The sequence below is a fragment of the Pseudomonas sp. SID14000 genome (assembly GCF_002165135.1).
Lineage (GTDB): Bacteria > Pseudomonadota > Gammaproteobacteria > Pseudomonadales > Pseudomonadaceae > Aquipseudomonas.
Genome location: NZ_NFZQ01000011.1, coordinates 1 through 113,324, shown reverse-complemented (window position 1 = coordinate 113,324; position 113,324 = coordinate 1). Strand labels below are relative to the sequence as shown.

The 113,324-nt window shown below is 62.1% G+C and carries 104 protein-coding genes and 2 pseudogenes (1 of these 106 running past the window's edge); 67 read left to right on the top strand and 39 right to left on the bottom strand.

The window, feature by feature from the left end; genetic code table 11:
• The 8 genes from CAY82_RS17725 to CAY82_RS17690 form a co-directional block, all read right to left on the bottom strand.
• A protein-coding gene (locus CAY82_RS17725; protein WP_087502396.1) for an AAA family ATPase crosses the window boundary here: on the bottom strand, nt 1-1,256 show its 5' portion. The gene continues 2,389 nt to the left of window position 1, outside the view; 1,256 of the gene's 3,645 nt are visible here — the first part of the coding sequence; the start codon lies at nt 1,254-1,256; its stop codon lies off the left edge, out of view.
• Entirely contained in the window at nt 1,253-2,491 is a 1,239-nt protein-coding gene (locus CAY82_RS17720; protein ID WP_087502395.1) for an exonuclease SbcCD subunit D C-terminal domain-containing protein, read from the bottom strand. The genes CAY82_RS17725 and CAY82_RS17720 overlap by 4 nt, the downstream gene beginning before the upstream one ends.
• 567 nt (nt 2,492-3,058) lie before the next feature.
• Entirely contained in the window at nt 3,059-4,693 is a 1,635-nt protein-coding gene (locus CAY82_RS17715) for a BatD family protein (RefSeq protein WP_087502394.1), read from the bottom strand.
• Nucleotides 4,690-6,408, bottom strand: coding sequence for a tetratricopeptide repeat protein (locus tag CAY82_RS17710; protein WP_087502393.1), 1,719 nt, complete (start codon nt 6,406-6,408; stop codon nt 4,690-4,692). Before CAY82_RS17710 ends, CAY82_RS17715 begins: the two co-directional genes overlap by 4 nt.
• On the bottom strand, nt 6,405-7,481 hold the full coding sequence (locus tag CAY82_RS17705) for a VWA domain-containing protein (RefSeq protein ID WP_087502392.1): 1,077 nt from the start codon (nt 7,479-7,481) through the stop codon (nt 6,405-6,407). The genes CAY82_RS17710 and CAY82_RS17705 overlap by 4 nt, the downstream gene beginning before the upstream one ends.
• On the bottom strand, nt 7,474-7,968 hold the full coding sequence (locus CAY82_RS17700) for a DUF4381 domain-containing protein (RefSeq protein ID WP_087502391.1): 495 nt from the start codon (nt 7,966-7,968) through the stop codon (nt 7,474-7,476). The genes CAY82_RS17705 and CAY82_RS17700 overlap by 8 nt, the downstream gene beginning before the upstream one ends.
• A 13-nt stretch (nt 7,969-7,981) precedes the next feature.
• Nucleotides 7,982-8,926, bottom strand: a complete 945-nt coding sequence (locus CAY82_RS17695; protein ID WP_087502390.1) for a DUF58 domain-containing protein — start codon at nt 8,924-8,926, stop codon at nt 7,982-7,984.
• Between the two features lie 4 nt (nt 8,927-8,930).
• Nucleotides 8,931-9,890 carry a MoxR family ATPase gene (locus CAY82_RS17690; protein WP_013971644.1) on the bottom strand — a complete coding sequence of 320 codons (960 nt, stop codon included), beginning with the start codon at nt 9,888-9,890 and terminating at the stop codon, nt 8,931-8,933.
• A gap of 231 nt (nt 9,891-10,121) precedes the next feature.
• Here CAY82_RS17690 and CAY82_RS17685 point away from each other — a divergent pair, with 231 nt between their 5' ends.
• Nucleotides 10,122-11,429 carry a DUF2235 domain-containing protein gene (locus tag CAY82_RS17685; protein WP_087502389.1) on the top strand — a complete coding sequence of 436 codons (1,308 nt, stop codon included), beginning with the start codon at nt 10,122-10,124 and terminating at the stop codon, nt 11,427-11,429.
• Nucleotides 11,430-11,481: 52 nt separating this feature from the next.
• Here CAY82_RS17685 and CAY82_RS17680 read toward each other — a convergent pair whose 3' ends face one another.
• Together CAY82_RS17680 and CAY82_RS17675 are read right to left on the bottom strand one after the other, a co-directional pair.
• Nucleotides 11,482-12,681 (bottom strand): MFS transporter, encoded by a 1,200-nt coding sequence (locus tag CAY82_RS17680; RefSeq protein ID WP_087502388.1) that lies wholly within the window; start codon nt 12,679-12,681, stop codon nt 11,482-11,484.
• Nucleotides 12,682-12,740: 59 nt separating this feature from the next.
• A complete protein-coding gene (locus CAY82_RS17675; protein WP_087502387.1) occupies nt 12,741-13,955 on the bottom strand; it encodes a benzoate/H(+) symporter BenE family transporter in 1,215 nt (404 codons plus the stop codon).
• 102 nt (nt 13,956-14,057) lie between these two features.
• Here CAY82_RS17675 and CAY82_RS17670 point away from each other — a divergent pair, with 102 nt between their 5' ends.
• Nucleotides 14,058-15,569, top strand: coding sequence for a PLP-dependent aminotransferase family protein (locus CAY82_RS17670; protein ID WP_087502386.1), 1,512 nt, complete (start codon nt 14,058-14,060; stop codon nt 15,567-15,569).
• Between the two features lie 37 nt (nt 15,570-15,606).
• Here CAY82_RS17670 and CAY82_RS17665 read toward each other — a convergent pair whose 3' ends face one another.
• The 3 genes from CAY82_RS17665 to CAY82_RS17655 form a co-directional block, all read right to left on the bottom strand.
• The gene (locus CAY82_RS17665; RefSeq protein WP_087502385.1) at nt 15,607-16,494 is read right to left on the bottom strand and encodes a dihydrodipicolinate synthase family protein; all 888 of its coding nucleotides are present in this window, start codon (nt 16,492-16,494) and stop codon (nt 15,607-15,609) included.
• 44 nt (nt 16,495-16,538) lie between these two features.
• Nucleotides 16,539-17,321: an aldolase gene (locus CAY82_RS17660; RefSeq protein ID WP_087502384.1), complete on the bottom strand. Its 783-nt coding sequence runs from the start codon at nt 17,319-17,321 to the stop codon at nt 16,539-16,541.
• 227 nt (nt 17,322-17,548) lie between these two features.
• On the bottom strand, nt 17,549-18,409 hold the full coding sequence (locus CAY82_RS17655) for a CAP domain-containing protein (protein ID WP_087502383.1): 861 nt from the start codon (nt 18,407-18,409) through the stop codon (nt 17,549-17,551).
• A 147-nt stretch (nt 18,410-18,556) separates the two neighbouring features.
• Here CAY82_RS17655 and CAY82_RS17650 point away from each other — a divergent pair, with 147 nt between their 5' ends.
• Nucleotides 18,557-18,853 (top strand): DUF3144 domain-containing protein, encoded by a 297-nt coding sequence (locus CAY82_RS17650; RefSeq protein ID WP_087502382.1) that lies wholly within the window; start codon nt 18,557-18,559, stop codon nt 18,851-18,853.
• A gap of 109 nt (nt 18,854-18,962) precedes the next feature.
• On the opposite strand, the gene soxR is transcribed toward CAY82_RS17650, so the two are convergent.
• The 4 genes from soxR to lysA form a co-directional block, all read right to left on the bottom strand.
• Nucleotides 18,963-19,418: a redox-sensitive transcriptional activator SoxR gene (gene soxR, locus CAY82_RS17645; RefSeq protein WP_087502381.1), complete on the bottom strand. Its 456-nt coding sequence runs from the start codon at nt 19,416-19,418 to the stop codon at nt 18,963-18,965.
• A 396-nt stretch (nt 19,419-19,814) separates the two neighbouring features.
• Complete coding sequence (locus CAY82_RS17640) at nt 19,815-20,552, bottom strand: GntR family transcriptional regulator (protein WP_087502380.1); 738 nt, start codon at nt 20,550-20,552, stop codon at nt 19,815-19,817.
• Nucleotides 20,553-20,611: 59 nt separating this feature from the next.
• Complete coding sequence (locus CAY82_RS17635) at nt 20,612-21,055, bottom strand: acetyltransferase (protein WP_087502379.1); 444 nt, start codon at nt 21,053-21,055, stop codon at nt 20,612-20,614.
• Nucleotides 21,056-21,294: 239 nt separating this feature from the next.
• Entirely contained in the window at nt 21,295-22,527 is a 1,233-nt protein-coding gene (gene lysA, locus CAY82_RS17630; protein ID WP_087502378.1) for a diaminopimelate decarboxylase, read from the bottom strand.
• Between the two features lie 123 nt (nt 22,528-22,650).
• Between lysA and CAY82_RS17625 the strand changes: the two genes are divergently transcribed.
• A complete protein-coding gene (locus CAY82_RS17625) occupies nt 22,651-23,556 on the top strand; it encodes a LysR family transcriptional regulator (RefSeq protein WP_087502377.1) in 906 nt (301 codons plus the stop codon).
• A gap of 21 nt (nt 23,557-23,577) precedes the next feature.
• Here the strand turns inward: CAY82_RS17625 and CAY82_RS17620 are convergent, their stop codons facing one another.
• Nucleotides 23,578-23,931 (bottom strand): hypothetical protein, encoded by a 354-nt coding sequence (locus CAY82_RS17620; protein WP_087502376.1) that lies wholly within the window; start codon nt 23,929-23,931, stop codon nt 23,578-23,580.
• 274 nt (nt 23,932-24,205) lie between these two features.
• Between CAY82_RS17620 and CAY82_RS17615 the strand changes: the two genes are divergently transcribed.
• The gene (locus tag CAY82_RS17615) at nt 24,206-29,071 is read left to right on the top strand and encodes an NAD-glutamate dehydrogenase (protein WP_087502375.1); all 4,866 of its coding nucleotides are present in this window, start codon (nt 24,206-24,208) and stop codon (nt 29,069-29,071) included.
• A 166-nt stretch (nt 29,072-29,237) separates the two neighbouring features.
• On the opposite strand, the gene CAY82_RS17610 is transcribed toward CAY82_RS17615, so the two are convergent.
• On the bottom strand, nt 29,238-30,056 hold the full coding sequence (locus CAY82_RS17610; protein WP_063913850.1) for a pyruvate, water dikinase regulatory protein: 819 nt from the start codon (nt 30,054-30,056) through the stop codon (nt 29,238-29,240).
• A 1,028-nt stretch (nt 30,057-31,084) separates the two neighbouring features.
• Here CAY82_RS17610 and CAY82_RS17605 point away from each other — a divergent pair.
• The 5 genes from CAY82_RS17605 (at nt 31,085) to CAY82_RS17580 (ending at nt 33,944) form a co-directional block, all read left to right on the top strand.
• On the top strand, nt 31,085-31,486 hold the full coding sequence (locus CAY82_RS17605) for a hypothetical protein (RefSeq protein WP_087502374.1): 402 nt from the start codon (nt 31,085-31,087) through the stop codon (nt 31,484-31,486).
• 50 nt (nt 31,487-31,536) lie between these two features.
• On the top strand, nt 31,537-31,836 hold the full coding sequence (locus tag CAY82_RS17600) for a hypothetical protein (RefSeq protein ID WP_140399119.1): 300 nt from the start codon (nt 31,537-31,539) through the stop codon (nt 31,834-31,836).
• A gap of 78 nt (nt 31,837-31,914) precedes the next feature.
• Nucleotides 31,915-32,373, top strand: coding sequence for a hypothetical protein (locus CAY82_RS17595; protein WP_087502372.1), 459 nt, complete (start codon nt 31,915-31,917; stop codon nt 32,371-32,373).
• 3 nt (nt 32,374-32,376) lie between these two features.
• Entirely contained in the window at nt 32,377-32,679 is a 303-nt protein-coding gene (locus CAY82_RS17590; protein ID WP_087502371.1) for a hypothetical protein, read from the top strand.
• 518 nt (nt 32,680-33,197) lie between these two features.
• A complete protein-coding gene (locus CAY82_RS17580) occupies nt 33,198-33,944 on the top strand; it encodes a hypothetical protein (protein ID WP_087502369.1) in 747 nt (248 codons plus the stop codon).
• A 4-nt stretch (nt 33,945-33,948) separates the two neighbouring features.
• Here the strand turns inward: CAY82_RS17580 and CAY82_RS17575 are convergent, their stop codons facing one another.
• A complete protein-coding gene (locus CAY82_RS17575) occupies nt 33,949-34,131 on the bottom strand; it encodes a hypothetical protein (protein ID WP_087502368.1) in 183 nt (60 codons plus the stop codon).
• Between the two features lie 332 nt (nt 34,132-34,463).
• Between CAY82_RS17575 and CAY82_RS17570 the strand changes: the two genes are divergently transcribed.
• From CAY82_RS17570 to terL, 40 genes are all read left to right on the top strand, one after another.
• On the top strand, nt 34,464-34,718 hold the full coding sequence (locus CAY82_RS17570; protein WP_087502367.1) for a hypothetical protein: 255 nt from the start codon (nt 34,464-34,466) through the stop codon (nt 34,716-34,718).
• A gap of 435 nt (nt 34,719-35,153) precedes the next feature.
• Nucleotides 35,154-37,823: a DNA-directed RNA polymerase gene (locus tag CAY82_RS17565; RefSeq protein ID WP_087502366.1), complete on the top strand. Its 2,670-nt coding sequence runs from the start codon at nt 35,154-35,156 to the stop codon at nt 37,821-37,823.
• Nucleotides 37,824-37,908: 85 nt separating this feature from the next.
• Nucleotides 37,909-38,046, top strand: coding sequence for a hypothetical protein (locus CAY82_RS26735; protein WP_170931096.1), 138 nt, complete (start codon nt 37,909-37,911; stop codon nt 38,044-38,046).
• Nucleotides 38,047-38,123: 77 nt separating this feature from the next.
• Nucleotides 38,124-38,366 carry a hypothetical protein gene (locus tag CAY82_RS17560; RefSeq protein ID WP_140399118.1) on the top strand — a complete coding sequence of 81 codons (243 nt, stop codon included), beginning with the start codon at nt 38,124-38,126 and terminating at the stop codon, nt 38,364-38,366.
• Nucleotides 38,366-39,412 (top strand): hypothetical protein, encoded by a 1,047-nt coding sequence (locus CAY82_RS17555; RefSeq protein WP_087502364.1) that lies wholly within the window; start codon nt 38,366-38,368, stop codon nt 39,410-39,412. The genes CAY82_RS17560 and CAY82_RS17555 overlap by 1 nt, the downstream gene beginning before the upstream one ends.
• Nucleotides 39,413-39,456: 44 nt before the next feature.
• On the top strand, nt 39,457-39,720 hold the full coding sequence (locus CAY82_RS17550) for a hypothetical protein (protein ID WP_140399117.1): 264 nt from the start codon (nt 39,457-39,459) through the stop codon (nt 39,718-39,720).
• A 22-nt stretch (nt 39,721-39,742) separates the two neighbouring features.
• Nucleotides 39,743-39,937, top strand: a complete 195-nt coding sequence (locus tag CAY82_RS17545) for a hypothetical protein (protein ID WP_087502362.1) — start codon at nt 39,743-39,745, stop codon at nt 39,935-39,937.
• A 113-nt stretch (nt 39,938-40,050) separates the two neighbouring features.
• Nucleotides 40,051-40,323 (top strand): hypothetical protein, encoded by a 273-nt coding sequence (locus tag CAY82_RS17540; protein ID WP_087502361.1) that lies wholly within the window; start codon nt 40,051-40,053, stop codon nt 40,321-40,323.
• Nucleotides 40,307-40,522, top strand: coding sequence for a hypothetical protein (locus CAY82_RS17535; RefSeq protein WP_087502360.1), 216 nt, complete (start codon nt 40,307-40,309; stop codon nt 40,520-40,522). The genes CAY82_RS17540 and CAY82_RS17535 overlap by 17 nt, the downstream gene beginning before the upstream one ends.
• Nucleotides 40,523-40,638: 116 nt before the next feature.
• On the top strand, nt 40,639-40,917 hold the full coding sequence (locus tag CAY82_RS17530; protein ID WP_218190835.1) for a hypothetical protein: 279 nt from the start codon (nt 40,639-40,641) through the stop codon (nt 40,915-40,917).
• Nucleotides 40,904-41,071, top strand: a complete 168-nt coding sequence (locus CAY82_RS26205) for a host cell RNA polymerase inhibitor (RefSeq protein ID WP_140399116.1) — start codon at nt 40,904-40,906, stop codon at nt 41,069-41,071. Before CAY82_RS17530 ends, CAY82_RS26205 begins: the two co-directional genes overlap by 14 nt.
• 148 nt (nt 41,072-41,219) lie before the next feature.
• A complete protein-coding gene (locus tag CAY82_RS17525; RefSeq protein WP_087502359.1) occupies nt 41,220-41,615 on the top strand; it encodes a hypothetical protein in 396 nt (131 codons plus the stop codon).
• A 26-nt stretch (nt 41,616-41,641) separates the two neighbouring features.
• Nucleotides 41,642-42,352 carry a DUF2815 family protein gene (locus CAY82_RS17520; protein WP_087502358.1) on the top strand — a complete coding sequence of 237 codons (711 nt, stop codon included), beginning with the start codon at nt 41,642-41,644 and terminating at the stop codon, nt 42,350-42,352.
• Nucleotides 42,352-42,816: an endonuclease I gene (locus tag CAY82_RS17515; RefSeq protein ID WP_087502357.1), complete on the top strand. Its 465-nt coding sequence runs from the start codon at nt 42,352-42,354 to the stop codon at nt 42,814-42,816. The genes CAY82_RS17520 and CAY82_RS17515 overlap by 1 nt, the downstream gene beginning before the upstream one ends.
• Entirely contained in the window at nt 42,816-43,256 is a 441-nt protein-coding gene (locus CAY82_RS17510) for an N-acetylmuramoyl-L-alanine amidase (RefSeq protein ID WP_087502356.1), read from the top strand. Before CAY82_RS17515 ends, CAY82_RS17510 begins: the two co-directional genes overlap by 1 nt.
• Before the next feature lie 74 nt (nt 43,257-43,330).
• Nucleotides 43,331-43,897, top strand: coding sequence for a hypothetical protein (locus CAY82_RS17505; RefSeq protein ID WP_087502355.1), 567 nt, complete (start codon nt 43,331-43,333; stop codon nt 43,895-43,897).
• Nucleotides 43,898-44,081: 184 nt separating this feature from the next.
• Nucleotides 44,082-45,557, top strand: coding sequence for a toprim domain-containing protein (locus tag CAY82_RS17500; protein WP_218190834.1), 1,476 nt, complete (start codon nt 44,082-44,084; stop codon nt 45,555-45,557).
• Nucleotides 45,558-45,569: 12 nt separating this feature from the next.
• Nucleotides 45,570-45,767 carry a hypothetical protein gene (locus CAY82_RS17495; RefSeq protein ID WP_087502353.1) on the top strand — a complete coding sequence of 66 codons (198 nt, stop codon included), beginning with the start codon at nt 45,570-45,572 and terminating at the stop codon, nt 45,765-45,767.
• Between the two features lie 72 nt (nt 45,768-45,839).
• On the top strand, nt 45,840-47,894 hold the full coding sequence (locus tag CAY82_RS17490; RefSeq protein WP_087502352.1) for a DNA polymerase: 2,055 nt from the start codon (nt 45,840-45,842) through the stop codon (nt 47,892-47,894).
• Nucleotides 47,895-47,905: 11 nt separating this feature from the next.
• Nucleotides 47,906-48,289 (top strand): hypothetical protein, encoded by a 384-nt coding sequence (locus CAY82_RS17485; RefSeq protein ID WP_087502351.1) that lies wholly within the window; start codon nt 47,906-47,908, stop codon nt 48,287-48,289.
• Nucleotides 48,289-48,498, top strand: coding sequence for a hypothetical protein (locus CAY82_RS17480; protein WP_087502350.1), 210 nt, complete (start codon nt 48,289-48,291; stop codon nt 48,496-48,498). Before CAY82_RS17485 ends, CAY82_RS17480 begins: the two co-directional genes overlap by 1 nt.
• 261 nt (nt 48,499-48,759) lie before the next feature.
• The gene (locus tag CAY82_RS17475) at nt 48,760-49,701 is read left to right on the top strand and encodes a hypothetical protein (protein ID WP_087502349.1); all 942 of its coding nucleotides are present in this window, start codon (nt 48,760-48,762) and stop codon (nt 49,699-49,701) included.
• Between the two features lie 80 nt (nt 49,702-49,781).
• On the top strand, nt 49,782-50,039 hold the full coding sequence (locus CAY82_RS17470) for a phage protein (protein WP_087502348.1): 258 nt from the start codon (nt 49,782-49,784) through the stop codon (nt 50,037-50,039).
• A 10-nt stretch (nt 50,040-50,049) separates the two neighbouring features.
• A complete protein-coding gene (locus CAY82_RS27290) occupies nt 50,050-50,316 on the top strand; it encodes a putative phage head protein (protein WP_087502347.1) in 267 nt (88 codons plus the stop codon).
• Nucleotides 50,317-50,357: 41 nt separating this feature from the next.
• On the top strand, nt 50,358-50,771 hold the full coding sequence (locus CAY82_RS17460) for a GNAT family N-acetyltransferase (protein ID WP_170931095.1): 414 nt from the start codon (nt 50,358-50,360) through the stop codon (nt 50,769-50,771).
• Nucleotides 50,707-50,997, top strand: coding sequence for a hypothetical protein (locus CAY82_RS27285; protein ID WP_368681558.1), 291 nt, complete (start codon nt 50,707-50,709; stop codon nt 50,995-50,997). The genes CAY82_RS17460 and CAY82_RS27285 overlap by 65 nt, the downstream gene beginning before the upstream one ends.
• A 10-nt stretch (nt 50,998-51,007) precedes the next feature.
• A complete protein-coding gene (locus CAY82_RS17450; RefSeq protein ID WP_087502344.1) occupies nt 51,008-52,618 on the top strand; it encodes a portal protein in 1,611 nt (536 codons plus the stop codon).
• A gap of 60 nt (nt 52,619-52,678) precedes the next feature.
• Nucleotides 52,679-53,611, top strand: a complete 933-nt coding sequence (locus CAY82_RS17445) for a hypothetical protein (protein ID WP_218190833.1) — start codon at nt 52,679-52,681, stop codon at nt 53,609-53,611.
• 128 nt (nt 53,612-53,739) lie between these two features.
• The gene (locus CAY82_RS17440) at nt 53,740-54,747 is read left to right on the top strand and encodes a phage capsid protein (protein WP_087502343.1); all 1,008 of its coding nucleotides are present in this window, start codon (nt 53,740-53,742) and stop codon (nt 54,745-54,747) included.
• Between the two features lie 75 nt (nt 54,748-54,822).
• Entirely contained in the window at nt 54,823-55,416 is a 594-nt protein-coding gene (locus CAY82_RS17435) for a phage tail protein (RefSeq protein WP_087502342.1), read from the top strand.
• 9 nt (nt 55,417-55,425) lie between these two features.
• The gene (locus CAY82_RS17430; RefSeq protein ID WP_087502341.1) at nt 55,426-57,783 is read left to right on the top strand and encodes a hypothetical protein; all 2,358 of its coding nucleotides are present in this window, start codon (nt 55,426-55,428) and stop codon (nt 57,781-57,783) included.
• A gap of 16 nt (nt 57,784-57,799) precedes the next feature.
• Nucleotides 57,800-58,243: a phage protein Gp13 family protein gene (locus CAY82_RS17425; protein ID WP_087502340.1), complete on the top strand. Its 444-nt coding sequence runs from the start codon at nt 57,800-57,802 to the stop codon at nt 58,241-58,243.
• 9 nt (nt 58,244-58,252) lie between these two features.
• Complete coding sequence (locus CAY82_RS17420; RefSeq protein WP_087502339.1) at nt 58,253-58,798, top strand: hypothetical protein; 546 nt, start codon at nt 58,253-58,255, stop codon at nt 58,796-58,798.
• A 9-nt stretch (nt 58,799-58,807) separates the two neighbouring features.
• Nucleotides 58,808-61,051 carry a hypothetical protein gene (locus tag CAY82_RS17415; protein ID WP_087502338.1) on the top strand — a complete coding sequence of 748 codons (2,244 nt, stop codon included), beginning with the start codon at nt 58,808-58,810 and terminating at the stop codon, nt 61,049-61,051.
• A 12-nt stretch (nt 61,052-61,063) separates the two neighbouring features.
• Nucleotides 61,064-65,254 (top strand): transglycosylase SLT domain-containing protein, encoded by a 4,191-nt coding sequence (locus CAY82_RS17410; RefSeq protein WP_087502337.1) that lies wholly within the window; start codon nt 61,064-61,066, stop codon nt 65,252-65,254.
• Between the two features lie 66 nt (nt 65,255-65,320).
• Nucleotides 65,321-67,834, top strand: a complete 2,514-nt coding sequence (locus CAY82_RS17405; protein WP_087502336.1) for a phage tail fiber protein — start codon at nt 65,321-65,323, stop codon at nt 67,832-67,834.
• Between the two features lie 11 nt (nt 67,835-67,845).
• Complete coding sequence (locus CAY82_RS17400; RefSeq protein WP_087502335.1) at nt 67,846-68,046, top strand: type II holin; 201 nt, start codon at nt 67,846-67,848, stop codon at nt 68,044-68,046.
• 1 nt (nt 68,047) lies between these two features.
• A complete protein-coding gene (locus tag CAY82_RS17395) occupies nt 68,048-68,293 on the top strand; it encodes a DNA packaging protein (protein WP_087502334.1) in 246 nt (81 codons plus the stop codon).
• Between the two features lie 180 nt (nt 68,294-68,473).
• A complete protein-coding gene (locus tag CAY82_RS27280) occupies nt 68,474-68,704 on the top strand; it encodes an Rz1-like spanin outer membrane subunit (protein WP_368681557.1) in 231 nt (76 codons plus the stop codon).
• Nucleotides 68,705-68,769: 65 nt separating this feature from the next.
• Nucleotides 68,770-70,506 carry a phage terminase large subunit gene (gene terL, locus CAY82_RS17385; protein WP_087502332.1) on the top strand — a complete coding sequence of 579 codons (1,737 nt, stop codon included), beginning with the start codon at nt 68,770-68,772 and terminating at the stop codon, nt 70,504-70,506.
• 112 nt (nt 70,507-70,618) lie between these two features.
• On the opposite strand, the gene CAY82_RS17380 is transcribed toward terL, so the two are convergent.
• Nucleotides 70,619-71,926, bottom strand: a complete 1,308-nt coding sequence (locus tag CAY82_RS17380) for a site-specific integrase (RefSeq protein ID WP_170931094.1) — start codon at nt 71,924-71,926, stop codon at nt 70,619-70,621.
• Nucleotides 71,927-72,171: 245 nt separating this feature from the next.
• Here CAY82_RS17380 and ppsA point away from each other — a divergent pair, with 245 nt between their 5' ends.
• From ppsA to CAY82_RS17340, 8 genes are all read left to right on the top strand, one after another.
• Nucleotides 72,172-74,547 (top strand): phosphoenolpyruvate synthase, encoded by a 2,376-nt coding sequence (gene ppsA, locus CAY82_RS17375; protein ID WP_087502330.1) that lies wholly within the window; start codon nt 72,172-72,174, stop codon nt 74,545-74,547.
• 102 nt (nt 74,548-74,649) lie between these two features.
• Nucleotides 74,650-75,642, top strand: a complete 993-nt coding sequence (locus CAY82_RS17370) for an alpha/beta fold hydrolase (RefSeq protein WP_256576300.1) — start codon at nt 74,650-74,652, stop codon at nt 75,640-75,642.
• 219 nt (nt 75,643-75,861) lie between these two features.
• Nucleotides 75,862-76,353 (top strand): ribonuclease E activity regulator RraA, encoded by a 492-nt coding sequence (gene rraA, locus CAY82_RS17365; protein WP_087502328.1) that lies wholly within the window; start codon nt 75,862-75,864, stop codon nt 76,351-76,353.
• 27 nt (nt 76,354-76,380) lie between these two features.
• The gene (locus tag CAY82_RS17360) at nt 76,381-77,376 is read left to right on the top strand and encodes a zinc transporter ZntB (RefSeq protein ID WP_087502327.1); all 996 of its coding nucleotides are present in this window, start codon (nt 76,381-76,383) and stop codon (nt 77,374-77,376) included.
• 122 nt (nt 77,377-77,498) lie between these two features.
• Nucleotides 77,499-77,771 carry a hypothetical protein gene (locus CAY82_RS17355; RefSeq protein WP_004376140.1) on the top strand — a complete coding sequence of 91 codons (273 nt, stop codon included), beginning with the start codon at nt 77,499-77,501 and terminating at the stop codon, nt 77,769-77,771.
• A gap of 2 nt (nt 77,772-77,773) precedes the next feature.
• The gene (locus CAY82_RS17350; RefSeq protein ID WP_087502326.1) at nt 77,774-78,598 is read left to right on the top strand and encodes a mechanosensitive ion channel domain-containing protein; all 825 of its coding nucleotides are present in this window, start codon (nt 77,774-77,776) and stop codon (nt 78,596-78,598) included.
• Between the two features lie 112 nt (nt 78,599-78,710).
• Nucleotides 78,711-79,277: an RNA polymerase sigma factor SigX gene (gene sigX / locus CAY82_RS17345; RefSeq protein WP_003248665.1), complete on the top strand. Its 567-nt coding sequence runs from the start codon at nt 78,711-78,713 to the stop codon at nt 79,275-79,277.
• A 111-nt stretch (nt 79,278-79,388) separates the two neighbouring features.
• Nucleotides 79,389-80,426: an OmpA family protein gene (locus CAY82_RS17340; protein WP_087502325.1), complete on the top strand. Its 1,038-nt coding sequence runs from the start codon at nt 79,389-79,391 to the stop codon at nt 80,424-80,426.
• A gap of 139 nt (nt 80,427-80,565) precedes the next feature.
• On the opposite strand, the gene cobA is transcribed toward CAY82_RS17340, so the two are convergent.
• The 5 genes from cobA to CAY82_RS17315 all read right to left on the bottom strand — a co-directional run bounded on the left by cobA (nt 80,566) and on the right by CAY82_RS17315 (nt 86,516).
• Entirely contained in the window at nt 80,566-81,306 is a 741-nt protein-coding gene (gene cobA / locus CAY82_RS17335) for a uroporphyrinogen-III C-methyltransferase (protein ID WP_087502324.1), read from the bottom strand.
• Between the two features lie 27 nt (nt 81,307-81,333).
• Nucleotides 81,334-83,004, bottom strand: a complete 1,671-nt coding sequence (locus tag CAY82_RS17330) for a bifunctional protein-serine/threonine kinase/phosphatase (RefSeq protein ID WP_087502323.1) — start codon at nt 83,002-83,004, stop codon at nt 81,334-81,336.
• Nucleotides 83,005-83,013: 9 nt separating this feature from the next.
• Entirely contained in the window at nt 83,014-84,225 is a 1,212-nt protein-coding gene (locus CAY82_RS17325; RefSeq protein WP_087502322.1) for a NarK/NasA family nitrate transporter, read from the bottom strand.
• 489 nt (nt 84,226-84,714) lie between these two features.
• Nucleotides 84,715-85,290 (bottom strand): ANTAR domain-containing response regulator, encoded by a 576-nt coding sequence (locus CAY82_RS17320; protein ID WP_087502321.1) that lies wholly within the window; start codon nt 85,288-85,290, stop codon nt 84,715-84,717.
• An 11-nt stretch (nt 85,291-85,301) separates the two neighbouring features.
• On the bottom strand, nt 85,302-86,516 hold the full coding sequence (locus tag CAY82_RS17315; protein ID WP_087502320.1) for a CmpA/NrtA family ABC transporter substrate-binding protein: 1,215 nt from the start codon (nt 86,514-86,516) through the stop codon (nt 85,302-85,304).
• 196 nt (nt 86,517-86,712) lie between these two features.
• On the opposite strand from CAY82_RS17315, the gene CAY82_RS17310 reads away from it, so the two are divergent.
• Nucleotides 86,713-87,735 carry a quinone-dependent dihydroorotate dehydrogenase gene (locus tag CAY82_RS17310; RefSeq protein ID WP_087502319.1) on the top strand — a complete coding sequence of 341 codons (1,023 nt, stop codon included), beginning with the start codon at nt 86,713-86,715 and terminating at the stop codon, nt 87,733-87,735.
• Nucleotides 87,736-87,886: 151 nt separating this feature from the next.
• Here CAY82_RS17310 and CAY82_RS17305 read toward each other — a convergent pair whose 3' ends face one another.
• A complete protein-coding gene (locus CAY82_RS17305; protein ID WP_003248687.1) occupies nt 87,887-88,102 on the bottom strand; it encodes a ribosome modulation factor in 216 nt (71 codons plus the stop codon).
• A gap of 561 nt (nt 88,103-88,663) precedes the next feature.
• On the opposite strand from CAY82_RS17305, the gene rlmKL reads away from it, so the two are divergent.
• Nucleotides 88,664-90,856 (top strand): bifunctional 23S rRNA (guanine(2069)-N(7))-methyltransferase RlmK/23S rRNA (guanine(2445)-N(2))-methyltransferase RlmL, encoded by a 2,193-nt coding sequence (gene rlmKL, locus CAY82_RS17300; RefSeq protein ID WP_087502318.1) that lies wholly within the window; start codon nt 88,664-88,666, stop codon nt 90,854-90,856.
• A gap of 94 nt (nt 90,857-90,950) precedes the next feature.
• Nucleotides 90,951-93,338 (top strand): diguanylate cyclase, encoded by a 2,388-nt coding sequence (locus CAY82_RS17295; RefSeq protein ID WP_087502317.1) that lies wholly within the window; start codon nt 90,951-90,953, stop codon nt 93,336-93,338.
• A 68-nt stretch (nt 93,339-93,406) separates the two neighbouring features.
• Here the strand turns inward: CAY82_RS17295 and dacB are convergent, their stop codons facing one another.
• The 8 genes from dacB to CAY82_RS17255 all read right to left on the bottom strand — a co-directional run bounded on the left by dacB (nt 93,407) and on the right by CAY82_RS17255 (nt 102,456).
• Complete coding sequence (gene dacB / locus CAY82_RS17290) at nt 93,407-94,864, bottom strand: D-alanyl-D-alanine carboxypeptidase/D-alanyl-D-alanine-endopeptidase (protein WP_087502316.1); 1,458 nt, start codon at nt 94,862-94,864, stop codon at nt 93,407-93,409.
• Nucleotides 94,865-95,033: 169 nt separating this feature from the next.
• Nucleotides 95,034-95,378, bottom strand: coding sequence for a YggL family protein (locus CAY82_RS17285; protein ID WP_004376110.1), 345 nt, complete (start codon nt 95,376-95,378; stop codon nt 95,034-95,036).
• Between the two features lie 41 nt (nt 95,379-95,419).
• The gene (locus CAY82_RS17280; protein ID WP_087502315.1) at nt 95,420-99,052 is read right to left on the bottom strand and encodes a transporter substrate-binding domain-containing protein; all 3,633 of its coding nucleotides are present in this window, start codon (nt 99,050-99,052) and stop codon (nt 95,420-95,422) included.
• An 8-nt stretch (nt 99,053-99,060) separates the two neighbouring features.
• Complete coding sequence (locus tag CAY82_RS17275; protein ID WP_087502314.1) at nt 99,061-99,678, bottom strand: response regulator transcription factor; 618 nt, start codon at nt 99,676-99,678, stop codon at nt 99,061-99,063.
• 276 nt (nt 99,679-99,954) lie between these two features.
• Complete coding sequence (locus tag CAY82_RS17270; RefSeq protein WP_087502313.1) at nt 99,955-101,286, bottom strand: deoxyguanosinetriphosphate triphosphohydrolase; 1,332 nt, start codon at nt 101,284-101,286, stop codon at nt 99,955-99,957.
• 145 nt (nt 101,287-101,431) lie between these two features.
• The gene (locus CAY82_RS17265; RefSeq protein WP_013971682.1) at nt 101,432-101,761 is read right to left on the bottom strand and encodes a hypothetical protein; all 330 of its coding nucleotides are present in this window, start codon (nt 101,759-101,761) and stop codon (nt 101,432-101,434) included.
• A complete protein-coding gene (locus CAY82_RS17260; protein WP_013971683.1) occupies nt 101,758-102,132 on the bottom strand; it encodes a phage holin family protein in 375 nt (124 codons plus the stop codon). Before CAY82_RS17260 ends, CAY82_RS17265 begins: the two co-directional genes overlap by 4 nt.
• 9 nt (nt 102,133-102,141) lie before the next feature.
• Nucleotides 102,142-102,456 carry a YqjD family protein gene (locus CAY82_RS17255; protein ID WP_087502312.1) on the bottom strand — a complete coding sequence of 105 codons (315 nt, stop codon included), beginning with the start codon at nt 102,454-102,456 and terminating at the stop codon, nt 102,142-102,144.
• Between the two features lie 313 nt (nt 102,457-102,769).
• Between CAY82_RS17255 and CAY82_RS17250 the strand changes: the two are divergent.
• The 5 genes and pseudogenes from CAY82_RS17250 (at nt 102,770) to CAY82_RS17230 (ending at nt 106,119) form a co-directional block, all read left to right on the top strand.
• Nucleotides 102,770-103,978 (top strand): annotated as a pseudogene (locus tag CAY82_RS17250) (ammonium transporter).
• 72 nt (nt 103,979-104,050) lie between these two features.
• Nucleotides 104,051-104,290: a glutaredoxin family protein gene (locus CAY82_RS17245; protein ID WP_087502311.1), complete on the top strand. Its 240-nt coding sequence runs from the start codon at nt 104,051-104,053 to the stop codon at nt 104,288-104,290.
• Between the two features lie 87 nt (nt 104,291-104,377).
• Nucleotides 104,378-104,809, top strand: coding sequence for a D-Ala-D-Ala carboxypeptidase family metallohydrolase (locus CAY82_RS17240; RefSeq protein WP_087502310.1), 432 nt, complete (start codon nt 104,378-104,380; stop codon nt 104,807-104,809).
• A 65-nt stretch (nt 104,810-104,874) separates the two neighbouring features.
• Nucleotides 104,875-105,183 carry a transcriptional regulator gene (locus tag CAY82_RS17235; RefSeq protein ID WP_087502309.1) on the top strand — a complete coding sequence of 103 codons (309 nt, stop codon included), beginning with the start codon at nt 104,875-104,877 and terminating at the stop codon, nt 105,181-105,183.
• 51 nt (nt 105,184-105,234) lie between these two features.
• Nucleotides 105,235-106,119, top strand: coding sequence for a pseudouridine synthase (locus CAY82_RS17230; protein WP_087502308.1), 885 nt, complete (start codon nt 105,235-105,237; stop codon nt 106,117-106,119).
• Between the two features lie 161 nt (nt 106,120-106,280).
• Here CAY82_RS17230 and CAY82_RS17225 read toward each other — a convergent pair whose 3' ends face one another.
• From CAY82_RS17225 to acnA, 3 genes are all read right to left on the bottom strand, one after another.
• Nucleotides 106,281-107,846 (bottom strand): PAS domain-containing methyl-accepting chemotaxis protein, encoded by a 1,566-nt coding sequence (locus CAY82_RS17225; protein WP_087502307.1) that lies wholly within the window; start codon nt 107,844-107,846, stop codon nt 106,281-106,283.
• A 197-nt stretch (nt 107,847-108,043) separates the two neighbouring features.
• A complete protein-coding gene (locus tag CAY82_RS17220; protein WP_087502306.1) occupies nt 108,044-108,820 on the bottom strand; it encodes a CPBP family intramembrane glutamic endopeptidase in 777 nt (258 codons plus the stop codon).
• Nucleotides 108,821-108,906: 86 nt separating this feature from the next.
• A complete protein-coding gene (gene acnA, locus CAY82_RS17215; RefSeq protein WP_087502305.1) occupies nt 108,907-111,648 on the bottom strand; it encodes an aconitate hydratase AcnA in 2,742 nt (913 codons plus the stop codon).
• Between the two features lie 216 nt (nt 111,649-111,864).
• Between acnA and rlmM the strand changes: the two genes are divergently transcribed.
• Nucleotides 111,865-112,929: a 23S rRNA (cytidine(2498)-2'-O)-methyltransferase RlmM gene (gene rlmM / locus CAY82_RS17210; RefSeq protein ID WP_087502304.1), complete on the top strand. Its 1,065-nt coding sequence runs from the start codon at nt 111,865-111,867 to the stop codon at nt 112,927-112,929.
• A 289-nt stretch (nt 112,930-113,218) separates the two neighbouring features.
• Here rlmM and CAY82_RS27100 read toward each other — a convergent pair.
• Nucleotides 113,219-113,324: pseudogene (locus tag CAY82_RS27100) on the bottom strand (IS110 family transposase); the annotation flags it as partial.

The window sequence follows — 113,324 nt, the reverse complement described above, 5'->3', positions numbered from 1 at the left end:
AGGCTGCGCTGCTGGTTGTCTTCCAGCTGCTGCAGGTGCTGCTGGCCTTCTGCGACCTGTTGCTCGGCCTGTTGGCTGGTGCTGCGCTGCGCTGCCAGTTCCTGGTCCAGGCGGGCCAGGTTGTCCTGGGCGGCAAAGGCCTGGCGCAGGCGCGGGGTGTTTTCGCTGTGTCGGGCCTGGCTATCGGCAAGCGCCTGACGCGCGGCGTCCAGTGCCTGTTCGAGCTCGCTGGTGCGTACCTGCAGTTCGGCTTGTTGATGCTGTTGCTCGGCAATCTTCGCGGCCACCGGTGCCAGTTGCTCGGTCAGTGTCTGCTGGCGGTGGAACTGGTGGCGCTGTGGGGCCAGGCGCTCCAGGCGCACGAGGTCCAGGCGCTGGTCGGCCAGTTGTTGCCAGTCCTGTTCGGCGGCCTGCAGCGCGGTGCTGGCTTCGGCGTGCTGGGCCTGCAGCTGGCGCTGCTCGTTCAGCCAGTTGCGTTGCTGTTCCAGCTGGCGTTCGCCGGCCTGGTCGGCCTTGAACTGCTGCTGCGCCTGCTCCAGGCGCTGGTCGAGTTCGGCACGGGCTTCGGCGGCCATCGGCAGCAGGTGGCTGGCACGGTCCTTCAGGGCATTATGGGCCTCGCCGGCTTCGCGGGCCTTGCTGAAGGCGCGCTGGCCCAGGCGGGTGTAGATGGCAGTGTTGGTGAGCTTTTCCAGCAGCTCGCTGCGCTCTTTGTCGTCGGCTTTGAGGAAGGCACCGAACTCGCTCTGGGCCAGCATCACCGCGCGGGTGAACTGTTCGAAATTCAGGCCCAGGCGAGCTTCGACCAGCTGCTTGTATTCGTTCTTGCCGCTGCCCAGCACCTGCTCGCTATCCAGGTCGTAGAGGCTCTGGCGGCTGTGCTGCAGCTTGCCGTTGGCCTTGTCGCGGGCGCGGTTGGCTTCCCAGCGGGCACGGTAGCGGCGGCCATCGATGCCGACGAAATCGACTTCGGCAAAGCCGCTGCCGGTGCCGCGGCGCAGCAGGTTGCGCGGGTCGGAGGTGGGGATTTCACCGTCGGCGTCCGGCACCTTGGCTTCGCGGCCAATGTCGTTCAGGCGTGGCACGGTGCCGAACAGCGCCAGGCACAGGGCATCGAGCAGGGTACTCTTGCCGGCACCGGTGGGCCCGGTGATGGCGAACAGGCCGGCGCTGGCCAGCGGCTCGGCGGTGAAGTCGATGTCGACCGGGCCGGCCAGGGATGCCAGGTTCTTCAGGCGGATGGCGAGAATCTTCATGGCTGTTCCTCTTCTTGCTGCACGTCCTGCAACAGCAGGGCGAAGTCGGCCAGCGCCTGTTCGTCGGCGGGGTTGCCATAGGCCTGCTCCCAGGCGCGGCTGAACAGGTCTTGCGGGGTCATCTGGGCCAGTTCGACAAAGGCCAGGTCATCGTCTTCTGCGTTGTTGCGGCCGGCGTATTCGGCGCTGATGCGGATCAGGCGCACGGCCTTGCCTTGCAGTGCGGTTTCGATCTGCTGGCGCAGGTCGGGTTGCGGCTCATCCAGTATCACCCGCACCTCCAGCCAGGGCTGGCGGTTGGGGTCTTCGAGCAGGTCGATCACTGGCAGCTCGGCCAACTGCTCCAGCAGTTCGCCCAGTGGTGCCGGGCCGACCCGTTGCAGGGCTACGGCGCGCGGTACCGGGCGTGGTTCGACGCTGACCAGGCCGGTGCCGTCCAGCTCCACTTCCAGCACCTGGTGCGGGTAGTTGATCTCGGCGAACGACAGCGGGATCGGCGAGCCGCTGTAGCGGATGCGTTCTTCGCGGTTGACCTTCTGCGGCTTGTGCAAGTGGCCCAGGGCGACGTAGCTGATGGCCTTGTCGAACAGCTTGGCCGGCAGTGCCTCGGCGTTGCCGATGATCAGGCTGCGCTCGGAGTCCTCCGACACTGCGCCACCGGCCATGTGCGCGTGGCTGATGGCGATCAGCGCCTGGTCCTTCTTGCGCTTCTTTTGCGCGGCGGCGATCAGTTGCTGGTGCACCTGGGTGATGCCTCGCAGGTAGTCGTCACCCAGTTGCGGGCCGGTCACCTCGGCCGGGCGCAGGAAGGGCAGGGCCAGGCACCAGGCGGCGACCTTGCCACGGCCGTTGGTCAGCGGAATCAGCAGGCGCTCGGCGTCCAGCTGGCCCTCGTCCAACCAGTGCACACGGCCAAGGGCATGGGTGCGCAGGCGGCGCATCAGTGCCGCGGGCAGCTCGATGCGCGAGCCGGAGTCGTGGTTGCCGGCGATCATTACGATGTCCAGCTTCGGCTGTTGCTCGTGGGCCTGGACGATGAAGTCGTAGAGACGTTCCTGGGCTTTGACCGGCGGGTTGACCGTGTCGAAGATATCGCCGGCGATCAGCAACGCATCCGGCTGGCGCAGGCGCAGCTGGCCGAGCAGCCAGTCGAGGAAGCAGGCATGTTCGAAGTCGCGTTCCTGGCCGTGCAGGCTTTGGCCCAGGTGCCAGTCGGAGGTATGAAACAGACGCATGGATGACCTGTTGGTGTCGAGTCGAGCAAGCGGGGCTTGGCTTGGGTGATGGGTGTTGCGCAAGGGCGGTATGGTAACCCAAGCATGGGGCCGCTGTGCGGCACATAGCTGCCCAGTGCAAACTGGGTTTGAGGTGGTGCATAGTGCATGCCTTGATTCTTTCTGCGCCAGTGAGATCGAGCGCCGCCCGCGCGGCGCTTCGCGGGACAAGCCCGCTCCCACATTTGTTGCAACGTGGCCATGTCTGTTGGGCCATGGTTATCAGCCTTGTTGGTCTGACTCAATTTCTCGGCTGGCGCTGCCGCCGCCTCACCAGTCTCAAGACATGCACCAAGGCAGGCAACCATGGCCTGACAGGTTCGGCACGTTGCAACAAATGTGGGAGCGGGCTTGTCCCGCGAAGCGCCGCGCGGGCGGCGCTCGATCTCACTGGCAACAAAGATGTCATGACAAGAGCAGGCTTGCCAAAAACCATAGAATCTCCCACAGGTATCTCACCGCTCTTGAAAGCAGTGGTGTTTCTGTGGGAGCGGGCATGCCCGCGAAGAGGCCCGCACAGGCAACCACTTACTTGGGATAGAGCGGCGGCAGGCTGCCGTTCTCGCCCGCTGGCAACAACACCTGCTCAGCCGGCGGAATCGTGCCGATTGCCCGCCACAAATCCTCACCCTGCCAATACTGGCCGCTCTCGCTATACAGCGCCCCGTTCAACCCATCCAGCGCATCCGACAACGGTACGAACCGTGCGGCCATCTCGGCCAGGGTTTCCGGCTGCTGGCGGGCCCAGGCGTCCAGCGCCTGACGGGTGGCCTGGGGGTCGTTGGCCTGGCACGCGCGCTTGAGGTCGTCCAGCAGGGTACGTGGGCTCGGCCCGGCCTGGGCGGCGCGCAGCACCGCCGGCTGCGAGCGGGCGCGCCACCACAGGGCAAAGCCCAGCACGGTGGTGAGGGCGAACACCAGGGTGGCCAGCTGCCAGGGCCACAGCAAGCTGCTGGCACTGCTGTTGTCGCCAACCGGGGTGTCGGCGCTCAGCGCCGGGTTGTCCTGCACATTCAGCGTGCGTGCCGGCAGGCTGCTGTGCTCCAGGTGGTCTTCGCGGGTGTTCCACCAGGCCACTTCCAGCGCCGGCAGGGCCAGCGTACCGCTGTGGGTCGGCACCAGGGCTTCGCGCTCTTCGCGGTTGGCGGTCATGCCGCGGTCGCTGATTTCGTTGCGCAGCAATGGCTGGTCGGGGTACCGGCGCAGGCCGGTGATTTCGGTGGCTGGCAGCGGTGGCAGCTGGGTGCTGGACAAGCCTTCGGCACGCAAGGTGATGTTGCGGGTCAGCGAGTCGCCAATCTGCACCTGCTGGTTGCCAGGGTCGGGGTTCCAGTGCTCTTCCAGGGTCAGGCTGCGGGCCGGTAGCCACGGCACGCCAGCCGGCCAGGCCGCCGGAATCGGCCGTACGGCCAGGCGTAACGGCAGCGAGCTGACCTGCACCTGGTGGCCGGCCCGGGCCGTGCCGTTGGTTTGTGGGGCTTCGTCCGGGCTGGCGGCGGCGGTAGCGGTGAAGGTCAGCGGCGGGATGTCGAGGGTGCCGCTTTGCTGGGGATACACGGCATAGCGGGTTTCGATCACGCCGTGACGGACGCCGTTGATTTCCTTTTCATAGGTGCGCGATTCACCCAGCGGTTCGACTTTGGCGTTCTCCAGTTGCAGCGGGCTGAGGCTGCTGTCGTCGTACAGTGCCACCGAATGGTAGATGCGCAGGGTGAGTACGGCCTGGGCCTGGACGTAGACCTCGTTGCTGTCGAGCGTGGCTTCGATGAACACCTGCGAGGCGCTGTCCTGGCGGCTGGCGTCGGCCTGCAGCACTTGCAGTTCGATGGCCTGGCTGTGCGACTGGCCCAGTTGCAACTCGGGGATACGCAGGCTGCCACTGCGCCGTGGCAGCAGGGTGATGATCCAGCGGGTGCTGGCGCGGGTTTCGCCGTCGAGGCTGTGCAGGCTGTTCAGCTGGCGCGTGCCGCGCACTTCGAAGTCACCCTCCAGCGCGCGCAGGTCGGGCTTGCCGAACTGGGTGACGTCCTGGCTTTCCAGGGTCAGCTCCAGGCTTTCGCCAGCTTCCAGGCGGGTACGGTCAACGCTGGCCTGCAGCACTGGTTCGGCCTGGGCCAGCACGGCCCAGAGCAGGCTGAGGAGAAAGACGCCGAAGCGACTCATCGTGGGGTTTCCTGATGCAATTGCTGTTCATACCAGAATTTGCGCCGCAGCAGCTCCGCCGGGTTGTCGGGGATCTCCCGCAGCCATTGTTCCAGGGCCTGGCGCTGTTCGGCATCGAGGCTGGTCGATACCGGGCGCTGCGGCGGCTGGATGACGCTGTCATCCGCGCCGGCCTGGTTGCCGGGTGCTACCTGGCTGTTGCTGCTGCCTTCGCCGGGCTGCTCGGCGCTGGGTTGTTCGTCGTTGCCGGGCGTGCCCTGGGCTGGGCTGTTGGCCGAGCTGCTGTTGCCTTCGGTTTCGCTGCCGGGCGTGCCTTGCGCATCGCTGCTGGCCGGTTGCTCCTCGGCCTTGGCCTCGCGCTGTTGCAGCAGTTGCTGCACCAGCGCCTGGTTGTCCAGCGCCGCCTGCAGGTCGGGTTGGCGTTCCAGAGCTTGTTCGTAGGCGTCCAGGGCGGCTTCCAGTTCACCGCTGCGGGCCAGGGCATTGCCTCGATTGTAGTGGGCGGCGGCCGTGTCGCCTTGGGAAAAGGCTTCGGCGGCACCGCTATAGTCGCCCGCCTGGTACAGGGCCATGCCGCGCCATTGCGGGTCCTGGAACTGGCGCGCGGCGCTGGCTGGGCGGTTTTGCTCCAGCAGGCGCTGACCTTGCTGGTCGGGGCGCAGCCACAGGTCGTTGAATTCGAAGGCCTGGCTGGGCTGGGGCAGGGCCAGCAGCAGTGGCAGGCAGAACAGCCAGCCGCGTCGGCCGGCACAGGCGGCCAGCAGCAACAGCGGCAGCAGCAGCCAGTAACCCTGGTCGGCCCAGCTGTCCAGTTGCAGGGTCCGGCCGTCGTTGCGCCCGGTGCGCGGGTTGTCGAACAGGCCCAGGCCACGCAGGTCGAGGTCGTCGATACGGGCATGCCGGTAGCGCCCGCCCGTGCCGCTGATGAAGCCCTTGAGGCTGGCGCTGTCCAGGCGCGGCAACAGGATGCCGCCCTGGTCGTCCTTGAGGTACTCGCCGTTGGCCTGGCGCACCGGTGCGCCTTCGCGGCTGCCGATGCCCAGCATCAGCAGGCTCGGGCCCTGGCGGCCGAGGGCCTGGGCGATGCCTTGGCGCTCCGGGGCGCTGAGCGACGAGCCGATCAGCAGCAGGCGGCCCTGGCCCAGGCCGCTCTGGGCCAGCAGGGCCAGGCCTTTTTGCACGGCCAGGTCGGCCCGCTGGCCGGGTTTGGGCATGATCGACGGGTCGATCGCCTCGAGCAGGTTGCGGCTGGTAGCCAGGTCGTCGGACAGCGGCACCAGGGTGTGCGCGGAGCCGGCATAGACCACCAGCGCGGTCTGACTGTCACGACGGTGTTCCAGCAGGTCGAGGATTTTGCGCCGCGCCTGCTCCAGGCGGTTGGGCGGGCTGTCCTCGGCGAGCATCTGTGGGGTCAGTTCGAGGAGGATCACCAGCGGGTCGGCCGGGCGCTGGCGGTTTTCTTCCACGCGCTGCCAACTGGGCCCGAGCAGGGCCAGGATCACCAGCATCCAGGCCAGGCCCAGCGCTACCCACGGCAGTTTGCTGGTGCTGCCGCTGCCACCGCCTAGCAGTACGCCATGGAACGCCGGCGGCAGAATCATCTGCCAGCGCCCGGCGCGCTTGCGCCGGTGCCACAGTTTGTACAGCAGCCAGCCGAGCAGGGGCACGGCCAGCAGCCATAGCGGGCGCAACCATTGGGGCCACAGTTCGATCATCGCCGCCTCCTCAGGCGCAGGCGCTTCAGGCGCTGGCGCCATTCCGGGTGCGGTTGCAGGAAGCGTGGTTTGCGCAGCAGGCGCTGCAGCAGGTTATCGGGCCATTGCACGGCCACCACCAACAGCACGCTCAGCAGCAGGGCCAGGGCCAGGGGCCAGGCATAAAGGGCCTTGGCCGTGCGCGCCTGGGTCGGTTGCTGGGCCACTGGCTCAAGCTGGTCGAGGGTGTCGCCGATGGCGTCCAGTTCGGCGCCGTCATGGGCGCGGAAGTAGGTACCGTGGGTGATGTCGGCAATTTCCTTGAGCGAGGCTTCGTCCAGGTCCAGGCTCGGGTTCAGGCCGAGCAGGCCAGGGGTGCCACTGGCCTCGGGGTTGGCGCCGATGCCGATGGTGTAGATGCGCACGTCTTCCTGGGCGGCCAGACGGGCAGCGGTCAAGGGGTGGATCTGCCCGCCGTTATTGGCGCCATCGGTGATCAGTACCAGCACCCGGCTTTGTGCCGGGCGTTGGCGCAGGCGCTTGACCGCCAGGCCAATGGCGTCGCCGATGGCGGTGTTCTTGCCGGCGATGCCGATCTGCGCTTCGTCGAGGAAGGTGCGCACGGTGCGCCGGTCGAAGGTGAGCGGGGCCTGCAGGTAGGCCTGGCTGCCGAACAGGATGAGACCCACGCGGTCGCCTTCGCGGTTCTGCAGAAAGTCGCCGAGCAGCGCCTTGACCAGGTCGAGGCGGCTGATGTCTTCGTTCTGCCACTGCATGTCGGGGAAGTCCATCGACCCGGACACATCCACCGCCACCAGCAGGTCGCGGCCGCTGGCAGCCACTGGCACCGGGTCGCCCAGCCATTGCGGGCGGGCGGCCGCGCACAGCAGCAACAGCCAGATGACGACAAAGGGTGCCTGTTGGCGCCAGGTCGGCAGGTTGAGCCGCGCGCGGCGCCCGGCCAGGCCTTCCAGTTCGTTGAGGAAGCCCACCTTGAGTACCGGTTCGCCGCTGTCGGCGGCCGGCAGCACCAGGCGCGCCAGCCACGGCAGCGGCACCAGCGCGAAGACCCACGGCCAGGCCAGTTCAAACATGCTTGCGAATCCAGATTTCGACGGCTTGGCTGAGCCCGGCGATGGCCTTGTCGTCGAGCTTGCACTCGGGTTTGTAGGCGCCTTCGACCAGCACCATCCAGCGGGTCAGGCCAGCGGCCGGGCAGCGGTTGTCGAGAAACGCCAGCCACTGGCGACCGTTGAGCGTATGGCTGTTGGCGCCCGGGTAGTGGCTGCGGCACAGGCGCTTGAGCAGGGCGTTGATCTGTTGCAGCCAAGCCCCGGCCGGGGCGCCGTCGTAGGGGCGTGGCAGGCGGGCGAGCTCGGCCAGCGCTTCCACGCGTACCGGGTCCAATGGTTGTTCGGCACGCACGATGCGGCGTTTGCCCGGGCGCCAGCGGCGCACCCGCCACAGGCCCCAGGCCAGCAGCGGCAGTACGGCCAGCAGCAGCCACCAGCCGGGTGCCGGTGGCCACAGGCCGATCGGTGCGGGGGCGATCAACGGCTGCAGTTGGTCAAGCGGGTTCATTGGCCGTTGCTCTTCATGACGCGCTCCGTGGCCGCTGGGCGTTCAGGTATTCGCGCAGTTGCTCGATCATTTCGCTTTGGGTGCTCAGTGGCATCAGCAGCACGCGCAGCTTTTGCGCCATCAGCTCCCAGCGTTCGATGCGCGCTTCGGCCTGCTGGCGGTAGGCCTGGCGCAGGTTGGCGTCCAGGGTGTCGAGCTCCAGCTGCGCGCTGCGCTGGGCGAAGCGCAGCAGGCCGGCGGCGGGCAGGGCGTGGTCGAGCGGGTCGGACACCGGCATCAGCAGCAGGTCACAATGGCGCGAGAGCATGGCCAGGTGTTGTTCCACCTGGGCGGTGAGCGAGCGTTCGTCGCAGATCACGATAGCCAGGCTGCCGGGGCGCAGCACTTCGCGGGCGCGGCGCAGGGCCAGGCCGAGGCTGTCGGCCCCGGGGCTGGCCTCGGTGTGCAGGGACTGGTTGACCTTGGCCAGGCGGTTGAGCAGTTGCAGCAGGCTCTGCTTGCTGCGCCGGGGCTTGATTTCGTGGTGTTCGTTGTCGCCGAACACCAACCCGCCAATACGGTCGTTGTGGCCCAGCGCGGCCCAGCCGAACAGCGCCGCAGCCTGGGCGGCCAGCACCGACTTGAACATCAGCCCCGAGCCGAAGAACAGCCGCTGGCTCTGCTCGACGAGGATGAAGATTGGCCGTTCGCGCTCTTCGTGGAACAGCTTGGTGTGTGGCTCCTGGGTCCGCGCAGTGACCCGCCAATCGATGTTGCGCACGTCGTCACCGGCCTGGTACACGCGCACCTGGTCGAAGTCCACGCCGCGCCCGCGCAGTTTGGAGTGGTGCAGGCCCACCAGCGGGCTGCGCTGGCCGGGCCGGGAAAACAGCTGGATTTCGCGCACGCGGTGGCGCATGTCGATCAGCTCGGCAAGGCCGATGCGGATGCCGGGTTGGGCCAGCGAGGCGGTGGGCATGGGCTCAGGCAACGGCGACGACGTCGAGGATGCGCTGGACCACGCGGTCCTGGTCGATCCCCGCCGCCTCGGCCTCGAACGAGAGGATGATGCGGTGGCGCAGTACGTCGAACAGCACCGCCTGGATGTCTTCGGGGCTGACGAAATCACGCCCGGCCAGCCAAGCGTGGGCGCGCGCGCAGCGGTCCAGCGAAATGGAGCCACGCGGGCTGGCGCCGTAGGCGATCCAGTCGGCCAGTTCGGCGTCGAATTTTGCCGGGGTGCGGGTGGCCATCACCAGTTGCACCAGGTATTCCTCCACCGCGTCGGCCATGTACAGGCCGAGGATTTCCTTGCGGGCGGCGAAGATGGCCTGCTGGCTGACCCGGCGCTCGGGCTTGGTCTCGCCGCCCAGGGCTTCACCACGGGCCTGCAACAGGATGCGCCGCTCTACCGCAGCGTCGGGGAAACCGATTTTCACGTGCATCAGGAAGCGGTCGAGCTGGGCTTCGGGCAGCGGGTAGGTGCCTTCCTGCTCGATCGGGTTCTGCGTGGCCATGACCAGGAACAGCGGCGACAGGTCGTAGGTGCTGCGACCCACGCTGACCTGGCGTTCGGCCATGGCTTCGAGCAGCGCGGACTGCACCTTGGCCGGGGCGCGGTTGATTTCGTCGGCCAGCACCAGGTTGTGGAAGATCGGCCCCTGCTGGAACACGAAGCTGCCGGTCTCCGGGCGGTAGATTTCGGTGCCGGTAATGTCGGCCGGGAGCAGGTCGGGGGTGAACTGGATGCGATGGAACTGCGCCTCGATACCTTCGGCGAGCTCTTTGATGGCCTTGGTCTTGGCCAGGCCCGGCGCACCTTCGACCAGCATGTGGCCGTCGGCCAGGAGCACGATCAACAGCCGCTCGACCAGTTTCTCCTGGCCTAGGATCTGGGAAGAAAGAAAGGTGCGCAGCGCGATCAGCGCTTCACGGTGTTCCATCGGCGACGGTTCCTGGTATGGGGCTGCAGGCAGCTGGAGGCAACTGCCCTGGCAAGGGGTGATACTTTAATCCATCCGGGGGGGTGGCGACCAATGGCGGTAGGGAAATTTATCCTTGCGGGGGGCCATGCAGGTCCGGAAATGTCCTGCATAAGACTGGCCATTGGCTGATGTTTCGCTGCGGCGTGTTGGCGCCTGCTTGTGTTTTTTGCGCAAGCGGGAAGCACGACGATGGACCTGAACAGCTGCAGCACTGCACCTATTACGCCGGTCACCCTGCGTTTTGGCGTGTTCTTCGATGGCACCGGTAACAACCTGAACAATGTGATACCAGTGGATGCACCGAGGGGCAAGGGTGCCAGTTATGGCAATGCCTTGAGCAATGTGGCCCTGTTGCATGCGCTGTACCCGGCGCAGGGGGGCAATACTGACGGGACCATGGCGTTTCTGAAGCGCTATGTCGAGGGCGTGGGCACCCTGGCGGGCGAGGCGGATCATGCCTATGCCTCGGCTACCGGGCGTGGGCGCAGGGGGGCCGAGGCGCGAGTCGCCGAGGCCTTGGCGGGGATTGCCGGGCAACTGCGGGACTGGGCGCAGGCGCATCCGCAGGCGAGGGTCGAGCGGGTCGAGTTCGACTTGTTCGGTTTCAGCCGCGGTGCGGCGGCGGTACGGCATCTGGCCAACCTGCTGCACGGTGACGGCGGCAGGCTGTTGGCTGTGCCCTGCGGCATCGTGATCAACTTTATCGGCCTGTTCGACACGGTAGCGGCGATCATCGCGCCGCTCCAAGGTGACTTCGACCCCGCCGACGACCGCCATGGTGGCTTGCGCCTGGGCCTGGGCGCGGGCATTGCCCGGCAAGCGGTGCAACTGGTGGCGGGGGACGAGCAGCGGCATAACTTCCCGCTGGTGCGCAGCGGCCATGACATAGTGCTGCCGGGCGTGCACTCGAACATTGGCGGTGGTTACCCGGATACCACGCAGGAGCAGGTGCTGCTGTGCAAACCGCAGTCACAGCGGGTACCGCTGGGTGTGCGCGCCGAGCAGACTCGCGTGCATGCTACAGTCAGTGCCTTGCTGACGTCAGCGTTTGGCGAACTGGGTATGCCCAGGCCGCGGGTGCTGGCCTGGGAGGTGCCGATTGCTGGTGGCCGGCCGAATGAGGCGCAAAAGCAGGTGTATGCGGCGGTGTATCGGGAGCGGGAAGTGGCGGGGCAGCTTTCCCGGGTGTACCTGAGCATCATGCGTGAGCTGGCGGTGCGGGCTGGTGTGCCGTTTGCGCAACTGGGCGGGCAGGCCGAGCATCGGCTGCCGGATGAACTGCTGGGCATCAGCCGCAAGTTGCATGCGTTTGCCCTGGGTGAATGCGAACAGCCTGGGTTGGCCGAGGATGAACAGCGATTGTTGCGCGACAGGTACGTGCATGCGTCAGCGAACTGGAATGCGTTGAAGGGGTTGCACAGCAGTGTGCTGGATGTGCTGTTCGTCAATCGGCCGGCTGCAGGTGGGCGGGTGGTGCATGCCAATCCAGTCGCTTGAGTAGCTAGTGCGCAGGTAATGCCGGGAAAGGGCTGCAACGCAGCCCCAGGGGCTAGGCAGGCTGTTGGCGTCTTCTGGCCAGGTAAGCCTCCTGTGCCAGGGTCAGCAGCACCGTCAGCAACATGAATACGATCGACGCCACGAAGACTCCATTTGGCAGGCGCTGGTCGAGCATCCAGCCAAACGCCACCGGCCCGAGGGCGCCGCCGATGTTGAAGCCGGTCGAGACCAGCCCGAAGGCTTTGCCCTCGGCCCCGCGTGGCGCCGCCGCCTTGACCAGCATGTCCCGCGACGGGGCGATGACCCCGGTCAGCAAGCCAATGGCACCCAGCACCACCACCAACCCCCAGCCCCGAAGCAGCCCCAGGGCCACCAGTGCAGTCAACGCCGCGGCCAAGGCAAAGGCCAATGCCGCCACCAGGCCATGACGCCGGGTCCGGTCAGCCAAGGCTCCACCGCATAGCACACCCACGGCACTGCTGAGCAGAAACGCCGTGAGCGCCGTATTGGCCCAGGCCAGGGTCAGCCCTTGGCCCTGGACGAGCGCGGCTACGGAGAACTTCTCGATGGCACTGGTGCTCAGATTGAGCAAAATGAACAGCACCGTCAGCACCCCGAGCATGGGCGTGAACAATCGCGCACGACCTGTTGCTGTGGGGCCAGCGCCACTTGTGCTGCCAGGCCTGGCGACTTGATAGACGCCACTGCCTGGCACCGATATCAACAGTAAGGCAGCAACCCCCACTGCCGCGCCTGCCGCCAGAGCTGCCTGCGTGCCGAACACCGAAGCAATGCCAAGAAACACGGCTGGCGTTACCGCCGAGCCGAGGAAACCGGCAAAGGTATGGATCGAGAACGATCGCCCCAGGCGGCCTTGTTCGATGCCGTTGGCCAGCAGCGCATAGTCGGCCGGGTGGTACACGCCATTGGCCAGGCCGGCCATGGCCATCGCCACCAGCAGCAGCGTATAGCCTGGGCTGACCGCAACCAGCAGGAAGCTGAGGCTACCCAGCAGCAAGCCTGCCTTGAGCACCTTGCGCGCACCGTAATGATCGACGGCATAGCCCAGCGGCGCCTGCACCAGGGCGGAGACGATGTTGAACACGGCCAGGGCCACGCCGAGTTCGACGAACCCCACCCCCAGCAAGCCGGGTAGCACGGGTAGCAGCGCCGGAATCAGCATGATGTGCACATGGCTGACGAAGTGCACGGCAGCAATTTGGGGAAGAAGCGTAGGACCAGCTTTGGGCATGTCGATACCTGTAGTAAGGCGTGCGCACCTGGCGCACGGCAGGGTGGAGGAAAGCCCGCTTACCGGGGAGAGCGGCTGAAACCGGGGAGGCTGCCGTTCAGTACGGCATAGGCCAGCAAGCCAATGACCAGCCCCCAGAACGCTCCGCCAATGCCAAACAGGTTGATGTTGGCTGCCGCCGCCAGGAAGGTGATCAGTGCCGCCTCGCGCGAACGGGCATCGGCCATTGCGCTGGCCAGGCTGGTGCCGATGGTGCCTAGCAGGGCAAGGCCGGCCAAAGTGGTGATGAAGGTGGCCGACAGGGCCATGAACACACTGGCCAGGGTGACGCCGAACACCCCCACGAGGATGTAGCAGACACCGGCAGCGATACCCGCGACCCAGCGTTTGCCCGGGTCTTCGTGGGCCTCCTTGCCAGTGCAGATAGCGGCGGTGATGGCCGCGATATTGAAGGCGTGCGACCCGAACGGTGCCATCAGCAACGACCCCAGGCCAGTGACTGCCACGATCGGGTTGGCGCTGGTCTTGAAGCCGTCATTGCGCAGCACCAGCATGCCGGGCATGTACTGGCCGGTGAGGGTGATCAGGAACAACGGCAGGGCCACACTCAGGGCGGCGTTGAGGGAGAAGGTGGGCGCGGTGAACAACGGCGAGGCGAATTCCAGTTTTAGCGCTGTCAGGTCCACCTGACCCTGGAGTAGCAGGTAGCCCAGCCCCAGCAGCAGAATGCCTACTACGGCATAGCGGGCGGTAAAGCGTTTGAGTGTCACATAGGCCCCGATCAGTAGCCCGGCCAGGGCGGGGTCGACCGACAGGCCGCCGAATGCACCGATGCCGAACTGCAACAGGATACCCGCCAGCAGCCCGGCGGCAATCCCGCCGGGGATGACCCGCACCAGGCGCTCGAAGTACCCGGTCACACCCAGCACCACGAAGCCGGCGGCCGACAACAGGTAGGCACCGATGGCGTCGCTGTAGGGCACGCTGGCCAGCGCCGTGACCAGGAACGCGGCGGCCGGCGTGGACCAGGCGGTGATCACCGGCTCGCGGCTGTACCAGGACAGGATCAGGCCACTGACGCCGACGCCGATCGACACGGCCCAGACCCATGATGAAGTCAGCTCCGGGCTCAGCCCGGCCAGTTTGGCGGCCTGGAACACCAGGATGAAGGTGCCGCCGTAATTGACGATGACCGAAACGATCCCCGCCACCACGGGGTGAAGAATGTCTGTCAGCCGTAGCTGGGTTGACGCAGTGTGTGCGGGCGTGTTCATGGGGGCCTCGGGAATTCTGGGGCATAGGGTTGGAAAGGCTGGTTTTTATAGCGCTAAAATGGCTGGTATAGCCCAGCCACTTTTAACCAACTGGCCATACCAATGTTCAAGCATGCACAACTGGAGTCGGTGAAAGCCTGGATCGGCGACCCGGCGCGCGCGTCGCTGCCTTTGCACGTGCGGATCCAGCGGGCGATACGCCAGCTGATTCTCGAAGGGGCATTGCCCGTGGGTAAGGCCTTGCCCGCCTCGCGTGCACTGGCGACCTCGCTGGCTGTGTCGCGGGACACGGTCGAGGCCGCTTATGGCCAGTTGCACGCCGAAGGCTTCATCGAGCGCCGGGTGGGTAGCGGCAGCTTCGTTTCACCTCGTGCGCAGCAACTGCCGGCGCGCGCCCGGGGCCGAAGGGTGAAAGCCCTGGGCGAGCCGCCGGCGCTCAGCCGTCGTGGCCAGGCGTTGTGCCAGGAGGGCGGGGTGCACAATTTCTTTGTCCCTCGGCCGTTTGCCCCGGGGGTTGCAGAAACACGCAACTTCCCGCTGCAGGTCTGGGAAAAATTGCAGCGGCAGGTGTTCAGGGAACATGGCACCCAGGCACTGCAGCACAGTACCGCGCAAGGCACCGGGCCACTGCGGCGGGCTATTGCCGATTACGTCAATCTTGAACGTGGTGCACAGGCCACGGCCGACCGCGTGCTCATCCTCACCAGTTCGCAGCAGGCGTTCAGCCTGTGTGCCCACGTACTGGCCGATGCGGGCGACCAGGTAGTTATCGAAGACCCGGCGTACCATGGCGCCAGGAAGGCGCTGGGTGTTGCTGGCCTGCATTGCATCGCCGTGGCCGTGGACGCGGACGGCATGCAGGTCGAGCAGATCCCACGGTTGGCCCCCCATGCCAGGGCTGTTTTCCTGACCCCGTCGCACCAGTTCCCCACTGGCGTGACCCTGTCCCTGGACCGGCGTCTGGCGGTGATCGAGTGGGCACGGCAACAACGCGCCTGGATCATCGAGGATGACTACGACAGCGAGTTTCACTATGCCGGCAAACCCACCGCGTGCGTGCAAGGCCTGGATGCCCACGACCGGACGGTTTATATCGGCACGTTCACCAAGTCCTTGTTTGCCGGCTTGCGCATTGCCTACATGGTCTTGCCGCCGCAACTGGTCGGGCCGATGACCACAGCGCGGACGTTGCAGGACGGGCATACGGCTTCGCTGGCACAACTGACCCTGGCCAGGTTCATCGAGGGCGGGCACTTCGGCGCCCACGTGCGCTTGATGCGGGCGATCTATGCCGAGCGTCGCGATGCCCTGGCGGCACTGGTGCAGGCGCAGCTATCCGACTTTCTTGTCGCGCGCGTGCCGGCGGGTGGCATGCAGATGCCCTGTGTTTTCACCAGGCCGATGCCTGAAGAGCAGGTGGTGAAGGCGGCGCAGGCAGCAGGCATAGACCTGTTGGGGCTCAGCGGCCTGTATGCGTCGTCGAGGGGGGAGGCGGGAGTGTTGATGGGGTTTGCGGCGCATACCCCGGGCGAGCTGGCGATGGCCGTGGCGAAACTGGCGAAGGTATTGCGCCAGGTCGAGGCCAGCCAAGGGGGCGCAAAGCTGTTGCGGTGAGGCCCGGCAGCAGGGCGCCGCCGGGCTATTGTCGCGATCAGTTGGCCAGTTCTACCAGCAGGCTTTTCAGGTAGGCGCTGCCTTGCGCATCCAGCGGCTGCAGAGGCAGGCGGGGCGCGCCGACATCCTGGCCGAGCATTTTCAAACCGGCCTTGATGGTGGTTGGCAGGCCGCGGCGGGTGATGTACTCCAGCAGTTCGTACTGGCGGTAGAACAGCGCGCGGGCTTCGGCCAGGTTGCCGTGCTGCACCGCGTCCCACAGTGCCAGGTTCAGGGCCGGGATCAGGTTGGGCGCGGCGGTGCACCAGCCGGTGGCGCCGGCCACCAGGGCTTCCAGGGTGAGCGGGTTGCAACCGTTGTAGAAGGCCACCTGGCCATCGGTGGCCTTGAACAGGCGGTGCATGCGCTGGATGTCACCCGTGCTTTCCTTGACCATGGTCACATTCGGCACTTCGTTGAGGATGCGCAGGATCAGCTCCACCGACAGGTCGGTGCCGCTGGTGCCGGGGTTGTTGTAGAGCATGACCGGGATGTCGATGGCCGCACCCACCGCCTTGTAGTGGGCGATCACTTCGGCTTCGGTGAGCTTCCAGTAGGAGATGGGCAGCACCATAACCGCCGTGGCGCCGCATGCCTGTGCCAGGCGGGCGCGCTGCACGGTACGTGCGGTGGTCAGGTCGGAGACGCTGACCACGCTCGGCACGCGGCCGGCAATGCGTTCCTGGCTGAAGCGCACCACCGTTTCCCATTCGCTGTCAGACAGGTAGGCGCCTTCGCCAGTGCTGCCCAGCGGTGCGATGGCGTGCACGCCGTCGGTGATCAGGTGGTCGATGGACTTGCCCAGGGCATCCAGGTCGAGCGTGCCGTCTGGCGTGAAGGGAGTGATGGTGTAGCCGATAACGCCGCGAATTACAGGTGTAGACATAACCAGGCACCTCTGCCGTTGTTAAGGAAAGGGTACAGCTTCGATCAGCCCAGGCAGTCGCCATGGGCACGCAAGGCACGGCGTGCGTAGTAGCTGAACGCGGCGCCATGACGTTTGGGGGTGGAGATCCAGTCGTGGGCTTCCTTGCCCAGGGCATCCGGGATAGGGCGGATGTCACCGGCGCCCATGGCCAGCAGCTGCATCTTCGCTGCGCGCTCGAACAGCAGGGCGAGCACGCAGGCTTCCTCGATCGAGCGGCCGGCGATCAGCAGGCCGTGGTGGGAAAGCAGGATCGCGCGCTTGTCGCCGATCGCCCTGGAAATGATTTCACCTTCTTCGTTGCCCACCGGTACGCCGGGCCATTCTTTGAGGAATGCGCAGTCGTCGAACAGCGGGCACAGGTCCATGTGCGAGATGGCCAGTGGTACTTCCAGCATCGACAGGGCGGCGCTGTGCAGCGGGTGGGTGTGGATGATGCAGTTGACGTCGGGGCGTGCGCGGTACAGCCAGCTGTGGAAGCGGTTGGCCGGGTTGGCCATGCCGCGGCCTTGCAACACGTTGAGGTCTTCGTCGACCACCAGCAGGTTGGAGGCGGCGATTTCATCGAAGCCCAGGCCGAGTTGTTGCGTGTAGTAGGTGCCGGGCTCTTGCGCGCGTGCTGTGATCTGCCCGGCCAGGCCGGAGTCGTGGCCACCGTCGAACAGGATGCGGCAGGTGAGGGCGAGTTTCTGCCGTGGGGTATAGGTGTTGTCGGCCAGTGCCGTCAGCATCTGCTGCTGGGCGAGTTTGACCAGCTGGTCCTTGGGGGTCTGCATGGTGGTCGTCATGGGCGTTACCTGCATGGGGAAGGGCGATGGATGGCTGATCGGCGCGGGGCACCGTCAGGACACATTTGTGATGATAATGACACAAAGTGTCATTTGCAAGCGATGTGTCATCGCCCGCGTCAGTCATCTGGACTGCGCAGTGGGGGCAGGTGCGGCGGGGGTTGTCAGAGGTGGTGCAGGCAAAGGTCTGCAGGCCAGCCCTGGTCAGAGGGCTGGCGCGTGCCCTTTCAAGGCGCGCCGAACAGCATCGTCCAGTACACACCGTTATCGCTACGCGAGTTCTCGGCAAAGGCCGCACCCACCTGGGTAAACATCGGGTTCATCAGATTGGCGCAATGCCCGGGGCTGGCCAGCCAGCCTGCCATCGCCTTGCTCGGTGAGCCTTGGCCTGCGGCAATGTTCTCGCCGACCTGCCGCCCACGGTAGCCGGCATCCCACGCCCGGTCTGCGGGTAAGTCACCGTCGAGGTCGCGGTGCGCGAAGAAATTGTCGTTGGCCATCGCCCGACTGTGGCGCTGCGCTGCTGTTCCCAAGGCGGTGCTCCAGGTCAGAGGACGTGCAGCGGCGAAGCGCTGGCGACCACACAGGCGCGGCTTCGCCCGTGCTGCGTTGACCTGTGCCAGTAACGCTTTGCTTGCGGATCGCCCATCGCCGAGCTGAGCATCGAGCAAGGGCCGCGCCAGTAGCACTCGCCACTCGTTGCGTGAGCGACTGACGCCGATATCGGCATATTGGCTATCGAGCAAAGCTGTGCAGTAGTCGCTGCGGAGCATGTCGAAGGCTTCCTCGGCATCTTGCGCGCCGACCAGACGGATGGCCCGCACCTTCACCGCCTGATAACCAGCAGCCTTCAACCCTTCCCGCAAACCACCGCCGTAACCGACTGGTAACGCCAGTTTCGGCCTCAAGGCCAGCGGCGTCGAGACCCGAATCGTGCGCCGCTCGCAGCGCTGTGGCTGGGCTCGATAGTCGTTGATGGCCGCCACCAGTTGCCTTTCCCCGCTGGCATGGGCGGGGCTGATGAACAGGGGGAACAAAGGAATGAGGCAGAGCGAGACGAAGGGGGAGCGGCGGATTGCTTGGCGCATGGGACGGATGGCTCGGATGGATGAGGACGTTTAGGCCAACTGAAGGGCTCGGCTAAGACTGTACGTCTCGATACAGGTTCACGAGCGTACGCTTTACCTGTAAAACGGCGCTGTGCTTACTCGAATGCAGCAACAAGGTAAACCGCAATGACACAAGCTACCGATCAGGCTTTTTATGACCGCGCGGATGCGCATATCGAACTGGCGAACCAGCAGATTGAAAAAATCGAGGACCTGGGCAAGGTAAGCGCCTCGCTGACTTTTGGCGCCTCGCGTTTCAACGCCTGGATGAGCGCCCGCAGTTTCAAGTCTGGCGCGGAACTGGCTGCCGCGCGGGAGGAACTGTTGAAGTATTTCTGCGAGCAGTACCGGATGATGCTCGAGGACAACCTGGACGAGCATATCGAGCATTTTGACCGGTATGTGCTGGGCAAAAGCGACTGAACCATGGGGGGCGCGATCTCATGGAACTGCACATGGCTCATTTGAATTAGCAGGGACCCTGTGGGAGCGGACCGCTTGCGAATTCAGTTCTCTACGCGCCAGCGCAGCCTTATCGGGCCTTCTTTTCCAGAATCCGCGCCCCGGTACCTTCCTTGCCCAGCACATCCTCGGGGTTGCGCAGCGGGCATTCCTCCAGCGACAGGCAGCCGCAACCAATGCAGTTGTCCAGGCTATCGCGTAATGCTTCCAGGGTGCGAATGCGCGCATCCAGGTCTTCGCGCCAGGCGGTCGACATCTCGCCCCATTGCGCGGCCGTGAGCTTGCTGTTGGGCGCATAGCGGCTGAAGGCCTGCTTGATCTCCTCAAGCGGAATACCCGTGCGCTGCGCCACCTTGATAATGGCCAGCGTACGCAACACCAGTGAAGGATAACGACGCTGATTGCCCGCCGTACGGACGCTGGCGATCAGCCCCTTCGTCTCGTAGAAGTGCAGCGCAGACACCGCCACGCCGCTGCGCTTGGCCACCTCACCTACGGTTAGCATCCGTGAATTGTCCACTGCCATGTCTGTTGACCTCAGGTTAAGTTGAGCTTTTATAGTCCTGCCCGATCTTCCCCGCAACCGCTTTCCCTGATGATCGGAGCACTGCATGAACAAAAGGACGTTACTGGCCTGGGCTGGCGCCTGCGGCCGGTGCTGATACATGCGCTAACGCTGTGGGAGATCGCCCAGCCCTTTGGGCTGCGCGGTCGCGTAGACAACTGAATTTGCAAGCGGTCCGCGTACCCTGTGGGAGCGGCTTTAGCCGCGAAGAATCCAACGCTGTGCATGGCACCGGCTGCGCCGGTGTTCGCGGCTAAAGCCGCTCCCACACGGTCCGTGCTAATTCAATGAGTGATGTGCGGTTCTATGAGAGCTGGCTTGCCAGCGATGGGGCGCATAGCGGCCCCGATTGCCCGATCAGGACGGCGACCGATCACGGCGCATCTGGGTAATCAAGGTAAAGCGGTCATCTGGATGCACCGTCTCGGAAACTGCCATCAGGTCGCCGTTTTCCTCGCGGTAGTGGCGAATGATGTTCAGCCCCGGCGAGCCCGCCTCGGCCTTCAGCACCCGGGCCATTTCCGCAGTCAGCAACACCGCCCGCACCTGCTGGTCGACCACCGCGATCGCCCGGCCATAGTGCTGCTCGATCAACCCGGCAATCAGCTGGTCGGGGTGCTCGCGGGCCAACTCGATGACATCGGCATAGTCGCGCTGTGCGTACACATCAGTCCAGCACAGCGGCGCTGCGTTGTGCATACGGTCGACGCGGATGCTCGACACGCAGAAGTAATGCTCGCCCGGTACCAGCCCCAGTCGCGCCGCTTCGCTCAGGTCGGCGACGAAGTGGTGCACGTCGTGGATTTCCCGTTGCTGGTTTTCCGCCAGGTGCGCCAGATCGGCCACGCTGGCCAGCGACTGCGAGTAGCCGCCACGCGGGCTGCTGGCCTCGACCCGGGTACCCACGCGCTTGCGCCGCGATACCAGCCCCTGGTCGAGCAACTGGTTGATCGCCGCACGCACCGTATGCCGGCTCACATCGTACAAGTCGCACAGCTCGAACTCGGTGGGCAGCAGGCTACCCACCGGATAGCGACCGCTGGCGATGCCCTCCATCAAGTCTTTTGCCACGGTGGTATAGCGCGTCGGGTTCATGGCTTTGGTCTGTCTCGCGAATTTGTAACAGCGCCAGGGGCGCAAAGCGGCACCGGAAATCAGGCCTGGGCGGGCAAGCTCATATGCAACAACGGAAACGGCCGGCCCTCGCCATCGAGCGGCGAGCGGCCGGTCTGGATGAAACCGTAGTGACGATAGAACCCCACTGCCTGCGGGTTCTGCTCGTTGACATCGACGCTCATCACGCTGCGCGACTGGCGGCCGAAATTTAGTAGCGCGCGGCCAATGCCCTGGCCATGGAGCTCGGGGGCGACGAAGAGCATCTCCACGTGGTTTTCATTGAAACCGATGAAGCCCAGCGGGCGGTCATCGGTGTCTACCGCAACCCAGAGCTCGACGGCCGGGAGGTAGACATCGCGCAACTGCGGCAGCAGTGCATCGATGTCGGACGCTTGCAGAAAGTGATGGGTGGCGCGCACGGCGCGCAGCCAGATATCGAGCAACTGCGGGTGGTCGGCAGCGATGCTTTGGCGAATGATCATGGAGTCATGCCTGGGCTGTGTATGGCAGGGGGCCGGAAGGGAGAAAAAGGGTACCCGGATTGTGTGGGGTGGGGCAATGGGGGGGGGAGCATCAGTTGATGTGTCGCCGGGGCCGGCCCTTTCGCGGGTAAACCCGCTTCCACAAGTACAGCACTGCCCTCAAGTCCAGCGCCATGCCTGTGGGAGCGGGGCTACCCGCGAACACGGGCGAAGCCCGTGCCATCGATGGGCGATCGAGATTAGAAGCCAGCCTCCAGGCTCAGCAGGTCCTGCACAGTCTGCCGCCGGCGGATCATCCGCAGCGCACCGTCCTCGATCAGCAACTCCGGCAGCAACGGCCGGCTATTGTAGTTCGACGACATCGACGCCCCATAGGCCCCGGCGTCGTGGATCACCAGCAGGTCACCTACCTGCGCCTGGGGCAGGTCATGCGGGGTCAGTTCCTGGTCATCCTGGGTAAATACATCGCCCGACTCGCACAACGGCCCGGCCACCACGGTCGGCTGCCGCGGGCGGTCCACCGGCTGGCCGTTGGCGTCGAGCAGGGTCATGCGGTGGTAGGCCCCGTACATCGCCGGGCGCATCAGGTCGTTGAAGCCGGCGTCGATCATGACGAAGGTATTGCGGCCCACCTGCTTCACGGCGCGCACCTCGGCCACCAGATAACCCGATTCCGCCACCAGGAAGCGCCCTGGTTCGATCTCCATGCGCACGGGGTGGCCCAGCATCGCTTCGATTTCCTTGCGTGCCACGGCCCAGGTCTGGGCGTAGCGTTGCAGGTCGACCGGCTTGTCGCTGCTGCGGTAGGGGGTGGAAAGCCCGCCACCAATGGAAAAGGCCTCGATGTCCACGCCCAGGCGGCCGATCAGCTCGATCATCGAGCGGGCCACTTGCTCAAGATGCTGGTAATCCACCCCGGAACCGATGTGCATGTGCACGCCCACCAGGTGCAGGCCATGGGTTTTCACGCAGGCCAGCGCTTCGCCCAGTTCTTCATGCCAGATGCCGTGCTTGCTGTTCTCGCCGCCGGTGTTGGTCTTGCGGCTGTGGCCATGGCCGAAACCAGGGTTGATGCGGATCCACACGCGGTGGCCGGGGGAGCGTTCCCCCAGTTGACGCAGCATATCGATGGAGCCGGCATTGACTTCGATCTTCGAGGCCACCACCCGCTCCAGGGTCGGTCGGTCCAGCGCGTCGCAGGTCAGCACCACGCCGGCTGGGTCGCCATCCACGCTTGCGCCCGCGGCAAAAGCCCGTTCCATTTCGCCCAGCGACACCGCGTCCAGCACCAGCCCGTGGGCGCGCATCAGGCGCAGCACATGCAAGTTGGGGTTGGCCTTCTGGGCGAAGCGCACGGTGTCGAACACCTTCAGCTGTTCGACACGCTCTGCGATCGTGCCGGCGTCGTAGGCCCACAGCGGTGAGCCGTGCTGGCGGACAGCCTCGGCCAGAAGAGTGAAGGGTGCAGTCATGGTGGCGCTACTCATATAAGGAAGACCACGAGGATGAGCCAAAGCAGGAATTCAGAAAAATAGCTATTTTTCTGTCGGCTATTCATATCTGATATGACTATTGTCGACTTCCCAGGTGTTGCCGTGAAACTGTCCGCCCGCCATATCGAAGTGTTCCGCGCCATCATGGCTGCTGGTAGCGTTACCGGTGCGGCGCGCCTGCTGTTCACCTCGCAGCCCACTGTCAGCCGCGAACTGGCGCGGCTGGAGCAAGTAACCGGGCTGAACCTGTTCGAGCGCGAGGGTGGGCGCCTGGTGGCGACGGCCCAGGCGCTGCTGTTGATCGAGGAGGTTGAGCGGGCCTACGTAGGGCTGGAGCGCATTGACCGCTTTGCCCAGGCCATACGCAATTTCGAGCAGGGCCGGCTGGCCATCACCTGCCTGCCGCTGTTTTCCCAGACCTTGCTGCCCAAGGCTTGCCAACGCTTTCACCAGCAGCACCGGGGTGTGAGCGTGAGTATCCTGGCGCAGGAGTCGCCGTTGCTGGAGGAGTCACTGGTGGCCCAGCAGCATGACCTGGGCCTGACCGAGGTCGAGCAGATACCGCGTGGCGCCTACGGTGAATTGCTGTTCAGTGCCAACATGGTGTGCGTACTGCCCGACGGGCACCCGTTGCAAGCCAGGGCCGAGCTGGAGCTGAGCGATTTTCACGAGGTCGACTTCATCAACCTGGCCAGCCTCGACACCTACCGGCAGCGCCTGGACCAGCACTTTCGCGCGGCAGGGGTGAACCGCCGCACGGTCATCGAGACCACCAGTGCCGCCTCGGTATGCGCCATGGTCAGGCAGGGCCTGGGGGTGGCGATCATCAACCCGCTGAGCGGGTTGGAGGCGGCGCAGGGCGGGTTGCCGATCCGGCGGTTGCGGGTGTCGGTGCCGTACCAGGTGATGCTGATCAGGCCGGACCACCGGCCGGCGTCGGCGGCGGTGGAACCGTTTTGCCAGGCGTTGCGGGTGCAGGCCCGGGAGATGCAGGCGGCACTGATCTGAAGCCAGGTGCTCCTGCAGGGCTCAGAGTTCGCAGATGAAGGTACCAGTCCCGGCCAGGATGTTCTCCAGGGTTTCCTTCACTTCATCCATGTCGCTCAACTCGCTGGTCAGGTTGATCTCCAGCACCTCATCCCCCTTCAGCGCGTCCCGGTCGCCGGCCGCCACTTCGATCAGCAGGCGCTTGGCGCTCAGGGTCACTTTCAGCCCATCCAGCGTCGACGGTTCGTCATCCAGGGTCAGGTCGACGGTGTCTTCGTCCGGGTAGCGGGTCAGCAGGAACATCTGACCCTTGTCGCTGTGGCAGCACAGGGTCGCCATGTTGTCTTCCTCGTCATCGCAAGGGGTGGCGAACAGCAGGGCAGTATTGATTTGCATGGACAAGGCTCGGATCAAAGGAAACGGAAGGGAATTCTGACAGTCTTGCCGGCAGGCATAAACGTAAAGTTACCGCCCCTTGACCGAAATTGTCGCAGCGCTGCAAGCCTTGATGACCGATCAGTCGTTAAGCTTCGGCGAGCCCTGGGCGTGCCTGCGCACGTTCAACGCCTGGTTTTACCGTCCGCCTTGCCACGGGTTGGCTATCGTTGATCCGTACACGGCGCACGCAGCGACGCTTCAACTATTACAAAGCCCAAGCGGAGTACCACAGATGGCGTTTTTCACCGCAGCCAGCAAAGCCGACTTCCAGCACCAACTGCAAGCGGCCCTGGCGCAGCACATCAGCGAACAGTCCCTGCCACAAGTCGCGCTGTTCGCCGAGCAGTTCTTCGGCATCATCTCTCTGGACGAACTCACCCAACGCAGGCTTTCCGACCTGGCCGGCTGCACCCTGTCAGCCTGGCGCATCATCGAGCGTTTCGACCCCGAATACCCGCAAGTGCGGGTGTACAACCCCGATTACGAACGCAATGGCTGGCAATCGACCCACACCGTGGTCGAAGTGCTGCACCACGACCTGCCGTTCCTGGTCGACTCGGTACGCACCGAGCTCAACCGCCGCGGCTACAGCATCCACACCTTGCAGACCACCGTGCTCAGCGTCCGCCGCGGCGCCAAGGGCGAGCTGCTGGAGCTGCTGCCCAAGGGCACCCAGGGCGAGGGCGTACGCCATGAGTCGCTGATGTACCTGGAGATCGACCGTTGCGCCAACGCCGCCGAGCTGACGGTGCTGGCCCGCGAGATCGAGCAGGTGCTGGCCGAGGTGCGAGTGGTAGTTGCCGACTTCGAACCGATGAAGGCCAAACTGCGTGAAGTGGTGGCGGAGGTGGAACAGACCGCCTTTGGCCCGGCGCAGCACGAAAAGGGCGAGGTCAAGGCTTTCCTCGAGTGGCTGCTGGACAACCACTTCACCTTCCTGGGCTATGAAGAATTCACCGTCAAGGGTGACGCCGATGGCGGCCAGATGGTCTACGACGAGCAGTCGTTCCTCGGCCTGCCCCGCCGCCTGCGTGTGGGCCTGACGAGCGACGAGCTGCGCATCGAAGACTACGCCGTGGCTTACCTCAACGAGCCGCTGCTGCTGTCGTTCGCCAAGGCCGCGCTGCCCAGCCGCGTACACCGTCCGGCCTACCCGGACTATGTGTCGATCCGCCAGCTGAATGCCGACGGCAAGGTGATCAAGGAGCACCGCTTCATGGGCCTGTACACTTCGTCGGTGTACGGCGAAAGCGTGCATGCCATCCCTTATATCCGTGAGAAAGTCACCGAAGTCGAGCGCCGCTCGGGCTTCGATCCCAAGGCCCACCTGGGCAAGGAACTGGCCCAGGTGCTGGAAGTGCTGCCGCGCGACGACCTGTTCCAGACCCCGGTCGACGAGCTGTTCAGCACTGTCATGTCGATCGTGCAGATCCAGGAACGCAACAAGATCCGCGTGTTCCTGCGCAAGGACCCGTACGGCCGCTTCTGCTACTGCCTGGCCTATGTACCGCGGGAGATCTACTCCACCGAAGTGCGGCAGAAGATCCAGCAGGTACTGATGGAGCGCCTGAAGGCCAGCGACTGCGAGTTCTGGACCTTCTTCTCCGAATCGGTGTTGGCCCGCGTGCAGCTGATTCTGCGGGTAGACCCGAAAAATCGCATCGACATCGACCCACAGCAGCTGGAACGCGAAGTGATCCAGGCCTGCCGCTCGTGGAATGACGACTACTCGGCGCTGGTGATCGAGAACTTCGGCGAAGCCCAGGGCACCAACATCCTCGCCGACTTCCCCAAAGGTTTCCCGGCCGGTTACCGCGAGCGCTTCGCCGCGCACTCGGCGGTGGTCGACCTGCAGCACGTGCTGAACCTGTCGGAAAGCAAGCCGCTGGCGATGAGCTTCTACCAGCCGCTGACCCAGGTCGGCGAGCGCATCCTGCACTGCAAGCTGTACCACGCCGACACGCCGCTGGCGCTGTCCGACGTGTTGCCGATCCTGGAGAACCTCGGCCTGCGCGTGCTCGGCGAGTTCCCGTACCGCTTGCGCCATGCCTCTGGCCGCGAATACTGGATCCATGACTTTGCCTTCACCTACAGCGAAGGCCTGAGCCTGGACATCCAGCAGCTCAACGACATCCTGCAGGACGCCTTCATCCATATTGTCCGTGGCGATGCCGAGAACGACGCCTTCAACCGCCTGGTGCTGACCGCCGGCCTGCCATGGCGCGACGTGGCGCTGTTGCGCGCCTATGCCCGTTACCTGAAGCAGATCCGCCTGGGCTTCGACCTGGGCTACATCGCCAGCACCCTGAACAACCACACCGACATCGCTCGCGAGCTGACCCGGTTGTTCAAGACCCGCTTCTACCTGGCGCGCAAGCTCACCCAGGACGACCTGGATGACAAGCAACTGCGTCTGGAGCAAGCCATCCTGACCGCGCTGGACGATGTGCAGGTACTGAACGAAGACCGCATCCTGCGACGCTACCTGGACCTGATCAAGGCCACCCTGCGCACCAACTTCTACCAGCCGGACGCCAACGGCCACAACAAGTCGTACTTCAGCTTCAAGTTCAACCCCAAACTGATCCCCGAACTGCCCAAACCTGTGCCCAAGTTCGAGATCTTCGTCTACTCGCCACGGGTCGAGGGCGTGCACCTGCGCTTTGGCAACGTCGCCCGCGGCGGCCTGCGCTGGTCCGACCGTGAGGAAGACTTCCGCACCGAGGTGCTGGGCCTGGTAAAAGCCCAGCAGGTGAAGAACTCGGTAATCGTGCCGGTCGGCGCCAAGGGCGGCTTCCTGCCGCGTCGTCTGCCGCTGGGCGGCAGCCGTGACGAGATCGCCGCCGAAGGCGTGGCGTGCTATCGCATCTTCATCTCCGGTCTGCTCGACATCACCGACAACCTCAAGGACGGCGGCGTGGTGCCGCCGGCCAACGTGGTGCGCCATGACGATGACGATCCGTACCTGGTGGTGGCGGCCGACAAAGGCACCGCGACTTTCTCCGATATCGCCAACGGCATCGCCATCGACTACGGTTTCTGGTTGGGTGACGCCTTTGCCTCGGGCGGCTCGGCCGGTTACGACCACAAGAAGATGGGCATTACGGCGCGCGGCGCCTGGGTGGGCGTGCAGCGCCACTTCCGCGAGCGCGGCATCAACGTGCAGGAAGACCCGATCACCGTGATCGGTATCGGCGACATGGCTGGCGACGTGTTCGGCAACGGCCTGCTGATGTCCGACAAGCTGCAACTGGTGGCGGCGTTCAACCACCTGCACATCTTCATCGACCCGAACCCGGAGCCTGCGTCCAGCTTTGCCGAGCGCAAGCGCCTGTTCGACCTGCCGCGTTCGGCCTGGAGCGACTACGACACAAGCATCATGTCCGAAGGCGGCGGGATCTTCCCGCGCAGTGCCAAGAGCATCACCATCAGCCCGCAGATGAAAGAGCGTTTCGCCATCGAAGCTGATCGCCTGACCCCGACCGAGCTGCTCAACGCGCTGCTCAAGGCACCGGTAGACCTGCTGTGGAACGGTGGTATCGGCACCTACGTGAAGGCCAGCACCGAAAGCCACGCCGATGTCGGCGACAAGGCCAACGACGCGCTGCGGGTCAATGGCAACGAGCTGCGCTGCAAGGTAGTGGGCGAGGGTGGCAACCTGGGCATGACCCAGCTTGGCCGGGTCGAGTTCGGCCTGCACGGCGGCGCCACCAACACCGACTTCATCGACAACGCCGGTGGTGTGGACTGCTCCGACCATGAGGTCAACATCAAGATCCTGCTCAATGAAGTGGTGCAGGGTGGCGACATGACCGAGAAGCAGCGCAACCAGCTGCTGGGCAGCATGACCGACGAAGTGGCCGGCCTGGTGCTGGGCAACAATTACAAGCAGACCCAGGCGCTGTCGCTGGCGGCCCGCCGTGCCCGCGAGCGGATTGCCGAGTACAAGCGCCTGATGGCCGACCTGGAAGCCCGTGGCAAGCTGGACCGTGCCATCGAGTTCCTGCCGTCCGAAGAGCAGTTGGCCGAGCGCCTGGCCGCCGGCCAGGGCCTGACCCGCGCCGAGTTGTCGGTGCTGATCTCGTACAGCAAGATCGACCTCAAGGAACAGTTGCTCAAGTCGCTGGTACCGGACGACGATTACCTGACCCGTGACATGGAAACCGCTTTCCCGCCGTCGCTGGTCAGCAAGTTCGCCGAGTCCATGCGCCGCCACCGCCTGAAGCGCGAAATCGTCAGCACCCAGATCGCCAACGACCTGGTCAACAACATGGGCATCACCTTCGTCCAGCGCCTGAAGGAGTCGACCGGCATGAGCCCGGCCAACGTGGCCGGGGCCTATGTGATCGTGCGCGACATCTTCCACCTGCCGCACTGGTTCCGCCAGATCGAGGCACTGGACTACCAGGTGCCGGCGGAAATCCAGCTGACCCTCATGGACGAGTTGATGCGCCTGGGCCGCCGTGCCACCCGCTGGTTCCTGCGCAGCCGTCGTAACGAGCAGGACGCCGGGCGCGACACCGCGCACTTCGGGCCGAAGATCGCGCAACTGGGGCTCAAGCTCGACGAGTTGCTCGAAGGCCCGACCCGCGAGCGCTGGATGGTGCGCTACCAGGGCTTCGTCGAGGCCGGTGTACCGGAGTTGCTGGCGCGCATGGTGGCTGGCACCACACACCTGTATACCCTGCTGCCGATCATCGAGGCATCGGATGTTACCGGCCATGACCCGGCGCAGGTGGCCAAGGCGTTCTTCGCCGTGGGCAGCGCGCTGGACCTGACCTGGTACTTGCAGGAGATCAGCAACCTGCCGGTGGAAAACAACTGGCAGGCACTGGCCCGCGAGGCGTTCCGTGACGACATCGACCTGCAGCAGCGGGCGATCACCATCTCGGTACTGCAGATGGCCGATGCGCCGGAAGACATGGACGCCCGCGTGGCGCTGTGGGCCGAGCAGCATCGGGGGATGGTGGAGCGCTGGCGTGCCATGCTGGATGACCTGCGCAATGCCACCGGCACCGACTATGCGATGTACGCGGTGGCCAACCGCGAACTGGTCGACCTGGCCATGAGCGGGCAGGCGGCGGTGGTGCCGTCCTGAGCCCAAGGTGAGTAAAACAAAGCCCCGGCAGCGATGCCGGGGCTTTTTTTGTATTCCTGAGCTGGCCCTTTCGCGGGTAAACCCGCTCCCACAGGAGCATCACAAGGCTTGAGGGCAGTGAGGTCCCTGTGGGAGCGGGTTTACCCGCGAAGAGGCCGGTGCAGGCTTACTTGAACCTGCGCTCCACGCCTTTCTCGACCAGAATCTTCGCCGATATCTCTTCCACCGAAAAATGCGTGGAATTGATGTTGGGAATGTTCTCCCGGCGGAACAGGCTTTCCACCTCGCGCACTTCGAACTCGCACTGGGCAAAGCTGGAATAGCGGCTGTTGGGCTTGCGTTCGTGGCGGATGGCGGTGAGACGGTCGGGGTCGATGGTCAGGCCGAACAGCTTGTTGTGGTGCTTTTTCAGCACCGCGGGCAGCTGCAGGCGCTCCATGTCGTCCTCGGTCAGCGGGTAGTTGGCGGCGCGGATGCCGAATTGCATGGCCATGTACAGGCAGGTGGGGGTCTTGCCGCAGCGCGATACCCCGACCAGGATCAGGTCGGCCTTGTCGTAATAGTGGGTGCGCGCGCCATCGTCGTTGTCGAGGGCGAAATTCACCGCCTCGATGCGTTCCATGTAGTTGGAATTGCCGCCAATAGAGTGCGACTTGCCGACCGAATACGACGAATGGGCGGTCAATTCCTGTTCCAGCGGGGACAAAAACGAAGAAAAGATGTCGATCATGAAGCCATTCGAAGTAGCCAGGATCTCACGGATGTCCTGATTGACGATGGTGTCGAAGATGATCGGGCGTACGCCATCACGCTCGGCCGCAGCGTTGATTTGCTGGACCATGGTCCGCGCCTTTTCCGGCGAATCGATGTAGGGACGGGTGAATTTACTGAATGGAATGCTCTCGAATTGAGCGAGCAGACTCTGGCCCAGGGTTTCGGCGGTAATGCCGGTGCCGTCGGAGATGAAGAACGCGGTTCGTTTCATTTGCGATCTGGGCCTTAAGCTGATGACGTTTCTTGGATATGATAAGTTCGGTTTGCCGAATGCGGCTGTCGGCATTCTCACTTATTTTCCAGGTACAGGCCACAAGCGCCCGGCCAAGTCAACGAAGGCAGGCGGGCGCCCCTGAGCTTTTCCAATACAGTTAGTGGAGAGATCACCTTGTACTCTCCAGCTCGTGGCGCTTCCCGAGTATACGGGGCTTCGGCATCCAGCTCAATCCCACGTCTAACACTTTTCTAACATGGTTCTAACACCTCCAGCGCCCGCCATTTAATGGGTCGTTACCACTCCACCATTAAATGGCCTGCAAGGCATCTCTTAGTTCTCCATCAGGGTCTTAGTGGTCTCATTAGGTAGGTCCACTTGAGTCTCGCCTAAGTGTAACTTTTGGTGCGCATAAAGAGCCTTTAAGAATCTGGTAGAAAAATCTGAGAGACCATCTCACTGTAACTACCGCAGCATTACCCCCGTATACCCCTCACGCGCTCACATACAGGCGCATTAAGGACCCCAGGGGTCACTATACGCACACGCTAAGGCCCTGGAGGCCCCGGAATCACTGGGTTTCTAACAGGTTCTAACACTGGGTAGACCTATGGATACTCACGGGCTGTAGGCCACCTGGAGAGCCCAGGGGAGGGCATTAGGGCTCACTCTTCGATCATCCAGGTCTCTGTGTCTGTCCCTATCTGTAAGCGCTCCCTAAGTTCTCCTCCTGGTCTCTCCCTGGGAATACATGAGGCGCTATCCCTACTCAGTAGGACCACACTTTGAGCACATGGAATTCTTTTTGAAAAACTTGTTGACTTAAACTCTATGGTTGATACGATGAGCCAACTCCAGACAGAGACGCTCTTAAAGAACTCTGAAAGGACTCGCTCTTTAACAACTACAAAGCAACGCAATAGAACGTAACGACAGTGATTCAAGTCGTGAGCCTGTGCCATTAGGCGTCTGCGGGCTCACCGCTGGATTCACTAACGAAACGTAACGCAAAGGAATACAACGCAATGACTCAATTCAATGAAATGCAAGTGGCTCGCTTCACCGCTGGTTACCTGGAGGCTGCTCTATGGGCTTCCTCGGACACTCACCCTGAGACCCAGGAGCACGTCTGTCTGGATGACTACCAGTGGGCTCCAGGTGAGGCCGCCAAGGCCTGCAAGGATGTCCAGGACTTTATGGAGTATGCCGGCGAGCAACTCCTGGAGTACGCCAAGGTGCGTGTATGTCCCAATGAGGACGTATGGGAGTGCGCCGGGCATGACTTCTGGTTGACCCGTGGTGGCCATGGATCTGGCTTCTGGGATCGTGGCCTGGGCGAGCTGGGTGAAAAGCTCACGGCTGCCACTAAGACCTTCGGCTGCCTGGACCTGTACCTGGGAGAGGATGAGCTGGTCTATGTAGCCTGAGTGCCACAAGTCGAGCACCTATAGCCTGGGTGCTCCGCTGGTAACACTCAATGAAACGCAACGACAACGTAAAGCAACGTAAAGGAATCACCATAATGCAAGCCATCATCACCAAATACTTCGGGCCTACCAATTTCCGAGGCTCCCGCGTGGTCGCTAAGTGCGAAGCGGGCTCTATCGCCGTGCCTTACGACGATGCCCTCAATAGCGAGGACAACCACAAGGCAGCCGCTCGGGCTCTGGCTGACAAGCTGGGCTGGAAACCGAACGGCACCAATCGCTACGCCAAGTTCGTCTCCGGTGGCCTGCCTAATGGCAAGGGCTACGCTCACGTCTTCGTTAACGAGTGATTCAATTAGAGCCCATGGGTTAGCTCGTGGGCTCTGGTGGAATCACACCTCAATGAAACGTAAAGCAAGGTAACGATAATGACTAACGCAATGACTCTCCAAGAACGCCACGCTATCCTTGACGCCCGTATTGACGCATTGTCGCTGGACTATGTGATTAAGCTGGTGGAGTCCGAGTTGGGCCGCTGGGTACTGAATCCAGAGTTGGCTCGCATGGCCCTCAGACAGATGCACCCAGATGACCAGGAGCGCCTCCTGGCTCCGGCCACCATCACCATCTCTAAGCTCCGTGTGGCAGACCTCAAGGGCCTGCAGCCTCACCGTGAGCAAGCCCAGGCGCGTGACTACTCGACCTCTGAACACTTCGTCCAGGTGACACACAGGGGCCAGACCTATCGGTTCGGTCTCTTCGATTGCTGGCGTGGTCCGTACTGGATGCACGATCTGGCGTCTGGCTCCGTTTTCACTGGCGACCTGCAGGCCTGTAAGGACTTCGCCAAGCTGTGCACTGAATGTGTCCTGGAAGGCGAGGCGTGAGTCATGTTCGCCATCCATGCGCGGTACATGCCGCAGACCAGGACTAAGGGTGCCCGGCTGAAGCTGGCCGGTGCTGTCACCGAGCGGGTCTTCCAGTACGACGAGAAGTTGTCCCTGGATGAGAACCTCAAGAATGCCTTCCGTATCTATGCGTCCCTCGAATGCTGGGTCGGTGCCTGGTCCTATGGCCAGCTACCGGATGGCTCGTGGGTCGCTACCTGTGCCACCTTCGAGCGCGACACCTTCAGCGTAGGGCAGGCAACCATGGCGGAGAGGCTCCATCAGGTCTGGACGCGGGAGCTATGACAGGCCCGTGGCTGCGCCTGCCTGATTACCTGAAGGTGGTCACGACAGACGGTCTCAAGTGGGCGCAGATCCTGGCGACATACTCAGTGGCCATTGATGGGGAGCTGATGGACTTCACGCTCCACAAGCATCACAAGGACGCTCGCCTAATGGTCACTGAGTTTCGCACGGGCTCGTCTATCGGGTGGCTCAAGGGTGCCTGGCAGACTGACCGCAAGATAACCGACAGGTACGCGACTCAGGATCTCCGGCGCTTCCTCCAGGAGCATGTGGAGGCGAAGAGGCGACAAGTCTCTGACGCCAGAATCCGCTCTACCATAGCGAAACGGCAGGGTGTCAACCACTTGTCGGGTCGGTAGTGCACTTTCATTTAACCAGTTGCAAGCCGCCCCGCGCTGCGTAGAATCAGGCGCCGGGGCTCACCCGCAGAACACGCAAAGAGCCTCAGACTGCAATGGGACTCTTTGCAGGTTGTGTGCAAGAACGCAACGCAACGTAAACGAACGGAAACAACGAGCATGACGCACGTACTTTTAAAGGCCGGCACGGCCATCCCCTCAAAGGACAAGCTCCATCCCGAGCTGCGTCCACACATGCCCGCCATCGAGCGCCTCGCTAAGCTGTCTGAGGATCAACACGGGCTCACCTGGGACAAGCTCCTAAGCGGGCCTCCTGTCCATCACAGCGACCTTGAAGAGCTCAATCGCTCGGTATTTGAGCACGGCCGCTCAGACCGCGCTGGGCGTTACTCCTCTGGCGTCTACTCGATTCCCTTCCTGCACCCCGAATACGTGGATGACCTGCTGACAGAGATCGCGGCGATGTCCTTCGAGGTCAATGCAGACGAGGAGGCCGAGGTCCAGATCCCAGAGGTCACACTACAAGACCGCTGCCCGTCTCTTCACGCCGCCCTGGCGTCTCTGTTCATGCACGTTGTGGGACCACTGGCCAAGATCCTTTATCAGTTGGACCCGAAGTTCATCCAGTCCATCCAGTTCGCTCAGTACCGCCCGCAGGAGGTCGCAAAGGGGCATTGGCACCACGACCAGGATTCAGACATCACTCTGGTGGTTGCCCTATCGGACGATCATAAGGGTGGGGGCACGATGGTTAAGCCGCAGGGCTTTGGGGAGCCTTTCGAGGTCCCACAGTTGCCCTTGGGCCACGCGATGCTATTCCAGGGGTCGAGGACCCTTCACTATGGAATGCCAGTAACGGAAGGTGCTCGAAACCTTCTGGTCTTCTGGAGCACCTTGAGGAAGTAGAGCGTTAGTCTTCTTCGTCCTCGAAGCCTTCGTCCAGGTACAGCTCATCTATAGCGTCCTCATCGGACACCAAGAAATCTGCCTCCAGGGATGGAGTGAAGACAGCATCGAATGCCCGCAGCGCAGTGTTAAGGGTCTCATCCGTGACCTTAGCCTGGAGTAGGGTATTGCCTTGCTGGTTTGCCATCTGGATCTCACTACTGAGTTGAACGTCATGAACGCAACGGAATGGAATGCTCCCTCCGCCAGATCCCTGGCACGGGTCATCAACGAGACTGTGCTCGTGGATTCGCAAATTGCGCGCTTAAACGTGGAATTGCGCAAAACCTACCAGCGCGGAAAGCTCTCGTCAATAAATCCCATAGATTTAGCTGCCGAACGGCGGAATACTCTGCAGTGTCTCAAGCGTCTGCGGGTTCGAAAGCAAGCTCTAATTGCCGCACTCAAACAGAACGCCTCTCGTTCCTGGACGGAGCGTGGAGACTTCACCCTTCTCATGGCTACAGGAGTTTACATCCCATGCGCACACAAGCAGTCCGCTCAATTAAATTCTATGTGAAAGCCCCGTCGATTGGGACGGATGGGCAAATCAGCTACAAGTCCATGTCTACGTTCTTCAGCGTCGGGCATGAGTACGACAAGGCCACAGTGGAGGGGATCATCATGATCCTTGATGACTCCCTCCTGGAGGTGGCCCTGAAGAGCTCGGCAGGAACCAAACGCTTCGTTTATCAGATGGCGGACATCCTCGGCCGTATTGAGGTGACTGAGTAGTGGATGACTCAGGTGGCACCTCATGTAAGAGGTCTTCAGTATACTGGTTGGACATACAGTATTCAAGCTATACTGCCCTGGCTTCCCGGTGGCACACAACGATAGGACTTTCTACCCAGCGGCTGAGAAGGCCACTCCCTATGTCCTGCGGGGCATGGGGTAAGACCTCATTAGGCGGTGGAAGAAGGAGGACAGGTGCCCTCTGCAGGAGCACGTCTCTGGGATCAACATGCGCTGGACATAGCGGGCTTTTGCGTGGGCAAGGACCAAGCTGGACGGGCATTTTACCGGGAGACGACTGCCGCAGCGGTGAGTGAGCGCCTGGCCCAGATTTAAAAGCCCTCACTACTTAGAGAGACCTTTCCGGATCCTCTCAGTCCTCCCTGGTGGTCCAGGTGGGTCCTCTAAGTTCAACGCAAAGGAACGTTGCAGTAAATGAGTGTCCTTCTCCCTGAGCAACAAGATTTCTCCGACATCAAGCATTCCCCAAAAGCCTTCGAGACCCTCTCCAGGTTGTACGGGGAGGACCTGGCGGCCCTTCAGCTCTCCCTTGAGCATGAGGCATACGTCCTGGGTGAAGAGAGGTTCCGTAAGGGCCTGGAGGCTGCCATGGCCTCGGGCGAATATGCAGACACCACAACCGCTAAGCCAGTCCTGGAGGCACTGGTCCCTATGTTCGTCGCTCGGTACAACGAGTGGCTCGAACACCAGAACACTAAGGTCCGGCGCAAGCATGTGGCCATCGACAAGTTCCGCGTACTGAAACCCGAGGTGGCCGCGATTGTTACGATCAAGCGCACCCTCGGGATTCTTGCGTCTACCTCAGGCACTCACACCGTCCAGCGCGTGGCTATCTCCATTGGCCAGTCCATTGAAGACGAGCTGCGCTTTGGTCGTATCCGTGAGCAAGAGGCCCAGCACTTCAAGCGAGTCATCCGGCCAGCCCTGGATCGCCGCAATGGCCACCTTTATAAGAAGGAGTTCATGAAGGCGGTGGAGACCAACATGGCCACGGACGGCCAGCTCGACACCTGGCTCCCTTGGGAGGTCAACCGGGCCGACATCGGCAAGGATGAGCATTTCCAGGTGGGGATCAAACTCATGGAGATCCTTATCGAGTCCTCGGGCTTGATCGAGGTGGTCCGCGAGAACGCCGGGCACGCAGCAAGTGACTGTGAGGCTGTCCACCTGCATCCAGCGTGGGCCGAGAAGCTCTCGCAGCGCGCCTTCAGCCTGGCCGGCATCGCCCCAGTCCATCAGCCGTGTGTCGTCCCTCCTAAAAAGTGGGTCGGTGTGCGGGGCGGTGGGTACTGGGCACAGGGCCGTAAGCCTGTAAGTCTCATCCGGGTCCGCACCAAGCGAGCTCTGGACCGCTACCGGGATGTCCACATGCCGGAGGTGGTGAAGGCCGTTAACCTGGCCCAGGAGTCTGCCTGGTCGGTGAACCTCAAGGTCCTGGAGGTGGCCAACGCGCTGTCCGAATGGCAAAACGTACCCATTGATGACTTCCCGGCTCTGGCCAAGGAAGAGCTCCCCATGCGCCCGGAGGACATCGATGAGAACGAGGCGAGCCTGAAGGTCTGGAAGAAGGACGCCACCAAGGTCTACCGCCGCGAGAAGGCGCGTTCATCTCGCAGGCTGCGGCTGGAGTTCACCCTGGCCCAGGCCAACAAGTTCTCGGAGTATGAGGCCATCTGGTTCCCCTACAACATGGACTGGCGCGGCCGGGTCTATGCCCTCCCGATGTTCAACCCGCAAGGGAACGATATGACGAAGGGACTCCTGCAGGCTGCCCACGGGGAGCCTATCGGAGCTGAAGGGAAAATGTGGTTGGCTATCCATGGGGCTAACACGGCCGGCGTGGACAAGGTGGGCTTTGCAGAGCGCCTGAAGTGGGTCGAGGACAACCAGGAGCTAATCCTGGCGTGTGCTGCAGATCCCCTCACTAATACGGAATGGATGTCCATGGACTCTCCGTTCTGTTTCCTGGCGTTCTGCTTTGAGTGGGCAGGAGTCCAGGAGCACGGCGAAGCGTGGGTATCGCGACTACCTATTGCTTTCGACGGCTCCTGTTCCGGTATTCAGCACTTCTCCGCAATGCTCCGCGACGAGCGTGGTGGCCGTGCTGTAAACCTCCTCCCATCCACCGAAGTCCAGGACATTTACCGTCTCGTGGCCCACGAAGTCATCCTGCGGATGCAAGTGGACATGGAGCACGGCACTGAGGACCAGGTGGAATTGGTCACGGACGAGAAGACCGGAGAGATCCGGGAGGTCCGCACCATTGGCACCCGAACGCTTGCGAAAGGCTGGGATACCTACGGTGTGACCCGCTCGACCACTAAACGTTCCGTGATGACGCTGCCTTACGGATCAAAGGAGTTCGGCTTCGCTGACCAGCTCATGGTGGACATCATCCGTCCAGCCATCGACAGAGGGCAGGGCCACATGTTCACTCACCCGGACCAGTTTGCTCGCTATCTGGCGAAACACATCTGGGATTCTGTGAGTGTCGTAGTGGTTGCCTCCGTCGAGGCCATGGAGTGGCTCCAGCGCGCCGCCAAGCTGATGGCCAGCACCGTCAAGGACAAGAAGACCAAAGAGGTCCTCAAGCCCTGCATGGCGGTCCACTGGATTACCCCGGACGGCTTCCCGGTCTGGCAGGAGTACTTCACTCCGGTCAAGCGCCGGGTGGACCTGATGTTCCTGGGTAGCCACAGGATGCAGGCCACGGTCAACGTCCGGGACTCTGAAGAGATGGACCCGAGGAAGATGGAGAGCGGGGTGTCCCCGAACTTTGTCCATTCCCAGGATGGTTCTCACCTCCGGAAGACCGTGGTGAAAGCCCGTGAAGCCTACAGCATCGAGTTCTTCGCCTTGATCCATGACTCCTTCGGGACTATCCCAGCGAAAGCCGGGGGCATGTTCCGGGCAGTTCGGGAGACCATGGTGGAAACCTACGAAAACAACGATGTCCTGGCGGACTTCCGTGAGCAATTCATGGACCAGCTCCATGAATCCCAGCTCGACAAGATGCCGCCGCTCCCAGCCTCTGGGTCCCTGGATCTCCAGGAAATCCTCAAGTCTGAGTTTGCTTTCGCTTAAAAACCCTCACTCTTAGTGACACCCACAACCTCCCTTTGAGCCCGCCACTGCGCGGGCTTCTTTTTGCCTGAAGGAAACCAATCGAATGCAAAGCAACCACGTCGAGCGTCTGTCTCGTCCGACCACCCGTGCCCGCAATCCTGAGGAGCTCGAAGCGCTGCGCCAACGCAAAGGCAAGCGCAACAAGACCTCCCGAGGGGAGCGCCATGAATGGGTTGGCTGAGGGACTTCTTCACCTGGCCTGAGCCTGGCCCAGTCCTACGGGCGGACCACCCGGTCTACGGGATCCATCCTCGGGGCATGCGCACCCTGGCCACTCTGCAGCTCCCCACGAACGAGTGGGATCTCCTGGTGGACCACAACGGCAAGTACCTCCGCATTGATCGGGTCCAGCGCGGCTACATGCTCTTCAGCGAAGACCTGGCCCTACTGGTCGCCTACTGCGGGGAGCCAGTGACCGCCGCTTCGGAGCTCTCCAAGGCGCCGACGATCTCCTGCGACATCGCTTTGAAAACCATCGAATTTCTAAAGGAAACCATTTAATGGCAGCACAATCCGTAATCCTCGAAACCAATCCAGCCGGTCCTGTGGACTTCTCCGAGAACGCCATCCGTAAAGTCTTCGAGACTACCGGGTGGGTCATCGCGGACACCAAGGAAGATGGCGTCCAGTTGAACCTGGTGGTAACCGAGGATCGCGCTGTCCAGTTCCTCTCCCGAGCTGGTAAGTTCCTCCCAGGGATGCAGGCCGGATACAACCGCGACCTTAACGGTCATGGCCGCTTTGCTGACCTCCTCCTGGATGACCAGTGCATCTACCCGAACGGCTTCATGCTGCAGGCGGAGATTGTGGTCCCTGGACAACCTGCCGAGTTCACTGCCGGCCTCCTGCGCCGCGCCACCGCCAAGCCTGGCAAGCCACTCCTGGAGCTGGCCGACATCGAAGGTCACGTCTTTGGTGTGGCTCCACTGGATGCCATCCGCGAAGGCCGTGACCTCGAAGTCACCCACGGCATCATGAAGGTCCACTCGGAGCTCATGGTCGCCCTGCTGCAGAAGCACGTCCCACAGATCAAGTGGAAGATGGTCGAGAGCCTCGATGTCTTCACTTACGAGGGCCTGGCGACTCTCTTCGAGACCCGTCGAGCCGAAGGTAAGGAAGGCTTGGTCGTTAAAGATCCGAATGCCACCTGGAAGCGCGGCAAGAAGGTTGGCCAGTGGAAGATGAAGCCGGAAGACACCATCGATGGCACGGTCTGCGGTCTGGTATGGGGCACTCCCTGCCTGGCCAACGAGGGCAAGGTGATCGGCTTCGAGGTTCTGCTGGAGGATGGCCATGTGGTCAATGCCTGCGGAATCACCAAAGAGCAGATGACCGAATTTACCGACCTTGTAGCAGAGCACTACGGTGTTTCCGTGGACGAGCTGATGCACGCAAGTGGGTCGGACTTCGGCAATACGGCGGGAGAAAACCCATTCTACGGTTGGTCCGTAGAGGTCTCCTTCATGGAGCGCTTCGAGGACGGATCCCTGCGCCACCCTTCGTTCAACCGCTGGCGGGGCATCTCGTCTCCTGAGGTGAAGGAATGAGTGCCATTATCGGCGCGGCAGTGGGAGCCTCCATCGGGGCTTCCATGAGTCACTCCAGTGGCTCGGCCAGTGACCAGGAGCTATCCATCATCTTCCTGGTAGTCCTCTGGATCCTCCTTTGGATCTACTGCTGGGCGACCCGGAATGACTACCTGAATCACTGGGGCTATCTGGGCATCCGGCCATCTAAGCCCATCACCTGGTGGCCGAAGACGGTCATCCACTACGTGAGCTTTGGGCTGGCCATCGGCTTGCTCATCCTGGGCGTCATCGCCTCGATCTACACACTGGTAAACTCCTCCTGGTAGACGTTCTCACCAAGGGTTCACCATGTTCCGCACTTTCGACATCCTCGTTAAGGCCATCCTGATCCTCCTCGTGCTTGCCACCATCCTCATGCTCTCCATCGGAGCCGGATTGAGCGCCTGCACCCCACTGATATTGCTGGGAGTGGTCATAGCATGGCCTTGGTTCTCCTACCGCAAGCGTAGGCAGCGCCGCTTGGATGCCTCGAAGATCGCGTAAAGAAACCCTGCGTTACCTGGAGGGCTGGCCTGTGATGGGTCGGCCCTTTTTGTTGCCTGCCTAAATCCCCTCACTGATAGGACATCCCATTCACCTGCCAAGGAGGCCCAACCGTGCCCGAGACTTTTCTGCACCACAACCGTGGAGTCCCAAAGCTCCGCTTCACCGTCCGAGTGGACCGTGAGATCCGCCACGTCCAGACCAAGCCCTTCAATGGAGTCCTGGTGAACAAGGACAACAAGGCGACCTTCCTGGTCACCAAAGGCACCTGCGCCAAGGCCGCTCAACTGGGCCGCCTGAAGCTCACCCCATACACCGGCCGCTGGCCGCGCCTGGTCCTCCTGTGGACCCGCCTGAAGGAGGTCTGCAATGGAATCCGCAAGTAATGACATCGTGGGCAAAGCGCTCGCCAAAGGTGACTACGTGGTCTTCGCCAAAGGCGGTAAAGGCGCTTCCGGTATGACCGTGGGTCGTGTCCTGCGAGTTCTCCCGAAGACCGTGGAGATCGAGGTCACCCCTGGACACTCCCGCCTTCGTGCCTTCGACCAGGTTGTCAAAGTTGACCGCCTGGGAGCTGCAGCATGAAGCAGTGCCCCGACTGTCTTAACTCCTGGCAGTTCTGCGTGTGTCCACCTCGTGGTCCTGCAGATGCCCCAAAGGTGATCGGCACACTGCCAGCCCCAGAGTTCTCTGGTGGCTCCGTGGACTACTACAAGGTCCGCATTACCCACCCCACCACCAAGCACACCCTTCCGTATACCGCTGAGTGCAACGACATCATCGAGGCGCTCCAGATGAATTACGCCCAAGGGAACGCCTTTAAGGCCATCTGGCGTCAATGCGCCGCTGCAGCTCTGGACCTCCGCAAGAAAGGCCAGGACGAAGAGGGCCTCTATGACTCCCAAAAGGTGGAGTTCTTCGGTGCTCGGATGGTGGTCCAGGCGAAAGCTCGCAAGGAGGCGAACAATGCCCAAACGTGACTACGCAATGAAGCTCTTCAAGGTCCTGGTGACCGTCGAAGACGAAATCGAGGAGGTCCCTATGTGGGCCTCTTCCTTGGACGAAGCCCACGAAGCCGCTGAGCTGGAGTATGGCGAAGTCCATCGGGTCCGCCCTTCGGTAACTCCCGAATGAAGGCCGGCATCCTGGTCAACTGGCGCTCCCTCTGGGTGGGCGCCCATTACTCAACCTTCAACCGCCGCCTGTGCGTGAACCTGGTCCCTTGTGTGACCGTCTGGGTTGCGCTGAAGGGCGGAAAGGTTCCACACAAGGACTACCGCTAATGCGCAGAGCTCAAGGCAACACCCGCTCCGCTCCAGACGGCTTCCTGCACCTCTGGAACTTCGCGGCTACCAAAGGCTCCGGCCTGGCTGGCTGCCTGTTCAACTACGTGATGTCCGCTCGACAGAAGGACATCGTGGAGTCTGCTTTGCTCGAAATCGCCGATAAGCAGGCCCAGACGGATAGCCCAGAAGGGCGTCCATACGACCCCGAGCTTTACGCCCACTTCAAGCATGAGACCTGGCGTTTCCAGAAGGGCTTCCTCCTGGCGAACTTCAAGGCCGTTGTGTACGGGTCCTTCAAGCTCTTCCGGCGCAATGCCAGCGAGCAAATGGCCATCGAGATCAATCGCGAGTACCTGCAGACGGAGGTCGCAAAGGTCCGCTTCCCAGCTTAACCCACATAGACAAGGAGGTCTATTCCATGAGCAATTTCCAAAAGCGTCCACAAGTCATCACCCCACGCGGCACCGTCGAGCCCTACGCCTACATCGCCAAGGCAGACTTCGGCCGTGACCACTTCGCCACCGAGCGTGGCAAGTACAAAATCAGCCTGACCATCGAGGCCAACGCTGCCCAGCCGTTCATCGACGCCATCGTGAAGCATCACGAAGAGTCCTATGCGAAGCGCCTGGCCGAGCACAAGAAGAACCCTCCTCAGGTCCAGCGCGGCAAGAAGCCCCTGGTTCCTTACGAAGGTGACCTGCCGTTCGTGGACAATGGCGATGGCACCGTGACCTTCCGCATGTCGAGCTATGACCGCTACGACGACAAGAAGACCGGTAAGACCATCATGAAGCCGCTGAAGGTGGCCGACTCGAAGGGCAAGACCATCGTAGACGTTCCGAACATCTCGGGCGGCTCGGAGATCAAGGCCAAGGTCACCCTGATGGATTACGGCTGGACGCCAACCACTGGCGCCTCGGTCAAGCTGCAGATCGACTCTGTGATGCTGCTGAAGCTGGTCGAGTTCGGCGGTGGCGAAGAGGACTGGGGTGATGAGGTCGAGGAGGACGGCTATGTGGCCGACAACTCCCAGCCGCGCCGCCAGGCTCCTCAGGATGAGCCGGAAGATGATGGCTTCGGCCCCGCTGATGATGGCTATGAAGTGTCTGATAATGGTGGCGACTTCTAATGGCCTTCACCGGCCGCCGAGCGTATGCCGCTAAGTCGGCTGCAGGCAAAACCACTGCCTACCGCTCCGGCCTCGAAGAGAAGATCGCCGCTCAGTTGGAGGCTGCAGGGATTCCTGTGGCCTTCGAGCAGTTCAAGCTGAAGTACACCGTGCCCCAGCGTGAGGCGTCCTATACGCCTGACTTCGTGCTGCGCAATGGGATCATCGTGGAGTCGAAAGGGATTTTCGACGTAGACGACCGCAAGAAACACTTGCTGATCCAGGAGCAACACCCGGAGCTGGACATCCGCTTCGTCTTCTCATCGAGCCGAGCAAAGCTCTACAAGGGCTCCAAGACAACCTATGCCGAATGGTGCGAAAAGAATGGCTTCCAATTTGCTGACAAGCTCATCCCGGCCGCCTGGCTGAAGGAGAAAGGCCAACCGATCCCAGACGGCATCCTCATTTGCAAAGGAGTGCAATGATGCCGAAGGTTCAATTCAAAAATCGCCTCAAGACGGACCTCATCGTGGTCCATTGCGCAGCCACTAAGCCATCCATGGACATCGGCCTGCGCGAGATCCGCCAGTGGCACCGCCAGCGTGGCTTCCTGGATGTCGGGTATCACCTGATTATCCGTCGAGACGGCTCCGTCGAGCACGGCCGGGAGCTGGGTGTGGTCGGTGCGCATGTTCAAGGCCACAACGCGACCTCCGTAGGCGTCTGTCTGGTCGGTGGTGTGGACGAGAAGCTGCAGCCAGCCGCGAACTTCACGCCGGCCCAGTGGGACACCTTGAATGCAACCCTAAGGGGCCTGCAACAGGCTTACCCAGGGGCTCGGATCGTCGGCCACAACGAGCTGGATTCTGGCAAAGCCTGCCCCTCGTTCAACGTCCAGGACTACCTGGCGAAGAGCCTGCTGTAACCCTCAAGCCCTCCTCAAGGTGGTCCTCACGGCCGCCTCGGGGAGCCTTTTGCCCTGTGAACAAGGAGGTTCATATGATTAACCGTTCCTCGATGCAGGCCGCTTTCGATCTCCTGGAGCACCTCCAAGCCCGTGGCATCCGCTGCGTGATTGCTGGTGGCTGTGCTCGGGACATCTTCTTCGGAGTGAAGCCCAAAGACATCGACATCATCACCGTGGGAGTTTCCTTCCGCGAAGTCATGGATGCCCTCGACGCGGCGACAGTTGCCTACGATCCCATGCAGTTCTACGACCACACGGACCACGACCGGATCATCGGTTGCTGCAAGCTGTCCACGGTCCCCATTGATGTCATCGTGTATGACTTCGAGTGTGCCACCCAGGCCATCGGTAATTTCGACTACAACCTCAACCAGTTCCTGATCTCCGGCACCCAGCACGGGATCGATGGGGCACACGTTCGGTTTGTCGGTGATACCCATTGGGGCCAGCTCGTGGAGGTCCGTGGGATCCCTGCGAGTGAGCGAAACCTACAGCGCCGGCTGAAGATGCAGGCGAAGTATGTGGACCTGGTTCCCCGTCGAGCCACCGGTGAGCTGCCTGTAACCTGCCCTGTGGGTGGTCCTGATGGACCGTTCTGAAGGTGAAGGCGAAGACAGCCAGTTCCTGGAACACATCCCATGCGAAAAGTGTGGGAGCTCAGATGCGAACTCTCTATACACGGATGGTCACCAGTTCTGCTTTGCGTGTGACCACTATGTCCCTGGTGACGGGGCAGGGGGTGAGTATCGGCCTTCTACTCGGGTTGTCGAAGGCTGCCTGGAGATGGGTAAGCACCAAGGCCGCTATCAGGGTCTGACGGCCAGAGGGATCCAGGAGGAGACCTGCAGGAAGTACGGCTATTGGATCGGTAAGCAGAACGGCGTGTCATACCAGATCGCCAACTACTACTCCGAAGACGGCACCCTTGTTGGTCAGAAGCTCCGCGACAAGGACAAGAACTTCGCCACCCGTGGCCAGTTCGACAAGTCCCTCTTGTTCGGCCGGCAGCTCTGGAATGGTGGTCGCAAGATCGTCATTACGGAAGGTGAGATCGACTGCCTGTCCGTCGCCCAGCTCCAGGGCCTGAAGTATCCGGTGGTCTCCATCCCAGCCGGCGCTAAGGGCGCTAAAGCCTGCCTGGCTGCTAACTATGAGTACCTCGACCAGTTCGAGGAGATCGTCCTGATGTTCGATATGGACGAGCCTGGCCGCCTGGCCGCTCAGGAGTCCGCTGAGATCCTCCCAGCCGGCAAGGTGAAGATCGCTGTGCTTCCTCTCAAGGATGCCAACGAGTGCCTCCTGGCGGGCCGGGGCAAGGATGTCATGGAGGCCATGTGGAACGCCTCCCCGTTCATTCCGGACGGCGTGGTCTCCGCCAAGGCCATGAAGGCACGGGTCAAAGAGAAGAAGGTCGCCCCGACCATTCCGCTCGATGCCCCAACACAGCTCCGCTCGATGACCAAGGACGCCCGTGAGGGTGAGGTCCTGATGGTCACCTCGGGCTCCGGCTCCGGCAAGTCCACCTTCGTCCGCCAGAACACCTACAACTGGTTCCACCGTCTGGGGATCCCTACGGGTGTCGCCATGCTGGAGGAGGCCGTCGAGGAAACCATCCAGGACATCGTTGGGCTCCATCTCAAGACTCGCTACCGGCAGAACCCGGAGGCGACCACGGAGGAGCAATTCGACGCTGCCTTCGATGCCATCTTCGAGACCGACAAGCTCTTCCTTTATGACTCCTTCGCGGAATCCGTGGAAGACCGTCTGCTGGCCAAGCTGCACTACATGGTTAAGGCCATGGGCTGCAAGGTCATCGTCCTGGACCACATCTCGATTGTGGTGTCCGGCATGGACGACAACGCAGACGAGCGGAAGACCATCGACCGCCTGATGACCAAGCTGAAGACCTTCGCCAAGACCAATAGCGTCCTGATGGTCGTCATCTGCCACCTCAAGAACCCCGAGAAGGGGACCCCTCACGAGGAAGGCCGAGTCATCAAGGTTACCGACCTGCGCGGTGCCGGATCTCTGCGACAGCTCTCGGACACCATCATCGCCGCCGAGCGTAACCAGCAAGGCGAGAACCCCAACGTGGTCCTGTTCCGAGTCCTCAAGTGCCGCTTCACCGGGGAGACCGGTGTGGCCGGCTTCATGCTCTACAACCGGGAAACCGGCTGGCTTGAGCCCCTGCCTGATGGCTGGGAACCCGATTCATCCACCGCTGCCCAGCTCGATGGTAGCGACGACCCCGACTTCTAAAGGAGAACCCATATGTTCGTCATCAAAACCTACCGCTTCATCCTGGCTCGCCTCATCGCTTCGCTGACCAAGGCGGCCGACCAGAAGGCCAAGCAGGCCGAATGGGCGAAGAACACCGCCGAAGCCATGCGCAAGGCCGAAGAGGGCTTCCGTGCCGATGCCGAAAAGCTGCGCTTCGAGGCCGCCAAGTTCAAGGCGCTGACCCGCTAACGGTAATCCCATACCAGTCAACCACTTAGGAGGAAATCCTCACACGACAGCTTGAAGCACAGGAGGGACCCTATGCTCATTTCGGACATCGAAACGGACGGCCTTTTGGACACCGTTTCCAAGTTCCACTGCGGGGTCACTATCGACCCTGCCACCGGGGAGACCATCCGTTATCGTCCGGAGGATTTCCTTAGCTACCTGAAGGCCTTGGAGGCCGAGGCGGCAAAACCTGATGGTCTTCTGGTCTTCCACAACGGGATCAAGTACGACCACCCGGCGCTCGATCTCCTCAAGCGAAAGCTGACAGGTAAGCGCCTCAACATCCCCCGCCAGAGGGTCTTCGACACCCTCGTAGCTTCCCGCCTGGTCTACGCCAACATCAAGGATCGAGATGGCGCCCTGATGCGGGCTGGCAAGCTTCCAGGAAAGCTCCACGGCTCTCATGCACTGAAGGCATGGGGTTACCGCCTGGGGATCCTCAAGGGCACCTACGGCGAAGGTGAGAACGTCTGGGCCTACTTCAACGAGGAGATGCTGGAGTACTGCGTACAGGACGTACAGGTAACCCTGCGACTCTTCGAGAAGCTCGTCTCTGACGCTCATTACTTCCCGTTTGCGCCCAATGGCGAGCCATGGATGGCCGCCGTTCGCCTGGAACATCAAGCCGCATGGACGCTGGCTCAGATGGAACGGAATGGATTCCCGTTCGACCAGGTAGCCGCTGAGAAGCTTTACATGGAGCTGGCAGGACGCCGCTCCGATCTCCTCATGCAGCTCATCGAGACCTTCGGGTCTTGGTATCAACCTCACGGAGGCACGGAAGCCTTCAAGCACCCGAAGACAGGGAAGCCGCTCCCCAAGTACCCGAAGGTCAAGTACCCGAAGGTTGGCGGAGTCTGGTGCGGTGAGGGCAAGAAACGCCGGCTGGATAAGCGGGAGACCATGGAAGGTGCTCCCTATAGCCCGGTGAAGCACATCACGTTCAACCCAGCGAGCCGCGACCACATCATTCGGGTCCTGGAGATCGCTGGGTGGGAACCGCAGGAATGGACTCCTGCAGGTGCCCCAAAGGTGGACGATGAGGTGCTTGAGCACGTCAAGGTATCCGACCAGAAGGCCCAGGCGGCCATCGACTTGGTTCGTGACTACCTGATGATCCAGAAGCGGATCGGGCAGCTTGCCGAAGGTGACAACGCATGGATGCGGAAGGTCGGCTCGGACGGCTGCATGCACGGCTCAGTGAACCCGAATGGTGCGGTAACAGGACGTGCCACCCATTCCTTCCCGAACATGGCCCAGGTGCCTTCGGGCACAGCCCCATACGGCCCTGAGTGCCGCTCTCTGTTCGGAGCTGGTCTCCGTGGGTGGATACAGGTGGGTGTCGATGCAAGCGGCTTGGAGCTGCGCTGCCTCGGTCACTTCGGGTCTCCATTCGACGGAGGCGTCTACGCGGACACCGTGCTTAACGGTGATATCCACTGGGTGAACGGAATCGCCGCAGGGATTTGTCCAGACGAGACGCGAGACAAACACAGCGAATACCACGAGGCTCGTCGGGCCATCGCTAAGACTTTCATTTATGCGTTCCTGTATGGAGCGGGTGACGCGAAAGTTGGTGGATTCGTTGGTGGCGGGAAGGCTGAGGGCAAGACGCTCAAGAAGTCCTTCCTGGAGAACACCCCAGCTATCTCCGCACTCCGTGGCGCCCTGGAAGAGCAACTTATTGCCTCCCAGACGTACAACGGCGTGTTGAAGAAGTGGGATGTCAAATGGAAGCGCCGTTGGATCAAAGGCCTGGATGGCCGAAAGGTTCACGTCCGCTCTCCCCATAGTGCCCTGAACACTCTCCTGCAATCGGCCGGCGCCCTCATCTGCAAGGCGTGGGTCGTAGAGATCGAAAGGATTCTTGTCGAGGACCATGGATTGGTCCACGGGTGGGATGGGGACTTCGTTTATATGGCTTGGGTTCACGACGAAGTACAGATCGGCGCCAAGGATGATGCCACTGCGAAGATAGTCGCTGAAGCCGCACAACAAGCCATGCGCAATGTTCAACTTCAATTTAACTTCCGGTGCCAACTTGATACTGAGGCCAAGTTCGGTAAGACCTGGAAGGACTGCCACTAATAGGAGGCCATATGTCCCGTAGTTTCAAGTGCCGTATCACCTTGGATTTCACTGCAGTGTTCGGCAAGGAAGTCCTGGCGGAAATCGTCGCGATGCCGGAAGAGATTCGTAAGGTTCTGGAAGCAGAGCCCGGCATGAGCCCGCAGCGCCGTGCCTTGGGTGAGGCAATGTTGAAAGCCCACAATGAGGGTGGTCTTGAAGGTCTCTGCAAGTTCTTCCTGAGGGACTCCGCTAAGCAAATTCGTGACCTGCTCATGAAGGAAACCGATCACAACTCGGGCGCTGCCTTCCGTAAGTGGGCGCCGCCGCTAATGGAGATCACCGCGAAGGCTCCGAAAGTTCACCAGTCCGAACCTACCGCGTTCCTGGACAAGCGATTCAACGCGGTGAACTGATGGATGACTACCTCAAGTTCCTCTACCTCATCAAGATGGAGCCCAAAACCTACAAGTCCAACTTCGCCCGTGAGTTCGCCCAACTGGCCGCAGAAGCCTCCAGCCGAGGGCATATTACTGCTCTTAACGGTGCTGGGATTATCAGCGGCTATTGGACACTCACTGCGAGCGGTACTCGCTTACTGAAACAACATGGGAGGATTCAATGAATCTCTGCAAGGACTGCAAGCATTACATGCCGGACACGGAAGTCCAGGGCGTTAAGTCGGCCGCTTGTGCCATTACCGCCCAGTGCCCAGTAAGTGGCTCTCCGCAAGAACCTGATAGTTGCTGGCAGTTACGCCATCGTGGCGCCTGCGGTCTGAGCGGCGCCCTCTTCGAGCCCGCTAAGAAGACCAAAGCAGTTCCGAAGGCCGCCCCTAAGGAAGTGGTCAAAGAGTCTCCTCAGGAACCGGAAGAGGAGCCTGCGAATGTCGAAGGCGAATAAGCGGATTGCGCTCCTTCTGGACGGTGACTATCTGATCTTCGAGGCCCTCTCTGCGGCCGAGGAGGAGGTGGACTGGGGTGAAGATGTCTGGACCCTCCAGTGCGACCACAAGCGCGCCCTGAGCATTCTCCAGGGCAACCTCAAGCACTTCCGTGAGCGCCTGAAGGAGTTCCACAACGCCGAGCTGGTGATGGTCTTCTCGACCCCGAATGGCGCCGATAACTGGCGGAAGGTCGTCCTACCGTCCTATAAGGCCAACCGGAAAGGTAAACGGAAACCAGTGGGCTACCCGGAGTTCCTGAAGGGCCAAATGGCCGACACCGAGACCTACTACCGGACCTTCCAATGGTTCGGCCTGGAGGGCGATGATGTCCTTGGGATCCTGGCGACCAATCCGGAATTCCTGGATGTCGATGAGGCCATCCCGGTCTCGTGTGACAAAGACTTCAACACCATTCCCGGCCGGTTCTATTGGCTCACCCAGAACAAGGTGGTCACCAATACCGAAGCGGACGCCGACCGTTGGCATATGTACCAGACCATGAAAGGTGATGCCACGGATGGTTATGGCGGCATTCCAGGTGTGGGCGAGATGGTCGGTACAACTCCACTTCTGGAGTGGCTGGACAATCCCACTTTCTTCTTTGAAGTTAGCCGCGTGATGAAGTCTGGTCCTCGCAAAGGTGAGGAAGTATGGTCCTGGAGTTCGATGCCGGCTGAAGAGGCTGAATGCTCCTTCGAGACCGGAATCACTCTGTGGGATTGCATTGCGTCCCTGGCACGTAAACAAGGCATGGCCTACGAGGACCTGGTAGCTCAGGCCCAAGTTGCTCGTATCTGCCGATCTTCTGATTTCAACTGGGAAACCATGAAGCCGATTCCGTGGCAACCAGTCCGGGAGCCGTTCGACCCAGGCCGAGGCTAATCACTGTGGCACCTCTTAGAACTCCTCACTATTAGCGGGGATCCAGGGGTGCCATGGGATGACACTTCACAGGAGGCTATATGCTTGCCGTTATCAAGTATCAATTGGAAAACCCTGAGGATATTCCCTCAATCCCTCATGCTGCAGCCGAATTCCTTAAAGCCCGGACTAACTTCGCATACCTCACTCGGGTAGGAGCCCTGGACGATTTAAGGCGCGCTGGATGGACCGAAGCGGCCATCTTAGGATTTGCTGAAGGTGCCCAACTGGTAACCGAGCTCATCGAGCAAATGGATGCAGCACAAATGCAACACCTGGAGGATCAACAAGTGACCTAAGGAGGCGCAAGTGTGCTTTTCAAGCAAAGTGAAGACGCCGAAGGTTAGTTCCGCTATTCCTGCCCCTGAGCCCATTCTTTTAGATAACCCGAAGGGTGTCGAGTATGGGTCCGGTGACGGGACTGAGACCAGCACGGATAACGTTGCCAAGGTCGATAAGGACGACACTTCGGCGTCTGTAGGTTCGGCCCTGGATAAACCCAAGGTCACAGCCAAGCCATCTACCGGCTATTCCACTTCGGCAATCAAGAAGAGCCTCGCAAAGAGGACTTCGTGATGCCTGGGGTGACGTACTCGGTTCATCCCATGGAGGAAGGAGTGAGTACGCTGGTGAATGGCTTGGTCGTTAATGCAATTGACCACATTCCTGAACTCACCTGGCAATCCAGCCCGGAAGAGGCATTCCGTCGAATCACTTGGGACATCAAGGCGAATGAACGCTTTGAGATCCTGGCGAAGTCGGAAGAGGGGAGAGTGGTCGGCGCGGTAATTATGACGGCTGATGACGACTGCCATGTAGGCGAGCTCATTACTGTCCAGTGGTTCTACGTGAATCCTGACTATCGCGGACAAGTCGGTAGGAAACTTGTGAGGCTCTCTCGGGCCATCGCTAAGTCCACTGACTTCAGGGTCATGGCGTTTACCCATCGGATATCCGAAGGGCGCTATGAGATCAATTACCGCAAACTGGAGGTGTCCAAGGATGGGCAAGAAAGTAGCGAAGGCCGTTAAGAAGGTAGTGGGCGCCACTATCGGCGGGGGCCTACTGGGCGGGGGCGGTGATGACGCTGCCAAGCCTGTAGCCGACCCAACTCCTGCAGCGGCCGTGGAGGCTCCCAAGGAGACCGCCAACGACGAAGGAAACACCGACACCGAAGCAGCACGTAAGGCCGCCAGAGCGCGGGGCAAGCGTGGTCTCTCGGTTTCCCGATCTTCCGGGACTGGTCTGAACATCTGAGGAGGCACTAATGGCTGAAGCCCGTACAGGCTTCGGGTCCAATGGTGCCAAGGCGACCTATGACAAGCTGGTTAACGACAGAGCCCCCTACGAAACCAGGGCCGAGAACTGCGCGAAGCTGACGATCCCCTCACTGTTCCCGAAGTCTTCCGATAACGCCTCCACCGACTACACCACACCCTGGCAATCGGTCGGTGCCCGAGGTCTGAACAACATCGCCGCCAAGCTCATGCTGGCACTCTTCCCGCTGGCCCCATGGATGCGCTTAACCATAAGCGAGTTCCAGGCCAAGGAAATCATCACCGACAGCGCCCAGCTCGCTCAGATCGACCAGAGCCTTTCCATGGTCGAGCGGATCCTGATGGCCTTCATGGAATCCAACAGCTACCGGCCGACTCTCTTCGAGCTCATCAAGCAGCTCCTGGTGGCCGGGAATGGGATGCTCTACTTGGCCCCACCAGAGGCCGACAAGTTCAACCCACCGAAGCTATACAAGCTCTCCAACTACGTGGTCCAGCGGGATCCCTTCGGGAATATCCTACAGCTCATCACCGTGGACAAGGTTGCCTATGCGGCCCTCCCGGAGGACGTGAGGAACTCGATAGAAGGCGAGAAGGATCCCGACGAGCTCGTCCAGGTCTACACCCACGTCTACCTGGATGACGAATCCGGCGACCAATACCTGAGCTATCAGGAGGTCGAGGGTGAGGAGGTGGACGGCTCTGATGGACAGTACCCTCTGACGGCCTGCCCGTGGATTCCTGTGCGCTACGTCAAGATGGACGGCGAGAACTACGGCCGATCCCACTGTGAGGAGTACCTGGGGGACCTTCAGTCCCTGGAGAACCTCACGGAATCCATCGTCAAGTTCGCCATGGTGTCCTCGAAGATTGTCGGCCTGGTGAACCCCAACGGCATCACCCAGGTGCGCCGCCTGGTCAAGTCCCAGACCGGCGACTTCGTGCCAGGCCGTAAGCAGGACATCGAGTTCCTGCAGCTCGACAAGACCGCAGACTTCACCGTTGCCCGGACTGTGGCCGAAGGGATCGAAGCGCGCCTCTCCTATGCCTTCATGCTCAACTCGGCGGTTCAACGCCAGGGCGAACGGGTGACGGCCGAGGAGATTCGCTTTGTGGCCAAGGAGCTGGAGGACACCCTCGGCGGTGTCTACTCGATCCTCTCCCAGGAGCTTCAGCTCCCAATCGTCCGCAACCTGATGGTCCAGTTGCAAGCCACCCAGCTCATCCCGGATATGCCTCAGGAGGCCATCGAGCCAACTGTGAGCACCGGCATGGAAGCCTTGGGGCGCGGCCAGGACCTGGACAAGTTGACCCAGTTCGTCTCCCTCATCGCGCCATTGAGCCAGGTGCAGGACCCGGACCTCAACGTGGCCAATCTGAAGATCCGTATTGCAAACGCATTGGGCATGGACACTGCCGGCCTACTCCTCACCGAGCAGGACAAGGCGAAGGCCATGGCAGCCACTGCGATGCAGGAGGGCGTCTCTGCAGGTGCTCAAGGCATCGGCGCAGGCGCAGCCGCTCAGGCAACCGCAAGCCCGGACGCTATGGCAGGCGCTATGGATTCCATGGGGCTCCAGGCGGCTCCGCTGGGAGCTTAAAACCCTCACTAATAGGGACACACCTCCGTGTCCCATCCCTATGATTCTTAAGGAGTATCTATGCGAATTGGCATTCTGTCCCTCTCGATGGCCACCCTGGCCGGCGCCCTCTACCGCTCCGCTGATGTCTACGCGAGTTTCGGTGTCAACAACGCCATCATCTCCTCCAGCGACCCGGCCGAGCACGAGCAGAACATGCTGAAGCTGGATGTCTCCGTCCGAGATGGGGACGACGAAATCACTCTGGACCAGGTGACTGGCGAAGAGGCACCCAAGGACAAGCCGGAAGGCGAAGAGGGGGGTGAGCAAGACGCCGACAAGGAAGCCGGCGAAGAGGACCAGGACGGTCCAAAAGACGACCAGGAGTTGGAACTACTGGACGAGCCCTCCGATGAGCTCAAGCAGTCCATCCAAGGCCTGGACGAGTATGCGGAGGGCTTCGACACCCTGCGTCAACAGGCGATCAAGAACGGTCTCACGGAAGAGGCCGCCGCGAACGCTGAAGTGGAATATGAGCGTGACGGCAAGCTGTCCGATGCGACCTATGAGGCCCTGGCGAAAGCTGGTTACTCGAAGTCGTTCGTGGACTCGTTCATCCGGGGACAGGAAGCCCTGGCTGACAAGTACGCCGCTGCAATCGTTTCCTATGCCGGTGGTCAAGACAAGTTCAACGCCATCGTGAGTCACATGCGAGCGAACTCCCCCGAGTCGCTGGCTGCCCTCGAAGCGGCCATGGAGCGCAAGGACCTGGTGACTGTCCGCTCGATCATCAACCTGGGTGTCCAGAGTCGAGCCAAGAAGCTCGGTAAGGCCCCAGAGCGCAACGTCATGGCGAAAGCCCCGGCGTCTCCCCAAGGCACCCAGAAGGCTCCCAAGGTGGAACCTTTCGGCTCCCGCAAGGAGATGATCGACGCAATGAACTCCAAGGAGTACCGCCTGGATGAAGCCTTCCGCCGCCAGGTGGAGGCCCGTCTACTGGCTTCTCCGTTCTAACCAGAAGGACCAGCAAAACCCCTCACTAATAGGAACACACGACGAGCCTTTGGGTACATCCCAAGGGTTTGCCGTGCCCGTAAGGAACACCCGGGAAGGATCCTGGGATTGCATAAGGAGATCACAACATGGCAGGTCAACAAATTGGTTTGGATCAAGGTAAAGGCTCGGTAAGCACTGACAAACTGGGTGGCTTCCTGAAGATTTTCGGCGGTGAAGTCCTGGCGGCTTTCGCTCGTCGCGCTGTAGTCGTCACCCGTCACATGGTCCGCACCATCCAAAACGGTAAGTCCGCGAGCTTCCCAGTCATGGGTCGCACCAAAGGCGTCTACTTGAAAGCCGGCGAGAGCCTGGACGACAAACGCGGCGAGATCAAGCACACCGAGAAGATCATCCCGATTGACGGTCTGCTGGCCTCGGACGTGCTGATCTACGACATCGAGGATGCGATGAACCACTATGACGTGCGTTCGGAGTACTCGACCCAGATCGGTGAAGCTCTGGCGGTTGCTGCAGACGGCGCTGTGCTGGCTGAGATTGCCGTCCTGAACAACCTCCCGGTTGCGAAGAACGAGAACATTACCGGCCTGGGCGCTCCGTCGATCAAGAAGATCGGCTCGGCTGCCTCGCTGACTGACCAGGCGGCTCTGGGTACTGCGATCATCAAGGCTCTGACCACCGCTCGTGCGGACTTCACCACCAAGTACGTGCCTACCGGCGACCGCACCTTCTACACCAAGCCGGAGTACTACTCGGCTGTCCTGGCGGCTCTGATGCCGAACGCTGCGAACTACCAAGCTCTCATCAACCCGGAAACCGGTGCGATTCGCAACGTGATGGGCTGGGAGATCCTGGAGGTCCCACACCTGACCGCTGGTGGTGCCGGTGACGATATGGACGGCGCCAACCAGAAGCATGGCTTCCCTGCGACCTCCTCGGCCACCGTTCCGGTTGCTCTGGATAACGTAGTGGGTCTGCTGTCCCACCGTACCGCTGTAGGCACCGTGAAGCTCCGCGACATGGCCCTGGAGCGTGACCGCCGTGCTTCCCTGCAGGCTGACCAGATCATCGGCAAGTACGCCATGGGTCACGGTGGCCTGCGTCCGGAAGCCGTAGGCGCTCTGGTCTTCGGCTAAGCAACACCTATCGAACCCCTCGGGTCCCTAACTGGGGCTTGAGGGGTTTTTTCGTTTTGACTCAAGGAGGAGCCAATGAACGAATTTACCGAGGACAACCTCAACAGCTCCGATGAGCTCGATGCTGTGAATGACATCCTGGCAGCTATCGGTGAATCCCCAGTGAACACCCTGGAGGATGGCACCAACGCGGACGTTGCGAACGCTCGCCGGATCCTCACCAAGGTCAACCGAGAGGTACAGGCCAAGGGGTGGACCTTCAACCGAGAGGAGAGCGTAGAGCTTCTTCCTGACACCTTCTCGCAGCTCATTCCCTACGCCCGTGACTACCTGGCTATCTGGGTGTCCGGTTCTGAGACGACCTACGGTAACCGTGGGGGCTACCTGTACGACCGCGCTACCAAGACCGACCAGTTCACGGATCCGGTGACTGTAGACCTGGTTCGCCTGCGGTCCTTCTCGGATATGCCCGTCCCGTTCCGCTCTTACATCGTCGCTAAGGCTGCCCGTCGCTTCAACATCCGGTTCTTTGGGGCCGCTGAGATCGAAGCGACCCTCCAGGAAGAGGAGTCTGAGGCCTGGGCGGCTGTCCAGGAATACGAGCTGGACTATGGCGCCTTCAACATGCTGGACGGGGACTCGTGGACCTCCGGCCGTACGAGCCGATAGGAGGGCGATATGGGTCTCATCTCGCAATCCATCAAGAACCTCAAGGGTGGCATCTCGCAGCAACCGGACATCCTGCGTTATCAGGACCAGGGCGCCATCCAGGTCAACGGGTGGTCCTCCGAAACCGAGGGCCTCCAGAAGCGCTTCCCGTCGAAGTTCATCAAGTACCTGGGGCCAGCCTCCCAGTGGGCGAACAACCCGGCCGTCCACCTCATCAACCGGGATTCCCAGGAGCAATACCTGGTCTTCCTGGATGGGACCGGGATTGCCGTCCGGGATCTCCTGGGCAACACCTATACGGTGCGTGGTTATAACGGGTACGCGAACTGCAGCAACCCAAGGACGGACCTCCGGATGGTCACCGTGGCGGACTATACGTTCGTGGTGAATCGCTCGAAGAAGGTCGCCTTGGGCACCTCCACGACCCAGCCAGGCTACATCCCGCTCCGCCGAAGGGCTGTCATCAACGTGCGCGGAGGCCAGTACGGCCGGACCCTCACCGTCGCTATCAACGGGATCCAGTTGGCTACCTTGGCATTGCCCGATGGCTCCGTGGCCACTCACATCACCCAGATGGACGCCCAGTATATCGCCGGGCAGTTGGCCACCCAGATCAACACCAAGCCAGGCTTCACGGCCACCTCCGGACCCGGATGGGTCTGTGTGTCCTCCACCGTGGACATCACCTCGATCACCACGGCAGACGGCTATGCCAACCAGCTCATCTCTGCGTTCATCTACCAGGTCCAAACCTTCGCCAAGCTGCCTATCCAGTGTGTGGATGGATACCTGGTGGAGATCACCGGGGAGAATACTGCGAGTAAGGATAACTACTGGGTCAAGTATGACGCTGCCGGCCTGGTATGGCGGGAGACCGTAGCTCCAGGGATCATCCAGGGTGTGGACGACTCGACCATGCCCCACGCGCTCGTCCGGGCGGCTGATGGGCAGTTCGATTGGAAGCCGGTGGAGTGGGGTAAGCGGACCTCCGGCGACGACACCACAAACCCAATGCCATCCTTCCTGGATGCAGCCATAAGTGATGTCTTCTTCTTCCGGAATCGCCTGGGCTTCCTGAGTGGTGAGAACGTCATCATGAGCCGCACGGCGAAGTACTTCGACTTCTTCCCGGCCTCCGTGGCGGCTCTCTCGGACGACGATCCGATAGACGTCGCCATCTCCCATAACCGGGTGTCCATCCTGAAGTATGCGGTCCCGTACTCGGAGCAACTCCTACTCTGGAGCGACCAAGCCCAATTTGTCCTGACAGCTAACGGCGTTCTGTCCTCGAAGACCATCCAGCTCGACCTCACCACCGAGTTCGACGTGAGCGACAATGCGCGCCCCTTCGGCCTTGGCCGTGGCGTTTACTTCGTGAGCCCACGAGCGGCCTTCAGTTCCGTAAAGCGCTACTACGCGGTCCAGGACGTGAGCGACGTGAAGGACGCGGAGGATATCTCGGGGCACGTCCCGAACTACGTCCCGAACACCGTGTTTGCTATCCATGGGTCCGGCACCGAGAACTTCATCACGGTGCTCTCGGATCAGGCAAAGCAGTGTGTCTTCATCTACAAGTTCCTCTACGTGGACCAGCGCCTTGCGCAGCAGTCCTGGAGCCATTGGGATCTTGGGGACGGTGTGGAGGTCCTCTCCGCCCAGTGCATCGGGTCGCTCATGTGGATGGTCCTCCGGCGCCCTGGCGGTATCACCCTGGAGCGCGTGGAGTTCACACGGGAAACGCTGGACGTACCTACAGAGCCTTACCGTGCCTACATGGATATGAAGGCTTCCGTGGTGGCCAGCTCGTATAACGACGATCTCTTCCGGTCCACCATTAAGATCCGGGATGCCTATGGCTTCCTCCCGACCTCAGGGGACTTCTACACCCTCCGGGATGATGGGGTTTACAAGCTCCACAAGTGCCCAGTGGGTGGCTGGACGGGGGACGGGGAGCTTTACCTGGACGGGGACCACACTGGCCGCCAGTTCGTCCTGGGGCTGAGCTACGAGCTCCTCTATGTGTTCTCCAAGTTCCTCATCAAGAACACCGCCCAGGATGGCACCACGGTCACGGAGGACGTAGGGCGCCTACAGCTCCGCCGAGCTTGGGTGAACTACGAGCGCTCTGGGGCTTTCGACGTGACCGTTTCCAACGGATCCACGGAGTTCGTCTACACGATGCCAGGGGTGAACCTCGGGTCCCACGTACTTGGCAATGCCTCCCTTGGCACTGGCCAACACCGCTTCTCCGTAGCCGGCAACGCCCGGAATCAGACAGTAACCCTTTCGTCCTCCTACCCGGTCCCGGTGAACATCATCGGCTGCGGCTGGGAGGGCAACTACCTGCGCCGGTCTTCCGGCACCTGATGAGCAAGGAGGCTCTATGCGATTACACAAGGCGAACTATCTGCACCTGTACCAGGCAGCCCTCAACCTGGCCCCGAGTGACCGGGAGGAAATGGACCGAGTTAAACCTGGTCGATGCCCCATCCAGGTCCTCACCGCATCCTCGAATGATCCAACGGCCAAAGCCGTCACAGACGAGCGGGGCAATGTTCTCGCTGTAGGTGGCACCCCAGGGACCTGCATCTGGTTTGTCCACACGACTCACGCCGAGGCCCTGAGCGCTCGGGACAAGTTGCGTTTGTTCTGGATCCTGAGGGACTACCTCAAGTCCCTGACGGGGCACCTCCATGTACACGCCTACACCAACATCGTGTCGCTGGCCAACGAGAAGCACATCAAGCTTCTCAATGCCCTGGGCGCTACCTGGGGAGGCTACAAGCGAGCCTACGATGACACCAGGTTCCGCCAGTTCTATTTCTAAGGAGGCGCCATGTGTGAACCAGTAAGCATCACTATGGCGGCCGTGGCGCTCGTGGGTGGACTCTCTTCCGCTCACGACCAGGCCAAGGCTGAGGGCCAGGCGGAAGACGCCAAGCGTAAATCTCAGATCGAGATGGTCCGCCAGATGAACATGGCCAACGCTGACCTAACCCTGGAGAACCGCGACAAGTGGGAGCAGGCCAACCAGGAGCTCACCGAGATCAACCTGAAGTCCCTGAAGAACCGAGGGATGGTCACCGCAGCCATCGGGGAGTCCGGTCTATCTGGCAACTCCATGGACCGGATCCAGCGGGTCACCCAGGCGGAGACCGAGAGGGAGAAGGACAGCGTAGTCACCAACTACCAGCGCGACTACCAGGCCATTTTCGCGAATCAAGTGGGCAATGTGGAGAACACCAAGTCCGCAATCCGAGGCGCTGCGCCAGTCATCAAGACCTCCAACCTATCGAAGGCCCTGGGTGTGGCTTCCAGCACTGCCGGAGCTGCAGCCTCGGGTTACTCCCTGAGTCAGTCTTTGAATGCACCTAAGAAATAAGGAGGGCCAATGGCCAATTCGATCAATGAAGCAGTACAGAACCGGGAGAGTGCTGGTATCCAGCGCCTCCGGGACACTGGGCGCCTGGGCTACCGGGCCACCCCAGTGAAAGCTGGCGGCATCTCCCCCAGCGCCTTGTCGGCACTAACAGATTTCGCCAAGAACGCCACTAAGGCATACGTAGGCTACCGGGCCACCAATGCTGCACTGGCGGACTCTCGATCCGATGAGATCATCCGCAAGCTCACCCCAGAGCAGCGCCGGGAGGCCCGAGCAAACGGGACCCTTCTGTATCAGGACGACCCGGACACAATGCAAGCGCTGGCCCGCAAGACCGGCCGTAACGCTGCCTATGAGGTGGACACCTCGGTCCAGGAGTTGATCGGACAGAACAAGTTCAAGACCCCAGACGATCTCCAGGAGTACCTACACACCCGCCGAAATGATGCCGCCAAGGCATACGCTGAGGACAACGGGCTCGACCCTGAAGACCAGTTCTTCAAGCAGGGCTTCGACACCAACATCACCGACCGCAACGCTGCCCTGTTCGACACACACGCTCGATACCTCTCGGAGCGCTACAAGGCGAACGCCACGATGCAAGCGGCCTCCGACCTGGGGTCTCTCTTGGATGACCCAGAGGTCCTTCAAGGCGAAGCTGGTCCCGGACATGTGGCGGCCTACCTCAACCAGGGCCTTGCCAGTGGCGAGATCGGGGACGAAGGGATGGCCGTCCGTGTCCTCCAGCAGGCCCTACAGAACAACGCAAGCCGCCCAGGTGCCGACAGATTCTTTAAGACCATCGGGGACCAGTCTCTCAATCTCTATGGCCAATCCGTCAAGGTGCGAGATGTCATTGGGGACGCCCAGCTCTCCGCAATGGAGGCTATGTCCGCCAAGGCCACCTTCGACCGCAACCGGGAACTGAAGGACGGCTGGACCAAGGGCCTACAGAACGCAACGATGCACCCGGATCCCTTTAAGGGCCTGGAGATGCTGGATGGGATGTCCACCAGTCTGAAGGCTGTCCAGGGCACCGATGCGGTAACGGAGGAGTCCGAGGGTCTCCTGGCAGCCCGCCAGAGGATCTTGGGCAACCTGCAGCAACTCCAGGTCCAGCAAGCCAAGGAGATGACCAAAGCGGCTCAGTCCGACAACCGCCAGAGGATCTTCGAGAGCCGCTTCGACCAGAAGAGGGAAGGAGGGATCGTTTCCACTGACTGGAAGACCTTCCAGACGGACACCCAGACCGGCACGTTCACCAGTGAGGACGCGGCCAACTTCGCGTTCAAGAAGCTCCAGCAGATTGACTCACTGGATATTGACGATGCCGGCAAGACCCGCCTGAAGCTGAGTTACCTCAATGCTGACACTGAGGGCGGGCCTTTCCGGGAGCTCTTCAAGAGCGTGGCCCAAGATGCTGCCTCCCAGTATCAGGCCCTGGTCACTTCGGATTCCACCGAGCTGTCCAGCGAGAACACCGCCAAGGTTAACCAGTTCATTCAGCTCTACCAGGCTGACCCTGCGACCCTGGCGGCCCTCTACCCGGAGCAGGCGGCTTTCGCTGAGCGCGCATCCAACATGGCCTCCGCTGGCATGGGGCTGGACGTGATGATCGACGGGGACAGGAAATCACGAGGCGCCTCGAAGGAGACCCGAGACCTGGCGGACCAGAAGTGGAACGAGCTCCTAACTGGGTCTGATAGCTCCGTCCCGTACATGCCGGGGAACCTCTCGACCGCTGCGCGCAACCTGTACGACTCGGAGTTCTTCCGGACAGGCGACGAGCGTAGGGCTAAAGAGGTCGTCAATTCCTGGCTGGACAAGTCCACGGTCACCTTCGGGACCTCCACCAGGACAACCGGCGTAGTGCGCAAGCAGACGCTCATGGTGGACCCAGGAAATGCCGCCAGTTGGCAGCAAGGCCGGGACATTCTGGATTCCCACCTCAAGGCCATCTCCAAGCAATACCCCTGGATCGACCAAAACGACCTTTCCATCGTGGAGGTGCCAGGTGGTCTCCGCATTACCGACCCTCTCGGGGCCGTGAAGATGGCCACCCCGATCACTACCCAGATGCTCCGTGATGAGTTCAAGCACATCAACGGTAAGGCCAGCGATGAGAAGGCCCTGGAGAAGGACCGGAAGATCAACGAATACGACATCGAGAAGTACGAACGCAGCCAGCGGCCATTCAACGGCGCTAACCCCTCCACTGGCACACTGGAGGGCGCTTTCGGCTTCCGCGACTAACAAGGAGGCTACATGAAGTTCAACCAGGAATACGCGGCAGTCCAGCAATCTGGCGGCCCATACGACGACCTTATCCAATCCGCCGCAGCCCAATACGGAGTGTCCTACCCGTTACTCCACAAGCAGCTCTTCATGGAGTCCCGTTTCGACCCGGCCGCTAAGAGTCCCACCGGCCCCCGTGGTATCGGGCAGATGACCAAGGCCACCGGACGGGCCTACGGCTTGGTCACAGAGGCTGACTTCTTCAACCCTGCCAAGTCCATCGACGCTGCAGCCCGACACATGCGAGACAACGTGAAGCTGTCTGGTGGTGATGAGCTCAAAGCGCTCCTCATGTACAACCAAGGGGGCGGTCCCGTGGGGCGCGGCCAGCTCCAGGCGTATGACCAGGGGGATTTCTCCAAGGTGTCCGAGGAGGGCCTGAAGTACATGGCCCGGATGGCGGACGTTGCTAAGGGATCCCGAGCGGATGCCCTGGCGTCTCTTGCAAAGCCCGTGGGTGGACCTGAGGCAACCACCAGCGACGGAAGCGCCTCCTACGCGGCCCCTGACTTCATGCAGCCGATACCTAAGGCCGGCGCAGTGGAGCCAGTCCAGGCCGCTACCGGATTGACTGGAGGGCCAGGCTTGGAGGTGGCCACTCCATTCGCCAAGCTCCTGGCAGATACCGGAGCCGATGACACCGAGCCAGGTATCTTCGGGAAGACCGGCGAGTCCGTGAAGGCATCCTTGCAGACTTCACCTCTGGGCATGGCCATCCGGGCAGCTATCGGCCACGGAGAGTTTGACCTCACCGAGTCCTATACCCGCATGAAGGATGTCTTCAATGATCCGTTCGAGATGGGACGCCTGAGTGATTGGACAGAGGAGGATTACAACAAGCTCCGCTCCAGCCAGCTCGACCCGTCCTTCTATGACGTGGTGCTGCGGGGCTACCGGAAGAACTTCGATGAGAACCTCCAGCTTGCTCTGGAGAACCAAAAGATGCTTCGGGAGCAGGCCACTGCCGGTATGGGAGCACAGCTCATCGGCGGGGCTGCAGCGATGTTGGGGGACCCTTGGACCCTGGTGAGTCCGGGGCGTGGGGCTGCAGCCGGCCTTGGGAGTCGCCTGGTGGGCGGCGCTGTTGCCGGTGGAGCACTGGGCGGCTTGTCTGAGCACACCAACGCCAAGGTTGCCGGCCGGGAGGAGAACCTTGGCATGGCTATCCTCGGGGGAGCAGCCTTTGGGTCGGCCCTTAATGGCCTCCTTGGGGCTCGCCCTGCCGCAGCCTCCCGTGGCCCCCAGCCTCTTGAAGGGGACTTCCTGGGTCCAGAGGTGGCCCCTGAGAGCCCCCGAGGTCCTGGGCTGGAGGCTGGCCCCATCGAAGGCGAGTATCAGCCGGTGTCTCTCTTGGAGGGCAGACTGAGCCTTCCGGGACCAGAAGGGGACGTATCGGGACCTGCTACCCGTCTCCTGGTGCGCGAGAAGGCTCGCCAGGCTGGCCTCGAAGATGACCCGTCTGCCATGCCGCACCGTGATGGCGATGAGGTCTTCGAGAACGGCCCGGTGGACTTCACGGACGTTCCATTCGAGCCAGGGGCAGCCCGGACGGCCAATGGTGCCATTCATAGTGCCGGCTCTCCGTTGAACCCTCGGACCATCCGAGACTTCGATGAGCTGGACCCATACGACACCAAGGCCAACCTGGGCGTCCGCTTCGGTGGGATGTCCGAGATTGGCCTGGTACTGGGTCGGTCCACGAATGACGAGCTCCGGACGCTGGCTAATGACCTCTTCCGGTCTCCCACGGGCTACACCAACGGTTCCAACGGGAAGTTTGGGGTTACAGCCTCGGACCTCCACCAGCGCTTCCATGCGCAGGACAACAAGGCGTACCGGGGATTCCAGACGCTCTTCGATGAGATCCACGCGGATCCCTACTGGAAAGCCCAACCACTGACTCAGGCAGGCCGACAGGAGATGGCATCCCGCCGAATCGTGGAAGCGCTGGAGCGAGGGGACACCGTAGGTCTTACCCCTGGTGAGGTGAAGATGGTGGGTGCTCTTCAGGAACACCTGGGAGAGAAGCTGGACCGCCTGGTCAATCCGGGGCAGTTCGGCCGCCTCGACGCCAAGCCACTCCTACAGAACACTCGACACACCAACTCCTACTACCCCAACCGATACTCCACGGCTGCCAAGCAGGGATACATTCGGGAACTCGGCAGGGACGGTCTGCAGGAAGCCATCAAGCGCTCCTGGCTGGCCAGCTACATGAAACGGCCGGCTGTTAAGGCACGAGTGGACGACATGCTTCAGGAAGCCCTTCAGGCCCGCCTGGCTGCCATTGCCCCGAAGCCACCGAGAGGAACCAAGGGGCAGAAGAAGGTAGCCCCAAAGGTGGATCCTCAGGTGGAGGCGAAGATTCTGCAGGAGCTCGTGGAGAAGTACGCCCATGACAAAGCCTATGGAATCTCGCACAGCGAGCAATTCAATCGCAGCTCGTTGATCGAGGAGAACCTGGACGGACTCACAGGTCTGGAGAACAACGCCTACCTGGAGGCTCGCCAGCTCTTTGATTCGGACGTGTCCATTCAGCTCCCGAGCGGTGACGACTTCGCAGTCAATGACCTGCGCGAGTTCGACATCATGCGCCTGGTCCCTCAGTACGACCGGAGGACTAACGGTGACGTTGCCCTTATGGCTTCCACTGGCAAAACCACCAAGGAGCTGAAGGACCAGGCTATCGCTATTGAGCAGGCGGCAACCCGAGGCGACGAAAAGCAAGACGCCCAGGCTCTCTACGGTGCCCTCAAGATCCTCACAGGCCGAGCCCGTCGAGATCCGGACGCAGCCTTCGGGACTTTCGTCCGGGCCTTGAACGACATCGGGTTCACCACGAAGAACGCCTATATGGGCATCCAGAACTTCGGGGAGGCGGCTAAGTTGGCAGTCAATGGTCACCTCAAAATGCTCCTGAAGGATGTCCCTGTGCTTCGTGAGTGGACCACCGCAGGGACGCACCTGAAGCCGGAGGATATCTCCGCGATGCACGACCTGTTGTTCGGTAAGGAGCTGGACGACCTCATCCGCCCATCCAGGGCTGACATCGTGGACAACCTCCGCAACCGCACCTCGGGCTTCATGGCGACCCTTGCGGGTAACGTGAAGTGGTTCACCGGGGAGGCCGCAGTCCGCAACCCGTTCACTTGGCTCCTGCAGGAGTCCTCCAATCTTCTGCTGGACGCTGGCCGGCAGGGGATGATGGTGGACTTGGCCAACCAGGTACTCAATGGGAAGACCAGCTCGCTGTTCACCTCAGAGCGCCTCCGCTCCGCCTCGATCTCCAAGGAGCAATTCCAGGGGATCTCCGACCTGATTCGTGAGCACTTCACACGGGACTCCTCGGGCAAGTGGTCCCTCAACGACCGGGAAGGGCTGGCCAAGGATGTCCGCTCGATGGACTTGTGGCGCCTGGGTGACCGGGTGGCCGATGAGACCATCCTCCGGGCTCACAAGGTCTCCGCCCAGGCGTCCGTCCAGTACGGCCCTGTGGTGGGAGCGGCGATGCAGTTCAAAATGTTCGTTCTCCGCAGTGTGAACGGCCGTATGGTCCGTGGTTACTGGGAGGCTCACCGCAACGGGAGCAGGGCGGCGCTCGACCAGGCCGCGCAGGTGGGGGTCTCTCTGGGTCTCGCCACGATGCTCTATGCAGCCTCGGCGCAGCTCAAGGCTCTGGGACTTCCAGACCGAGCCCGCAAGGACTACCTGGACAAGGCTTTTAGTCTCCCAATGCTGTCCTACGCGGCAATCTCCCGGAGCTCCCACATCGGCGCTCCTGCTGGTGTGGCGAGCGTAGTGGGTGGGCCTTTGGGGTACGACTGGGCTACTGCAGCGCGGACCTCGATCCTCCCACGGGAGCCAAGCCCCAAGCGGGCCGAAGGTGCGCCTATGGCTGGGGTGGCCCCGCTGCACTCCAATGGGGTCCAGGACGTTATCTCTAACACGCTCGACCAGATCCCCGCCGCTGGGGTGCTGGCCAACGCCGGCATGGGGTTCTACTCGGCCGCTCACGTCGCCGCAGATAAACGTGGCGATGACGTTCAAGGGCACCGTACAGCCCTGTGGAATGCCCTCCGCTTCTTCGTACCGAATGACCCTATGACCCAGAACGTGATGATGCGTATGGCTCAGGACAGCGGCGTCCGGGCGACCCGATAGATCCCCTCACTATTAGGGCCTGGCAGGACGCCGGGCCTCTCTTTCCACACGCATGGAGGCCGACCTATGGCTCAAACTTTGACCGTCTACACGTACCCCTTGGACGGGACGCGGACGGAGTTCCCCATCTCTTTCGAGTACCTGGCGAGACGTTTCGTCCAGATTACCCTGATAGGCCCCACGTCCAGGAAGGTCCTGGCCGTTACAACTGACTATCGCTTCGTTTCCCCCACGCTCCTGAAGACCACCATCGTCCGTGGTGGCAGCGACGGATACACCTCCATAGAGGTCCGCCGCGTCACTTCAGCCACCGATCGAATCGTGGACTTCACCGAGGGCTCGCTCCTGCGGGCTTCCGACCTCAATACCTCCCAGATCCAGGCGATTCATATTGCCGAGGAAGCACGGGACTTGGCCGATTACGTTGTCAGTGTTAACGGCGATAACACCACGAACGCGAAGAACCGCCGAATTGTCAATGTGGCCCCTGGAGTGGATGGCACTGATGCCGTCAATAAGAACCAACTTACAGCGGCTGAGTCGGCAGTAGCCGTGTCCGCCTCTCAGGCTGCGGCAAGTGCCCAAAGGGCTGCGGCAAGTGCTGCGGCTGCGGCTGCAACGATTGGCGACAGGCTGAACCCACTTAACCCTAAGTATGGGGCGGTGGCGGACGGGGTAGTGAATGACTCCGCAGCCTTCGCCAAGTTTGAGGCGGAGTTTGTTGGGCGCACGGTGGACTTGGGTGGCGCCATTTTCAAAGTGGACTCGATTCCACGGAAGAACGTCTACATTCACGGTTCTTGGAAGCTCTCCGGAGTGCCGAACGACTTCACGCGGATAGCCTTCGAGGGCGATTCTGTTTTAAGTCGTCCAGCCTGCTTTACGCCTTTCGGTGGGGGGCTCAATCGCCTCAAGGCAGCCCTTACCAACATCCTGACCCAGTTCGTGGGTGTCGTCTGGATTGGCGACTCGATAACCTGGGGCTCCGGTAACCAGCCAGAAATGGCTATCACGGATCCACGTAATGGGACACTGAAGGACCCCCGCGACTGGTTCGGGACGAACTCCTATGTGAACAATCTGCGGCGCTACTTGATTGAGGAGTACCTCCCAGGCGCGACGATCACAACCGCGCCTTGGCCCCTCAGTCCCTATGGGGACGCCATCGTCACAGCCACCAAGGACATCCACATCCTGCCACTGGGTCCCGAGTTCGCACATCGGGTGGTTGGGGCTCCAATCTCGATCACAAACGACGTAGCAAGTGGACTGCCTGGTAAGTGGAGGGTACTGATTACCAACCAGAACACCACTCAAGGAGATAACGCCTACGGGGAGATTTCCTTCAAGTTCACCGGGAATTGCTTCCGGTTGCTCTTGGGCTGCATCACGGCGAACGCCTCGGACTACATCATCTATGTCAACGGGAACTCTATCGGCCGCTTCTCGACCGCTGCCGGAGATCCTGCAGATAACGGGACTGTCTTCGTAGAGGGCGGCCACCACACGCGCACCCATACCTTCCCAATGGTTTACAACGGGACTGTGACAATCCGCGCTGTGCGTCCGCTGGTTGCTGGTGGGGATCCATCGAAGGTTCTCCGGATTAGCTCCCTGATTATCCCGAAGACCCTCCGGCTGACTAACAACGGCATCAACGGATCCTCCCTGTCCACTTACCGCGTGTACAACATGCCGCCGTCTGGGATTAACTTCAGTGGCTCCGTTGCCGTCAATGCGGGTGACCTGTTCACATTCATCCAGTTGGGGACGAATGATAGGGGGACCATCCGTGGCCCTCAGACCATCCCGTTCATCCAGCAGGAATGCCGGGCTCTTCTGGACTCCATTCCGTTCTACTCCACCCCAATCCTGATGGCTTCCAACCCGGCAATCCCGGTGGTGAACCCGGTTCCAGCCAACTTGGATCAATCGGACATCCGTTCGGCCTTGTTCACGGTTGCCAGAGAGCGCGCCATCGACTTCGTAGACAACTACAACGTGTTTCGGGGCCTGGACCGCCTGGCGTTCGCCAAGGACCAACTTCACCCTAATCAGTGGGGATACAGCGTGGTTTCTTCGAACATCATCAAAGCTATCGAGTCGTCCATTGATACGAGCGTGGTGCCGCCACCAGCTCCTACGCCTACGTTTGCTATCAGCCCATTTGACGCCAGGTTCGTTCCGACAGTGCAGGCTGGGTCTCAGATCATCGACAGGGAATCGCTCAACGCATACCTGGGCGTTCAACGCCTATTGCGAACCAACGTAGGGACTGCGGTAACGATTAGCTTCAACGTAACAGGCAATGAGTTCGGCCTCGTGTTCTCCTCCCTCGATAACAACATCTCTGACTATGAGCTGTTCGTGGACGGTGTGAGCAAGGGCGTCTTCATCACCAAGTATCTCGAAGCAAACGGGGGCACTCAGGTTTACAACAACGTCCGTTGGCACACCATTGGGACCGGCAATACAGCCCACGCTGTCCAGCTCAAGACTGTTCGTAGAGAGGAGTACAGCGCCATCCAGGTAATTTACCTCGAAGCCTTCCTCTACAAAGAGGGCTCCACCATCTCCTAAAGGGGGACTTAATGATCCAGATCGACTTCAACAACGGTGTGGTCCAAGCGACCCCCGTTGCTGGGGCGGCTGCCGCAGACGCTGCGAGTCGCCTCATATTCGGCATGACCATGAACGAATGGTTTTATGCCTCCGCAATCCTCTATTCCCTCGTGATGACCGGCCTGGCCGTCTATAAGGCTGTCCGCACGACACCACAACAAGGAGGTTGATATGCCTCAGGACGTGTTACTGCAACTTCTCCAGGCTCTCGATACAGATACCGCCAGGAACATGCTGTCCGATCTTCGGGATCCCGACAGGCGAACCCCGCAGCTTTATAACGCCATCGGGAAACTCCTGGAGCGCCATAAGTTCGCCATTCAGCGACTGCAACCGGATGCTGGCCTCCTCGGGGAACTGGCTGCGGCCCTGGACCAAGTTCCGGAGCTCACAGAAGACGAACTCGTAAGGCACTGACCATGCAAGTACTTCAAGCCCTCATTGCGAAAGTAGTGGGGGCTTTTTTGTTGCTGGCCCTGGCGTTCGGTAGTGGATATCTCTACCGGGACAGTGCCGCCACCAAAGAAGCCCTCGAAGACCAACTAACAGCATTCCAAAGAACCGACCAGGTTCGCCAAGGGATGCAAGGAGAAATCTATGCGATTGCCCAGCGATACGTCGCGCAGCAGGCGGAAAGCTCTGCGACTACTGCCAGCACTATCGGTGCTCTGCATGACGCTGGTTACAGGCTGCGGATCGAACTTGCCGACGCCAAAGTCGCCGCAGTCACAGGTGACCGTGGACGCGAGCTTGATGGCAAAGCCGAGCTATCAGACCGATCTTCTGAATTTCTTATTGGACAAGCCCGAAAAGCTGACGAGCAAGTAACAGCGCTTCAGGACGTGATTCGAGTTCTTCAAGGAGACAATACAACCGACAAGTAGGAGGTGCCCATGAGCAAGGATGCTCTTAACCTCCAGAGAATGAAGGACAACTTTGTTGCATTCCTCTTCGTCCTCTGGATGGCCCTGAAGTTACCCAAGCCCACAAAGTGTCAAATTGATATGGCCAGGAAGTTGGCCGCTGGTGATAACCGGCGATTCATCCTCCAGGCATTCCGTGGTATCGGGAAGTCGTTCATCACCTGCGCATTCGTTGTCTGGATGCTCTGGAAGAACCCCAACCTAAAGTTCATGATCGTGTCGGCGTCCAAAGAACGAGCGGATGCCAACTCCGTGTTCATCAAGCGCATTATCGACCTCCTTCCGTTTCTCCACGAGCTCAAGCCTAAGCCTGGCCAGCGGGACTCTACTATCAGCTTCGACGTGGGGCCGGCATCGCCCGACCACTCTCCATCGGTGAAGTCCGTGGGCATCACTGGGCAGCTCACCGGTTCCCGAGCGGACATCCTAATCGCGGATGACGTGGAGGTCCCGAACAACTCGGCCACCCAGCTCGCCCGTGAGCGCCTGTCTGAGCTCGTGAAGGAGTTCGACGCAATCCTGAAGCCTGAGGGCACCATCATCTACCTGGGCACGCCTCAGACCGAGATGACGCTCTATCGCCTCCTGGAGAAGCGTGGCTACACCACCACCATCTGGCCGGCTCGATACCCGAAGGACGCCAAGGACCTGGAGAGCTATGGCCATCGCCTGGCTCCGATGCTCATGGCGGAGCTCATGGCGGACCCGGACGGTGTGTATTGGAAGCCCACGGACCCCGTTCGATTCGATGACGAGGACCTGCGTGAGCGTGAGCTCTCCTATGGTGCCGGTGGCTTCGCCCTCCAGTTCATGCTCAATCCGAACCTCTCGGATGCCCAGCGTTACCCTCTGAGGCTGCGAGATTTCATCGTGGCGGCCCTGGAGACGGAAAGGGCACCCCTGAGCTTCCAATGGCTCCCAAACAATGCGAACGAGATCCCTACGCTTCCCAACGTGGGCCTATCCGGCGACCGCTTCCACCGCTATCAGAGTGTGGACAGTTCGATTGCCGAGTACCAGAGCAAGATCCTGGTGCTGGACCCCTCGGGGCGCGGCAAGGACGAGACGGGCTATGCGGTTCTCTATCAGCTCAATGGCTACCTCTTCCTGATGGAGTGGGGTGGTTACCGGGGCGGTTATGAGGACTCCACCCTGGAAGCCCTGGCACGGATCGGGAAGAAGTGGAAGGTCAACGAGGTAGTCATTGAGGGTAACTTCGGTGACGGTATGTATCTGAAGCTGTTCGGCCCTGTGATGGCCAGGATCCACCCATGCACTATCACCGAGGTGAAGTCCAAGGGCCAGAAGGAACAACGCATTGCGGACGTTCTGGAGCCTGTGATGGGGTCCCACAAGCTGGTCCTCAATGAGGCCGTTGTGGAGGAGGACTATCGGACCGCTAAGAACCACGAGGGCAACTTTGACCTTTCCTATTGCGGCTTGTACCAGCTCACGAGGCTCACCCGTGACCGAGGAGCACTCAAGCATGACGACCGCCTCGATGCCCTGGCGATTGGCGTCCAGTTCTTCGTGGAGAGCATGGAGAAGGATTCTGGCAAGGGATCCGAGGAGATGCTTCAGGAATTCCTGGAGAAGCACATGGAGAACGACCTGGCCGGCTATGAGGATCGTCTGGTCCTGAGCCTGGGAGGGGACGTTACCATCACATGGGAGGATGAAGGGGGAGGTTCCAACTACATCTTTTAAAGCCTGTCAAGAGGGGCTCAAAACCCCTCACTATTAGGGGGAGGGGGGGATCCCTGAGAGACACTCTTAGAGATTCTCTCAGGTTCCTCCGTTTTAAACCCTCACTACAACGTCATACACCGAAGGAGACCTTGAGCGCCTCTGCCATCTTACCGACACCCAGGCGAGAGTCCCCACCGTAGAGATCGAAGGTGATGGTTTGTGAACTGTGGCCCAGGATGGACTGGACGATGCTCACCTGAATAGCGTGGTGCTTCATTAAGCCGGCCAGGGAGTGGCGAAGGGAGTGGTACGTCAAGCCTTCGCCGGAGTCATGCTGCAGGACATCCCTCAAGGTCTCATTGAGAACCCTGGTGAAGTTGTGGGCCACACGGTCAAAGAGCTTGTCCCCTTCGAGGACCTTCACGTACTCAAGGAATGCCTTGAGGTCAAACCCGAGGGCTCCGTCCGTGAGAGGGACCACACGCTCCGAGTGTTTATTCTTGAGGGTCTTGTCTTCGTTGGTATTCAGGTCAATGACCCATTCATCGCCAATCCTGCGGACATCCGCTTTGGTCAACTGATAAATCTCACCGATACGCGCCCCAGTGATAGCCCCGAGGGACATCGCCCAGCGCTTCCACGAGGACACCGGTAGCTCTCCCATAGCCTTCATCAAGGTAGCCAACTGCGCCTCTGTGAACGCCTTCCGGCCGCTCTCTGCGCCTTTGCTGATCTTCAGGCCCTTGTTGAAAGCCTTCTCAATGTAGCTGTTGTTCTCTGCCCAAGTGAGAAGGGTCCCCAATCGGGTGAGCAACTTGTTGACCGTGAGAGGCTTGCGGCCGTCCTGGAGGCGCGCCTTGAGCTTCACCATATCCGCACGGGTGTGGGTCTTGAGGTTTAGCTCCTTGCCTGTCGAGGGATCCGTGAGGGCCTCTGCCAGGGTCTTGAAGGCGGACTTCATATCCCTGATGGATGCCGGAGCGAGCTGGTCCGATTGCTCCTCCAGGTAGAGGACACCCAGAAGGGACACAGTGACAACATCCGGAACACCTTCCTGGGTTTCTTGAGGCTGGGCTGCAGGGGCACTCACTGGTGCCTTTGGATTCTCCTGGGCCTGGAGCTCCTCGATGATGTTCGCGAGTGGCGTAGGGTCACCCCTGTGGAGTCGTTCCTGGGCAGCCATGACGATGCGGACACCGGTTTTAATAGCCTTGACACGATCAACGGTCATTGGACTACCTTCCTGAATCATCTGGAGATCCTCCAGCAATTCAGAGTATTCCAGGCTAATTGCGGTCCTGTCGTCACTGGAAACAAGCTGCCAAAGGAGGCTTTCTGCCAGCTCCCGAAGAGGAACTACCAGGGTCTCCCATGTGTCTTCAGCGTGCTCTAAATGGAACACTTTGAGGGCGGCCTCGATTCGGCGGCTGTAGCGCATTGCAGTTTCTCGGTGGCGTGTACGTAGTGAAATCGTCAAAGTCTGCTTAGAGACTCCTGCAGGACGCAGGCGAAGGTAGTAGACTCCTCCCGCTCGGCGGTATACCCACGGGGACGCCAGAGGGCATAAGACCTGGTGACAGTTTTCTAACACCATCTTAACATCGGCATCGTTTACTAACAGACTCATCAGCGCAGACCTCCAACAGATACAAGGGTTTGCGCTCAGTAACCGGAGGGTTCACCTTGGTAGAGTACGTAGTTTCCCTCGAAAAGCTCGGCGTCCATGATGTGGAGCATGTGGGGGGCAAGAACGCATCCCTGGGCGAGATGATCAGCAACCTTGCAGGTGCTGGTGTATCGGTGCCGGGCGGCTTTGCCACTACGGCGCAGGCGTACCGCGATTTTCTCGAACAGAGTGGTCTCAACGACCGTATCCATGCCGCGCTCGATGCACTCGATGTCGATGACATCAATGCCCTGACCAAGACCGGTGCGCAGATTCGCCAGTGGGTCATGGAAGCCGACTTCCCGCCGCGTCTTGATAGCGAAATCCGTGCGGCCTTCGCCGAAATGGCCGCCGGCAACGAGAACATGGCCGTTGCCGTACGTTCCTCGGCCACTGCCGAAGACCTGCCGGACGCCTCGTTCGCCGGCCAGCAGGAAACCTTCCTCAACATCCGTGGTGTCGACAACGTGATCCGCGCGGCCAAGGAAGTGTTCGCCTCGCTGTTCAACGACCGTGCCATTGCCTACCGCGTGCACCAGGGCTTCGACCACAAGCTGGTGGCCCTGTCCGCCGGCGTGCAGCGCATGGTCCGTTCCGAAACCGGCACTGCAGGCGTCATGTTCACCCTCGACACCGAGTCGGGCTTCCGCGACGTAGTGTTCATCACCGGCGCCTACGGCCTGGGCGAAACCGTGGTGCAGGGTGCGGTCAACCCTGACGAATTCTACGTGCACAAGAACACCTTGCAGGCCGGCCGCCCGGCCATCCTGCGCCGCAACCTGGGCAGCAAGGCGATCAAGATGGTCTACGGCGAAGAAGCCAAGGCCGGCCGTTCGGTCAAGACCGTCGAAGTGGACCGCGCCGAGCGCGCGCGCTTCTGCCTGACCGATGCCGAGGTCAGTGAGCTGGCCAAGCAGGCCATGATCATCGAGCAGCACTACCAGCGCCCGATGGACATCGAGTGGGCCAAGGACGGTGACGACGGCAAGCTGTACATCGTCCAGGCGCGCCCCGAGACGGTGAAGAGCCGCTCCAGCGCCAACGTCATGGAACGCTACCTGCTCAAAGAGAAGGGCACCGTACTGGTCGAAGGCCGTGCCATTGGCCAGCGCATTGGCGCCGGCAAGGTCCGCGTGATCAACGACGTATCGGAAATGGACAAGGTCCAGCCAGGTGATGTGCTGGTCTCCGACATGACCGACCCGGACTGGGAACCGGTGATGAAGCGCGCCAGCGCCATCGTCACCAACCGTGGCGGGCGTACCTGCCACGCGGCGATCATCGCCCGTGAGCTGGGCATTCCGGCCGTGGTCGGTTGCGGCAATGCCACCCAGGTACTCAAAGACGGCCAGGGTGTGACCGTGTCCTGTGCCGAAGGCGACACCGGCTTCATCTTCGAGGGCGAGCTGGGCTTTGACGTCAAGCAGAACTCGGTCGACGCCATGCCCGACCTGCCGTTCAAGATCATGATGAACGTCGGCAACCCGGACCGCGCCTTCGATTTCGCCCAGTTGCCCAACGCAGGTGTCGGCCTGGCGCGCCTGGAGTTCATCATCAACCGCATGATCGGCGTGCACCCCAAGGCACTGCTGAACTACGCCGGCCTGCCAGCCGACCTGAAAGACAGCGTCGACAAGCGCATCGCCGGCTACAACGACCCGGTAGGCTTCTATGTCGAGAAGCTGGTCGAGGGCATCAGCACCCTGGCTGCGGCCTTCTACCCGAAAAAGGTCATCGTGCGCCTGTCGGACTTCAAGTCCAACGAGTACGCCAACCTGATCGGCGGCAAGCTGTACGAGCCGGAAGAAGAAAACCCGATGCTGGGCTTCCGTGGTGCTTCGCGTTACATCAGCGAATCGTTCCGTGACTGCTTCGAGCTCGAGTGCCGTGCCCTGAAGCGCGTGCGCAACGAGATGGGCCTGACCAACGTCGAGATCATGGTGCCGTTCGTGCGTACCCTGGGCGAAGCCAGCCAGGTCGTCGACCTGCTCGCCGAAAACGGCCTGGCCCGCGGCGACAACGGCCTGCGCGTAATCATGATGTGCGAACTGCCGTCCAACGCCATCCTCGCCGAAGAATTCCTGGAATACTTCGACGGATTCTCGATCGGCTCCAACGACCTGACTCAGCTGACCCTGGGCCTGGACCGTGACTCGGGCATCATTGCCCACCTGTTCGACGAGCGTAACCCGGCGGTGAAGAAGCTGTTGGCCAACGCCATTGCCGCGTGCAACAAGGCTGGCAAGTACATCGGCATCTGCGGCCAGGGGCCATCGGACCATCCTGACCTGGCCAAGTGGCTGATGGAGCAGGGCATCGACAGCGTGTCGCTGAACCCGGACTCGGTGCTCGAAACCTGGTTCTACCTGGCCGAAGGCCAGGGCGCGGTCTGATGCAGTAAAATGCGGGGGTACGTCTGGCGTACCTCCGCCTGGTTATTTCCAGGGCGAGCTCCAGCAATGGATCCCGCCCTTTTTTGTGCACCAAGCAACCTTATGCAAAGCAGCAGCACTCTATTCCCCGTGGCCCTGCTCAGTGCCGAACGCCGCGGCGACCTCAGCGAAGACGTGTACCGGATCAAGGCCGGCAACGGCCCTGACCCCAGCGTCGAGCTGGCTGTCACCCGCCTGGGACTGGCTGATCAGGGCCAGGCCCAGGGTGTGCCGGTCATTCTCCTGCACGGCAGCTTCTCCAACCGGCGCTTCTGGTATTCGCCCAAAGGGGTTGGCCTGGGGGCCTATCTCGCGCGCGCCGGGTTCGATGTGTGGATCCCGGAAATGCGCGGCCACGGGCTGTCGCCGCGCAATCATGACTGGAAGCACAACAGCGTTGCCGTGTATGCCCGTGATGACCTGCCGCTGATTGCCGCGTTCGTGCACGAGCAATCGGGCCAGGCGCCGCACTGGATCGGCCATTCCCTGGGGGGGACGACCCTGGCGGCAGCGCTGGGCGGTGGTTATCTGGCTGCCGGGCAGGTGGCCAGCGTGGCGCTGTTCGGCACCCAGGTCAGCCGTGTGTACTGGCCGCTGAAGGTGCCGCCGCTGGCCTGGGGGGCGAAGCTGCTGCTCAAGCGCTGGGGGCAGATTTCCGGGCCGCGTTTCAAGCGCGGGCCGGAGGATGAACCGATCGGCCTGGCCCTGGAAAGCATGCGCTGGCATGGCCTGTTCGGGCGCTTTGGCGACAAGCAGGGCGACTGGTGGGCCGGGCTGGCCGAGGTTGACGTGCCGCTGCTGGCGGTGGCCGGTGCAGGGGACTTCCAGGACCCGGTTTGGGCCTGCCGCAAGCTGTTCGAGCAGTTGGGCGGCGAGCGAAAGCAGTTTCTGCGGTTGGGCCCCGAGGAAGGGTTCGAGGCGTTCGGGCATGTCGACATGCTGGTGAGCAAGGCCGCGCAGGTGCAGGTGTGGCCGCTGGTGGAGCGTTGGCTGCGTGACCCGCTGGTGCCGGTGCATGCATCCACGGTGGTGGCGGAGCCTGTGCCCGTCGGTTGAATGGGTTGCGCCTGTGCTGGCCTCTTCGCGGGTAAACCCGCTCCCACAGGAACTCCACCGGGTTCGAGTGCAGTGAGGACTCTGTGGGAGCGGGTTTACCCGCGAAGAGGCCGGTACAGGCAAAACACAACTGACTGCCTGGTCCCGGATGACTGCAATGGGCTCTACGGTGTAGCCTTGGGCGATACCCGCTTTCGTTGTGACTGACAGGAGCTTCCCATGCAGCATTACGTAACGCCCGACCTGTGTGACGCCTACCCCGACCTGGTGCAGGTGCTGGAACCGATGTTCAGCAATTTTGGCGGCCGCGACTCGTTCGGCGGCCAGATCGTCACCATCAAGTGCTTCGAAGACAACTCGCTGGTCAAGGAGCAAGTCGAGCTCGATGGCAAGGGCAAGGTCCTGGTCGTCGATGGTGGTGGCTCGCTGCGCCGTGCGCTGCTCGGCGACATGCTCGCCGAAAAGGCTGCCAGGAACGGCTGGGAAGGCCTGGTGATTTACGGCTGCGTGCGTGACGTCGACGTGCTGATCCAGACCGACGTCGGCGTGCAGGCCCTGGCCAGCCACCCGATGAAGACCGACAAGCGCGGCATCGGCGACCTCAACGTGCCAGTGACCTTCGCCGGGGTGACCTTCCGCCCGGGCGAGTACGTGTATGCCGACAACAATGGTGTGCTGGTCTCGCCAAGTCCGCTGAAAATGCCCGCGTGATGCGGCGGCCGCACTGATGGAGCTTTGATGTTCGAGGACGACAACGCGCAGTGGGGGCTGGTACACGCCCTGGTGCTCGATGGCAAAGGCGGCGCGCGCTCGATTGCCCGTACCGAGCTGGACAGCCTGCAACTGCAACCCGAGCAGAGCCTGTGGCTGCACTGGGACCGCAGCCATCCGCAAACCCGCACCTGGCTGCTGCGCGACAGCGGCCTGAGTGCGTTCGCCTGCGAGCTGCTGCTGGAAGAAAACACCCGGCCGCGCCTGCTACCCATGGCCGATGAACAGCTGTTGCTGTTCCTGCGTGGGGTCAACCTCAACCCGGGTGCAGAGCCCGAAGACATGGTCTCGGTACGCATCTTCGCCGAGGCGCAGCGGGTCATCTCGCTGCGCCTGCGGCCGTTGCGCGCCAGTGACGAGATTCTCCAGCAGCTCGAAGAGGGCAGGGGCCCGAAATCGGCCTCCGAGCTATTGCTGCTGATGGGCGAACTGCTGACCGAAAAGGTGCAGGGGCTGGTCAGCGACCTGTCCGAGCTGGTCGATTTGGAAGAAGAAAAGGTCGAATCCGACGAACGGTACACCCCGGAGAACGGCAGCCTGCAGCAGATCCGCCGGCGTGCCGCTGGTCTACGGCGTTTTCTTGCCCCCCAGCGGGAGATCTACGCCCAGCTTTCGCGCAATAAATGGAGCTGGTTCGTCGATGCCGACGCCGATTACTGGAACGAGCTGAACAACAGCCTGATCCGCTACCTCGAAGAGCTGGAACTGACCCGCGAGCGGGCCGCGCTGGTGCTGGAAAGCCAGGATCGCCGGCGCAGCGAGCGGATGAACCGCACCATGTACCGCTTCGGCATCATCACTTGCATTTTCCTGCCCATGAGCTTCATCACCGGGCTGCTGGGCATCAATGTCGGTGGCATTCCGGGAGCGGAAAACCCCTATGGCTTCCTGTTTGCCTGCATCGTCGTGCTGGGGCTGGCGGTGGGGCAGTGGTGGCTGTTCCGGCGGTTGCGGTGGGTCTAGAAATGTTCTGCCTGTTCTGGCCTCTTCGCGGGCACGCATTCATTTTGAAACATTCGTCCCAATGCGATGTGTGACCCATCGCCCGGCCATCTCGTCTCTGACTGACACTGCGCGAGGTGCCCATGCACGATCCGTTTGAAGAATCCCTGCGCGACCTGCTCAAGGCGTCACCCTCCGGCAATGACCGGGATGACCGGGACGACGCCGCTTGCCTGGGTCGCGTGCTGAAAACCGCCAACCGCCAGGTTGGTGCGGGTGATCTGTTCAGCCTGCTTGGCCGTTGGAGCCAGGCGCTGCTGATCGCCGTGAACAATGGCGCGGCGCATGTGGCGCCGGTGCGTCGACACTCCTCCCGCAACGCTGCCAACGGCAGCAAAGCAGATAAGGCCGATTGAATATGGAACTCGATCTCTGGACCCAGAGCCTGGTCACTGCCATGACTGCCCTTTGGACCAAGGTAGCGAACTTCATCCCCAACCTGTTCGGTGCGCTGGTCGTGGTGCTGCTCGGTTTCGTGGTGGCCAAGCTGCTCGACACGTTGCTGTCCAAACTGCTCGCCAAGTTCGGCCTGGACCGCCTCATGGCCGGTACCGGCCTGACCAAGATGCTCGGCCGGGTCGGCATCCAGGTGCCGATCTCGACCCTGATCGGTAAGGTCGTCTATTGGTTCGTGCTGCTCATCTTCCTGGTCTCGGCCGCCGAATCGCTAGGCCTGGAGCGGGTTTCGGCAACCCTCGACATGCTCGCCCTGTACCTGCCGAAGGTGTTCGGCGCAGCCCTGGTGCTGCTGGCCGGTGTGTTGCTGGCCCAGGTGGCCAACGGCCTGGTGCGCGGCGCTGCCGAAGGCATCGGCCTGGAATACTCGGCAGGTCTGGGGCGTATCACCCAGGGTCTGGTGATCATCATCAGCATTTCGGTGGCCATCAGCCAGCTGGAGGTGAAAACCGACCTGCTGAACCATGTGATCGTGATCGGGCTGATTACCGTTGGTCTGGCCGTTGCCCTGGCAATGGGCCTTGGCAGCCGCGAAATCGCCGGGCAGATCCTGGCCGGTATCTACGTGCGTGAGCTGTACCAGGTAGGCCAGCAGGTGCGGATTGGAGAGGTCGAAGGGCATATCGAGGAAATCGGTACGGTCAAGACGACGTTGCTGACCGATGATGGCGAACTGGTGTCGCTGTCCAACCGCGAGCTGCTTGAACAGCGAGTCAATAGCCGCTAACCGCACAAAGCTGTTAATGTATGCCGCCGCGAAAATCGACCCACGGGGTCGCGCGGCGACATTGACCTGACTGTCGGCCAGATCCGTTTTGAATAAAGTTCATTCGCCGCCCATGCGTTATGACCCCCGCGAGCTCACCGATGAAGAGTTGGTGGCGCGTTCGCATGAGGAGCTGTACCACGTTACCCGCGCCTATGAGGAGCTCATGCGGCGCTACCAACGGACCCTGTTCAACGTCTGTGCGCGTTATCTGGGGAACGACCGTGACGCGGACGATGTCTGTCAGGAAGTCATGTTGAAAGTGCTGTACGGGCTGAAGAACTTCGAGGGTAAATCCAAGTTCAAGACCTGGCTCTACAGCATCACCTACAACGAATGCATTACCCAGTACCGCAAGGAGCGCCGTAAACGTCGGTTGATGGATGCCTTGAGTCTGGACCCTGTGGAAGAGGCGTCCGAAGACAAGGCTCCAAAGCCGGAAGAAAAAGGCGGGCTGGACAAATGGCTGGTGCATGTGAACCCGATCGACCGGGAAATCCTGGTGCTGCGTTTTGTCGCAGAGCTGGAATTTCAGGAAATTGCCGACATCATGCACATGGGCCTGAGCGCGACGAAAATGCGATACAAACGCGCGCTAGACAAGCTTCGGGAGAAATTTGCCGGCCTCGATGAAACTTAGTGGCATGCAAATATCTCTAACGAACCGGCGAGTTCTGCTAGACTTGCCGTCGAGTTGTCCCCCTTGATTGTGGTGGGACTGCTTAACTATCACCAGATGGGGATTTAACGGATGAAATTGAAAAACACCTTGGGCTTGGCCATTGGCTCGCTCGTCGCTGCTACTTCGTTCGGCGTTCTGGCTCAAGGCCAGGGCGCAGTAGAAATCGAAGGCAACGTTACCAAGCAGTACTACGACAGCGAACGTAACTTCAAGAACGACGGCACCAATCCTGGTGTTCGCCTGGGCTACTTCCTGACCGACGACGTTTCCCTGGACCTCGGCTACAACGAGACCCACAACGCTCGTGGTGAAGTCTTCAACAAGGACATCAAAGGCTCCAAGGCCAAGCTCGACGCCACCTACCACTTCGGTACCGTGGGCGACGCTCTGCGTCCGTACGTTTCCGCCGGTTTCGCTCACGAAAGCCTGGGCCAGGCTACTCGTAGCGGCCGCGACCACTCCACCTTCGCCAACGTTGGCGCTGGCGCCAAGTGGTACATCACCGACATGTTCTTCGCCCGTGCCGGCGTTGAAGCCATGTACAACATCGACAACGGCAACACCGAGTGGGGTCCGACCGTTGGTGTTGGTCTGAACTTCGGCGGTAGCCCGAAGCAAGCTGAAGCCGCTCCGGCTCCAGTTGCCGAAGTGTGCTCCGACTCCGACAACGACGGCGTTTGCGACAACGTCGACAAGTGCCCTGACACCCCGGCCAACGTTACCGTTGACGCTGATGGCTGCCCGGCTGTTGCCGAAGTCGTTCGCGTTGAGCTGGACGTCAAGTTCGACTTCGACAAGTCGGTCGTCAAGCCAAACAGCTACGGCGACATCAAGAACCTGGCTGACTTCATGAAGCAGTACCCACAGACCACCACCACCGTGGAAGGTCACACTGACTCCGTCGGCCCAGACGCTTACAACCAGAAGCTGTCCGAGCGTCGTGCCAACGCTGTCAAGCAGGTCCTGACCCAGCAGTACGGCGTAGAATCCAGCCGTGTTGACTCGGTTGGCTACGGCGAAACCCGTCCGGTTGCCGACAACGCCACCGAAGAAGGCCGCGCTATCAACCGTCGCGTTGAAGCTCAGGTAGAAGCCCAGGCCAAGTAATTGGTTTGAAGCTTCATGAAAAACCCGGCCTCGGCCGGGTTTTTCTTTGCCCTGGATACAGGTTCGTCGCACCCTTCAGGTCATGCACAATCCCTGTGGGAGCGGGTTTACCCGCGAATGGGCTGGCACAGGCAGCGCATCATCCAGCAATTGCCACCAATTCCCGAGCCACCTGCCCCCCAACCACCTCCCCAATCACCAATATCGCCGGGCTACGCAAGCCAAACCCTCGCGCATCCTCAACCATCCCCCGCACATCGCTCCTGCACTCCCGCTGCTGCGGCAACGAGGCATTCTCGATCATCGCCACCGGCATCCCCGGTGCCATGCCCCCGTCCAGCAATCCCTGGCGCACCTGCTCCAGCCGCGCCACGCCCATGTACACCACCAGCGTCGTCCCGCCCTGGGCCAAGGCTGCCCAGTTCAGTTCACTGTCGTCCTGGGTATGAGCCGTGACCAGTGTCACGCCCCGGCTCACACCCCGTGAGGTCAGGGAAATCCCGCATTGCGTGGCGCCCGCCAGGCCGGCTGTGATGCCGTTGACCACTTCCACCTCGACGCCATGCCCCTGCAGCCACAGCGCCTCTTCACCGCCACGGCCGAAGATGCACGGGTCACCGCCCTTTAGTCGCACCACGCAGCGTCCTTGCCGCGCATGGCGCAGCATCAGGCGCTGGATGAAGGCTTGCGGGGTAGAGCGGCAGCCGCCGCGCTTGCCCACGGCAATCACCCGGGCCTGTGGGCAATGCTCCAGCACCGCCGGGTTGACCAGATCGTCGATCATCACCACAGCGGCTTGCTGCAAGGCGCGTACAGCCTTGAGAGTGAGCAGTTCAGGGTCACCTGGGCCAGCACCAACCAACCAGACTTTCGCGTTCATCAGGGTTTCCTCATCGGCAAGGTGCGTTCAGCCCTTGATCAGGGTGAGCAGCAATATCAGGTTGAACAGCAACGACAGCAGGGCCAGGGTGCGCCAGACCTTCAACGGCTCGCGCTCCAGCAACGGCCGTGGCCGGCTTGGCAGTTCCAGGCGTTCGCCACGTTCGAGCAGCAGCAACCAGTGTTCGGCGGTTTCGAAGCGCTGCGCCGGGTCGGCTGCCAGCGCTTGCTGCAGGTTGTGCTGCAGCCATTCCGGCAGGTCGGGGCGGTAGCGTGCGGCGTTGACCGGCTGGCCGAAGCGCGGGCGCTGGAAGGCTTCCACCTCGCCGTACGGGTAGTGCCCGGTCAGCAGGTGGTACAGCGTCACGCCCACGGCATACAGGTCCTGGCGTGGGCTGGGTGGCTGGCCGTCGAACGCTTCCGGGGCAATGTATGACGGAGTGCCCGGCAACTCGTGCAGCGGGTCTTCGGACAGGCCTGGGCAGTAGGCCAGGCCGAAGTCCAGCAGGCGCAACTGGCCATCGCTGCCCAGGTGCAGGTTCTCCGGCTTGATGTCGCGGTGCAGCAAGTTGCGCCGGTGCAGCACGCCGACCGCTTGCAGCAGTTGCCGGGCCATTTCCAGCCACTGCGGCACGGGCAGCGGGCCATGCTCGGCCAGCAGCGCCGCCAGGCTCTGGCCGGGATATTCGCGCATCACGTAGTACAGGTGCTGGCGCTGGCTGGCGGCGTGCAGTTCGGGGAAGTGCCGGCCAGCGACCCGGCGCAGGAACCACTCTTCCAGCAACAGCCCTTGCGCCGCGCCGGGTTCCTGCTCGCGCGTGGCGGGCAGGGTTTTCAACAGCCAGGCTTGACCTTGGCCGTCGCGCACCCGATATAGCAGCGACTGGCGGCTGTGCGAAAGCAGCTTTTCGGTTTGCCAGCCATCGATTATCTGGCCCTCGTGCAGCGGGCCGGGTACCGGCCATTGCTGCAGCTGCGCCAGGGTATCGCCCAGGTTGGCCGCGCCCAGTTGCTCGACCTGCACCAGCAAGGCACTGGCGTTGTCCTGGCTGCCGTTGAGATGCGCGCTGGCGACCAGGGTATCGACGGCCAGTTGCAGGTCGGGTTGTTCGCGCAGCACCGCCTGGATGTGCCGGTCGCCCAGGCTGGCCCATACGCCATCGCTCAGTAGCAGGAAACTCTCGCCCGGCTGCAACTCGCCTTCCAGATAATCCACCAGCAGGTGCTGGTCCAGGCCCAGCGCGCGCTTCAGCACATGCTGCATGCCGGGCTGGTCCCACACATGGTCTTCGCTCAGGCACTGCAGGCGCCCGGCGTGCCAGCGGTACACGCGGCAGTCGCCTACGTGGGCCAAGGTAAAGCGTCGGCCACGCAGCACCAGCGCGCTGAGGGTGGTCAGCAATGGCTGACCGCTGCCTTGGGCGCGCAGCCAGCGGTTCTGCGCCAGCAGCAGGCGGTCGAGGGCCTGGGCCACGCTCCAGGTCGCGGGGGTGGCGTAGTAGTCCAGGGCCAGTGCCTGCAGGCTGGCACGGGCTGCCAGGCCGCCATCGGCACAGTGGCTGACGCCGTCGGCGAGGGCGAACAGGTAACCCTTGCTGGCGGCCAGCTCCGGCGCGGGGGTAACCAGGCGCAGGGCGTCCTGGTTTTCCTCGCGCGGCCCGGTGGCGCTGGCCTGGGCAAAGTTCAGTTGCAGGCTCATGGCGCCGCCTCAGACCCGCGCTGCGGTAACCGCAGCCGAGCCCCAGGTGGTGCGCCAGCGCTGTTTCACGCCGTGCAGGCCGAACCAGGCCAGCAAGCCCAGGCTGGCGAACAGCCACAGGCCCAGCTGGTAGTCGCCGGTGTGCTGCTTGATGGTGCCAAGCCCGGCCGCCAGCAGGAAGCCTCCGATGCCGCCGGCCATGCCGATCAGCCCGGTCATCACGCCGATCTCCTGGCGGAAGCGTTGCGGTACCAACTGGAACACCGCACCATTGCCGGCACCCAGGCCGAGCATGGCGCTGACGAACAGTGCCAGTGCGGCGGCTGCGCTGGGCAGGTTGAAGCCGACCGCGGTGATGCAGATGGCTGCCACGCTGTACATGCCCAGCAGGGTGCGGATGCCGCCGAAGCGGTCGGCCAAGGCGCCGCCGAGTGGGCGCATCAGGCTGCCGGCGAACACGCAGGCGGCGGTGTAGTAGCCGGCGGTGACCGGGCTCAGGCCATATTGGTCGCTGAAGTAGCCGGGCAGGGCGCTGGCCAGGCCGATGAAGCCGCCGAATGTGACGCTGTAGAAGAACATGAACCACCAGCTGTCACGGTCACCCAGGGCCTTGAGGTAGTCGGCCATGGCTTTTGGCTTGGGCCTCTGCGGAGCATTGCGTGCCAGCAGGGCGAACACCACCAGGGCCAGCGACAACGGTATCAGCGCGAAGCCGAATACATTGTTCCAGCCAAAACCCGCGGCCAGCGCCGGGGCCAGCAGGGCGGCGAACACCGTGCCGGAGTTGCCAGCACCGGCAATGCCCATGGCCTTGCCTTGGTGCTGTGGCGGGTACCACTGCGAGGCCAGCGGCAGTGACACGGCGAATGAGGCACCGGCAAAGCCGAGGAACACGCCCAGCAGCAGCGCTTGTTCATAGCTGTGCACGCCCAGGTGCCAGGCTGCCGCGAGGGCGACGATGACTACCACCTGGCCGATCAGCCCGGCGGTCTTGGGCGACAGGCGGTCGACCAGCACGCCCATGATGAAGCGCAGGATCGCCCCGGCCAGGATCGGCGTTGCCACCATCAGGCCCCGCTGTTGTGCACTCAGTTGCAGGTCGGCGGCAATCTGCACCGCCAGCGGGCCAAGCAGGTACCAGACCATGAAGCTGAGGTCGAAGTACAGGAACGCGGCGAATAGCGTGGGCACATGCCCGGATTTCCAGAAGCTGGTACTCATCGAACACCTCACTCGGCAATGCAACGGAACGAAAAAGACGCCGCTACCCGCTCCATGGGGGTGGAGGGGAGAGCGACGTCTTTGTCGGGATCAAGTGGGCAACCGCCGTTGGCTACCGGTGATATTTGTTCAGCAAGAGATGGGCCAACTCAAGACATGGGGCAACTGTTGGCAGAGGCTGGCATGACTTTTTTGTTGTCTGTGAGACCGAGCGCCGCCCGCGCGGCGCTTCGCGGGGCAAGCCCGCTCCCACATTTGTTGCAACGTGCCGAACCTGTCAGGCCATGGTTGTCAGCCTTGTTGCCTTGACGCGATTTCCCGGCTGGCGCTACCGCCGCCTCGCCAGTCTCAAACTCTCCACCAAAGCGGGCAACGCCTCTCCCTCAGGCATGGCCACGTTGCAACAAATGTGGGAGCGGGCTTGCCCCGCGAAGCGCCGCGCGGGCGGCGCTCGGTCTCACAGGCGCTGAAAGTCTCATGCCAGTCCCATCACCCCAGCATCTCGTGCATGGCAATGATCTGCTCTGCCACCTGGATCAGCTTCTGCTGCCGGCTCATGGCCTGGCGGCGCATCAGGGTATAGGCCTGTTCTTCGTTGCAGTCCTTCATCTTCATCAGCAGACCCTTGGCCTGCTCGATGCGCTTGCGCTCGGCCAGTTGCTGGTCGCGCGCAAGCAACTGCGCCTTCAGCGCCTGGTCACTTTCGAAACGGGCCATGGCCACGTCCAGGATCGGCTGCAGCCGCGCGGCATGGATACCTTCGACGATGTAGGCGCTGACCCCCGCCTGGATCGCCTGGCGCATCACCCCGGGGTCGTGCTCGTCGGTGAACAGCACGATGGGGCGTGGCTGGTCACGGCTGACCAGCACCACCTGTTCCATCACATCGCGATCCGGTGAATCGGTATCGATCAGCACCACGTCCGGACGCACCGTTTCGACGCAGGCGGGCAGGTCGATGGTCAGACCTGGAGCTTCGATGACCTCGAAGCCGGCCTCGATCAAAGCCGCCTTGAGGCGGCCGAGTTTGCTTTGGGTGTCGTCGATCAGCAGGATGCGCAACATAGTGGTCCCCCTCACGCGCCGACACGGGCGTCGGGCAGGTCGCCCAGGGCATGCAGGCTGAAACTGCGGGCATAGCCGTAGGGGTCGCTACCGTCCCAGTGGCTGCCGTCTATCAACAGGCTGCTGCGCATCGGCTGCTCGGGGCAGGCTACGCCCAGGCTTTGTGCCGCCTCGCTATACAGTGCCAGTTGCTGGACCTGGCGGGCGATGCCGAGGTAGTCGGGGTCTTTGCGCAGTAAGCCCCAGCGGCGGAACTGGGTCATGAACCACATGCCGTCGGACAGGTACGGCAGGTTGGCACGGCCGTGGTCGTGCAGGCGCAGGGCGTGCGGGTCTTGCCAGTGGTTGCCCAAGCCATCGTGGTAGCTGCCGAGCAGACGCGGTTCGATACTCGCCAGCGAGGTGTCCAGGTAGGCGCTGCCGCTGAGTAGTTGAGCAGTGCTACGACGGTTTTCCAGGCTTTGCTCGATGAAGCGGCTGGCGGCGAGGACCGCCTTGATCAGAGCGCGGGCGCTGTTGGGGTATTGTTCGGCGAAGGCGCGGGCACAGGCCAGGACCTTTTCCGGGTGGTCCGGCCAGATCGACTGGCTGGTGGCCAGGGTGAAGCCCTGGCCAGTGGCTACTGCATCAGCGGCCCAGGGTTCGCCCACGCAGAAACCGTCGATGCGCCCGGCCTGTACATGCGCGGCCATTTGCGCCGGCGGCACCACCACGCTGTCGACGTCGCGCAGCGGGTGGATGCCTTGGCTGGCCAGCCAGTAATACAGCCACATGGCATGGGTGCCGGTGGGGAAGGTCTGGGCGAAGGTGAGGCGCGCGCCATGCTGGTGCACCAGGCGCGCCAATGCTTCAGGGTTGGTCACGCCTTTGCGTTGCAGGGCGGGGGACAGGTTTATGGCCTGGGCGTTCTGGTTCAGCCCCATGAGCACGGCCATGGCGCTGGCCGGTACACCGCCGATGCCCAGGTGCACGGCGTAGACCAGGCCATACAGGCAGTGCGCGGCATCCAGTTCGCCGCTGACCAGCTTGTCGCGTAGCCCGGCCCAGGAGCCCTGGCGCTTGAGGTTGAGGGTAAGGCCGTGCTGCTGGGCGAAGCCCTGGGTGGCGGCGACCACTACCGAGGCGCAGTCGGTCAGGGCCATGTAGCCGATGTTCAGGCTTGGCTTTTCTGGCGCATCGCTGCCGTTGACCCAGGCCAGGGGCGTTGCTCGGGGTACAGTGTTCACAAGGTTCCTCGCCCGTACTGATAAGGCTGTGGGCTTCTCCGGTGCAACCGATGTGCCATCTGGCAGGAGCACTGTGGAAACAACTCCCTTGTGTTGCCTGCACTGGTCTCATTGCCGGCAGCCCCACGATTTGCTGTCATGCCAGCCCCACGCTGGCTATAATCGCCCCCTCATTCACCCCGAGCCTTGCCCGCCCATGTATACCCTGGCCCGCCAGCTGCTGTTCAAGCTTTCCCCGGAAACCTCCCACGACCTGTCCCTGGACCTGATTGGCGCCGGTGGCCGTCTTGGCCTCAACGGCATGCTGTGCAAGCAGCCGGCGGCTTTGCCGGTTACGGTCATGGGCTTGAACTTCGCCAACCCGGTGGGCCTGGCAGCAGGCCTGGACAAGAACGGCGCGGCCATCGACGGTTTCGCCCAGCTGGGCTTTGGCTTCGTCGAAATAGGCACCGTCACCCCGCGCCCTCAGCCGGGCAACCCCAAGCCACGGCTGTTCCGCCTGCCGGAGGCTACGGCCATCATCAACCGCATGGGCTTCAACAACCTGGGCGTTGATCACCTGCTCGGCCGGGTGCGGGCCGCGCGTTACAACGGCGTGCTGGGTATCAACATCGGCAAGAATTTCGACACCCCGGTGGAGCGTGCCGTCGATGACTACCTGATCTGCCTGGACAAGGTGTATACCGAGGCCAGTTACATCACGGTCAACGTCAGTTCGCCAAACACACCGGGCCTGCGCAGCCTGCAGTTCGGCGATTCGCTCAAACAGTTGCTCGATGCCCTTGCCGAGCGCCGCGAGCAGTTAGCCGGCACGCATGGCAAGCGCGTACCTCTGGCAATCAAGATTGCCCCGGACATGAGCGACGAAGAAACCGCCCTGGTGGCCGCCGCGCTGATGGAATCGGGCATGGATGCGGTGATCGCCACCAACACCACGCTGGGGCGTGAAGGTGTCGAAGGGTTGCCATACGGTGGCGAGGCGGGCGGCCTGTCGGGCGCGCCGGTGCTGGAGAAGAGCACCCATATCGTCAAGGTGCTGGCGGGTGAGCTGGGCGGCAAGCTGCCGATCATTGCCGCTGGTGGCATTACTGAAGGCCGCCATGCCGCGGAGAAGATCGCTGCCGGGGCGAGCCTGGTGCAGATCTACTCCGGCTTCATTTACAGAGGGCCAGCGTTGATTCGCGAGGCAGTGGACGCTATCGCTGCGATGCCGCGGTGACCCAGCCGGCCCATTAGCGGGCGAGCCCGCGAAAAAGCCCGCGCGGATATGGATTCGAGGCCATAAAAAAAGGGCCCCATCAAGGGGCCCCTGGGCCTTCGCCCGCCGCCCGGATAGGGCGTGCATGGTGAATCGAATTCAGTGTCCTCGTTCAGCCAACGGCGTGATTTTCGTTGAGTCTATGGATGCCAGCGGTGCCAGTCATGCCGTCCCAGTTATCACCGCGACCTTCGCGCCAGCCGTTGATCCAGGCTTGGCGAACAGAAGGAAGATTAAAGGGGCAAAGTTCGCGGGATTTGCCGGTGACCCCATATTGGTAGCCACGTGAATATGCTCTTTCCAACGGATCACGCTTAAGTCTTCTCATAGGGTGTTGCCCTCACTTGTTGACTGTAATGTCCCGTCGGCCTCTCCGAGGCCGGGCAGAGTCTTTCTGCCGGTGTGCGCTCGCTGCCGGCGTGGCGAGCTGAAAGTGCCACCTCGTTGCGAAGTGGCCTGAGACCAGTTCTATCGAATGCGAGTCACGGTGTGAATGATCGATTTGTCATAAGCACGTAACCTTTCCAAGGGTGAGGGGATAAGTAAATAAATGCGACTCAACCTTGTTTAGCGTTGAGCCCGCTATGATCAGGGTTTGCCGATCATTGACGTCATTTCGCCAGCGTTGCTAGCGGATGACAGAAATAATTTGAAATGCGACGAAGGGTCACATCGGCCCCGGGATCGCCAGAATTTTTCGTACTGCCGGATGATCTAAGCTGTCTTTGCCACTGGGCCAAGCGCGGATCGGTCAGGCGGCCCGGCCTTTCATCGCACGATCGCGTGTCGGGAAAGGCCACCCGCACGCCTGCTGGAAAGGTGTGCGGGCAAACATCGCGGGGCGATGCGTTGCCCCGTCAGTCAAATAGCCCAAGGCGCTGGATTACTCATGTCGGACCGTTTCGAACTTTACCTCACTTGCCCCAAAGGCCTGGAAGGCCTGCTTGCCGAAGAGGCCCGAGGCCTCGGCCTGGATGAGGTGCGCGAGCACACCTCGGCCATTCGCGGCGCCGCCGACATGGAAACCGCCTACCGACTGTGTCTGTGGTCTCGCCTGGCCAACCGGGTGCTGTTGGTACTCAAGCGCTTCTCCATGAAGAACGCCGATGACCTCTACGACGGCGTGCACGCGGTTGACTGGGCCGATCACCTGGCAGCCGACGGTACCCTGGCGGTGGAGTTCAGCGGCCATGGCTCGGGTATAGACAACACCCACTTCGGTGCACTGAAGGTCAAGGATGCGATTGTCGACAAGCTGCGCAACCGCGAAGGGCTGCGCCCGTCGGTGGAAAAGATCGACCCTGATGTGCGCGTGCACCTGCGCCTGGACCGTGGCGAAGCCATTCTCTCCCTCGACCTCTCCGGGCACAGCCTGCACCAGCGTGGTTACCGCCTGCAGCAAGGCGCCGCGCCGCTGAAGGAAAACCTGGCGGCGGCGGTGTTGATCCGCGCCGGCTGGCCGCGCATTGCCGCCGAAGGTGGTGCGCTGGCCGACCCGATGTGTGGTGTGGGTACCTTCCTGGTCGAAGCCGCGATGATCGCCGCCGATATTGCGCCCAACCTCAAGCGTGAGCGCTGGGGTTTCAGTGCCTGGCTCGGCCATGTGCCGGCGTTGTGGCGCAAGGTGCATGACGAGGCGCAGGCGCGGGCACAGGCCGGGCTGGCCAAGCCACCGCTGTGGATCCGTGGCTACGAGGCCGACCCGCGGCTGATCCAGCCAGGGCGCAACAACGTCGAGCGAGCCGGCCTGGGTGACTGGGTGAAGATCTACCAGGGCGAAGTCAGCACCTTCGAGCCGCGCCCGGACCAGAACCAGAAAGGCCTGGTCATCAGCAACCCGCCCTATGGCGAGCGCCTGGGCGACGAAGCCAGTCTGCTGTACCTCTACCAGAACCTCGGCGAGCGCCTGCGCCAGGCCTGCATGGGCTGGGAGGCGGCGGTGTTCACCGGCGCGCCGCAGTTGGGCAAGCGCATGGGCATTCGCAGCCACAAGCAGTACGCGTTCTGGAACGGCGCCTTGCCGTGCAAGCTGCTGTTGTTCAAGGTGCAGCCTGACCAGTTCGTCACCGGCGAGCGCCGTGAGGCGCAGCCTGAAGGCGAGGAAATCCGCCAGCAGACTGCGCAGGCGAGCGAGCCGGCGCGCTTGTCGGAAGGGGCGCAGATGTTCGCCAACCGTCTGCAGAAAAACCTCAAGCAACTGGGCAAGTGGGCCCGCCGCGAGCAGATCGATTGCTACCGCCTGTACGATGCCGACATGCCTGAGTATGCCCTGGCGGTCGACCTGTACCAGGACTGGGTGCACGTGCAGGAATATGCCGCGCCACGTTCGGTCGACCCGGACAAGGCCCAGGCGCGCCTGCTCGATGCGCTGGCAGCCATCCCGCAGGCCCTGGGCATTTCGCCGCAGCGTGTGGTGCTCAAGCGTCGCGAGCGGCAGAGCGGCACACGCCAGTACGAGCGTCAGGCTACCGAAGGCCGCTTCCAGGAAGTGAGCGAAGGCGGCGTCAAGTTGCTGGTCAACCTCACCGACTACCTCGATACCGGATTGTTCCTAGACCATCGCCCGATGCGCATGCGCATCCAGCGCGAGGCCGCCGGCAAGCGCTTCCTCAACCTGTTCTGCTACACCGCCACGGCCACCGTGCATGCGGCCAAGGGCGGCGCGCGCAGCACCACCAGCGTCGACCTGTCGAAAACCTACCTGGACTGGGCGCGGCGCAACCTGGCGCTCAATGGTTTCTCCGAGCGCAACCGCCTGGAGCAGGGCGATGTGATGGCCTGGCTGGAAGGCAACCGCGAAAGCTACGACCTGATCTTCATCGACCCGCCGACCTTCTCCAACTCCAAGCGCATGGAAGGCGTGTTCGACGTGCAACGTGACCACGTGCAGTTGCTGGACTTGGCCATGGCCCGCCTGGCGCCGGGTGGCGTGCTGTACTTCTCCAACAACTTCCGCAAGTTCCAGCTGGACGAGCACCTGATGGCGCGTTACGCGGTGGAGGAAATCACGGCCCAGACCCTGGACCCGGACTTCGCCCGCAATAACCGTATCCATCGAGCCTGGCGTTTGCAGCTTCGTTAAGGCGACGAGGTACATTGCGTGGCTAATGGCCAATAGCTATAACTGAGGGCAGGGCAAGATAATCCGCAGGACGCTGACGTGACGAGATGGGTGTATGTCGAAGGGTGGCGTGCGTGCGCGGTTGCTTGGCCTGTGCGCAGAGATTGTGTCCGCCTGGGCGGTGGCGCTGGTCGCTCTGCTCGCGGGCGGCCTGCTGACGGTCGTCCTGGCGCTTGCCACGCAAACCTTCTACAAGCAGCAACTGCGCCAGCGCTTCGACCTGCTGGCAAGTGAACGTTTCAGCCGTATCGCCGAGCGGTTTGACGAACAGCAGCAGCGCCTGGACGGGCTGCGGCGGTTTTTCAGCTTTTCCAACGAAATCACCCAACACGAGTTTGACGGCTACACCCGGCCATTGCTGCAGCGGACCCTGGCCTACGCCTGGGCGCCGCGTGTCGAAGCAGCACAACGCGCCGAGTTCGAGCACCAGGCCAGTATGCATTCCGGCTCGGGCTATGTGATTCGCGACCAGAATGCGCAAGGCCAGTGGCACCCATCCCCCCAGCGTGACCATTACTTCCCGGTACGCTATACCCAGTCGGGTGAATTGCCCGGGCTGCCCTATGGGCTGGACCTCGCCGGCCAGGAAGTACCCCTGGCGGCTTTGGCGCGGGCGCTGGGGCCGGGCAGCATGGCGGTGTCCGAGCCACTGGCCATGTTCGATACCAGCTCGGATGCGCGTGGCCTGCTGATGGTGGCGCCGGTGTTTTCCGATGCCAACCCCCGCAGTGCGGCAGTGGGCTATGTGATGGCCTTGCTGAGCATGCGTGAGCTGGTCAGTGACGGGCCGGTGGCAGAAGACGACAACCTGGTGGTGCGCATCGTCGACCCCAGCGGGCGGCATGGCCCCGAAGTGATGTTCGATTCGCAGAATCCGGTCGCACCCTTGCCGCTGGCCAGCAACCAGCTGTTGCACCTGGCTGACCACCACTTCCAGCTGAGTATCCGGCCGAGCCTGGCTTTCATGCAGGCCAATCGTTCCTCCGCGGTGCTGGCGGTAAGCCTGCTGGGTGGCTTGTTGAGCCTGTTGCTCAGCGTTTTGCTCTACAGCCTGTTCAGCCAGCGCAAGCGTGCCTTGGCCCTGGTCGAACAGCGCACCGCCGAGCTGCGGGTCAGCGAGCAGTCCCTGCGTGGCACCCACAACCAACTGCGCAGTGTGCTGGATGCCGCGACCCAGGTGGCGATCATCGCCACCAACCTCAAGGGCGTGGTAAGCACCTTCAATGCCGGCGCGGAGCGCATGCTCGGTTACCCGGCCAGCGAGGCGATCGGCCAGCTGTGCCTGGAGGACCTGGTATTACCCGAGGAGTTGAGCCTGCGTGCCCATGCCTTGAGCCTGCGTTACGGCCGGCCTATTGCAGGCGGCCAGGCCATGTTCGCCGAAACGGTGCAGGAGCATGGCGCCGAGCCGGTGGAGTGGACCTTGCTGCGCGCCGATGGCAGCCAACTGGTGGCCAACATGCTGGTTACCGCCATGCTCGATGAACAGGGGTTGTGGATTGGTTACCTGGCGATCTGCATCGATGTCACCGAGCGGCGTCGGGTGCATGAGGCGCTGGCGGCGCGTGACCGCCTTCTGGAAAAGCTCAGTGCCGAGGTGCCGGGGGGTATCTACCAGTACCGCCTGGATGGCAACGGCCATTCCTGCTTTCCGTACGCCAGCATGGGCCTTTACGACATCTACGAGGTCGACCTGCAGCAGTTGCGCGAGGACGCCACGATGGCGTTCGAGCGCATCCACCCGGATGACCTGGAGCGTGTGCGCCGGTCTGTGCGTTACTCGGCTGAACACCTGTCGCCCTGGCGCGAAGAATACCGGGTCTGCCTGCCGCGTGCCGGGCTACGCTGGGTGCGTGGCGAGGCAACGCCGGAGGTGGGCGAGCAGGGCTGCACCTTGTGGCATGGCTACCTGACGGACATCTCCGACCTCAAGGGTGTGGAGGAAGAGTTGCGTGCGCTGTCGGTGACCGATTCGCTGACCGGAATCCATAACCGCCGCTACTTCCAGGAGCGGCTCAAGGTCGAACTGGAACGATCCCGGCGCGACGGCCTGGCGCTGGCAGTGATCATGCTCGACATCGATCACTTCAAGCGCATCAACGACCGCTTCGGCCATGCCGTCGGCGACCATGTGCTGCGCAGCCTGTGCCAGCGTATCGGCCAGCGTTTGCGGCGTACCGATGTGTTCTGCCGGCTGGGTGGCGAGGAATTCATGGTGCTGTGCCCGGGCAGCGATGCCGAGCAGGCGCGGCTGCTTGCGCTGGAGCTGTGGCAAGGGGTGCGCAATTTGCCGGTGGAAGGTGTGGGCAAGGTGACCGCGAGTTTTGGTGTAGCGAGCTGGCGACCGGGGGAAGGGGTAGATGCCCTGTTGTTGCGGGCTGATGCAGGGGTGTATGCGGCCAAGCAGGCCGGGCGGGACCGGGTGGAGGGGGAGTTGGCTTGAGCGTTCGCGATTGTCGGTACCGGCCCTTTCGCGGCTTTAGCCGCGAAAGGGCCGGTACCGACTGGCGATCAGTTGGCTGCCGTGCTGCCGGCCAGCTTCGGCTGGCGGTACAGGTCCAGCAGCACCTGGTCGAGCACTTGCGAGGCGCCCCACGGTTTCGGGTCATTGAGGATCGCCGCCACCGCCCAGGTATGGCCGTTGCTGTCACGGCTGAAGCCGGCAATCGCCCGCACGGTGTTCAGCGTGCCGGTCTTGATGTGCCCTTCACCAGTCATGGCGGTGCGCTTCAGGCGCTTGCGCATGGTGCCGTCCATGCCCACCAGCGGCATCGAGCTCATGAACTCGGCAGCATAGGGGCTCTTCCAGGCGGCCTGCAGCATCGCGGCCATTTCCCGCGTGCTTACCCGCTCGGCGCGCGACAGGCCGGAGCCGTTTTCCATCACCAGGTGCGGCGCGGTAATGCCCTTCTTCGCCAGCCACTGGCGTACCACACGCTGGGCGGCGCGGGCGTCGTCACCATCGGCATCGGTGCGGAATTGCGCGCCAAGGCTCAGGAACAGCTGCTGGGCCATGGTGTTGTTGCTGTACTTGTTGATGTCGCGGATCACTTCCACCAGGTCTGGTGAGAAGGCACGTGCCAGCAGGCGCGCACCCTTGGGCACGTTCTCGAAGCGGTCGCCGCCCTGGATACTGCCACCCAGCTCGCCCCAGATCGCGCGTACGGCACCGGCGGCGTAGGTTGGGTGGTCGAGCAGCGACAGGTAGGTCTGCGAGTTGCAGCCGTCACCCAGCTGGCCGCTGACCGTTACGCTGATACCATCGGCCTGCGGCACCGGGTTGTAGCGCACATCACCCGAGCACTGCTTGGAGGCCACCGCCTTGACCTGGTTGTCGATGCGGATGCTGGCAATCGGCGGCTCGACTGCGATGGTGACCTTGCCGCCATCGTTGCGGGCCACGAAGCGCAGGGCCTTGAGGTTTACCAGCAGCGAGTCGGGCTTGACCAGGAACGGCTTGTTCTCATCGCCGCCGTCGTCGTTGAACTGCGGCAGGTTGGGCTGCACGAAGTGGCTGCGGTCCAGCACCAGGTCACCGGTGATGGTGCGCACGCCATTGGCGCGCAGGTCACGCATCAGCAGCCACAGCTTTTCCATGTTCAGTTTCGGGTCGCCGCCACCTTTGAGGTACAGGTTGCCGTTGAGTACACCGTTGCTCAGGGTGCCGTCGGTGTAGAACTCGGTTTTCCACTGGAAGGTCGGGCCGAGCAGTTCGAGGGCGGCATAGGTGGTGACCAGTTTCATGGTCGAGGCCGGGTTCACCGAGACATCGGCGTTGAACACAGTGGGTGTGCCGGGGCCGTCCAGTGGCAGCATCACCAGCGACAGGGCGGAATCCTGCAGCTTGTTGGCCTTGAGGGCCTGCTGCACTTTGGCAGGCAGCGTGGTATTGACCGCGGCGGCCTGGCTGGGCAGGGCGAGAGGCAACAGCAGGCCGGCAAGAACGAGGGGACGAAGCGTTTTGATCATAATGACTAAATACCCTACGGCGAGGGAAAAGGGCATTGGGGCTGTAAGGGATGATGGCCCCAGGATGAAAGAATACGCATTATGCCCCAAGCGCAGCGACGATGCGCCACGCTGAATAAAAAAGGCCACCCTCAGGGGTGGCCTTTTCAGCAATCGAGGCGGGCCGGTCTTACTCGGCCTTGTTGATCGGCTTTTCCGGGTACCAGGCGTCCAGCAGCGGGCTGACTTCGATCTTGGTCAGTTCGCTGCGGCCCTTGAGCCAGGCTTCAACGGCTGCACGCTGTTCTTCGCTGACCGAGCCGCGCTTGACCGAGCACACCAGGCCGAAATCGTCACCGCCTACATAGTCCAGGCCATTGGCGTCCATGGCTTCTGCCAGGAACGCGTCGAGGAAAGCATCGATTGCCTGGTCATCCAGATCTTCCTTGAATTCCAGGTTCAGCTCGAAGCCCAATTCCTGAAACTCGTCGACACACAGCTTCTTGCGCAGACGACGGGAGCGGTTTGTGGCCATGAAACAATCCTCTTAGGTAATAACGGCGCGCAGTCTACCAGTTAACACGCCTGGCTGCCTGCCTGTGTGGAGGTACCTGTGGCCAGTTCCTTGGCCAGGGTACGTTCTACCCGGCACATATGCCGTGCCAGTGCCTGGCGCCGCAGGCGTAACTGGGCTGTGGGCAAGCCGCTGGCCTCCAGGGCTTCGCAGGCCGCCATCAGTTCGGGGGCTTCCAGCATCCGCGCGGCGCTTAGCACCTTGTGCGCCTGTTCGGCAATGGCACTGCCATCGTGCTGCGGATCCAGTGCCATCAAGGTGGCCAGATCGGCTTGCAGGCTCTGCTGCAAGGCCTGCAGGAAGCGCTGGCGGTCGTTCGGGTCACGCCCGACCACTGCGGCCAGGCCGTCCAGGTGGTACAGCTTGCGCCGCCGTTTTTGCTGGCAGCGTGGGCGGATGCTGGCCAGGCGCTGGCTGAGCGTGCCCAGGCTGATGGGTTTGAGCAGGCAATCGTCCATACCGGCGCTCAGGCACTTGCGGCGTACCTCCGGCTGCGCATTGGCGGTGTAGCCGAGAATGGTGCAGCGCGGCCGCTTGCCATGGCGTTCTTCGGTACGCACGGCGGTTGCCAACTGGTAGCCGTTCATGTGCGGCATGTTGCAGTCGAGTACCAGCACATCGAAGTCGCCCGCCCGCCAGGTGGCCAGGCCTTCGCGACCGTCGCTGGCGCTGGTGTGTTCCAGGCCCAGGTATCCAAGCTGCTGTGCCATCAGTTGCAGGTTGGCCGGGTGGTCGTCGATGACCAGCACGTTCAGCCGTGGGTCGGGCACGTCGAGGTTCTCGACCAGCGTGGCCGGTTGCGCTGTGGCGTCAACCCGCTGCAGCGGCATTTTCAGGCGCACCTGGGTGCCGACATCCTCCAGGCTCTTGATGGTCAGGCTGCCTCCCATCATTTCGCACAGGTTGCGACAGATGGCCAGGCCCAGGCCGGTACCCGCGCGAGCGCCCTGGCTATGCGGGTTGGCCTGGATGAACGGGTTGAACAGGCGTTGCAGGTCGTCGGCATGGATGCCGATGCCACTGTCGCGCACCTCCAGCTCCAGCACTGCGGGGGGGCTTGTGCCATCCTCCACCAGGCCGACGCAGATGCGCACCTGGCCATGCTCGGTGAACTTGATGGCGTTGCTCACCAGGTTGGACAGTACCTGTTTGAAGCGCAGGGGGTCGAGCAGGGCATGGCATCGTGCGGCTGGCGCGATCATCACCTCCAGGGCCAGGCCTTTCTGTCGCGCCTGGCCCTCGAAAATGCGCCCCACCGATTCGACCAGGGCTGCCAGATCGACGGCCTCCGGGGCGAGGGTCAAGTGCCCGGACTCGATGCGCACGATGTCGAGAATATCGCCGATCAGGCCCAGCAGGTCCTTGGCCGAATGGTGGGCCAGTTCCAGCGCGTCACGGTCTACCCGGCCTTGGTCGGCACGCTTGACTGCCAGCTCGAGCATGCCGATGACTGCATTCATCGGGGTACGGATTTCGTGGCTGATGGTGGCCAGGAACGTGCTTTTGGCGCGGTTGGCATCGTCGGCCTGCTGCTTGGCCTGGCGCAGCTCCATGACCAGCTGGCGACGATCGCTGATGTCGATCCAGCCACCGATGATGCCCTGCACCTCACCCAGTGAGTCGCGGTACGGCAGAATCCAGTGGTAGATGGTCATCTCCCGGCCTTTGATCCGTAGTGGCCGATCCATGATCAGCGGCGAACCCTCGGCCATTACCTTCAGGTAATCGGTGTGGATCTGCCGGGTCTGCTCGCAATCGGCGAACAGGCTACCCTCCAGGTGTTTGCCGATGACCTCGTCCGAGCGGGCCTGCACGGCTTCCAGGTAGCTGTAGTTGCAGCTTTGCAGGCGGCCCTCACGGTCACGCACGTACATGGGGTGGGGCGTGCCGTTGAGCAAGGCACGCATGAACGCCAACTGGTCGTTCAGCGCCCGTTCGGCGCGTTGCCGCTGGCGGATCTGCAGGCGCAGGCGAGCGTTCCAAAGCAAGGCCAGCAGCAACAGCACGGCGGTGCCCAGGACCACCTGTATCGCCAGCCGGCGGTAGCCTTGGTCGTTGCCATCCTCGTGCAGGCTGAAGCCGCGCCAGCGGTTGTTTATGACCCCCAGTTCTTCCGGCGAGATGCTTAGCAGCGCCTTGTCGAGGATCGACACCAGCGCCTGTGACGGGGCACTGGTCGCCATGGCGAAGTTGGCGGGTTCGTTGCCGACGGTGGCTCGGATGACCAGTTCGGGGTTGCCGGCCAGGGCGTGGTTGGCGTCGATCAAGGTGGTGATCACCGCATCGACGGCACCGCTGTTGAGCAACGCCATGGAATAGAATGCGCTTTCGGTCTCGACCCAACCGATTCTCGGATAGTGCCGCGACAGCATGGCGTCCATGGCACTGTAGCGGGTAATGGCGATGCGATGCCCCTGCAGCTGTTCCAGGGAGGTGAAGGGCTTTTTGTCCTTGCGGCTGACCAGCACATAGGCGCTTTCCAGGTAGGGCCGGCTGATTTGCAGTTCCTCTTCGCTCACCCCGCCGGTGGCCAGTGCGGCGATGACATCGGCGCGGCCATCCTTGAGGCGGGCGATCATGTCGGCGAGGCCGCTGGAACGCTGCACTTCGAAACGCAAGCCGGTGCGCAGGCGAATGAGCTCGAGCAGGTCGGCGGTGATACCGCGAAAATGTCCCGAGCCATCGAAGTAGGAAACCGGTGCAGCAGTTTCATCGATCGCCACGCGCATCACCGGGTGGTCCTGCAGCCATTGTTCTTCTGCTTCGGTCAATTGCAGCCTGCGGTCGGTCAGCAGCAGGTCGCTGCCGGCACTCCAGCGCTTAAAGATACTGGCGCGTATGGCCGGGGTCTGGCTGTCCAGGACGGTGTTCACCAGCTCCATCAGTACCCTGTCCTGGTGGCGCAGGGCAAAACCGAAGCCGATGGCTTCATGCTTGCCGAAACTGGCCATGCGCAGGCGCGGCAGGTGGCCGCGATTGAGCTGGTAGTGGGTGGAAATGGTATCGCCGATGAACACGTCGGCCTGGCCGAACGCCACGGCATTCAGGGCCTGGCTGGAAGAGCCGAAGGCCAGCAGCTCGGCCTTGGGGTAGGCGTTGCTCACCTCTTGCCGGGGCAGGTAGTGGTAGAGCATGCCCAGGCGCATGCCGGTCAGGCCCATGTCCAGCGCCCGGCTTTCGTCCTCGCGCGTTACCAGCACCGGTTGGTCGATGGCATAGGGGTGCGACAGTGCCAGGCCATCGCTGGTCGCCTCATAGCCATTGGCGCTGCCAAGCAGGTCGATATCACCGTTGCGCAGCGCCTCCACCGCTGCTTGCCGGCTGGAAAAACGCAGCACCCGCACGGGCAACTGCAGGGCCTTGCCGACCAGGTTCGCGTACTCGGCGGTAAGGCCTTGGTAGTCGCGACCGCCACTGGTGATGTCGAACGGTGGGTAGTCCGGTGCCGAGGTGCCCAGTACCAGTTCCTGACGGCTTTCGAGCCATTGCCGTTGTTCGTTGGTGAGCGCAGGCGGTGCCGGCCTGGTCGATGACCGTGCCAGCAAGGCATAGGACGAGGCCTCTTGATGGGTAGCCTGTGCCACGCCGCTGAACAGGAGCAGGGTGAGCAGCAGGTGAACGATTGGGCGCGCCATGACTAGCCTCAGACCAGCGCGTTGCGTTTGGCCATTTCGATCAGGTCGACCAGGGTATTGGCCTGAAGTTTGTGCATGAGGCGCTTCTTGTAGGTACTGACGGTCTTGCTGCTGAGGAACATGCCCTTGGCAATTTCCTTGTTGCTGCGGCCCTGGGCGAAGAGTTGCAGCACCATCAGTTCGCGGTCATTCACCTGGCGGAAAAGTTGCAGGTCGGCATCTACGGCCTGATCATGCTTTATTGCCTGGCTGGGGAAGTAGTTGTAACCGGCCAGCACGGCCTTGATTGCACTGAGCAGTTCGCTCAGGTCTTCCTGCTTGCACACGTAGCCTGCAGCACCCGAGTGCATGCAGCGCACGGCAAACAATGCGGGAGACTGCGCGGTCAATACCAATACCTTCAGGGGCAGGGCCATGGCCTGGAAGCGAGCAAGCACCTCCAGCCCGTCCAGCTTAGGAATGCTGATGTCGAGGATGACCAGGTCGGGGGCAGTTTCGCGAATCATCTGCATGGCGTCCACGCCATTGTCCGACTCGCCGACAATCTTGTAATTCTGGTTTTCCAGCAACATACGGACGGCCAGGCGAATGACGGGATGGTCGTCGACAATAAATATGGAATGCATGTTCAACTTCCCTACGAGCGATTGAGGGTGACAGGCGGCACCTTATCGCAGTTGAAAGTCATCAGGCAGGCGAGGAAGGGCTATTAGCCCTATATGGGAAATGGCTTACAAGATAAAACAAAACGGGCTACGAAATAGGCGCGTTTAACTCGATGTCAAAGCGTGATTGGTAACTTTTCATCAATTGCTATTCATACCGTTTAATTTACTACCAGTATATGTAGGAAGTTTCCTACAACATGCGCTGCAGCCCCGGGCGATGCCCCGGGGCAGGGCTCAGGTTGGACTGGAGCGCCCGGTCATTTCCCGGGCCATTTCGCTGGCATAGCTGTCGGTCATTCCGGCGATGAAGTCGATCATGCGCAGGAAGGCATTGTGCAGCGAGCCGTGCGGATCGGGAGCATTGTTGCCGATCAGGTCCAGTACCCTGCGGCTCTTGAACGAGGGCGTACGCCCACCGTGCTGTTCGAGGGCGGCACCACAGAAGGTGTTCAGCAGAATCTCCAGGGTGGTGTAGGCGCCGATCTCGTGCAGGGTCTTGCGCTTGTCCTGGAAGATCTTGTTGCGTGCCATGTCCTTGGCCTGAAGCACGCAGCGCTTGGCCGGGCCGTGCATGTGTTCGACCAGGTCGCCCGCCAGTTGCCCGGCCAGCAAGGCCTGCTGCTGCTCGACGAAGGCGCGGGCGGCAGCGTTGGTCAGGTGCTCGATGGCCTTGCCGCGCAGAATAGCCAGCTTGCGCCGCCGTGAGTCGCCGGGGCCGAGCTGGCGGTAGGTTTCCGGCAGGTCATCGCCGACAAGGTCGAGCAGCAGCGCTTCGACTTCGGCGTATTGCAGCAGCTCCATTTCCAGGCCGTCCTCCAGGTCGATCAGCGCATAGCAGATGTCATCGGCGGCTTCCATCAGGTAGACCAGCGGGTGGCGTGCCCAGCGCTGGTGTTCCAGTTGCGGCAGGCCGAGCTTGCGGGCGATTTGCTCGAGCAGCGGCAGTTCGCTCTGGTAACTGCCGAACTTGTGCTTCTTGTAGCCCAGGGCGTCGGCGTGGCGCGCGCTCCACGGGTACTTCAGGTAGGTGCCGAGGGTGGCATAGGTCAGCCGGGTACCGCCGTCGAACTGGTGGTACTCCAGTTGGGTGAGTACGCGAAAGCCCTGGGCGTTGCCTTCGAAGTTGAGGAAGTCGGCCCGCTCATCGTCGCTCATGTCGTCCAGCCAGCCGCGCCCGGCGGCCTGTTGGAACCAGTGGCGGATGGCGTCTTCGCCAGAGTGGCCGAACGGTGGGTTGCCGATGTCGTGGGCCAGGCACGCTGACTGCACGATCATCCCCAGGTCGCTGGGGGCGCACCAGTCCGGCAGGCTGTCGCGCAGGGTTTCGCCGACGCGCATGCCCAGCGAGCGCCCGACACAGCTCACTTCCAGCGAGTGGGTCAGGCGTGTGTGGATATGGTCGTTGCTGGACACCGGGTGCACCTGGGTCTTGCGCCCGAGACGGCGGAAGGCACCGGAGAAGATGATGCGGTCGTGGTCTTTGTGGAAGGGGCTGCGCCCGAGTTCATCGGCGCTGTACAGGGCTTTGCCCAGGCGTTCGCGGGTGAGCAGGGTGTGCCAGTCCAAGGCGCGGTCTCCTGTAGGTCGAAGGCAGCAGCATATCCTGTAGGAGCAGCCATGTGCTGCGAAGAGGTCCGTTTGATCGATACAAATTCCTCGCCGCTCCCGGCCTCTTCGCAGCACAAGGCTGCTCCTACAAGGATCGCGATGGTCAGGGGCGGCGGCTGCCTTGCAGGTACAGGCGTAGCAGCGGCAGCAGGCTGGTGCCCAGGCGCAACAGCCGCGCCAGGTTGCCGCTGCGCACGCCCTTGCCGGTAAGGAAGCCCAGCGCCACCACGGCGCCAATCCCCCACAGCGGCGCATGCTTGATACCCAGCCCGTCGTGCAGCGAGCTGCCCATGCCGCGCACGCGGCGCAGCGGCTCCAGCAGTTGCGCGGACTCGTGGCGGATTTCCTGGCGGTGCATTTCCATGCGCAGACGCAGCAGCGCCTTGCGCAGTTCGCGCGGGTTACGGGTGTTTGGCAGTTCTGGCAGGCTCATGGCAACAGGCGCTCCCGGTCCTTGGCGAGTTCCTCGAGGGTGGCGCCGAAGGGCGACGATTCGTCGAACACCGCTGCCTTCAGGCGTAACCCGCAGTACAGCGCGGCGATGCCGTAGAACACGCACAGGCCGATGATACCGGCCAGGCGATAACTGTCCCACAACAGCACCAGCAACAGCCCGGACAGAGCCGTCAGCAGCAGCAGGGCGAATACCAGGGCCAGGCCGGCGAACAGCAGCAGGCTCAAGGTGCGGCCCTTCTGCTCCTGCAACTCGATGCCGAACAGTTCGATATGGCTGTGCAGCAGCCCCAGCGCGGCCGCGCCCAGACGCTTGCCCGAGGCGCTGGCGCCGTTGGCGTCATTCTCCATGGGAACCCCTTAGCGCCGGTTGGCCAGAAGGCCGATCAACAGGCCTACGCCAGCGGCAATGCCGATCGCCTGCCACGGTTTTTCCTGCACGTACTGCTCGGCACTGCCCAGCGCGGCCTGGCCGCGTTCACGTACCGAGTCCTGGGTCAGTTGCAGGGTTTCGCGGGCCTGGACCAGGCGGTCGTGGATCTGCTCACGCAGCTCGTCAGCCTGGTCACCGGCCAGGTTGGCGGTGTCGGCCAGCAACTTCTCGGTATCGCGGACCAGTGCCTGGAAGTCAGCCATCAGTATCTCTTGTGCAGTCTTTGCCGATTTGCTGGCCATGGGTGTCTCCCTGTCGATGAGTGTTGGTAGTTCGAGTGATAGCACGCGCGGAAGGTTCAAGTGCCGGCGCTGGTATGGGCCTTGCTAAGGCTTTGCCACGTTGCGGGGCGCCCCAGGCGGGTATTGCGCCGATTCAGGGCGCCAGCGCAGCGGATACCAATAAACCTTAACCCAATCCACGACAAACCCAAGAAAAAACCACGCAGGCTCCGCCCGGGTCACTGAAGCAGGGCAGGGGGTTGGCACCGATCCGGTGCAGGGATGCAGGTTCTTGAACTGTCCTGGTGCCTTTTTCAGCAGGTCTGCCTATTTCATGGAAAACATGCACAGCGAGATGGACTCCCTGGTCCACGGTTCCAACACCCTGTTCATTCTCATGGGCGCCATCCTGGTGTTGGCCATGCATGCCGGCTTCGCGTTTCTCGAAGTGGGCACGGTGCGCCACAAGAACCAGGTCAACGCCTTGTCCAAGATCCTCAGCGACTTCGCCATCTCGGCGTTGGTGTACTTTTTCATCGGCTACTGGATCGCCTATGGGGTTACCTTCTTCCAGCCAGCGGCGGCGCTGGCGGCCGACCATGGCTATGCGCTGGTCAAGTGCTTCTTCCTGCTAACCTTCGCTGCGGCGATCCCCGCGATCATCTCCGGAGGCATCGCCGAGCGGGCGCGCTTCGTGCCCCAGTTGTGTGCCACGGCGTTGATCGTGGCGTTCATCTACCCGTTCTTCGAGGGTGTGGTGTGGAACGGCAACCTGGGCGTACAGGCCTGGTTGCAGGCGCGCTTTGGCGCGCCGTTCCATGACTTTGCCGGCTCGGTGGTGGTGCATGCCATGGGCGGCTGGCTGGCGCTGGCTGCGGTGCTGCTACTGGGCGCACGCCGTGGGCGCTACCGCGATGGCCGGCTGGTGGCGTTTGCGCCTTCGAGCATTCCCTTCCTGGCCTAGGGGTCGTGGATCCTGATCGTCGGCTGGTTCGGCTTCAATGTCATGAGTGCCCAGACTCTGCAGGGTGTCAGCGGCCTGGTGGCGATCAATTCACTGATGGCCATGGTCGGTGGCACCCTGTCGGCCTTGCTGGCCGGGCGTAACGACCCGGGCTTCCTGCATAACGGGCCGCTGGCCGGGCTGGTGGCAGTGTGTGCCGGCTCCGATCTGATGCACCCGATCGGTGCGCTGGCGACCGGTCTGGTGGCGGGTGCGCTGTTCGTCTGGACCTTCACCGCGGCGCAGAACCGCTGGAAGATCGACGATGTGCTGGGCGTATGGCCGTTGCATGGGCTGTGCGGTGTATGGGGGGGCATTGCCTGCGGCGTGTTCGGCCAGGTGGCCCTGGGCGGCATGGGCGGTGTCAGCCTGCTCAGCCAGTTGCTGGGCAGCCTGATGGGCGTGCTGGTTGCGTTGGCCGGTGGTTTCGCCATCTACGGCACGATCCGTGCGCTGCATGGCCTGCGCTTGAGCCATGAGCAGGAGTTCCAGGGGGCGGACCTGTCGCTGCACCGGATCGGCGCCACCAGCCAGGATTGAGCCAGGTCAGGTGCAGGGTGGGCAGGACGGACCTAGAATAGGCTTTCTCCCTGCCAAACCGGACTTGCCCCCATGCTGCCTGAATGCCAACTGTTCGGTACCCTTGGTTGCCACCTGTGTGAAGTGGCCGAGGCCGTGCTGATGCCCTTCGTCGATCATGGCCTGCTGGTGGAACTGGTCGATATTGCCGAGAACGAGGCCCTGTTCGAACGCTATGGACTGATCATTCCGGTGCTGCGTCGCTGTGACAATGGCGCCGAACTGCACTGGCCGTTCGATGCCGAACAGGTGGTGACATTTCTCGCGCAGTAATGGCTCCAGAGGAGCTGAAACCCTGCTCCAAGGTGATGAATGTGAGCTGATGATCCGGTGCCACATTTAGTCATCGGGAGCCTCGCCATGTTGATCACCCCGCATTTCACGCTTGATGAAATGATCGTTTCCCAACTCGCTGCCAGGGACGGATTCGATAACACACCACCTCCTGAAGCCAGGGCCAATCTGCAACTGCTGTGTTGTGCGCTGGAACAGGTGCGCGCACTGTTCGATGCGCCAATCATCGTCAGCAGCGGTTACCGCAGTGAGCAGGTCAACCGGGCGATTGGCGGTGCCTCGACTAGCCAGCATATCCAGGGGTTGGCAGCAGACTTCACGGTGATCGAAGTCAGCCCGCGGGAAACCGTGCGGCGGATCAGTGAAAGTGCCGTGCCCTTCGATCAACTCATCCTGGAATTCGACAGGTGGGTGCACCTGTCGGTAACGCGCGACACGCCGCGGCGACAGGTGTTGACCATTCGCAAAGGCAGCGGCTACCTGCCAGGGCTGCAATGAAGCGCATTGACGACGGCAAGGGGATGTTCGTATGCTGTACATAAATACAGTATCAGGGTGAAGCCATGCTCAATGTCGAGCAACTCAAGTACAGCGTCAACCGCATGCCCGTCGAACGGGTGGCCGACGCCGTTCTGGAACTGCGCCTCGAAGGCCTGGTGACCGACGACCGCACGCCGTTCGGCAAGGTCCACTTCAATACCTGCTTCGCCGAGATCGAGGCCTTGTTCCAGCGCGCCGGCTACCACCGTGGGCTGGATGTGGTGGGTTACGAGGGGATGCTGTATGCCCTCTATGACCCGGGTCGCTGGGAGCCCGTGCAGGTATTGCGCTGGCTCAGGGAGCGCAGTGAGGCGATGGCCCAGGCTGGTTGAGGGCGCGGGCTTGGGGGATAATGCGCGGCCGTGAACGTTTCGAGCCTTGCCATGACCACGCCTTTCGACCCCGCCCGCCAGCAAGCCAGCACGGTGTGCCTGCCACCCGGTAACTGGTCCACGGTGCTCGACTGCCTGTGCGATCATTTCAAGGCCATCGACCGGTCCCAATGGGCCGACCGCTTTGCCCGTGGCCGCGTGCTGGATGCCGAGGGGCGACCGATTGCGGCCGAGTTGCCTTACAAGCGCGGCATGCGTTTGCACTACTTCCGCGAAGTGCCGAATGAGCGGCCGATCCCGGTACAGGAGGCGGTGCTGCATGTGGATGAGCACCTGGTGGTAGCTGACAAGCCGCATTTTCTGCCAGTGACGCCGACGGGTGAATATGTCGAACAGACCTTGCTACGCCGTCTGATACGCCGGCTGGGCAACCCACACCTGGTGCCGTTGCACCGTATCGACCGGCATACCGCCGGGCTTGTGCTGTTTTCCGCCAACCCGCAGAGCCGCAGCGCTTACCAGCGGCTATTTCCCGAGCGACGCATCGACAAACGCTACCAGGCCATTGCTGCGGCCATGCCGCAGCATGATTTCCCGCTGGTGCACAAAAGCCGCCTGGTGCATGGCGAGCCGTTTTTTCGCATGCATGAGGTAGAGGGGGAGGCCAACAGCGAAACCCTGGCCGAAGTGCTGGAAAAGAACGGCGAGCTGTGGCGTTACGGGCTGTCGCCGGTGACCGGCAAGACCCATCAGTTGCGAGTGCACATGGCATCATTGGGGGCGGGGATCTGCAATGACCCGTTCTATCCGCAGCTGCTCAACGACGAGGACGACTACCAGCGGCCGCTGAAGTTGCTGGCGCAGAGCCTGCGCTTTGCAGACCCGCTGAGTGGGGAAGAGCGCTATTTCGAGAGCCGCTTGCAGCTGGACTGGTAGCACCGTAGGGGTGGGAGCGGCCTTGCGTCGCGAAAGGGCTGCATGGCAGCCCTGGCATTTTTTTGCATTGACGCTGAAATCCAGGGGCCGCTTCGCGGCCCTTTCGCGACACAAGGCCGCTCCCACAGGGGATAGCGTGTGCCTGTGGCGCGCGCAGGGCCCTAGCGGTTGAAGCGCTCTACCAGCGAATACTGGGTACCCGCCGTGCTGGTCAGCTCTTCGCTGAGCAGCGCCGAGTGCTGCGCCTGTTCTGCGGTCTGGTCGGCCAGTTCGGCGATGGTGGTGATGTTGCGGCTGATTTCGTCAGCCACTGCAGTCTGCTCCTCGGTCGCCGCGGCAATCTGGGTGGCCATATCGGTGATGTTGGCCACCGCTTCGCTGATGCCCACCAACGCCTCGTCTGCCTGCATAACACGGTCGACGCCTTCCTGCGCCTGGCGATGGCCGGTTTCCATGGTCAGCACGGCATTACTGGCGGTTTGTTGCAGCTTGGCGATCAGGCTGTGGATCTGCCCGGTGGACTCGGCGGTGCGCTGGGCCAGCTGGCGCACTTCGTCGGCCACCACGGCAAAGCCTCGGCCCATTTCACCGGCACGTGCCGCTTCGATGGCGGCGTTCAGTGCCAGCAGGTTGGTCTGGTCGGCGATGCCCTTGATCACATCGACCACGCCACCAATCTCGTCGCTGTCCTTGGCCAGTTGCGTCACTGTCTGGCCGGTCTCGCCCACCGCCGCCGACAGGCGCTCGATGGCCTCGCGGGTTTCACCGGCAATCTGCCTGCCCTGGCTGGTCAGGCGATTGGCTTCCTGGGTGGCATCGGCGGTGCGCTGCACGTGGTTGGCAACTTCCTGGGTGGTGGCGGCCATCTGGTTGACCGCAGCGGCAACCTGCTCGGTCTCCACCCGCTGGCGTTCCAGGCCCGAAGAGCTCATGTGCGCCAGGGCGTCAGACTGGCGCGCCTGTTCGCTGAGGTGTTCGGCGCTGTCCTGCAGGCGAGTCAGGCAGGTTTTCATGCGCGCGTCCTGGCTGAGCATGGCCATTTCCAGGCGCGCCTGCACACCACGGCTGTCGGTGTACATCTGCGCGATCAGCGGGTCGGAGGTGGTCTGTTCGGCCAGGCGCAACAGGCGCTTGAGGCCGCGCTGCTGCCAGCTCAGGCCCAGCAGGCCCAGTGGTACGGAAAGCCCGGCGGCCAGGGCGAAGCCCCAGGAATGACCCAGCCAGTTGCCGATCAGGAAGCCTACCTGGCTGATCAGGATGAACGGCAGCCAGTCCTGCAGTACCGGTAGCCACTTGTCCCTGCGCGGTACTGGTGGTTTGCCCTGGTTGATGCGCTGGTACAGCGCCTCTGCACGGCGGATCTGTTCGGCGGTGGGCTTGACCCGCACCGACTCGAAGCCGACCACCTGGTTGTTGTCGAAGATCGGCGTGACATAGGCGTTGACCCAGTAGTGGTCGCCGGACTTGCAGCGGTTCTTGACGATGCCCATCCACGGCTGGCCTTGCTTGAGGGTTTGCCACATATGGGCGAACACGGCAGGCGGCACATCGGGGTGGCGTACCAGGTTGTGCGGTGCACCGGTCAGCTCATCGCGGGTGAAACCACTGATCTCGATAAAGGCATCGTTGCAGTAAGTGATCACACCTTTGGCATTGGTGGTGGAGATCAACCGCTGCTGGGCAGGGAAAGTCCGTTCTCTCTGGGTAATCGGCTGGTTGTTACGCATGGTTGATAGTCCGCAGGGCTTTCGACAGGTATCGGCAAACCGCTGCTTTTATTGAATGAATATTTAAAGTGCTTGACCTGTGGCAGTAAGCCATCATCTGGTGTGAGGTAGTCAGCGAGCACGTTCACGCAAGTTAGCGTCATTATTGCGTTCTTATTGCAGCTTAATGACGGATAAGTCGAATGATGACCGATTGGCTAGCCAAGAGCCAGCATCGGATAGCTGAACAGGGTGAAGTGCACCAGGTTCAGGCCGAAATGGCAGAGCACCGCTGCCGCCACGCCGCCCCAGCGGTACGCCAGGCCGTAGCCGATACCGGCAAGGGTGGCCAGGTACACCCATTGCCAGCCGGCCCCCAGGTGTGCCAGGCCGAACAGCGAGGCGGCGACGAGCAATGACAGCCCTTGGTGGCGCAGCAGCCGTTGCAGGCCGGCCTGGATGTAACCGCGAAACAACAGCTCTTCGGTCAGGCTTACCAGCAGCAGGTTGTTCAGCAGCCAGAGCCAGGCCTGGTCGGGCCATTTCGGGGCCCAGGCCAGCATGCCCAGTGCCCAGCCGCCGCCCAGGCAGGCAAGCAGGGTCAGGGGCAGGGCGAGCAGCAGGCTGGTCGCCAGGCCTTGGCTGCGCCACAGGAACAGCCAAGGGCAGGCCAGCAGCAGCCAGGCGCCGATCAGCGGTTTGTCCAGGTTCAGGTACATCGTGAAGGGCAGGGCGCCAGGGCTGAGGACAACGCCGTCGATGACCTTGGCTGCGTTGAAGCCGGGCAGCCAGTGCAATGCCAGGGCGATGGCCAGGAGGATGAACAACGTGTGGCCGAGGGCTTGTAGCCAGCGCTGGGGGCGGCGCGCGAGCAAGGCGCTTGCAAGCAGGGCGAGAAAGGTGGGCAGGGTGGTGATGCCGAGGTTGCCGTGGCTCAGGGCGAGGGTGTAGCCGAGCGCCAGCAGGAGCAGGGTGAACAGGTTGGAACGGGGCACGAGTAGTCCTTCTCGGGTAAGCAGAAACGGGCCGCTACGCGTCGCCTGTAGGAGCGGCGTGCACAGCAGCCCGAAGCATACTCGCCTCAGCCCGCTATCAGCTGGCGCAACACATAATGCAATATACCCCCCGCCTTGAAGTACTCCACTTCATTCACGGTATCGATCCGGCACAGCACCTCGATCTGCTCCTGCTGCCCATCCTCGCGGGTGATGCGTAAGGGCAGGCTCATGCCCGGGCGGATCTGCGCGCCATTCAAGCCCAGCACATCGATCTGCTCCTTGCCGGTCAGCCCCAGTTGCTTGCGGTTGTATCCGGCCTTGAACTGCAGTGGCAGCACACCCATGCCTACCAGGTTGGAGCGGTGAATGCGCTCGAAGCTTTCCGCCAGCACCGCCTTGACTCCCAGCAGGTTGGTGCCCTTGGCCGCCCAGTCTCGGCTCGAACCGGTGCCATACTCCTGGCCAGCGATCACCACCAACGGGGTGCCTGCCTGCTGGTAGCGCATGGCCGCGTCGTAGATCGACAGCTTCTCGCCGCTGGGCACGTGCAAGGTGTTGCCACCTTCTTCGCCCGCCAGCATTTCGTTGCGGATGCGGATGTTGGCGAAGGTGCCGCGCATCATCACTTCATGGTTACCCCGTCGTGAGCCGTAGGAGTTGAAGTCGCGAGGCTCCACACCCTGCTCGCGCAGGTAGCGCCCGGCCGGGCTGTCGGCCTTGATGTTGCCGGCCGGGGAAATGTGGTCGGTGGTCACCGAGTCACCCAGCAGCGCCAGGATTCGCGCACCCTGGATGTCGATGATTTGCGGGGGTGGCCCGCCGATGTTGTCGAAGAAGGGTGGGTGCTGGATATAGGTGGAGTCGGCCTGCCACACGTAGGTGGCCGCCTGCGGTACCTCGATCGCCTGCCACTGCGCATCGCCGGCAAACACTTCGGCGTATTCCTTGTGGAACATCGCCGTGTCGACCTTGGCCACGGCAGCGGCAATTTCCTGCTGGCTGGGCCAGATGTCGCGCAGGTACACCGGCTGGCCGTCCTTGCCGGTGCCCAGCGGGTCGCAGGTCAGGTCCAGGCGCACGCTGCCGGCCAGGGCATAGGCCACCACCAGCGGTGGCGAGGCCAGCCAGTTGGTCTTGACAAGCGGGTGCACGCGGCCTTCGAAGTTGCGGTTGCCCGACAACACCGAGGCCACGGTAAGGTCGGCGCTGCCGATGGCCTTTTCGATCGCTTCATCAAGCGGGCCGGAGTTGCCGATGCAGGTCGTGCAGCCATAGCCGACCAGGTCGAAACCCAGTTGGTCGAGGTAAGTGCTGAGCCCAGCTGCCTTGAAGTAGTCGGTGACGACCTTGGAGCCCGGCGCCAGTGAGCTCTTGACCCAGGGTTTGCGTTGCAGGCCTTTTTCCAGAGCCTTTTTCGCTACCAGCCCGGCGGCCATCATCACGCTGGGGTTGGAGGTATTGGTGCACGAGGTAATTGCAGCGATCACCACCGCGCCATCGCGCAGGGTGTGGGTCTGGCCTTGATGGCTGTAGTCGATCTCCCCGGCCTGGTCGGCGTTGCCCACCGCCACGCCGCCACCACCTTCGCTTTCCAGGCGGCCGACTTCTCTGGCCAGCGGTTTGGGTTGCAGTTCGATGAAGTGGTCGAAGGCCTGGCGGACCTGGCCCAGGGCCACCCTGTCCTGCGGCCGCTTGGGCCCGGCCAGGCTGGCCTCGACTTCGTGCATGTCCAACGCCAGGCTGTCACTGAACAGCGGCTCCTGACCCGGTAGCCGCCACAAGCCCTGGGCTTTGCAGTACTGTTCGACCAGTTGCACGGTTGCCTCGGGGCGGCCGGACAAACGCAGGTAGTCCAGGGTTACCTGGTCGACCGGGAAGAAGCCGCAGGTGGCACCATATTCCGGGGCCATGTTGGCGATGGTCGCACGGTCGGCCAAGGGCAGGTCGGCCAGGCCATCGCCATAGAACTCGACGAACTTGCCCACCACGCCCTTCTTGCGCAGCATCTGCGTCACTGTCAGCACCAGATCGGTGGCGGTGATGCCTTCGCGCAGCTTGCCGGTCAGCTTGAAGCCGATCACTTCGGGGATCAGCATCGACACCGGTTGGCCGAGCATGGCTGCCTCCGCTTCGATGCCGCCCACGCCCCAGCCGAGCACGCCCAGGCCATTGATCATGGTGGTGTGCGAATCGGTACCGACCAGAGTGTCGGGGAAGGCGTAGGTGCGACCATCGGCCTCACGGGTCCAGACCGTGCGGCCCAGGTATTCCAGGTTGACCTGGTGGCAGATACCGGTGCCCGGCGGCACCACGCGGAAGTTGTCGAAGGCGCTCTGGCCCCAGCGCAGAAAGGCGTAACGTTCGCCGTTACGCTGCATTTCGATGTCGACGTTCTCGCTGAAGGCCTGCGGCGTGCCATAGCGGTCGACCATCACCGAGTGGTCGATCACCAGGTCCACCGGTGACAGCGGGTTGATCCGCTGCGGGTCGCCACCGGCCTTGGCCATGGCGGCGCGCATGGCGGCCAGGTCGACCACGGCAGGCACACCGGTGAAGTCTTGCATCAGTACCCGTGCCGGGCGGTACTGGATCTCGCGGTCGGAGCGCCGTTCGCCCAGCCATTGGGCGAGGGCGCGCAGGTCTTTGCCGGTGACGGTCTTGCCATCTTCCCAGCGCAACAGGTTTTCCAGCAGCACCTTCAGCGACATGGGCAGTCGCTGCAGGTCGCCCAGCTGGCGGGCGGCCTCGGTGAGGCTGAAGTAATGGTAGGTCTGGTCACCGACCTTGAGGGTTCTGAGGGTGTTCAGGCTATCGAGCGAGGGCATTGCCAACTCCTTCTGCGCCGGTGCCTGGCAAGGTTTGCCGGTAGCACCGCTCTGTATCGGTCCGCACGGCACGGACCTGGCTGAAAGGTCAGGTTAGACCGCTTTGCGCCACCTGACCCTTTTCTGGACCGGCGGGGCGTGTCGCAGGTTCCGATCTTCCTTTATCATCGCCGCCCTGCCGGCGCCTGTGGCGCGCCAGCCGTAGTGGAGTGAAAGATGAATACCCTGTTCATGCATTGCCGGCCCGGTTTCGAGGGCGAGGTGTGCGCCGAAATCAGCGAACATGCCGCCCGTCTGGGTGTTGCCGGCTATGCCAAAGGCAAGCCGCAAAGTGCCAGTGCCGAGTTCGTCTGTAGCGAGGAGGGCGGTGCCGAGCGCTTGATGGGGGAACTGCGCTTCAACCAGCTGATTTTCCCGCGGCAGTGGGCCCGTGGCGGTTATGTCGAACTGCCGGAAAGCGACCGCATCAGTGTGCTGCTGGCGCACCTGGCCGGGTTCCCGGTGTTCGGCAGCCTGTGGCTGGAAGTGCTGGACAGCAACGAAGGCAAGGAATTGTCCACCTTCTGCCGCAAGTTCGAGGTGCCGCTGCGCAAGGCGCTGGAAAAGGCCGGCCGCCTGGTCGACGACGCCAGTCGCCCGCGCCTGTTGCTCACCTTCATCAGCGGCCGCCGGGTGTTCGCTGGCGTTGCCCCTGCTACCAACAGCGCGCTGTGGCCCATGGGCATCCCGCGTTTGAAATTCCCCCGCGAGGCACCCAGCCGCTCGACCCTCAAGCTGGAAGAAGCCTGGCACCAGTTCATTCCGCGCGAGCAGTGGGAACAGCGCCTGGGCGATGACATGACCGGTGTCGACCTGGGGGCTTCGCCGGGTGGCTGGACCTACCAACTGGTGCGCCGGGGCATGCTGGTGACTGCCATCGACAATGGGCCGATGGCCGAAAGCCTGATGGACACAGGGCTGGTCCAGCACCTGATGGCCGATGGTTTCACCTGGCAACCGAAGCAGCCGGTGGACTGGATGGTGTGTGACATCGTCGAGAAGCCGGCGCGTACCACTTCGCTGATCGAGACCTGGCTGGGTGAGGGGCTGTGCCGTGAGGCGGTGGTCAACCTGAAGCTGCCGATGAAGCAGCGCTACGCCGAAGTACGCCGGCTGCTCGACCGCATGGAGGCGACGTTCAAGGCGCGCAAGATCAAGGTGTCGATTGCCTGCAAGCAGCTGTACCACGACCGTGAGGAAGTGACCTGCCATTTGCGTCGCATGGACTTGAAGCCGCGCTGAGTTTCGGGCGCAGGGTTTGGGTTCTGTGGGGTTGCAGGTGCATGGCTTGAGTTTTTGGTTGGTGTTGAGATCGAGCGCTGCCCGCGCGGCGCTTCGCGGGGCAAGCCCGCTCCCACATCTGTTTCGGGCCAGTCACTCCTGTGAGGGCACCTGTGTCCGCCTTGTTTGTTCCATTCGATATCGAGGGGGCGCGACTGCTCTTCATTGATCTTCAGCCATGCCCCAAGGCTGCAACCCATCTGGCGCAGGAGTAATTGGCCCGAAACAGATGTGGGAGATTCTATGGTTTTCAGCAAGCCAGTTTCCCGCCTTTGGTGACATATTCGTCCTGATTTTTCATCAGGGCGAATGCCACCCGCGCGAGCTTTCTAGCAAGGATTACCAGAGCTTGGGTG

What these genes read in the sequence shown, in the direction of transcription:
- CAY82_RS17720 (WP_087502395.1), bottom strand. Translation starts at nt 2,491, where the DNA reads ATGCGTCTGTTTCATACCTCCGACTGGCACCTGGGCCAAAGCCTGCAC.
- CAY82_RS17715 (WP_087502394.1), bottom strand. Translation starts at nt 4,693, where the DNA reads ATGAGTCGCTTCGGCGTCTTTCTCCTCAGCCTGCTCTGGGCCGTGCTG.
- CAY82_RS17710 (WP_087502393.1), bottom strand. Translation starts at nt 6,408, where the DNA reads ATGATCGAACTGTGGCCCCAATGGTTGCGCCCGCTATGGCTGCTGGCC.
- CAY82_RS17705 (WP_087502392.1), bottom strand. Translation starts at nt 7,481, where the DNA reads ATGTTTGAACTGGCCTGGCCGTGGGTCTTCGCGCTGGTGCCGCTGCCG.
- CAY82_RS17700 (WP_087502391.1), bottom strand. Translation starts at nt 7,968, where the DNA reads ATGAACCCGCTTGACCAACTGCAGCCGTTGATCGCCCCCGCACCGATC.
- CAY82_RS17695 (WP_087502390.1), bottom strand. Translation starts at nt 8,926, where the DNA reads ATGCCCACCGCCTCGCTGGCCCAACCCGGCATCCGCATCGGCCTTGCC.
- CAY82_RS17690 (WP_013971644.1), bottom strand. Translation starts at nt 9,890, where the DNA reads ATGGAACACCGTGAAGCGCTGATCGCGCTGCGCACCTTTCTTTCTTCC.
- CAY82_RS17685 (WP_087502389.1), top strand. Translation starts at nt 10,122, where the DNA reads ATGGACCTGAACAGCTGCAGCACTGCACCTATTACGCCGGTCACCCTG.
- CAY82_RS17680 (WP_087502388.1), bottom strand. Translation starts at nt 12,681, where the DNA reads ATGCCCAAAGCTGGTCCTACGCTTCTTCCCCAAATTGCTGCCGTGCAC.
- CAY82_RS17675 (WP_087502387.1), bottom strand. Translation starts at nt 13,955, where the DNA reads ATGAACACGCCCGCACACACTGCGTCAACCCAGCTACGGCTGACAGAC.
- CAY82_RS17670 (WP_087502386.1), top strand. Translation starts at nt 14,058, where the DNA reads ATGTTCAAGCATGCACAACTGGAGTCGGTGAAAGCCTGGATCGGCGAC.
- CAY82_RS17665 (WP_087502385.1), bottom strand. Translation starts at nt 16,494, where the DNA reads ATGTCTACACCTGTAATTCGCGGCGTTATCGGCTACACCATCACTCCC.
- CAY82_RS17660 (WP_087502384.1), bottom strand. Translation starts at nt 17,321, where the DNA reads ATGACGACCACCATGCAGACCCCCAAGGACCAGCTGGTCAAACTCGCC.
- CAY82_RS17655 (WP_087502383.1), bottom strand. Translation starts at nt 18,409, where the DNA reads ATGCGCCAAGCAATCCGCCGCTCCCCCTTCGTCTCGCTCTGCCTCATT.
- CAY82_RS17650 (WP_087502382.1), top strand. Translation starts at nt 18,557, where the DNA reads ATGACACAAGCTACCGATCAGGCTTTTTATGACCGCGCGGATGCGCAT.
- soxR (WP_087502381.1), bottom strand. Translation starts at nt 19,418, where the DNA reads ATGGCAGTGGACAATTCACGGATGCTAACCGTAGGTGAGGTGGCCAAG.
- CAY82_RS17640 (WP_087502380.1), bottom strand. Translation starts at nt 20,552, where the DNA reads ATGAACCCGACGCGCTATACCACCGTGGCAAAAGACTTGATGGAGGGC.
- CAY82_RS17635 (WP_087502379.1), bottom strand. Translation starts at nt 21,055, where the DNA reads ATGATCATTCGCCAAAGCATCGCTGCCGACCACCCGCAGTTGCTCGAT.
- lysA (WP_087502378.1), bottom strand. Translation starts at nt 22,527, where the DNA reads ATGACTGCACCCTTCACTCTTCTGGCCGAGGCTGTCCGCCAGCACGGC.
- CAY82_RS17620 (WP_087502376.1), bottom strand. Translation starts at nt 23,931, where the DNA reads ATGCAAATCAATACTGCCCTGCTGTTCGCCACCCCTTGCGATGACGAG.
- CAY82_RS17615 (WP_087502375.1), top strand. Translation starts at nt 24,206, where the DNA reads ATGGCGTTTTTCACCGCAGCCAGCAAAGCCGACTTCCAGCACCAACTG.
- CAY82_RS17610 (WP_063913850.1), bottom strand. Translation starts at nt 30,056, where the DNA reads ATGAAACGAACCGCGTTCTTCATCTCCGACGGCACCGGCATTACCGCC.
- CAY82_RS17605 (WP_087502374.1), top strand. Translation starts at nt 31,085, where the DNA reads ATGACTCAATTCAATGAAATGCAAGTGGCTCGCTTCACCGCTGGTTAC.
- CAY82_RS17600 (WP_140399119.1), top strand. Translation starts at nt 31,537, where the DNA reads ATGAAACGCAACGACAACGTAAAGCAACGTAAAGGAATCACCATAATG.
- CAY82_RS17595 (WP_087502372.1), top strand. Translation starts at nt 31,915, where the DNA reads ATGACTAACGCAATGACTCTCCAAGAACGCCACGCTATCCTTGACGCC.
- CAY82_RS17590 (WP_087502371.1), top strand. Translation starts at nt 32,377, where the DNA reads ATGTTCGCCATCCATGCGCGGTACATGCCGCAGACCAGGACTAAGGGT.
- CAY82_RS17580 (WP_087502369.1), top strand. Translation starts at nt 33,198, where the DNA reads ATGACGCACGTACTTTTAAAGGCCGGCACGGCCATCCCCTCAAAGGAC.
- CAY82_RS17575 (WP_087502368.1), bottom strand. Translation starts at nt 34,131, where the DNA reads ATGGCAAACCAGCAAGGCAATACCCTACTCCAGGCTAAGGTCACGGAT.
- CAY82_RS17570 (WP_087502367.1), top strand. Translation starts at nt 34,464, where the DNA reads ATGCGCACACAAGCAGTCCGCTCAATTAAATTCTATGTGAAAGCCCCG.
- CAY82_RS17565 (WP_087502366.1), top strand. Translation starts at nt 35,154, where the DNA reads ATGAGTGTCCTTCTCCCTGAGCAACAAGATTTCTCCGACATCAAGCAT.
- CAY82_RS26735 (WP_170931096.1), top strand. Translation starts at nt 37,909, where the DNA reads ATGCAAAGCAACCACGTCGAGCGTCTGTCTCGTCCGACCACCCGTGCC.
- CAY82_RS17560 (WP_140399118.1), top strand. Translation starts at nt 38,124, where the DNA reads ATGCGCACCCTGGCCACTCTGCAGCTCCCCACGAACGAGTGGGATCTC.
- CAY82_RS17555 (WP_087502364.1), top strand. Translation starts at nt 38,366, where the DNA reads ATGGCAGCACAATCCGTAATCCTCGAAACCAATCCAGCCGGTCCTGTG.
- CAY82_RS17550 (WP_140399117.1), top strand. Translation starts at nt 39,457, where the DNA reads ATGAGTCACTCCAGTGGCTCGGCCAGTGACCAGGAGCTATCCATCATC.
- CAY82_RS17545 (WP_087502362.1), top strand. Translation starts at nt 39,743, where the DNA reads ATGTTCCGCACTTTCGACATCCTCGTTAAGGCCATCCTGATCCTCCTC.
- CAY82_RS17535 (WP_087502360.1), top strand. Translation starts at nt 40,307, where the DNA reads ATGGAATCCGCAAGTAATGACATCGTGGGCAAAGCGCTCGCCAAAGGT.
- CAY82_RS26205 (WP_140399116.1), top strand. Translation starts at nt 40,904, where the DNA reads ATGCCCAAACGTGACTACGCAATGAAGCTCTTCAAGGTCCTGGTGACC.
- CAY82_RS17525 (WP_087502359.1), top strand. Translation starts at nt 41,220, where the DNA reads ATGCGCAGAGCTCAAGGCAACACCCGCTCCGCTCCAGACGGCTTCCTG.
- CAY82_RS17520 (WP_087502358.1), top strand. Translation starts at nt 41,642, where the DNA reads ATGAGCAATTTCCAAAAGCGTCCACAAGTCATCACCCCACGCGGCACC.
- CAY82_RS17515 (WP_087502357.1), top strand. Translation starts at nt 42,352, where the DNA reads ATGGCCTTCACCGGCCGCCGAGCGTATGCCGCTAAGTCGGCTGCAGGC.
- CAY82_RS17510 (WP_087502356.1), top strand. Translation starts at nt 42,816, where the DNA reads ATGCCGAAGGTTCAATTCAAAAATCGCCTCAAGACGGACCTCATCGTG.
- CAY82_RS17505 (WP_087502355.1), top strand. Translation starts at nt 43,331, where the DNA reads ATGATTAACCGTTCCTCGATGCAGGCCGCTTTCGATCTCCTGGAGCAC.
- CAY82_RS17500 (WP_218190834.1), top strand. Translation starts at nt 44,082, where the DNA reads ATGGGTAAGCACCAAGGCCGCTATCAGGGTCTGACGGCCAGAGGGATC.
- CAY82_RS17495 (WP_087502353.1), top strand. Translation starts at nt 45,570, where the DNA reads ATGTTCGTCATCAAAACCTACCGCTTCATCCTGGCTCGCCTCATCGCT.
- CAY82_RS17490 (WP_087502352.1), top strand. Translation starts at nt 45,840, where the DNA reads ATGCTCATTTCGGACATCGAAACGGACGGCCTTTTGGACACCGTTTCC.
- CAY82_RS17485 (WP_087502351.1), top strand. Translation starts at nt 47,906, where the DNA reads ATGTCCCGTAGTTTCAAGTGCCGTATCACCTTGGATTTCACTGCAGTG.
- CAY82_RS17480 (WP_087502350.1), top strand. Translation starts at nt 48,289, where the DNA reads ATGGATGACTACCTCAAGTTCCTCTACCTCATCAAGATGGAGCCCAAA.
- CAY82_RS17475 (WP_087502349.1), top strand. Translation starts at nt 48,760, where the DNA reads ATGTCGAAGGCGAATAAGCGGATTGCGCTCCTTCTGGACGGTGACTAT.
- CAY82_RS17470 (WP_087502348.1), top strand. Translation starts at nt 49,782, where the DNA reads ATGCTTGCCGTTATCAAGTATCAATTGGAAAACCCTGAGGATATTCCC.
- CAY82_RS27285 (WP_368681558.1), top strand. Translation starts at nt 50,707, where the DNA reads ATGAGATCAATTACCGCAAACTGGAGGTGTCCAAGGATGGGCAAGAAA.
- CAY82_RS17450 (WP_087502344.1), top strand. Translation starts at nt 51,008, where the DNA reads ATGGCTGAAGCCCGTACAGGCTTCGGGTCCAATGGTGCCAAGGCGACC.
- CAY82_RS17445 (WP_218190833.1), top strand. Translation starts at nt 52,679, where the DNA reads ATGCGAATTGGCATTCTGTCCCTCTCGATGGCCACCCTGGCCGGCGCC.
- CAY82_RS17440 (WP_087502343.1), top strand. Translation starts at nt 53,740, where the DNA reads ATGGCAGGTCAACAAATTGGTTTGGATCAAGGTAAAGGCTCGGTAAGC.
- CAY82_RS17435 (WP_087502342.1), top strand. Translation starts at nt 54,823, where the DNA reads ATGAACGAATTTACCGAGGACAACCTCAACAGCTCCGATGAGCTCGAT.
- CAY82_RS17430 (WP_087502341.1), top strand. Translation starts at nt 55,426, where the DNA reads ATGGGTCTCATCTCGCAATCCATCAAGAACCTCAAGGGTGGCATCTCG.
- CAY82_RS17425 (WP_087502340.1), top strand. Translation starts at nt 57,800, where the DNA reads ATGCGATTACACAAGGCGAACTATCTGCACCTGTACCAGGCAGCCCTC.
- CAY82_RS17420 (WP_087502339.1), top strand. Translation starts at nt 58,253, where the DNA reads ATGTGTGAACCAGTAAGCATCACTATGGCGGCCGTGGCGCTCGTGGGT.
- CAY82_RS17415 (WP_087502338.1), top strand. Translation starts at nt 58,808, where the DNA reads ATGGCCAATTCGATCAATGAAGCAGTACAGAACCGGGAGAGTGCTGGT.
- CAY82_RS17410 (WP_087502337.1), top strand. Translation starts at nt 61,064, where the DNA reads ATGAAGTTCAACCAGGAATACGCGGCAGTCCAGCAATCTGGCGGCCCA.
- CAY82_RS17405 (WP_087502336.1), top strand. Translation starts at nt 65,321, where the DNA reads ATGGCTCAAACTTTGACCGTCTACACGTACCCCTTGGACGGGACGCGG.
- CAY82_RS17400 (WP_087502335.1), top strand. Translation starts at nt 67,846, where the DNA reads ATGATCCAGATCGACTTCAACAACGGTGTGGTCCAAGCGACCCCCGTT.
- CAY82_RS17395 (WP_087502334.1), top strand. Translation starts at nt 68,048, where the DNA reads ATGCCTCAGGACGTGTTACTGCAACTTCTCCAGGCTCTCGATACAGAT.
- CAY82_RS27280 (WP_368681557.1), top strand. Translation starts at nt 68,474, where the DNA reads ATGCGATTGCCCAGCGATACGTCGCGCAGCAGGCGGAAAGCTCTGCGA.
- terL (WP_087502332.1), top strand. Translation starts at nt 68,770, where the DNA reads ATGAGCAAGGATGCTCTTAACCTCCAGAGAATGAAGGACAACTTTGTT.
- CAY82_RS17380 (WP_170931094.1), bottom strand. Translation starts at nt 71,926, where the DNA reads ATGCGCTACAGCCGCCGAATCGAGGCCGCCCTCAAAGTGTTCCATTTA.
- CAY82_RS17370 (WP_256576300.1), top strand. Translation starts at nt 74,650, where the DNA reads ATGCAAAGCAGCAGCACTCTATTCCCCGTGGCCCTGCTCAGTGCCGAA.
- rraA (WP_087502328.1), top strand. Translation starts at nt 75,862, where the DNA reads ATGCAGCATTACGTAACGCCCGACCTGTGTGACGCCTACCCCGACCTG.
- CAY82_RS17360 (WP_087502327.1), top strand. Translation starts at nt 76,381, where the DNA reads ATGTTCGAGGACGACAACGCGCAGTGGGGGCTGGTACACGCCCTGGTG.
- CAY82_RS17355 (WP_004376140.1), top strand. Translation starts at nt 77,499, where the DNA reads ATGCACGATCCGTTTGAAGAATCCCTGCGCGACCTGCTCAAGGCGTCA.
- CAY82_RS17350 (WP_087502326.1), top strand. Translation starts at nt 77,774, where the DNA reads ATGGAACTCGATCTCTGGACCCAGAGCCTGGTCACTGCCATGACTGCC.
- sigX (WP_003248665.1), top strand. Translation starts at nt 78,711, where the DNA reads ATGCGTTATGACCCCCGCGAGCTCACCGATGAAGAGTTGGTGGCGCGT.
- CAY82_RS17340 (WP_087502325.1), top strand. Translation starts at nt 79,389, where the DNA reads ATGAAATTGAAAAACACCTTGGGCTTGGCCATTGGCTCGCTCGTCGCT.
- cobA (WP_087502324.1), bottom strand. Translation starts at nt 81,306, where the DNA reads ATGAACGCGAAAGTCTGGTTGGTTGGTGCTGGCCCAGGTGACCCTGAA.
- CAY82_RS17330 (WP_087502323.1), bottom strand. Translation starts at nt 83,004, where the DNA reads ATGAGCCTGCAACTGAACTTTGCCCAGGCCAGCGCCACCGGGCCGCGC.
- CAY82_RS17325 (WP_087502322.1), bottom strand. Translation starts at nt 84,225, where the DNA reads ATGAGTACCAGCTTCTGGAAATCCGGGCATGTGCCCACGCTATTCGCC.
- CAY82_RS17320 (WP_087502321.1), bottom strand. Translation starts at nt 85,290, where the DNA reads ATGTTGCGCATCCTGCTGATCGACGACACCCAAAGCAAACTCGGCCGC.
- CAY82_RS17310 (WP_087502319.1), top strand. Translation starts at nt 86,713, where the DNA reads ATGTATACCCTGGCCCGCCAGCTGCTGTTCAAGCTTTCCCCGGAAACC.
- CAY82_RS17305 (WP_003248687.1), bottom strand. Translation starts at nt 88,102, where the DNA reads ATGAGAAGACTTAAGCGTGATCCGTTGGAAAGAGCATATTCACGTGGC.
- rlmKL (WP_087502318.1), top strand. Translation starts at nt 88,664, where the DNA reads ATGTCGGACCGTTTCGAACTTTACCTCACTTGCCCCAAAGGCCTGGAA.
- CAY82_RS17295 (WP_087502317.1), top strand. Translation starts at nt 90,951, where the DNA reads ATGTCGAAGGGTGGCGTGCGTGCGCGGTTGCTTGGCCTGTGCGCAGAG.
- dacB (WP_087502316.1), bottom strand. Translation starts at nt 94,864, where the DNA reads ATGATCAAAACGCTTCGTCCCCTCGTTCTTGCCGGCCTGCTGTTGCCT.
- CAY82_RS17285 (WP_004376110.1), bottom strand. Translation starts at nt 95,378, where the DNA reads ATGGCCACAAACCGCTCCCGTCGTCTGCGCAAGAAGCTGTGTGTCGAC.
- CAY82_RS17280 (WP_087502315.1), bottom strand. Translation starts at nt 99,052, where the DNA reads ATGGCGCGCCCAATCGTTCACCTGCTGCTCACCCTGCTCCTGTTCAGC.
- CAY82_RS17275 (WP_087502314.1), bottom strand. Translation starts at nt 99,678, where the DNA reads ATGCATTCCATATTTATTGTCGACGACCATCCCGTCATTCGCCTGGCC.
- CAY82_RS17265 (WP_013971682.1), bottom strand. Translation starts at nt 101,761, where the DNA reads ATGAGCCTGCCAGAACTGCCAAACACCCGTAACCCGCGCGAACTGCGC.
- CAY82_RS17260 (WP_013971683.1), bottom strand. Translation starts at nt 102,132, where the DNA reads ATGGAGAATGACGCCAACGGCGCCAGCGCCTCGGGCAAGCGTCTGGGC.
- CAY82_RS17255 (WP_087502312.1), bottom strand. Translation starts at nt 102,456, where the DNA reads ATGGCCAGCAAATCGGCAAAGACTGCACAAGAGATACTGATGGCTGAC.
- CAY82_RS17245 (WP_087502311.1), top strand. Translation starts at nt 104,051, where the DNA reads ATGCTGCCTGAATGCCAACTGTTCGGTACCCTTGGTTGCCACCTGTGT.
- CAY82_RS17240 (WP_087502310.1), top strand. Translation starts at nt 104,378, where the DNA reads ATGTTGATCACCCCGCATTTCACGCTTGATGAAATGATCGTTTCCCAA.
- CAY82_RS17235 (WP_087502309.1), top strand. Translation starts at nt 104,875, where the DNA reads ATGCTCAATGTCGAGCAACTCAAGTACAGCGTCAACCGCATGCCCGTC.
- CAY82_RS17230 (WP_087502308.1), top strand. Translation starts at nt 105,235, where the DNA reads ATGACCACGCCTTTCGACCCCGCCCGCCAGCAAGCCAGCACGGTGTGC.
- CAY82_RS17225 (WP_087502307.1), bottom strand. Translation starts at nt 107,846, where the DNA reads ATGCGTAACAACCAGCCGATTACCCAGAGAGAACGGACTTTCCCTGCC.
- acnA (WP_087502305.1), bottom strand. Translation starts at nt 111,648, where the DNA reads ATGCCCTCGCTCGATAGCCTGAACACCCTCAGAACCCTCAAGGTCGGT.
- rlmM (WP_087502304.1), top strand. Translation starts at nt 111,865, where the DNA reads ATGAATACCCTGTTCATGCATTGCCGGCCCGGTTTCGAGGGCGAGGTG.